The 113,673-nt window shown below is 71.6% G+C and carries 109 protein-coding genes, 1 tRNA gene and 1 pseudogene (1 of these 111 running past the window's edge); 67 read left to right on the forward strand and 44 right to left on the reverse strand.

Translation table 11 applies throughout. The features are described from left to right. The first annotated feature begins 311 nt into the window (after positions 1-311). Positions 312-1,598 carry a DUF222 domain-containing protein gene (locus ABZ810_RS08295; RefSeq protein ID WP_358400835.1) on the forward strand — a complete coding sequence of 429 codons (1,287 nt, stop codon included), beginning with the start codon at positions 312-314 and terminating at the stop codon, positions 1,596-1,598. Positions 1,599-1,819: 221 nt separating this feature from the next. Here the strand turns inward: ABZ810_RS08295 and ABZ810_RS08300 are convergent, their stop codons facing one another. The 7 genes from ABZ810_RS08300 to ABZ810_RS08330 all read right to left on the reverse strand — a co-directional run bounded on the left by ABZ810_RS08300 (position 1,820) and on the right by ABZ810_RS08330 (position 8,302). Next, positions 1,820-2,611, reverse strand: coding sequence for an integrase core domain-containing protein (locus tag ABZ810_RS08300; protein WP_358400837.1), 792 nt, complete (start codon positions 2,609-2,611; stop codon positions 1,820-1,822). 131 nt (positions 2,612-2,742) lie between these two features. Continuing rightward, positions 2,743-3,063 (reverse strand): transposase, encoded by a 321-nt coding sequence (locus tag ABZ810_RS08305; protein WP_358400839.1) that lies wholly within the window; start codon positions 3,061-3,063, stop codon positions 2,743-2,745. Positions 3,064-3,259: 196 nt separating this feature from the next. Next, positions 3,260-4,219, reverse strand: a complete 960-nt coding sequence (locus tag ABZ810_RS08310) for an ROK family protein (RefSeq protein ID WP_358400841.1) — start codon at positions 4,217-4,219, stop codon at positions 3,260-3,262. Beyond that, a complete protein-coding gene (locus ABZ810_RS08315; protein ID WP_358400843.1) occupies positions 4,216-5,034 on the reverse strand; it encodes a carbohydrate ABC transporter permease in 819 nt (272 codons plus the stop codon). Before ABZ810_RS08315 ends, ABZ810_RS08310 begins: the two co-directional genes overlap by 4 nt. Continuing rightward, positions 5,031-5,966 (reverse strand): sugar ABC transporter permease, encoded by a 936-nt coding sequence (locus ABZ810_RS08320; protein ID WP_358400846.1) that lies wholly within the window; start codon positions 5,964-5,966, stop codon positions 5,031-5,033. Before ABZ810_RS08320 ends, ABZ810_RS08315 begins: the two co-directional genes overlap by 4 nt. A 10-nt stretch (positions 5,967-5,976) precedes the next feature. Continuing rightward, the gene (locus tag ABZ810_RS08325; protein ID WP_358400848.1) at positions 5,977-7,230 is read right to left on the reverse strand and encodes an extracellular solute-binding protein; all 1,254 of its coding nucleotides are present in this window, start codon (positions 7,228-7,230) and stop codon (positions 5,977-5,979) included. Between the two features lie 466 nt (positions 7,231-7,696). Next, positions 7,697-8,302 (reverse strand): response regulator transcription factor, encoded by a 606-nt coding sequence (locus tag ABZ810_RS08330; protein ID WP_358400851.1) that lies wholly within the window; start codon positions 8,300-8,302, stop codon positions 7,697-7,699. A 70-nt stretch (positions 8,303-8,372) separates the two neighbouring features. Between ABZ810_RS08330 and ABZ810_RS08335 the strand changes: the two genes are divergently transcribed. Together ABZ810_RS08335 and ABZ810_RS08340 are read left to right on the forward strand one after the other, a co-directional pair. Further along, entirely contained in the window at positions 8,373-8,711 is a 339-nt protein-coding gene (locus ABZ810_RS08335; protein WP_358400853.1) for a hypothetical protein, read from the forward strand. 70 nt (positions 8,712-8,781) lie between these two features. Next, entirely contained in the window at positions 8,782-11,109 is a 2,328-nt protein-coding gene (locus ABZ810_RS08340; RefSeq protein ID WP_358400855.1) for a molybdopterin-dependent oxidoreductase, read from the forward strand. On the opposite strand, the gene ABZ810_RS08345 is transcribed toward ABZ810_RS08340, so the two are convergent. The 5 genes from ABZ810_RS08345 to ABZ810_RS08365 form a co-directional block, all read right to left on the reverse strand. Continuing rightward, positions 11,056-11,586, reverse strand: a complete 531-nt coding sequence (locus ABZ810_RS08345; protein ID WP_358400857.1) for a helix-turn-helix domain-containing protein — start codon at positions 11,584-11,586, stop codon at positions 11,056-11,058. The genes ABZ810_RS08340 and ABZ810_RS08345 overlap by 54 nt on opposite strands. A 69-nt stretch (positions 11,587-11,655) precedes the next feature. Beyond that, positions 11,656-12,789 carry an Ig-like domain-containing protein gene (locus ABZ810_RS08350; protein WP_358400859.1) on the reverse strand — a complete coding sequence of 378 codons (1,134 nt, stop codon included), beginning with the start codon at positions 12,787-12,789 and terminating at the stop codon, positions 11,656-11,658. A gap of 172 nt (positions 12,790-12,961) precedes the next feature. Then, entirely contained in the window at positions 12,962-13,351 is a 390-nt protein-coding gene (locus tag ABZ810_RS08355; protein WP_358400862.1) for a YchJ family metal-binding protein, read from the reverse strand. A gap of 14 nt (positions 13,352-13,365) precedes the next feature. Then, positions 13,366-14,859 (reverse strand): serine/threonine-protein kinase, encoded by a 1,494-nt coding sequence (locus tag ABZ810_RS08360; protein ID WP_358400864.1) that lies wholly within the window; start codon positions 14,857-14,859, stop codon positions 13,366-13,368. Positions 14,860-15,046: 187 nt separating this feature from the next. Next, entirely contained in the window at positions 15,047-16,345 is a 1,299-nt protein-coding gene (locus ABZ810_RS08365; protein ID WP_358400867.1) for an FAD-binding protein, read from the reverse strand. A 172-nt stretch (positions 16,346-16,517) separates the two neighbouring features. On the opposite strand from ABZ810_RS08365, the gene ABZ810_RS08370 reads away from it, so the two are divergent. From ABZ810_RS08370 to ABZ810_RS08390, 5 genes are all read left to right on the forward strand, one after another. Further along, positions 16,518-19,910, forward strand: a complete 3,393-nt coding sequence (locus ABZ810_RS08370; protein ID WP_358400870.1) for a BTAD domain-containing putative transcriptional regulator — start codon at positions 16,518-16,520, stop codon at positions 19,908-19,910. Positions 19,911-20,067: 157 nt separating this feature from the next. Further along, on the forward strand, positions 20,068-20,712 hold the full coding sequence (gene pnuC / locus ABZ810_RS08375) for a nicotinamide riboside transporter PnuC (RefSeq protein ID WP_358400873.1): 645 nt from the start codon (positions 20,068-20,070) through the stop codon (positions 20,710-20,712). Continuing rightward, positions 20,709-21,770 carry an AAA family ATPase gene (locus ABZ810_RS08380; RefSeq protein WP_358400876.1) on the forward strand — a complete coding sequence of 354 codons (1,062 nt, stop codon included), beginning with the start codon at positions 20,709-20,711 and terminating at the stop codon, positions 21,768-21,770. Before pnuC ends, ABZ810_RS08380 begins: the two co-directional genes overlap by 4 nt. Positions 21,771-21,795: 25 nt before the next feature. Continuing rightward, positions 21,796-22,104 carry a hypothetical protein gene (locus tag ABZ810_RS08385; RefSeq protein WP_358400879.1) on the forward strand — a complete coding sequence of 103 codons (309 nt, stop codon included), beginning with the start codon at positions 21,796-21,798 and terminating at the stop codon, positions 22,102-22,104. Between the two features lie 35 nt (positions 22,105-22,139). After that, positions 22,140-23,369: an MFS transporter gene (locus tag ABZ810_RS08390; RefSeq protein WP_358400881.1), complete on the forward strand. Its 1,230-nt coding sequence runs from the start codon at positions 22,140-22,142 to the stop codon at positions 23,367-23,369. A gap of 52 nt (positions 23,370-23,421) precedes the next feature. Here ABZ810_RS08390 and ABZ810_RS08395 read toward each other — a convergent pair whose 3' ends face one another. After that, a complete protein-coding gene (locus ABZ810_RS08395) occupies positions 23,422-24,381 on the reverse strand; it encodes a DUF5954 family protein (RefSeq protein WP_358400883.1) in 960 nt (319 codons plus the stop codon). Positions 24,382-24,597: 216 nt separating this feature from the next. Beyond that, positions 24,598-25,206: a dioxygenase gene (locus ABZ810_RS08400; protein WP_358400886.1), complete on the reverse strand. Its 609-nt coding sequence runs from the start codon at positions 25,204-25,206 to the stop codon at positions 24,598-24,600. A gap of 187 nt (positions 25,207-25,393) precedes the next feature. Here ABZ810_RS08400 and ABZ810_RS08405 point away from each other — a divergent pair, with 187 nt between their 5' ends. Beyond that, the gene (locus tag ABZ810_RS08405) at positions 25,394-26,317 is read left to right on the forward strand and encodes a helix-turn-helix domain-containing protein (RefSeq protein ID WP_358400888.1); all 924 of its coding nucleotides are present in this window, start codon (positions 25,394-25,396) and stop codon (positions 26,315-26,317) included. Between the two features lie 171 nt (positions 26,318-26,488). Here ABZ810_RS08405 and ABZ810_RS08410 read toward each other — a convergent pair whose 3' ends face one another. From ABZ810_RS08410 to ABZ810_RS08420, 3 genes are all read right to left on the reverse strand, one after another. After that, complete coding sequence (locus ABZ810_RS08410; RefSeq protein ID WP_358400890.1) at positions 26,489-27,961, reverse strand: hypothetical protein; 1,473 nt, start codon at positions 27,959-27,961, stop codon at positions 26,489-26,491. Positions 27,962-28,173: 212 nt separating this feature from the next. Next, positions 28,174-29,862 carry a SulP family inorganic anion transporter gene (locus tag ABZ810_RS08415; protein ID WP_358400892.1) on the reverse strand — a complete coding sequence of 563 codons (1,689 nt, stop codon included), beginning with the start codon at positions 29,860-29,862 and terminating at the stop codon, positions 28,174-28,176. A gap of 62 nt (positions 29,863-29,924) precedes the next feature. Next, complete coding sequence (locus ABZ810_RS08420) at positions 29,925-30,209, reverse strand: hypothetical protein (RefSeq protein WP_358400894.1); 285 nt, start codon at positions 30,207-30,209, stop codon at positions 29,925-29,927. A gap of 220 nt (positions 30,210-30,429) precedes the next feature. On the opposite strand from ABZ810_RS08420, the gene ABZ810_RS08425 reads away from it, so the two are divergent. The 6 genes from ABZ810_RS08425 (at position 30,430) to ABZ810_RS08450 (ending at position 35,382) form a co-directional block, all read left to right on the forward strand. Beyond that, positions 30,430-31,671 (forward strand): cation:proton antiporter, encoded by a 1,242-nt coding sequence (locus tag ABZ810_RS08425; RefSeq protein WP_358400897.1) that lies wholly within the window; start codon positions 30,430-30,432, stop codon positions 31,669-31,671. Between the two features lie 80 nt (positions 31,672-31,751). Further along, positions 31,752-32,126 (forward strand): SHOCT domain-containing protein, encoded by a 375-nt coding sequence (locus ABZ810_RS08430; protein ID WP_358400899.1) that lies wholly within the window; start codon positions 31,752-31,754, stop codon positions 32,124-32,126. A gap of 145 nt (positions 32,127-32,271) precedes the next feature. Beyond that, on the forward strand, positions 32,272-32,925 hold the full coding sequence (locus ABZ810_RS08435) for a GAP family protein (RefSeq protein ID WP_358400901.1): 654 nt from the start codon (positions 32,272-32,274) through the stop codon (positions 32,923-32,925). A 230-nt stretch (positions 32,926-33,155) separates the two neighbouring features. Further along, positions 33,156-33,854, forward strand: a complete 699-nt coding sequence (locus tag ABZ810_RS08440) for a hypothetical protein (protein ID WP_358400903.1) — start codon at positions 33,156-33,158, stop codon at positions 33,852-33,854. A 2-nt stretch (positions 33,855-33,856) separates the two neighbouring features. After that, a complete protein-coding gene (locus ABZ810_RS08445; protein ID WP_358400905.1) occupies positions 33,857-34,330 on the forward strand; it encodes an RDD family protein in 474 nt (157 codons plus the stop codon). A 317-nt stretch (positions 34,331-34,647) separates the two neighbouring features. Continuing rightward, entirely contained in the window at positions 34,648-35,382 is a 735-nt protein-coding gene (locus ABZ810_RS08450; RefSeq protein ID WP_358400907.1) for a hypothetical protein, read from the forward strand. Positions 35,383-35,447: 65 nt separating this feature from the next. Here ABZ810_RS08450 and ABZ810_RS08455 read toward each other — a convergent pair whose 3' ends face one another. Continuing rightward, on the reverse strand, positions 35,448-37,598 hold the full coding sequence (locus ABZ810_RS08455; RefSeq protein WP_358400910.1) for a helicase-associated domain-containing protein: 2,151 nt from the start codon (positions 37,596-37,598) through the stop codon (positions 35,448-35,450). A gap of 97 nt (positions 37,599-37,695) precedes the next feature. Further along, positions 37,696-37,770 (reverse strand) — tRNA-Arg (locus ABZ810_RS08460). Between the two features lie 130 nt (positions 37,771-37,900). On the opposite strand from ABZ810_RS08460, the gene ABZ810_RS08465 reads away from it, so the two are divergent. The 16 genes and pseudogenes from ABZ810_RS08465 (at position 37,901) to ABZ810_RS08540 (ending at position 55,312) form a co-directional block, all read left to right on the forward strand. Next, on the forward strand, positions 37,901-38,260 hold the full coding sequence (locus ABZ810_RS08465; protein ID WP_358400912.1) for a response regulator: 360 nt from the start codon (positions 37,901-37,903) through the stop codon (positions 38,258-38,260). 21 nt (positions 38,261-38,281) lie between these two features. Next, positions 38,282-38,962: a DALR anticodon-binding domain-containing protein gene (locus ABZ810_RS08470; RefSeq protein WP_358400914.1), complete on the forward strand. Its 681-nt coding sequence runs from the start codon at positions 38,282-38,284 to the stop codon at positions 38,960-38,962. After that, positions 38,959-40,350 carry a diaminopimelate decarboxylase gene (gene lysA, locus ABZ810_RS08475; protein ID WP_358400916.1) on the forward strand — a complete coding sequence of 464 codons (1,392 nt, stop codon included), beginning with the start codon at positions 38,959-38,961 and terminating at the stop codon, positions 40,348-40,350. Before ABZ810_RS08470 ends, lysA begins: the two co-directional genes overlap by 4 nt. Positions 40,351-40,364: 14 nt before the next feature. After that, positions 40,365-41,651: a homoserine dehydrogenase gene (locus ABZ810_RS08480; protein ID WP_358401702.1), complete on the forward strand. Its 1,287-nt coding sequence runs from the start codon at positions 40,365-40,367 to the stop codon at positions 41,649-41,651. Between the two features lie 125 nt (positions 41,652-41,776). Continuing rightward, a complete protein-coding gene (thrC, locus tag ABZ810_RS08485; protein ID WP_358400919.1) occupies positions 41,777-42,847 on the forward strand; it encodes a threonine synthase in 1,071 nt (356 codons plus the stop codon). After that, the gene (gene thrB / locus ABZ810_RS08490; RefSeq protein ID WP_358400922.1) at positions 42,844-43,815 is read left to right on the forward strand and encodes a homoserine kinase; all 972 of its coding nucleotides are present in this window, start codon (positions 42,844-42,846) and stop codon (positions 43,813-43,815) included. The genes thrC and thrB overlap by 4 nt, the downstream gene beginning before the upstream one ends. Positions 43,816-44,287: 472 nt before the next feature. Continuing rightward, positions 44,288-46,438 carry a transcription termination factor Rho gene (gene rho / locus ABZ810_RS08495; RefSeq protein ID WP_358400925.1) on the forward strand — a complete coding sequence of 717 codons (2,151 nt, stop codon included), beginning with the start codon at positions 44,288-44,290 and terminating at the stop codon, positions 46,436-46,438. 204 nt (positions 46,439-46,642) lie between these two features. Further along, positions 46,643-48,007, forward strand: coding sequence for a sensor histidine kinase (locus ABZ810_RS08500; RefSeq protein ID WP_358400928.1), 1,365 nt, complete (start codon positions 46,643-46,645; stop codon positions 48,005-48,007). Positions 48,008-48,165: 158 nt separating this feature from the next. Continuing rightward, positions 48,166-48,813, forward strand: coding sequence for a response regulator transcription factor (locus ABZ810_RS08505; RefSeq protein ID WP_358400931.1), 648 nt, complete (start codon positions 48,166-48,168; stop codon positions 48,811-48,813). 161 nt (positions 48,814-48,974) lie between these two features. Further along, the gene (gene rpmE, locus ABZ810_RS08510) at positions 48,975-49,193 is read left to right on the forward strand and encodes a 50S ribosomal protein L31 (protein ID WP_358400934.1); all 219 of its coding nucleotides are present in this window, start codon (positions 48,975-48,977) and stop codon (positions 49,191-49,193) included. A gap of 117 nt (positions 49,194-49,310) precedes the next feature. Further along, positions 49,311-50,387 (forward strand): peptide chain release factor 1, encoded by a 1,077-nt coding sequence (prfA, locus tag ABZ810_RS08515; RefSeq protein ID WP_358400936.1) that lies wholly within the window; start codon positions 49,311-49,313, stop codon positions 50,385-50,387. Further along, positions 50,384-51,244 (forward strand): peptide chain release factor N(5)-glutamine methyltransferase, encoded by an 861-nt coding sequence (gene prmC, locus ABZ810_RS08520; protein WP_358400937.1) that lies wholly within the window; start codon positions 50,384-50,386, stop codon positions 51,242-51,244. The genes prfA and prmC overlap by 4 nt, the downstream gene beginning before the upstream one ends. Before the next feature lie 55 nt (positions 51,245-51,299). Continuing rightward, a pseudogene (locus tag ABZ810_RS08525) lies at positions 51,300-51,941 on the forward strand (L-threonylcarbamoyladenylate synthase); the annotation flags it as partial. Positions 51,942-52,678: 737 nt separating this feature from the next. Then, positions 52,679-53,410, forward strand: a complete 732-nt coding sequence (locus ABZ810_RS08530; protein ID WP_358400939.1) for a bacterial transcriptional activator domain-containing protein — start codon at positions 52,679-52,681, stop codon at positions 53,408-53,410. Between the two features lie 154 nt (positions 53,411-53,564). Then, complete coding sequence (locus ABZ810_RS08535) at positions 53,565-54,074, forward strand: sigma-70 family RNA polymerase sigma factor (protein WP_358400941.1); 510 nt, start codon at positions 53,565-53,567, stop codon at positions 54,072-54,074. Beyond that, positions 54,071-55,312, forward strand: a complete 1,242-nt coding sequence (locus ABZ810_RS08540) for a hypothetical protein (RefSeq protein WP_358400944.1) — start codon at positions 54,071-54,073, stop codon at positions 55,310-55,312. Before ABZ810_RS08535 ends, ABZ810_RS08540 begins: the two co-directional genes overlap by 4 nt. Positions 55,313-55,321: 9 nt before the next feature. On the opposite strand, the gene ABZ810_RS08545 is transcribed toward ABZ810_RS08540, so the two are convergent. The 5 genes from ABZ810_RS08545 to ABZ810_RS08565 form a co-directional block, all read right to left on the reverse strand. After that, positions 55,322-55,753: a hypothetical protein gene (locus tag ABZ810_RS08545; protein WP_358400946.1), complete on the reverse strand. Its 432-nt coding sequence runs from the start codon at positions 55,751-55,753 to the stop codon at positions 55,322-55,324. Positions 55,754-55,885: 132 nt separating this feature from the next. Continuing rightward, on the reverse strand, positions 55,886-56,377 hold the full coding sequence (locus ABZ810_RS08550; RefSeq protein WP_358400949.1) for a hypothetical protein: 492 nt from the start codon (positions 56,375-56,377) through the stop codon (positions 55,886-55,888). 301 nt (positions 56,378-56,678) lie between these two features. Beyond that, a complete protein-coding gene (locus tag ABZ810_RS08555; protein ID WP_358400951.1) occupies positions 56,679-57,356 on the reverse strand; it encodes a response regulator transcription factor in 678 nt (225 codons plus the stop codon). Beyond that, a complete protein-coding gene (locus ABZ810_RS08560; RefSeq protein WP_358400953.1) occupies positions 57,353-59,383 on the reverse strand; it encodes a histidine kinase in 2,031 nt (676 codons plus the stop codon). The genes ABZ810_RS08555 and ABZ810_RS08560 overlap by 4 nt, the downstream gene beginning before the upstream one ends. A 47-nt stretch (positions 59,384-59,430) precedes the next feature. Further along, positions 59,431-59,904 carry a hypothetical protein gene (locus ABZ810_RS08565; RefSeq protein ID WP_358400955.1) on the reverse strand — a complete coding sequence of 158 codons (474 nt, stop codon included), beginning with the start codon at positions 59,902-59,904 and terminating at the stop codon, positions 59,431-59,433. Positions 59,905-59,987: 83 nt separating this feature from the next. Here ABZ810_RS08565 and ABZ810_RS08570 point away from each other — a divergent pair, with 83 nt between their 5' ends. The 14 genes from ABZ810_RS08570 to ABZ810_RS08635 all read left to right on the forward strand — a co-directional run bounded on the left by ABZ810_RS08570 (position 59,988) and on the right by ABZ810_RS08635 (position 72,591). Further along, complete coding sequence (locus ABZ810_RS08570) at positions 59,988-61,007, forward strand: DUF2207 domain-containing protein (RefSeq protein WP_358400957.1); 1,020 nt, start codon at positions 59,988-59,990, stop codon at positions 61,005-61,007. A 112-nt stretch (positions 61,008-61,119) separates the two neighbouring features. Then, complete coding sequence (locus tag ABZ810_RS08575) at positions 61,120-62,280, forward strand: MraY family glycosyltransferase (protein WP_358400960.1); 1,161 nt, start codon at positions 61,120-61,122, stop codon at positions 62,278-62,280. Between the two features lie 205 nt (positions 62,281-62,485). Beyond that, positions 62,486-62,986 carry a hypothetical protein gene (locus ABZ810_RS08580; RefSeq protein ID WP_358400963.1) on the forward strand — a complete coding sequence of 167 codons (501 nt, stop codon included), beginning with the start codon at positions 62,486-62,488 and terminating at the stop codon, positions 62,984-62,986. Positions 62,987-63,067: 81 nt separating this feature from the next. Further along, complete coding sequence (locus ABZ810_RS08585) at positions 63,068-63,298, forward strand: AtpZ/AtpI family protein (protein WP_358400965.1); 231 nt, start codon at positions 63,068-63,070, stop codon at positions 63,296-63,298. 112 nt (positions 63,299-63,410) lie between these two features. Continuing rightward, positions 63,411-64,223, forward strand: a complete 813-nt coding sequence (gene atpB, locus ABZ810_RS08590) for a F0F1 ATP synthase subunit A (protein ID WP_358400968.1) — start codon at positions 63,411-63,413, stop codon at positions 64,221-64,223. 73 nt (positions 64,224-64,296) lie between these two features. After that, positions 64,297-64,521, forward strand: a complete 225-nt coding sequence (atpE, locus tag ABZ810_RS08595; protein ID WP_358400970.1) for an ATP synthase F0 subunit C — start codon at positions 64,297-64,299, stop codon at positions 64,519-64,521. 38 nt (positions 64,522-64,559) lie between these two features. Beyond that, positions 64,560-65,129 (forward strand): F0F1 ATP synthase subunit B, encoded by a 570-nt coding sequence (locus tag ABZ810_RS08600; RefSeq protein WP_358400972.1) that lies wholly within the window; start codon positions 64,560-64,562, stop codon positions 65,127-65,129. Beyond that, positions 65,126-65,944, forward strand: a complete 819-nt coding sequence (locus tag ABZ810_RS08605; protein ID WP_358400974.1) for a F0F1 ATP synthase subunit delta — start codon at positions 65,126-65,128, stop codon at positions 65,942-65,944. Before ABZ810_RS08600 ends, ABZ810_RS08605 begins: the two co-directional genes overlap by 4 nt. 29 nt (positions 65,945-65,973) lie before the next feature. Next, on the forward strand, positions 65,974-67,617 hold the full coding sequence (gene atpA / locus ABZ810_RS08610) for a F0F1 ATP synthase subunit alpha (RefSeq protein WP_358400976.1): 1,644 nt from the start codon (positions 65,974-65,976) through the stop codon (positions 67,615-67,617). 6 nt (positions 67,618-67,623) lie between these two features. After that, entirely contained in the window at positions 67,624-68,520 is an 897-nt protein-coding gene (locus ABZ810_RS08615; RefSeq protein WP_358400978.1) for a F0F1 ATP synthase subunit gamma, read from the forward strand. Positions 68,521-68,522: 2 nt separating this feature from the next. Next, positions 68,523-69,953 (forward strand): F0F1 ATP synthase subunit beta, encoded by a 1,431-nt coding sequence (atpD, locus tag ABZ810_RS08620; protein ID WP_358400979.1) that lies wholly within the window; start codon positions 68,523-68,525, stop codon positions 69,951-69,953. Between the two features lie 88 nt (positions 69,954-70,041). Next, a complete protein-coding gene (locus tag ABZ810_RS08625) occupies positions 70,042-70,428 on the forward strand; it encodes a F0F1 ATP synthase subunit epsilon (protein ID WP_358400982.1) in 387 nt (128 codons plus the stop codon). Between the two features lie 20 nt (positions 70,429-70,448). Next, complete coding sequence (locus ABZ810_RS08630) at positions 70,449-70,922, forward strand: DUF2550 domain-containing protein (RefSeq protein WP_358400984.1); 474 nt, start codon at positions 70,449-70,451, stop codon at positions 70,920-70,922. A 166-nt stretch (positions 70,923-71,088) separates the two neighbouring features. Continuing rightward, positions 71,089-72,591, forward strand: a complete 1,503-nt coding sequence (locus tag ABZ810_RS08635) for a M28 family peptidase (protein WP_358400986.1) — start codon at positions 71,089-71,091, stop codon at positions 72,589-72,591. A gap of 124 nt (positions 72,592-72,715) precedes the next feature. Here ABZ810_RS08635 and ABZ810_RS08640 read toward each other — a convergent pair whose 3' ends face one another. Both ABZ810_RS08640 and ABZ810_RS08645 read right to left on the reverse strand, forming a co-directional pair. Continuing rightward, on the reverse strand, positions 72,716-73,546 hold the full coding sequence (locus ABZ810_RS08640) for a DUF4097 family beta strand repeat-containing protein (RefSeq protein WP_358400988.1): 831 nt from the start codon (positions 73,544-73,546) through the stop codon (positions 72,716-72,718). 108 nt (positions 73,547-73,654) lie between these two features. Next, entirely contained in the window at positions 73,655-74,263 is a 609-nt protein-coding gene (locus ABZ810_RS08645) for a cob(I)yrinic acid a,c-diamide adenosyltransferase (RefSeq protein WP_358400990.1), read from the reverse strand. A gap of 91 nt (positions 74,264-74,354) precedes the next feature. Between ABZ810_RS08645 and ABZ810_RS08650 the strand changes: the two genes are divergently transcribed. Continuing rightward, positions 74,355-75,929: a GMC family oxidoreductase N-terminal domain-containing protein gene (locus ABZ810_RS08650; RefSeq protein WP_358400993.1), complete on the forward strand. Its 1,575-nt coding sequence runs from the start codon at positions 74,355-74,357 to the stop codon at positions 75,927-75,929. A 297-nt stretch (positions 75,930-76,226) separates the two neighbouring features. Further along, the gene (locus ABZ810_RS08655; RefSeq protein WP_358400995.1) at positions 76,227-77,783 is read left to right on the forward strand and encodes a glycoside hydrolase family 13 protein; all 1,557 of its coding nucleotides are present in this window, start codon (positions 76,227-76,229) and stop codon (positions 77,781-77,783) included. A gap of 518 nt (positions 77,784-78,301) precedes the next feature. Here ABZ810_RS08655 and ABZ810_RS08660 read toward each other — a convergent pair. The 6 genes from ABZ810_RS08660 to nucS all read right to left on the reverse strand — a co-directional run bounded on the left by ABZ810_RS08660 (position 78,302) and on the right by nucS (position 83,880). Beyond that, entirely contained in the window at positions 78,302-79,807 is a 1,506-nt protein-coding gene (locus ABZ810_RS08660; protein WP_358400998.1) for an aldehyde dehydrogenase family protein, read from the reverse strand. A 105-nt stretch (positions 79,808-79,912) separates the two neighbouring features. Then, on the reverse strand, positions 79,913-81,277 hold the full coding sequence (locus tag ABZ810_RS08665; protein WP_358401000.1) for a carotenoid oxygenase family protein: 1,365 nt from the start codon (positions 81,275-81,277) through the stop codon (positions 79,913-79,915). 17 nt (positions 81,278-81,294) lie between these two features. After that, complete coding sequence (locus ABZ810_RS08670; RefSeq protein ID WP_358401001.1) at positions 81,295-82,071, reverse strand: site-2 protease family protein; 777 nt, start codon at positions 82,069-82,071, stop codon at positions 81,295-81,297. 93 nt (positions 82,072-82,164) lie between these two features. Then, the gene (locus ABZ810_RS08675; RefSeq protein ID WP_358401003.1) at positions 82,165-82,749 is read right to left on the reverse strand and encodes a TetR/AcrR family transcriptional regulator; all 585 of its coding nucleotides are present in this window, start codon (positions 82,747-82,749) and stop codon (positions 82,165-82,167) included. Positions 82,750-82,763: 14 nt separating this feature from the next. Beyond that, positions 82,764-83,162, reverse strand: coding sequence for a DUF3224 domain-containing protein (locus ABZ810_RS08680; RefSeq protein WP_358401006.1), 399 nt, complete (start codon positions 83,160-83,162; stop codon positions 82,764-82,766). A 37-nt stretch (positions 83,163-83,199) separates the two neighbouring features. Then, positions 83,200-83,880 (reverse strand): endonuclease NucS, encoded by a 681-nt coding sequence (gene nucS, locus ABZ810_RS08685; RefSeq protein WP_358401009.1) that lies wholly within the window; start codon positions 83,878-83,880, stop codon positions 83,200-83,202. Positions 83,881-83,940: 60 nt separating this feature from the next. Between nucS and ABZ810_RS08690 the strand changes: the two genes are divergently transcribed. Then, on the forward strand, positions 83,941-84,447 hold the full coding sequence (locus ABZ810_RS08690; RefSeq protein WP_358401011.1) for a GNAT family N-acetyltransferase: 507 nt from the start codon (positions 83,941-83,943) through the stop codon (positions 84,445-84,447). Here ABZ810_RS08690 and ABZ810_RS08695 read toward each other — a convergent pair. Further along, positions 84,432-85,643: a HEAT repeat domain-containing protein gene (locus ABZ810_RS08695; RefSeq protein ID WP_358401013.1), complete on the reverse strand. Its 1,212-nt coding sequence runs from the start codon at positions 85,641-85,643 to the stop codon at positions 84,432-84,434. The genes ABZ810_RS08690 and ABZ810_RS08695 overlap by 16 nt on opposite strands. A gap of 123 nt (positions 85,644-85,766) precedes the next feature. Between ABZ810_RS08695 and ABZ810_RS08700 the strand changes: the two genes are divergently transcribed. Then, positions 85,767-86,153 (forward strand): SCO5389 family protein, encoded by a 387-nt coding sequence (locus ABZ810_RS08700; RefSeq protein WP_358401015.1) that lies wholly within the window; start codon positions 85,767-85,769, stop codon positions 86,151-86,153. 223 nt (positions 86,154-86,376) lie between these two features. On the opposite strand, the gene ABZ810_RS08705 is transcribed toward ABZ810_RS08700, so the two are convergent. Continuing rightward, positions 86,377-87,387: an LLM class flavin-dependent oxidoreductase gene (locus ABZ810_RS08705; protein WP_358401018.1), complete on the reverse strand. Its 1,011-nt coding sequence runs from the start codon at positions 87,385-87,387 to the stop codon at positions 86,377-86,379. Between the two features lie 57 nt (positions 87,388-87,444). Here ABZ810_RS08705 and ABZ810_RS08710 point away from each other — a divergent pair, with 57 nt between their 5' ends. The 4 genes from ABZ810_RS08710 (at position 87,445) to ABZ810_RS08725 (ending at position 91,051) form a co-directional block, all read left to right on the forward strand. After that, positions 87,445-89,040, forward strand: coding sequence for a 3-hydroxybutyryl-CoA dehydrogenase (locus ABZ810_RS08710; RefSeq protein WP_358401020.1), 1,596 nt, complete (start codon positions 87,445-87,447; stop codon positions 89,038-89,040). Between the two features lie 21 nt (positions 89,041-89,061). Then, positions 89,062-89,382 (forward strand): ATP/GTP-binding protein, encoded by a 321-nt coding sequence (locus tag ABZ810_RS08715; protein ID WP_358401023.1) that lies wholly within the window; start codon positions 89,062-89,064, stop codon positions 89,380-89,382. Between the two features lie 35 nt (positions 89,383-89,417). Beyond that, complete coding sequence (locus ABZ810_RS08720; RefSeq protein WP_358401025.1) at positions 89,418-90,140, forward strand: alpha/beta hydrolase; 723 nt, start codon at positions 89,418-89,420, stop codon at positions 90,138-90,140. Between the two features lie 119 nt (positions 90,141-90,259). Continuing rightward, positions 90,260-91,051, forward strand: coding sequence for an alpha/beta fold hydrolase (locus ABZ810_RS08725; RefSeq protein ID WP_358401027.1), 792 nt, complete (start codon positions 90,260-90,262; stop codon positions 91,049-91,051). 47 nt (positions 91,052-91,098) lie between these two features. On the opposite strand, the gene ABZ810_RS08730 is transcribed toward ABZ810_RS08725, so the two are convergent. The 3 genes from ABZ810_RS08730 to mce all read right to left on the reverse strand — a co-directional run bounded on the left by ABZ810_RS08730 (position 91,099) and on the right by mce (position 94,867). Further along, positions 91,099-92,526, reverse strand: a complete 1,428-nt coding sequence (locus tag ABZ810_RS08730; protein WP_358401029.1) for an AI-2E family transporter — start codon at positions 92,524-92,526, stop codon at positions 91,099-91,101. 126 nt (positions 92,527-92,652) lie between these two features. Next, complete coding sequence (locus ABZ810_RS08735) at positions 92,653-93,996, reverse strand: DivIVA domain-containing protein (protein WP_358401031.1); 1,344 nt, start codon at positions 93,994-93,996, stop codon at positions 92,653-92,655. A gap of 436 nt (positions 93,997-94,432) precedes the next feature. Continuing rightward, positions 94,433-94,867, reverse strand: a complete 435-nt coding sequence (gene mce, locus ABZ810_RS08740; protein ID WP_358401033.1) for a methylmalonyl-CoA epimerase — start codon at positions 94,865-94,867, stop codon at positions 94,433-94,435. Positions 94,868-94,975: 108 nt separating this feature from the next. Here mce and ABZ810_RS08745 point away from each other — a divergent pair, with 108 nt between their 5' ends. Then, positions 94,976-96,163: an acetyl-CoA C-acetyltransferase gene (locus ABZ810_RS08745; RefSeq protein ID WP_358401035.1), complete on the forward strand. Its 1,188-nt coding sequence runs from the start codon at positions 94,976-94,978 to the stop codon at positions 96,161-96,163. A gap of 79 nt (positions 96,164-96,242) precedes the next feature. Here the strand turns inward: ABZ810_RS08745 and ABZ810_RS08750 are convergent, their stop codons facing one another. Then, a complete protein-coding gene (locus tag ABZ810_RS08750; protein WP_358401037.1) occupies positions 96,243-96,971 on the reverse strand; it encodes a DUF4230 domain-containing protein in 729 nt (242 codons plus the stop codon). A 136-nt stretch (positions 96,972-97,107) separates the two neighbouring features. Between ABZ810_RS08750 and ABZ810_RS08755 the strand changes: the two genes are divergently transcribed. Beyond that, positions 97,108-97,419 carry a DUF3817 domain-containing protein gene (locus ABZ810_RS08755; protein WP_358401039.1) on the forward strand — a complete coding sequence of 104 codons (312 nt, stop codon included), beginning with the start codon at positions 97,108-97,110 and terminating at the stop codon, positions 97,417-97,419. 98 nt (positions 97,420-97,517) lie between these two features. Here the strand turns inward: ABZ810_RS08755 and ABZ810_RS08760 are convergent, their stop codons facing one another. Next, a complete protein-coding gene (locus ABZ810_RS08760) occupies positions 97,518-98,765 on the reverse strand; it encodes a hypothetical protein (protein ID WP_358401042.1) in 1,248 nt (415 codons plus the stop codon). After that, a complete protein-coding gene (locus tag ABZ810_RS08765; RefSeq protein ID WP_358401044.1) occupies positions 98,758-99,552 on the reverse strand; it encodes an ATP-binding cassette domain-containing protein in 795 nt (264 codons plus the stop codon). The genes ABZ810_RS08760 and ABZ810_RS08765 overlap by 8 nt, the downstream gene beginning before the upstream one ends. A gap of 437 nt (positions 99,553-99,989) precedes the next feature. Between ABZ810_RS08765 and ABZ810_RS08770 the strand changes: the two genes are divergently transcribed. Genes ABZ810_RS08770 through ABZ810_RS08780 form a run of 3 tightly spaced genes read left to right on the forward strand, consistent with a single transcriptional unit; the run spans position 99,990 to position 103,163 of the window. After that, positions 99,990-100,961, forward strand: coding sequence for a tetratricopeptide repeat protein (locus tag ABZ810_RS08770; protein WP_358401046.1), 972 nt, complete (start codon positions 99,990-99,992; stop codon positions 100,959-100,961). Positions 100,962-100,998: 37 nt separating this feature from the next. Further along, positions 100,999-101,700 (forward strand): cytidylate kinase-like family protein, encoded by a 702-nt coding sequence (locus ABZ810_RS08775; protein WP_358401048.1) that lies wholly within the window; start codon positions 100,999-101,001, stop codon positions 101,698-101,700. Between the two features lie 59 nt (positions 101,701-101,759). Continuing rightward, on the forward strand, positions 101,760-103,163 hold the full coding sequence (locus ABZ810_RS08780; protein WP_358401051.1) for an NAD-dependent malic enzyme: 1,404 nt from the start codon (positions 101,760-101,762) through the stop codon (positions 103,161-103,163). A gap of 84 nt (positions 103,164-103,247) precedes the next feature. Here ABZ810_RS08780 and ABZ810_RS08785 read toward each other — a convergent pair whose 3' ends face one another. Continuing rightward, positions 103,248-103,904 carry a hypothetical protein gene (locus tag ABZ810_RS08785; RefSeq protein ID WP_358401052.1) on the reverse strand — a complete coding sequence of 219 codons (657 nt, stop codon included), beginning with the start codon at positions 103,902-103,904 and terminating at the stop codon, positions 103,248-103,250. 175 nt (positions 103,905-104,079) lie between these two features. Here ABZ810_RS08785 and ABZ810_RS08790 point away from each other — a divergent pair, with 175 nt between their 5' ends. The 4 genes from ABZ810_RS08790 to ABZ810_RS08805 all read left to right on the forward strand — a co-directional run bounded on the left by ABZ810_RS08790 (position 104,080) and on the right by ABZ810_RS08805 (position 107,849). Further along, positions 104,080-104,655 carry a YqgE/AlgH family protein gene (locus tag ABZ810_RS08790; protein WP_358401055.1) on the forward strand — a complete coding sequence of 192 codons (576 nt, stop codon included), beginning with the start codon at positions 104,080-104,082 and terminating at the stop codon, positions 104,653-104,655. 9 nt (positions 104,656-104,664) lie between these two features. Continuing rightward, on the forward strand, positions 104,665-104,925 hold the full coding sequence (locus ABZ810_RS08795; RefSeq protein ID WP_358401057.1) for a DUF3039 domain-containing protein: 261 nt from the start codon (positions 104,665-104,667) through the stop codon (positions 104,923-104,925). A 155-nt stretch (positions 104,926-105,080) separates the two neighbouring features. Then, positions 105,081-106,064, forward strand: a complete 984-nt coding sequence (locus ABZ810_RS08800; protein WP_358401060.1) for a zinc metalloprotease — start codon at positions 105,081-105,083, stop codon at positions 106,062-106,064. A 36-nt stretch (positions 106,065-106,100) separates the two neighbouring features. Then, positions 106,101-107,849: a DEAD/DEAH box helicase gene (locus ABZ810_RS08805; RefSeq protein ID WP_358401704.1), complete on the forward strand. Its 1,749-nt coding sequence runs from the start codon at positions 106,101-106,103 to the stop codon at positions 107,847-107,849. A 58-nt stretch (positions 107,850-107,907) separates the two neighbouring features. Here the strand turns inward: ABZ810_RS08805 and ABZ810_RS08810 are convergent, their stop codons facing one another. The 3 genes from ABZ810_RS08810 to ABZ810_RS08820 form a co-directional block, all read right to left on the reverse strand. Then, positions 107,908-108,438, reverse strand: a complete 531-nt coding sequence (locus ABZ810_RS08810; RefSeq protein ID WP_358401062.1) for a gluconokinase — start codon at positions 108,436-108,438, stop codon at positions 107,908-107,910. A 19-nt stretch (positions 108,439-108,457) separates the two neighbouring features. Continuing rightward, entirely contained in the window at positions 108,458-109,036 is a 579-nt protein-coding gene (locus tag ABZ810_RS08815) for a nicotinamidase (RefSeq protein ID WP_358401065.1), read from the reverse strand. Positions 109,037-109,149: 113 nt separating this feature from the next. After that, the gene (locus tag ABZ810_RS08820; RefSeq protein WP_358401068.1) at positions 109,150-110,445 is read right to left on the reverse strand and encodes a nicotinate phosphoribosyltransferase; all 1,296 of its coding nucleotides are present in this window, start codon (positions 110,443-110,445) and stop codon (positions 109,150-109,152) included. 162 nt (positions 110,446-110,607) lie between these two features. On the opposite strand from ABZ810_RS08820, the gene clpS reads away from it, so the two are divergent. The 5 genes from clpS to ABZ810_RS08845 all read left to right on the forward strand — a co-directional run. Next, positions 110,608-110,904, forward strand: a complete 297-nt coding sequence (clpS, locus tag ABZ810_RS08825; protein WP_358401071.1) for an ATP-dependent Clp protease adapter ClpS — start codon at positions 110,608-110,610, stop codon at positions 110,902-110,904. Positions 110,905-110,974: 70 nt separating this feature from the next. Then, a complete protein-coding gene (locus tag ABZ810_RS08830; protein ID WP_358401073.1) occupies positions 110,975-111,517 on the forward strand; it encodes a DUF2017 domain-containing protein in 543 nt (180 codons plus the stop codon). 174 nt (positions 111,518-111,691) lie between these two features. Beyond that, complete coding sequence (locus ABZ810_RS08835) at positions 111,692-112,585, forward strand: MEDS domain-containing protein (protein ID WP_358401076.1); 894 nt, start codon at positions 111,692-111,694, stop codon at positions 112,583-112,585. Positions 112,586-112,629: 44 nt separating this feature from the next. After that, entirely contained in the window at positions 112,630-113,481 is an 852-nt protein-coding gene (locus ABZ810_RS08840; RefSeq protein WP_358401078.1) for an MEDS domain-containing protein, read from the forward strand. Further along, positions 113,478-113,673 carry the 5' portion of a sensor histidine kinase gene (locus ABZ810_RS08845; RefSeq protein ID WP_358401080.1) on the forward strand. The gene runs 785 nt beyond the window's last position, so only the first 196 of its 981 coding nucleotides appear in the window; the start codon lies at positions 113,478-113,480; its stop codon lies beyond the right edge, outside the window. Before ABZ810_RS08840 ends, ABZ810_RS08845 begins: the two co-directional genes overlap by 4 nt.

Genomic DNA, 113,673 nt, shown 5'->3' on the forward strand with positions numbered 1-113,673 from the left:
GAAGGGCGGAAGGGCGGAAGGGCGGAAGGGCGGAAGGGCGGAAGGGCGGAAGGGCGGAAGGGCGGAAGGGCGGAAGGGCGGAAGGGCGGAAGGGCGGAAGGGCGTGCGCGGTGGGTCAGTTCGGCTCCGCTCAGCCGTCCACCTGCAGCAACCGGCTTAGACTCCGGCTCACCCGTGCCGGGCCGCGCACCCACCGCCGTGGGACGAAAGATCCGCCCGCCCACCGGCCAGGGAATTGTTGGCCAGCTGCGGCCAATCGAAATGTCCGTAATCAGATAATTGCAATCCGTCACCATCGATATAATCAAGACATGCATTCGATCGTCGCGGATCTAGAGACCGCCTCCACCGCGGAATTGGTGGAAGCGGTAGCCGCGATCGCCACCCACCTCGCCCACCGCCCCGCACCCGACTCCGGGTCTGCCTGCATGGAGCTGGCCGAAGACCTGGCGCGCGCGTTCGATCAAGGCGAATTCGCATTGGCCGCGATGATCGCGACGGTGGACCGCACCGGTGAAATGAAGCACTGGGGGCTGCCGTCCACCCAGGCGTGGCTGCGCTGCCGTCTGGGGATGCGGGAAGGCCGCGCGAAAGAACGCGTCACCCTGGCCCGGCAGTTGCCGCGTTTGGAGCGGGTGAGTAAGGACCTGGCTGCCGGTGCCCTGTCGCTCGGCTACGCGGCTACGGTTGCCGACGCCGTGCAGCGGTTGAACGATGAGGACTGCGCGGCCGCCGAGGACATCCTGTTGAACGCCGCCAACGACGGGCTGTCGGCGGGCAAGGTCGCCCGATTGGGCCGCAAGATCCACGATCTGGTCTCTGAGGTCGACGGCACCGAGAAGGCGCCTGAGGACGTCAAGCGCGGGTACGAGCGTTCGTGGTTGACGTTGAGCCGGTCGTTGGATGGTGGGTCGTATGTGAACGGGTGGCTCAATCCCGAAGACGCCGCGATCCTGGACGGCACCCTCGGCCACCTGGCCAAACCAGCCGGGGCCGACGACCGACGAGACCTGGGTGAACGGACGGCAGCCGCCCTCACCACCGTGCTGTCACACGGGCACAACGACACCCGCGTCACCGTCATCGCCAACCTGGAGACGCTGATGGGCGAGGATGCGCCCGGTTGGCTGCGGGACGGCACCCCCATCCCGGCCGAGCAGGTGCGGCGGCTGGCGCTCACCGCCGGCGTCTCACCGCTGCTCCTGGGGCCGGGGAACGTGCCGCTCTACCTGGGCCACACCACCCGCATCGCCAGCCCAGGCCAACGCAGGGTGCTGGAAACCCAGTACGACAGCTGCGCCGTCCACGGCTGCGAAGTCCCCGGCTTCCTCTGCGAAGTCGACCACATCGACGGATGGGCACTGGGACAGAGCCCGACCGACATCGACAAGCTCGCGCTGTGCTGCGGCTGGCACAACAGGTGGAAACACACCCACCCCGACCAGATCAACATCAGCAAGAACCAGCACGGACTGTACGTCTACCGGACGCTGCCGCCTGGCGGGGTGGCGAGATCCAGACGGGACAGATGGCCCACGGGACGATCACCCGACCCAGGCGGCGATAACCCCTGGGATGATCACCACCTCGCGGCCTGAGCAACCACCCGCACACCGCCTTGAGACCCGGCACCAGCCCCCCGCCGGGTCCACAGGCCTGCTCACAGGCGGCGTAGCGCGGCTGCCCCGGGGTCTTGCTGGGCTGCTTGCTGGACGGGACGACAACCAAGGAACCCGCCTAGGTTGGTTGTCTTTGGCAGCGGTTGGTGCCTGACCTGAGTTCGCCCGTAGGTGGGCGTGTCCCGCGTCAAGAATTGGGCTCAGAAACCCGGGTCTGAAAGTTTGGGATGCAGGCTCGGGTCGGTGTAGATCTCGATCGGCCGGTGGCCGCCGAGGCTCTGATGGGGCCGGATGTGGTTGAAGATCTGCCGATAGGTCTCGGCCTCGCGGGCCAGCGCAGGCAGATCGTCGATCTCGATCCGGTACAGGTGTTGGTACTTCAGCGATCCGTACGCGCGCTCGCGGACGCCGTTCTGGCCGGGTGAGCGGCGGCGGGGGCGGATATGCACGAACTCGGTCCGGCCCGCGATGAACCGAGCGAACGCGGCGCCCTTGAACGCGGGCCCGTTGTCGGTGACCAGCTTGATCTTGGCTGGCTCGCCCGTCACCGGGTCGGCCAAGGCCTGTTCCAGCGCGCAGCCCGCCAATCGCTCGGCCTCGGCGATCGCCAGTTGCGCCGCGGCGATGGCATCGGCCCCGGTGCAGGTCGGGGCGATGTGCCAGCCGTGTTCGTACCTGGTGAAGTAGTCGGTCACCCCGGCGATCCGCCAGATCCCGCCCGCGGTGGTCTCGTGCTCGGAGAAGTCCAGCTGCCACACCTGGTTCGGCGCGGTGGGCGGATCGGCGAACGCAGTCTTGCGCACCGCTGCGAGCCGGCGGCGTTCGCCCTGGTAGTCGATCGGCTGGAGCAGGCCACGGCGTCGCATCGCCCGCTCCACACTGGAGGCCGAGGCGGTGTGCCCGTCCGCGGCCATCAGCCAGTGAATCTTGCGGTGGCCCCAGGCCGGCCAGTCCGCGGCGTACTTGGCCGCCGTCGGCTCGATCTCATCCACGACCGGGGCGGGCCATGGTCCCTTGGGCGGCCGTTGGACCGCCTGCTTGGCACGCCACCGGGTGCAGGTGCGGCGCGGGATGCCGGTCAGCCGGCAGAACCTCGAGATCGGCATCGCCGCGTCTTGGCGGATCACCTCGAGGTCCGCGAAGGGGCCAGGCGCCCCTCGGCCGACTTCTTCCACGCCCGCAGCTGCACATGCGCCTCACCCAGCGCCGCGTGCAGATCGGCGATCTCGGCCTCCAACTGCTTCTCCCTGGTCGAGGCACCCGACGACCGGGCCGACGCCAGGCCCTGCTTTCCACCCTCCAGGGACTGGGCCTTCCACTTGGCCACCGAGGTCCCCGACGTCTTGTTCCGCCGGGCCGCCTCCGCGACCGTCATCTCACCAGCCAGGACCGACAACACGATCCGCAGCTTGTCCTCCACCCAGAACTGTGGGGGGCGACTCACGATGCGTCTCCTTCAGGCACAGAAGTCCCAACTAACTCCTGCGCCACTAAGTCTGACGCGCGACAGGCGGTCGAGGCCGGAGGGCGGCTGTGGCGCGCGCTCCGCGGTGCCGTGGCCATGACTGGATTGAGGGGAGCTCTCTCGTGCGGCTTTGGTTCGGCTGGCTGTGAACGGGAGGGACTGTCCGGGGTGTGGGTCAGGTCTCGGCGGCGTGGAGGGCCAGGACGGCGGCGCCGTGCACGGCGGCCTCCGTGCCCAGCTGGGCGGGGACCAGGGGCGGCGGCGGCCGCAGCGGGAGGCGCTGGGCGAGGCGCACGGCGAGAGGGGCGAAGAGGCGGGGGCCCGCTTCGGCGAGGCCGCCGCCGATGACGATGCGGGAGGGGTCGAGCATCATCGTGGCGGTCGCCAGGGCGTCGGCGAGCGTGTCCAGGGCCTCGGTCCACACGCGGGAGGCCAGGACGTCGCCGGACTCGGCGCGGGCGATGACCTCCTCGGCGGGGACGTGCGGTCCGGAAGGGGGAGGGGACTCGGTCCCCCAGATGCCGATGGACGCGCGGACGGGGACGCGCAGGGCGCTGTAGCGGCGTGAGATGGAGGCGGCGGAGGCGTAGGTCTCCAGGCAGCCGCGGGCGCCGCAGGCGCAGGGTTCGCCGTCGGGGCGGACGACGATGTGGCCGATCTCGCCGCTCCAGGAGGTGGCGCCGGGATAGGGCGCGCCGTTGATCATCAGGGCGGCGGCGATGCCGGTGCCGATGGGGACGAAGAGGAAGTCGGAGGTGTCGCGGCCGGCGCCGTGGGCGGCCTCGCCGACGCCGCCGGTGCGGACGTCGTGCGCGACGGCGACCGGGAGCCCCAGGCGGGCGGTGGCGAGGTCGCGGACGGGGACGTTCTCCCAGCCGATGTTGGCGGAACGTACGGCGGTGCCGGTCGCGTCGTCCACGATGCCGGGGAGGGCGAGGCCGGCCGCGAGCGGGGCGCCGCCCTTGAGCGCGGCGCGTGCCTTGAGGTCGGCGGCGAAGTCGAGGATGGAGTCGACCACCACGTCCGGGCCGCGTTCGCGGAGGGTGGGGCGGCGCTCGGTCTCCAGGACGTCGCCGCCGGCGATGATCGCGCCCTTCATGGACGTGCCGCCGACGTCGATCGCGATGACGCTCATTTCACCGACCCCGCGGTCAGGCCGCCGATCAGGTACCGCTCGATGAAGATGAAGAGGATCACGACGGGGACGATCGCGATCAGCGAGGTGGCGAACAGGAACTGCCAGTGCTCCTGGTACTGGGTCACGAACGAGGGGATCGCGACGGTGAGCGGCCGGCGGTTGGGCGAGGCCGTCACGGTGAGGGCGATGATGTACTCGTTCCAGGCCGCGATGAACGTGTAGACGACGGCCGTCACCACGCCGGGCAGCGAGATGGGGAGGGTGACCCGGGTCAGGGCGCTCATCCGGCCCGCGCCGTCCAGGAAGGCCGCCTCCTCGAGCTCCTTGGGGATGCTGGCGAAGTAGCCGTGCAGGATCCACACGCAGAACGGCAGGTTGAACGCCGCGTTCACCAGGATCAGCGCGAGCAGGGTGTCGGTCAGGTCGAGCGCGACCATCTCCCGGTAGATGCCGATCACCAGCGCGGTGGGCGCGAACATCTGGGTGATGAGGACGAGCAGCAGGAAGCCGTTGCGGCCGCGGAACCGGTTGCGCGCGGTGTAGTAGGCGGCGGGCAGCGCGCACAGGAGCGTGACCAGCGTCGCGGCGGCCGAGACGACCAGGGAGACCTGCATGTTCTGCCAGATCGGCTGGGACGACCAGACGTCGATGTAGTTCGACCACTTCCAGTCGGACGGCAGGTAGGTCCCGGGCGATCTGGTGAGCTCGTCCTCGGGCTTGAGCGAGGTGAGGAACATCTGGATGTACGGGACCAGGAAGAACAGCCCGACCAGCCAGCCGAGGCCGGCGAGGATGACAGTGCGGGGCCTCATCGGACCTCCTCCCGCCAGCGTGAGGCGCGCAGGTAGAGCAGCACCATGATGAGCACGAGCGCGAAGTTGACGACCGCCATGGCCGCCGACTCGCCCACGTTCTGGTCATAGAACGCGATCTTGTACATGAACGTCGTGGTGGTGTCGGTGGCGTGGCCGGGGCCGCCGCCGGTCATCGCCCAGATGATCGGGAACGAGTTGAAGACGTTGATCACGTTCACGATCGAGGCGATCAGGATCGCGGGGCGTAGCAGCGGCAGCGTGATCTGGAAGTACGTGCGCCGGCCGGTGGCGCCGTCGACGCGCGCCGCCTCGTACACGTCGTCCGGGATGGTCTGGAGCCCGGCGAGGATGACGAACGAGGTGAACGGCAGGGAGACGAAGACCGCCACCCACATCATCCAGATCATCGCCCACTCGGGGTGCGCCAGCCAGTTGACCGGCTTGTCGATGACGTTGAGGTCGAGCAGGACGCGGTTGACCAGGCCCGAGTAGTTGTCGAGCATCCACTTCCAGATGAGCGCGGTCATCAGCACCGACGCCGCCCACGGCACGATCACCGCCCACCGCACGGCGCGGCGCCCGGGGAAGCGCGCGTTGAGCAGCTGCCCGAGCGCCAGCGACAACACCTGCGTGACGACCACGACGCCGACGACCCAGAAGAGCGTGCGTCCCAGCACCGGCAGCAGGTCGTCCTCGGCGAAGAGGTCCGAGTAGTTCGTGGTCCCGTTCGACCCGAGCGTCACACCCGAAGAGCTGATCTTCAGGGTGGACGTGCGGACCATCTCGACGACCGGCCACAACACCACGACCAGGATCAGCAGGATGGACGGGCCGAGCCAGGGCAGCGGCGCGAGCGCGCGGAGCAGGCGCCGCCCGAACGTGGCACGTGGTGCCGGGGCGGCGACCGCCCCGGCACCACGGGTCTTCAAGTCCTGCAACTCAGCTGCCGCTCTTCTCGGCGGTCGCCTGGATGTCGCCCAGCACCTTCTTCGGGTCCTTGGTCGACACCGCGGAGCCGAGGTCCTGCTTCACGGCGCCGGCGACCGCGCTCCACGCCGGGTTGCCGGTCGGCGCGAACTTCGACGTCGGCAGCGCGTCCACGAACTGCTTGAAGTACGGGTCGGCGCTCAGCGCGTCGCCGGCCGACTTCGTCACCGGCAGGAAGCCCTCCAGCTTGAGGAACTTGGAGGTGTTCTCCGCCTGGTAGAAGTGGTTGAGGAACTTGGTGATGGCGTCCTTGTTCTTGCCGTCGCTCTTCTTGAACGCGGCGAGCACGTCCATCACGCCGAGGGTGTTGTGCTCGGTGCCGCTCTTGCTCGGCAGCGGCGCGACGCCGTACGGCAGGTCCTTGTTGACCTTGTTGATGAACGCCTCACGGGTGAACGGCCCGCCGATGGCCATGCCGATCTTGCCCTGGGCGAACTGGTTGAAGACCGTCTTGCGGTCGGTCGTCTCCGGGTTCGGCTGCGTCAGCCCCGACTTGTTGAGGTCGCGCAGGTACTCCAGCGTCTCGACGTTGGCCGGCTGGTCGATGGTCCACTTGCCGGACGCGTCGACCCAGCCGCCGCCGTTGTTCATCGTCCAGGAGTAGAACTCGGCCTGCGACTCCTCGGGGCCGAGCGGCAGGCCGTACCCGATGGTGCCCTTGGCCTTGATCTTCTGGGCGGCGGTCTTGACCTCCGCCCAGGTCTTCGGCGGCTCGTTGATGCCGGCCTTGCCGAGCAGGTCCTTGTTGTAGAACAGCAGCCGCGCGCTGCTGATGAACGGCAGTCCGTACTGCTCGCCCTGGTACTTGGCCTGCTCGACGAACGTGGGCGTGAAGTCGCTCAGCACCTGCGGGGACACTACCTCGGACGCCTTGTAGATCAGGCCGTCCCGGGCGAAGTCGGAGAACGCGTTGTAGTTGAGGACGTCGGGGACCTGCTTGGTCTGGACGTAGGTCTTGACCTTGGCGTCCATCTGCGTCCAGTCGACCATCTCGAGCTGGACCTTGTAGCCGGAGTTCTTGGCCTCGAAGTCCTTGATGAGGCCGTCCCAGAAACCCTTGGTGTTGTCGTCGTAGATCGCCGCGACGAACTTGATCGTCTTGCCGTCCGAGTCGCCGTCGCCCGACGAGCTTCCCTTGCTGCAGCCGCTCACGCCGAGGGCCAACGTCAGACCCACCGCCATGGCGCCCATGAGGTGCCGCTTCATCTGTCCCCGCCTTCTCCGGCTTCACTACGAGGCGCCCGTGACGCCCTGGTTCGCTTGCCGCCAACCCCCCGGTGCGGCGCGTGGCCGCTTGGCGTGGTCCCTCTGCGGCCGGAAGCCGCCGTTCACCCCCCTTGCGCGCATGAAAAATTGTGCGCGGTGCGAGTGCCCTACGAGCAGAATCGCGCGTGGCCATGAAGATAAGAGGTGGTCCGTACCAGTTCAAGAGGTCCAGTTAGTAGGAGTCTTAACTGTTACCCGTCCCGCCGCCCGGGCCCGTCCGTGCCCCGGCCGCGACCGGCCGTCCGGTCCACACCCCACCCTCGACTGGTATGGCCGAACCCGCTCTGCCCGGCGGGCCCGCGCGCGCCGGATCCGGCCGCTCGATTTTTCTCCAGAAATTTGTGCGGGCGCCCGCGATCCATCACTCTCCGCACACCCTCACCGGCGGGCCGGCGGCGGACCGGCGTCAGATCCAGCCGGCGTCGGTGGCGATGCGGGCGGCGTCGGTGCGGTTGCGGGCGTTGAGTTTGGTGACGACGGCGGTCAGGTAGTTGCGCACGGTGCCCGGGGTGAGGTGGAGGCGTTCGGCGATCTCGGGGGCCTCGGCGCCCTCGGCGGCCAGGCGGAGCACGTCGGTCTCGCGCGGGGTGAGCGGGTTCTCGGTGACGTCCCAGGCGGTGAGCGCGAGGCTGGGGTCGAGGACGCGGCGGCCCTCGGCGACTGCGCGGACGGCGGCGACCAGGTCGTCCGGCGGGGCGGTCTTGAGGAGGAAGCCGCTGACGTGGGCGCCCAGCGCGCGGCGCAGGTGGCCGGGCTTGCCGTGGCCGGTGAGGATGAGGACGCGGCAGGCGGGGAGCGCGGTGTGGAGGTCGGCGGCCGCGGTGAGGCCGTCGAGGCCTGGCATGTCGACGTCGAGGACGGCGACGTCGGGGCCGGTCGCGCGGGCGGTCGCGACGACCTTGTCGCCCGTGCCGACCTGGGCGACCACGGTCAGGTCGGGTTCCAGGTCGAGGAGGGCGGCGAGCGCGCCCCGCACGACATGGTGGTCATCGGCCAGCAGCACCTTGATCACGCCCTATGTCTATCAAGGGCCCGGCATCGCCGGAGACGGGTGGTGTTGTTGGGGATTCGGGAGGAAGCGCGTGACCGCGGCTTGGCACTCCGGCGGGTACGAGACGATCATGATCGAGAAGGCGCTGGGGGCGGGCCGGGTCGCGGCCTGGGTGCTGGCGGGGCTGTTCACCGCGGGGACCGTCGCCCTGCTGCTGATGTTCACGCTCTACGTGCAGCCGAACGGGGCGGCGCGGGCGTGGTGGGCGTTCGCCGTCGCGGCCGCGTTCATCGGCGTCGTGCACTGGCTGGTCGCGCTGGCCACCAGCCGGTTCAGGCCGGGTGCGCTCGGGCTGGCGATGGCCGTCACGGCCGTGGTCTTCTGCACCGCCTCCTGGAGCGCGTTCGGCGGGCTGATGATGTACGGATGAGTGGGTTTCGCTAAAGAACTGACTCCGTTAGAGTGCCGCCCAGGGAGCGCGAGCGACCCAGGGAGGTCCGATGGGCAAGACCGGAGCGGCCGCGGGCGAGTGGCGGCCGAGCGCCTGCATCCTCTGCGAGTGCAACTGCGGGATCGAGATCCTGGTGGGGGCGGACGGCAGGACGTTCGACAAGATCCGCGGTGACAGGGCCCATCCGGCCTCCCAGGGCTACACCTGCAACAAGGCGCTGCGCCTGGACCACTACCAGAACGGCCGGTCGGGGCGGATCACCCGGCCGCTGCGGCGCCGCGCGGACGGCACGTTCGAGGAGATCGGCTGGGACACCGCGATCGCCGAGATCGCGGCGCGCCTCCAGGAGATCGGGGCGACGCACGGCGGGCAGTCGATCTTCTACTACGGCGGTGGCGGCCAGGGGAACCACCTCGGCGGCGCGTACGCCCCGGCGACGATGCACGCGTTCGGCATGCGCTACCGGTCGAGCGCGCTCGCGCAGGAGAAGACCGGCGAGTTCTGGGTGAACGCGCGGATGCTCGGCCTGCCCAACCGGGCGGACGTGGAGCACTGCGAGGTCGCCCTGTTCGTCGGCAAGAACCCCTACCAGTCGCACGGTTTCCCGCGGGCCAGGTCGGTGCTGAAGGAGATCGCCAAGGACCCGGAACGGTCGATGATCGTGATCGATCCGGTCCGGACCGAGACCGCCGAGCTCGCCGACTTCCATCTGAGGGTGCGGCCGGGCACCGACCTCTACCTGCTCACGGCGCTGGCGGCGGTGCTGGTGCAGGAGGGGCTGATCGCGGACGGATGGCTGGCCGAGCACGCCGACGGCGTGGCGGCGGTGACGGCCGTCCTGGCCGCGGTGGACGTCGCGGACTGCTGCGGGATCGCCGACGTGGACGAGGACCTCGTCCGCGCGGCGGCCCGGCGCCTGGCGGCGGCGTCGTCGGTCGCGGTGCTGGAGGATCTCGGCGTCCAGATGAACCGCGACTCCACGGTGGTCAGCTACGTCGAGAAGCTGATCTGGCTGCTGACCGGCAACCTGGGCAAGCGCGGCGCTCAGTACGTGTTCTCCGCGCTGGCGCCGATCGGGCGCGACCGCGGCCATCCGGCGGGCGAGGGGCCGCGCAGCCCGGTGGCCGGCGCGCAGATCATCGGCGGGCTCGTGCCGTGCAACGTGATCGCCGAGGAGATCCTCACCGACCATCCGGACCGGTACCGCGCGATGCTCGTCGAGAGCGCCAACCCGGCGCACTCGCTCGCCGACTCGGCCGCGATGCGGGCGGCGCTGGAGGCGCTGGAGCTGGTGGTGGTCATCGACGTCGCGATGACCGAGACCGCGCGGCTGGCCGACTACGTGCTGCCCGCGCCCACGCAGTACGAGAAGCACGAGGCGACGTTCTTCAACTTCGACTTCCCGCGCAACATCTTCCATCTGCGCCACCCGGTGGTCGACGCGCCGGACGGCGTCCTGCCCGAGCCCGAGATCCACGCCCGGCTGGTCGAGGCCGCGGGCGCGCTCGGCGAGGACGACTACGCGCCGCTCCGGGAGGCGGCCGCCAGGGGGCGGCAGGCGTTCGCGGAGGCGTTCCTGACCACGCTGGCCGAACGGCCCGACCTCGCCCGGCTCGGGGCGGTGCTGCTCTACCGGACCCTCGGCCCGACGTTGCCGGACGGCGCCGCGTCGGCCGCCGCGCTCTGGGCCGCCGCGCACAAGTGCGCCCAGTCCAACCCGGACGGCGTGCGGCGCGCCGGGTACGGCGAGGGGTTCGAGGCGGGCGAACGGCTCTTCGACGCGATCGTGTCGGGCCCGCGCGGCGTGGTCATCACCGACGACGAGTACGACGAGACCTGGCGGCGGCTAGGCGGGCGGCGGATCCGGCTGGACGTCCCTGAGCTGCTGGGCGAGGTCGCCCGGCTCGCCGACCGCCCGCGCCCCGGCCCGCAGGCGGACTGGCCGTTCGTGTTGTCGGCGGGCGAGCGGCGCGCGTTCACCGCCAACACGATCATCCGCGACCCCGGCTGGCGGCGCCGCGACGCCGCGGGCACGCTGCGGATGAACGAGGCGGACGCGGCGCGGCTCGGCGTCGCCGCGGGCGACCGGGTGCGGCTCACGACCAGGCGCGGCAGCACCGAGGTCACCGTCGACCCGACCGACCGGATGCGCCCGGGACACGTCTCGCTGCCCAACGGCTTCGGCCTGTCGGACGGCGAGGGGCAGACGGCCGGCGTGGCGCCGAACGAGCTCACCGCGGCGGAGGACCGCGACGCGTTCGCGGGCACGCCGTGGCACAAGCACGTGCCCGCCAGGGTGGAGGCCCTGCCGGTGGACTCCCTCTCAGCCGCCGGAGCCCGTGGCGGGGTCGGCGGCGCCGCCGGCGAAGCGCGGTAGCTCCCCGGCCTTCTCGCGCAGGCGTTGGGGGAAGCCCGGCCCCAGCTCGGGCCGGACGTGCCGGCGGTCGAGCGGCTCGCGGCACTCGGCGCACACGACCTCGGCGTGCGTCGTGTGCCCGCAGGTCGTGTGCCGCAGCAGGATCGGCGGCCCCTCGTCGCCCGACATCCACTTGTCGCCCCAGCGGACCATGGCGGCCAGCACCGGGAAGAAGTCCTCGCCCTTCTCGGTCAGGCGGTATTCGTAGCGGACCGGCCGTTCCTGGTAGGGGACCTTGTCGAGCAGGCCCTCCTCGACGAGCCGGTTGAGCCGCTGCGTGAGGACGTTGCGCCCGATGCGCAGGCTCGTGACGAAGTCGTCGAAGCGCGTGACCCCGTACGACGCCTCGCGCAGCACCAGCGGCGTCCACCAGTCGCCGAGGAGGTCGACCGTGCGGGCCACCGAGCAGGGCCACTTGTCAAAGGGGGTGCGCTTCACCCCGGCCATGCTAGTCGGTTGCCCTAGCGAACCGACCCCCGCAGAATCGGCCCCTGCCGAACCGCGGGGTCAGTCGAGCTCGCTGCCCTTCTTCCACTTGTCCCAGGACAGCTCCCAGAACGACCAGCCGTTCTGCCAGTCCAGGTCGCGCCGGGTGCCGGTGACGATCACGACGTCGCCGGGCTGGGAGTTCTTGTAGAACTTGACCGCGGCCGCGTCGGGCTGCCGGACGCAGCCGTGGCTGCAGTTCTCCCTGCCCAGGCAGTAGTACTCGCCCGAGGTCTGGTGCAGGTACTCGCCGCTGTTGGAGATCCGGACCGCGTAGTTGATCAGCAGGTCGTAGTAGCCGGGGTCGCCCTTCTTGCGGCCCGGCGAGATCATGCGGGTCGGGTTGTTCTTCTCCATGGTCAGGTGGATGCCGCTGGTGGTGGTGTATTCGAGGGTGGTGCCGTTGCCGCCGCTGACCGGCACCGACTTCTCCTTCTTGCCGTCCACCTTGGTGATCCTGCGGTGCTTCTTGAGGTCGACCGTGGAGATCCGGGACTCACCGATCTCGAACGTGCGGGTGAGGTCCTTCGTCCCGTACACGCCCTTGGACGACCGCACGCCGGCCAGGTGGGCGACGAGCGTGACCTTCTGGTGCGCGGGCCAGTAGGTCTTGGTGCGGTAGACCACCTGCTGATTGCCGATCCACCGCCAGGCGCCCTCGACCGGCTTCTCGGCCTTGACCTCCAGCGCCTTCTCGACCTGCTCCTTGTTGTGGACCTCGCGGTCGAAGTTGAGGATGATCGGCGTCCCGACGCCGTACTCCTTGCCGCGGTTGCCCTCGAGGATCCAGTCCAGCGAGGCCGACAGGGTCTCGTCCGGCTTGAGCGTCCTGAACTTGCTGGTGGCCTGCGCGGCGGCGCCGTCGGCGTTCTTGGCGGTCGCGCTCACCTCGTACGAGGTGCTGGGGGAGAGCGTCCAGGTGGACTTCCACTCGGTCCGCGCGGCGTTGAACGTGCCGGCGACGTCCTTGGACCCGGCCTTGACGCTGACCGCGTCGAGCTTGCCGCCGGCGGCCGTCACCGTGACGCCGGAGTCGGGACGGGCCTTCTTGGTGTCGGACGCGGGGGTGATCGTCACCTTGGCGGGCGCGGCCTTCGAACCGCCGCCACCGCCGCCCCCACCGGAACCGCCCGAGTCGCCCTGGCATGCGGACACCGCGAGGCCACCGGCCAGCAAGAGTCCCAGAACACGAAATCGCCTGTCCACGCGCAACGTTTGCCATCCTGCTGACCGGCCCCGGGGAGACCATGTCCCGAGGGGTGTCGAAAAGAAGCTCCTGATTGGCTTTGATGGCAAGTTACCCGGTTTGGTTCATAGGACTCCAGGGTCAGGTGACATTGCCCTTCAGGTAAACCCACACGCCTTCGTCGTGCCGGACGAAGCGGCTCACCTCGTGCAGCGACCCCGCCTGCCCGCCCTGCCGGAACGCGGCGCGGAACTCGACCGTGCCCCTGGTGTCGGACGGCCCGCCCGCCGCGGTGCCGATGATCTCCAGCCCCTCCCACCGGAGGTCCGGCTCGAAGCCGACCTCGGCGGGCCGGGTCGCCGGGTGCCAGCTCCTGATCAGGTAGTCCGCGTCCTGGACGGTGAACGCGCTGTAGCGCGAGCGCATGAGCCGCTCGGCCGTCTCGGCCCGGACCTCGCCGCGGTGCAGGCGCCCGCAGCAGTCGTCGTAGGAGGCGGGCAGGCCGCAGGGGCAGGAAGAACGTCGGGACATGGCCCCATCCTCGCTCAGGCGACCTTGCGCAGGCGTCCGCTGCCCTGGTCCGAGGCCGTCCGGTACGAGTAGGTCAGCGTCCCGTCCTTCTCGGACCTGAGCGTGATCGTCACGACCGGCGTGCACGCGCCCTGGCCGATGTGCTCCTCCAGGCGCAGGTCGGTCCAGGTCAGCTCGAGCAGCTTGAGCCCGCCGTTGCAGTTCAGCGCGGGGTAGTCGCTGGTGCCGACCGTCTGGCCGGGCCCGCCCCGGGCGATGGTCATGGTCGCGGCGGACGACGACACCCGCGTGCCGCGCCGCCGGTCGACCTTGCCGGTCCAGGTGCCGAGGTACCGCGCGTAGACGTCACCGCTCGCCGGCGGCTCGTTCGCGGACGCCTCGTCGTCGGCCCAGGGGCGCACGATCATGGCGACGATCCCGGCGACGATCAGGACGGCGAGCGCGCCGGCCAGCGCGGAGACCGCCAGGCCCGCCACGCCGGACAACACGGGCCGTCCGGGGCCTCCACGACCCGCCGGATCCCCGGGGCCCATCGCACCCGCCCGGCCCATCGCACCGCCTGGGCCCATCGCACCGGCCGGGCCCGCCGCGCCCGCCGCGTGCGGCCCGTTCGCCGAACGGGCCGCACGCGGACGCCGCTCCGAACGCGGCAGCCGCGCGGTGCGGGGCGCCGTGCCCGGACCGAGCGCGCCCTGAGGGCGGTGCCCGGCCAGCAGCTCCAGCAGCTGGGGGACGGTGGGCCGGTCGGCGGGGTTCTTGGCGAGCGCGGCCGCCACGACCTGCCGCAGCGACGGGTCGAGCCCGTCCAGGCCGGGCGGTTCGTGCACGACCTTGTAGAGCACCTCGGGGACGGTCCGGCCGTCGAACGGGCTGTCGCCCAATCCGGCGAACGCGATGACGCAACCCCAGGAGAAGACGTCGGACGCCGGGCTGATCGCACCGCCCGTCAGCAGCTCCGGCGCCATGTAGGCGGGCGTGCCGACGGCGTGCCCGGTCGTGGTCACGCCCTTCCGCGCGTCCAGCGCGCGGGCGATGCCGAAGTCGATGACCCGGGGCCCCACGGCCGACAGCAGCACGTTCGCCGGCTTGAGGTCGCGGTGCACGATCCCGGCGTCGTGGATGGCCGACAGCGCGGTCGCCACCCCGACGGCGAGCCCGTCCAGGTTGGATCCGCGCAGCGCCCCCGACCGTTCCACCGCCTGGTCGAGCGTCGGCCCGTCGATGAACTCGGTCACGACGAAGATCGGCTCCTCGCCGTCCAGCGACGCGTCCAGCACGGGCGCCGTGCAGAACCGCCGGACGCGCCGGGCCGCCTCCACCTCGCGCACGAACCGTTCGCGGAACACCGGGTCGTCCGCCAGCTCGGGGTTGATGACCTTGACCGCCACCCGGTGGCCGTCGGGGTCCTCGCCGAGGAAGACCGTGCCCATGCCGCCGCGCCCGAGCCGCCCGCTCAGCAGATACCGGCCGAGCTCGACCGGATCGTTCGCCTGCAACATCTCGGTCATGCCCGGCCCATCCCTTGATCGCTGACCGGACGAGCTTACGGCGTCACGGCGCCGTCCCGGCCGCCGATCGGGACGGCGGCCGGGACGGCCGGAGGGCGGCTCGCGGGCCTGCCTGGAGCGGGTCGACACAGAGTGAACGAGGCGGCACGCGGCCGGCGGGGCGGTGGCGAGGTACGGGGTCGAGCGATCAGAGCGGGTAGTTGCCGCGGAAGAGTCCCCGCGGGTCGCGGGTCCGCTTGATGTCGCGCAGCCGGGCCAGCGTCGCGGGGGAGAACGCGCTCGCGGCGTGGTCGCCGGGGCCCAGGAACGTGTACGGCTTGCGGCCGCTGGTGAAGCGCGACACGGAGTTCGCGATCTCGGTCTGCTTCGCCGCGACGGCCGCCGCCCGCTCCGGCCCGGCCGGGATGCCGAACAGGTAGAGCAGGTACGGCTCGGCGATCCGGCCGCTGGCGCCGGCGTTCCCGTCCGGGCGGGCCAGCGCGCCGCCCAGGTGGCGCACCTGGACGCTGAGGAGGGGGTCGATCGGGTTCTCCAGCAACGTCCCGGCCACCTCGTCGTTCAGCTCGGTCAGGAGCTCGGCGCGGGAGAGGCCGGGCGCGGGGTCGGTGGGCTCGGCGGTGATGGTGCCCAGCTCGGCGACCGGCAGCGTGCGGCGCCCGTCGTTCAGCACGCCCTCGACCTTGTCGAACGGGCGGAGCAGCGCGGCGCCCTCCGCCGCGCTCCCGAGGAAGGTGGCGTCCACGGCCACCAGCGGCTCGCCGCCGGGGAACCGCACCAGGTCGAACCACACCGCCAGCTCGTCCGGCGCCGCCGCGGTCACCTCGCGGAAGGCCGCCAGCACCGCGGGCGCCTGGGCGGCGGGCCACATCACGCGGCCGCCGTAGAGCTCCGGTGCCGGGAAGAGCTCGAACTCGACGGCGGTGACGATCGCGAACTCGCCGCTGCCCCCGCGCAGCGCCCAGAACAGGTCCGGGTCGGAACCGGCGGTCACCCGGGCCTTCGCCCCGTCCGCGTCCACGACCTCGAACGCGCGGACGGCGTCCGCCCCGAAGCCCTGGCTGCGGCTGAACCAGCTGAGCCCGCCGCCCACCAGGTAGCCGGTCACGCTGACCACCGGCGAGCTGCCCGCCGGGCCGGCCAGCCCGAGCGGGCCCGCCGCCTCCAGCACGCGGCCCCACCGCACTCCGGCGCCGACGCGGGCGATCCGCTCGTCCGGCCGGATCTCGAACTCGTCCAGCCCGCCGGTGCGCAGCAGGATCGCGCCCTCGACGTCGCCGGTCGCGCCGTGGCCGCTGGGCTGGGCCAGGATCGTCCGGCCGGTCAGCTTGGCGTGCCGCACCGCGGCGGCCACGTCGTCGGCGTCCGCCGCCTCGACGACCAGGTCCACGGGCTGGGTGACCGCGACGTTCCAGGGGCGGGCCGCCCGCTCGAATCCCTCGTCCCCGGAGACCAGCGCCCGGCCCTTGATCGCGTTCTGGATGTTCATGATCTTCCCTCCGTTGTGATGACCTCAGCCTCGCCCGGCCCTGTTGGGATCGGGCTGGGACCGAGCTGAGGTCCGGCGGGGAGGCCCGCCCCGGGCTGGATCGTACGGCCGTCGGCGCAGGTCGGGGCCCTATGCTGAGGACATCCGCGCAGGAACTGGACACGAGGTGGAGATGGCGGCCGGCCTGTCGATCCGGATGTTCGGCCCGCTGGAGGTCACCGACGGCTCGGGGACCCCGGTCGACCTGGGCACCCGCAAGCAGCGCGCCCTGCTCGCGATGCTGGCGATCGAGCCCGGCCGCGTGGTGTCGCTCGACCGCCTGATCCAGGAGCTCTGGGCCGGGGAGCCGCCCGCCGGGGCCACCCGGACGCTCCAGGCCTACATCGCCCATCTGCGCAAGGTACTGGAGCCCGGCCGGGCGCCGCGGACGCCGCCGCGCGTGCTCCTGACCCGCGAACCCGGCTACCTGCTGGCCGTCACCCCCGGGCAGATCGATCTCGAACGTTTCCTGGCGGCGGCCGAGGAGGGGCGCCAGGCCCTCGCCCGGGGCGCCCATGCCGAGGCACTGGAGATCCTGGACCGGGCCCTGGAGTCCTGGCGCGGCGACCCGCTGGGCGAGTTCGCCGACCAGGAGTTCGCGCAGCCCCTGGTCGCCCGGCTGGCCGAGGTGCGCGGGGCCGCCTTGGAGGATCGTCTCGATGCGCGCCTGGCGCTCGGCGGGGCCGCGGCGGCCGTCCCGGACCTGGAGGCCCTGGTCGACGACCACCCCTACCGCGAACGTGCCTGGGCCCTGCTCGTCCTGGCCCTCTACCGCGCCGGGCGCCAGGCCGACGCGCTCGCCGCCCTCCGCCGCGTCCGCGAACGCCTGAACGAGGACCTCGCCCTCCAGCCCGGCCCCGAGCTGCGCCGGCTGGAGCAGGAGGTCTTCGAGCAGTCGCCGTCCCTGGACGCCCCCGCGGCCGGCCCCGCGCGCCCGCCCGTGTCCGCGCACCCGCTCGTGTCGGCGCCACCGCCCGCGTCCGCGGGATCGCTCGCGCCCACGGGGCCGTCCGCACCCGCGTCCGCGGGGCCGCGGGCCCGGGGCGGCGCGGCGGCGCCGTCCGACGGGCTGATCGCTCGGGACGGTCATCTGGAACGGGCGGACGCCCTGCTCGGCGAGGTCCGGCGCGGTCGGGGCGGGGTGCTCCTGGTGACCGGGGAGGCCGGGATCGGGAAGTCCCGGCTGGCCCGCGAGATCGGCGAGCTGGCGGCGTCCCGCGGATTCCGGGTCGCGCGGAGCGGGTGCACGGACGGCACCGCGCCCGCGTTCTGGCCGTGGACCCAGGTGCTGCGCGACGCCGGGGCCGACGGCGGGCTGCTGTCGGGCGAGGCGCGAAGCGCGGGCGACGACCCCGACGCCGCGCTCTACGAGCTCTACGAACGTGTCGTCGCCGAGCTGACCGGCGGCGGGGAGCCGCTGCTGGTCTTCGTGGACGACCTGCACTGGGCGGACGTGTCGTCCCTCCGCCTCCTGGCCTACGTCGCGGAGGCGGCCGTGCGGCGGCCGCTGCTCGTGCTCACCACCCTCAGGCCCGAACCCGGCGACCATCCCGACGAGCTCCGCGACGTGCTCGGCGGGTTGTCCCGGCTGGAGGGCACCGAACGGTTCGACCTCGGGCCGTTCACCGCCGCCGACGTCTCGTCCTACCTGCGTTCGCGCGGCATCGCCGAGGTGCCCGACCTGGTCGGCGACCTGCTGGAACGCACCGGCGGCAACCCCTTCTACCTGGGCGAGGTGCTGCGCCTGCGCGAGAGCGCGCGCGGCGCCGCCGGAGCCGAGGCCGCCGGCGCCGTTCCGCCGGGGGCGCGCGAGGTCATCGAACGCCGGGTCGCGCAACTTCCCGAGGAGACCGGCCGCACGCTGCGCGCCCTCGCCGTGGCGGGCGCCGAGGCCGGCATCGACCTGCTGGAGGCCGTCACCGGGACCACCGCCGAAGAGGTGATGATGGCGCTCGAACCCGCCGTCGCCACCGGGCTCCTGACCGAGCCGCCCACCGGCGCCGACTACCGCTTCTCGCACGGCCTCGTCCGCGAGGCGCTGTACTCGGGCCTGAGCCGCCTGGAACGTTCGCGGCTGCACCTGAGGGTCGGCGAGGCGCTGGAACCCGTCCTGCCGGCGGCGCAGGCCGCGATCCTGGCCCGGCACTTCGGCAGGGCGGCGAAGGTCGGCGGAGCGGCCAAGGCGGTCGAGCACGCCGCCCGCGCGGCCCGCCACGCCACCGGCCAGCTCGCCTACACCGAGGCCGTGGAGTTCTGGGAACTGGCGCTCGCCGCGTCCGCGCCGGGCGCGGACGCCGAACGGGCCCGGCTGCTGACCGGGCTGGGCAACGCCCGGCGTTCCGCGGGCGACGCCACCGGCGCGTCCCGCGACCTGGACGACGCGTTCGAGCTCGCGCGCAGGGCGGACGACCAGGACGCGCTCATCGGCGTCATCACCGCGTTCAGCGGCCCGACCCTGTGGAACTGGCGGCCGTTCGGCGTGGTCAAGGACTCCGTCGTCGCCGCGATCGAGGACCTCCTCGCCCGCCCCCTGGACGACCGCGACCGGGCGGCGCTGCTCGGCGCGCTGGGCGTCGAGCTCTGTTACGGGCCGCGCCGGGCCGAGGGCGAGCGCCATGCCGCCGAGGGCGTGGAACTGGCCCGGAAGATCGGCGACCCCGGGCTGCGCGCCCAGACGCTCAACAACCTGCTGCTCGCCGCGTTCGTCCCCGGCGGGACGGCGACCCAGCGCAGGACCGCGGAGGAGATGGCCGCGCTGTCCGGCGTCCCGCGTTCGACCGAGCTGATCGCCCGGCTGTTCCTGATGTCGTGCCTGCTGCGCGCGGCCGACCTGCCCGGCTGGGACCGCGAGCTGGCCCGCTGCCGCGTGCTGCTGGGCGACCGGCCGCGTCCCGAGCTGGAGTCGATGGTCCGCATCGCCGAGACCGCGCGCGCGACGCTCGACGGGCGGTGGGACGACGCCGAGGCGCTCGTCGGCGCCTTCACCGCGCTGGGCTTCGGGTCGACGCCGTGGGGCGCGCGGTTCCGGATCCACGTCACCGGCTACACGTGCGCGCGCGGCCGGGGCGGCGGCGCCGAGATGGTCGACGACCTGGTGAACGCGGCGGACGTTCCGGACATGGTGCCGCTCCGGCCGCTCGCGGTGCTGGCCGCGGCCGAGGCGGGCCGCGACGACCTCGCCCGTGACCTGGTCGCGCGCTGGGGCACCGAGGTGCCCGACACCTGGATCGCCGACTTCCTGATCCCCGTCTGGGGCCTGGCCGCCGCCCGCCTCGGCGTCCCGGACCCGGCCGAGGCCTACGAACGGATCGCGCCGCGGGCCGGGCAGCTGGTCATCTGCGGGATGGGCACCGCGGGCTGGGGCTCCACCCACCTGGTGCTCGCCGAGCTGGCCGCCCGCCTCGGCCGCCGCGACCAGGCCGTCGCGCACGCCGAGGCCTCCCTGGACGTGCACCGGCGGCTCGGCCTCTCCCACTGGGAGGACCAGAGCCGCCGGCTCCTCGCAAACCTCATCACCCAGGACTGACCACCCGGCGCCGGGAGGTGTCCGTCATCGTGGTCCTTGTCTGGTTCCGTTGAGATCACCGACATGACGGAACGGGGGCGGCGAATGTGACGCGAACGGGACGGTTCGCGAAGATCGCGGTTTGTTAGGGTCGCGTGGACGTGATCTGGAGGCCCCGGTGACCCTGCACGACCTGCTGGAACCCCTGCTCTCACCCGCGTTCACCTTCAGGGGCACGCCCACCTCGTGGGGCGAGGTGCTGGGGTTCGTGACCGGGGTCGTGACGGTCGCGCTCGTGGTGCGGCAGCACATCCTCAACTGGCCGATCGGTATCGCCAACGTCGTGCTGCTGGGGCTGATCTTCTTCGACAGCGGGCTGTACGCCGACGCGAGCCTGCAGATCGTGTACGTCGTGCTCCAGCTGTACGGCTGGTGGGCCTGGCTCTACGGCGGCGTCGACCGTACCGCCGAGGTCGTCCGGCGGACGCGGCGCGCCGAGTGGATCGGCGTCGCGGTCGCCGGCGCCGCCGCCACCGGGATCATGTACTGGGTCCTGGACACCCGGACCGGGTCGAACGTGCCTTTCTGGGACGCGCTCACGACCGCCATCTCGCTCGCCGCCACCTACGGGCAGTGCCGCAAGCTGCTGGAGTCGTGGTGGTTGTGGATCCTGGCCGACCTCATCTACATCCCGCTCTACTCCTACAAGGAGCTCTACCTGACCGCCGCGCTGTACGTGGTGTTCCTCGGGTTGTGCGTCGCCGGGGTCCTCGCCTGGCGCCGGGACCTGGCCGCCCGCGCACCCGCGCCGGTACCGGCATGACGCACGGACTGGTGATCGGCAAGTTCTATCCGCCGCACGCCGGCCACCACCACCTCATCGACACCGCCGCCGCGGCGTGTGACCGGCTGTCGGTGGTCGTCGCCGCGTCGCCGGTGGAGTCGGTGCCGCTCGCCGACCGGGTGGCGTGGTTGCGCGAGACCCATCCGCAACCGCACGTGCACTTCGTGCCGGTGCTGGACGACGTCGAGGTCGACTACGACGACCAGGACGTCTGGCGGCGGCACGTCGAGATCTTCCGGCACGGGCTGCGGCTGCTGTGGGGCGACGAGCCGGGGATCGACGCGGTCTTCAGCTCCGAGGCGTACGGCAAGGAGCTGGCCCGCTGGTTCGGCGCCGTCGCGCACGACGTCGACGAACCCCGCGGCACGTTCCCGGTCAGCGGCACCGCCGTTCGCGCCGACCCGGTCGCGCACTGGCACTTCCTCGCGCCGCCGGTGCGCGCCGCGCTCGCCCGGCGCGTGGTCGTCGTCGGCGCCGAGTCCACCGGCACCACGACCCTCGCCCGCGCGCTCGCCGCGCACTACGCCGGGCTCGGCGGCCCGTACGCCGCGACCCGCTGGGTGCCCGAGTACGGCCGGACCTACTGCGAGGAACGCGTGGGCGGGCTCGGCCCGGGCGCCTGGCTGGACGACATCGAATGGACGCCCGCCGACTTCGCCCTCATCGCCGAACGGCAGCTGGACTGGGAGGACGCCGCCGCGCGGGTCGGCTCGCCGGTGCTGATCTGCGACACCGACGCGTTCGCCACCGCGCTCTGGCGCGAGCGGTACCTGGGCGAGCTCGGCCGGATCCCGGCGCGGGCGCGGCACGACCTGTGGATCCTGACCGACCACGAGGGCGTGCCGTTCGAGCAGGACGGCTGGCGCGACGGCGAGTCCGTCCGGGTCCGCATGGCCGGGCGGTTCCGCGCCGAGCTCGACCGCCGCCGCCTCCCGTACGTCATGGTCACCGGCCCGCACGAGCGGCGGCTGGCGGCGGCGGTCACCGCCGTGGACCGGCTTCTCGCCCGCGGCTGGACCTTCGCCCCGCCGCTCTGACGGCCCCGCCGCGGGCCCGCCGAAGGTGAGCTCGGCCAGCCGTGCCGCCACGTCGCGGCTGTCGACCGGCTCGAAGCGCAGGCCGCCGGGGGAGGGGAGCGCCGGGGACATGCCGATCGGCTACTTCAAGGCCAAGCACGGCGCCGAGCAGGCGATCACCGAGTCCGGTGTCCCGTTCACGACCCTGCGCGCCGCGCAGTTCAACGACCTGCCTCTGAAGATGGTGCGCGCCACGGCCAGGATGCCGGTGATCGCCCGGCCTGTGACCTCGTCACGTGCCCGGCGGGCCGCGCGCCCGGCGAGGAGGCGCGCCCGGCGGGGGCGCCTCCCTTGAATCTGACACCAATGTCAGGGCCGAACATTCGTCGCATGCAGACCGAGACCGCCAAGACCGCGTCCCCGGCCCCGGGCGGGACGGGCCGGCTCCCGCTCCCGGCCCTCCTCGCCCTGGCCACGGCCGTCTTCATCACCAGCCTCACCGAGACCCTGCCCGCCGGCGTGCTGCCCGCGATGAGCGGTGACCTGAACGTCGGCGAGCCCGCCATGGGCCAGGCGGTGACGATCTACGCGATCGGCACCGCGCTCACCGCGATCCCGCTGTCGGCCGCCACCGCCGGCTGGCGGCGCAAGCGGCTGCTGCTGACCGCGATGGCGGCGTTCGCCGCCGCCAACACCGTCACGGCGGCGTCCGGCGACTACGCGCTCACCATGGCGGCGCGCTTCGTCGCCGGGGTCGCCGCGGGCGTCGCGTGGGCGCTGCTGGCCGGGTACGCCCGCCGCCTGGCGCCCGTCCACCTCCAGGGCAAGGCGATCGCGGTCGTCATGACCGGCATCCCGGTCGCGCTGTCGCTCGGCGTGCCCGCGGGCACGTTCCTCGGCGAGCTGATCGGCTGGCGCGCGACGTTCGCCGTCATGACCGTGCTCACCGCCGTCCTGATCGCCTGGATCATCGCCCTGGTGCCCGACCTCCCCGGGCAGCGGCAGGGCGACCGCGCCCCGATCCTGCGCGCCCTCACCGTGCCGGGCGTGGCGCCGGTGTTGTTCGTCACCCTGGTCTTCGTCCTCGCCCACACGATCCTCTACACCTACGTCGCCACGTTCCTCGAACGCACCGGCATGGGCGGCGCCACCGACCTGGTCCTGCTGGTCTTCGGCGCCGCGTCGCTGGTCAGCATCTGGATCGTGGGCGCGCGCATCGACCGGCGCCTCCGCGTCCTGATGATCGCCGGCACGGTGCTGCTCGCGGTGGCCGCCGCGCTGCTGGCGCTCCTGGCGGACGGCCCGGCGCTGGTGTACGCGGCGGCGGCCCTGTGGGGGCTCGGCTGGGGCGGCGTGCCCACCCTGCTGCAGACCGCGGTGGCCGACGCCGGCGGCGACCACGCCGACGGCGCCCAGGCGATGCTCGTCACGCTGTGGAACGTGGCGATGGCGGGCGGCGGTGTCGTCGGCGGCGTCCTGCTCGGGCTCTTCGGCCACACGTCGTTCGCGTGGAGCGTCCTGGTGCTCCTCGTCCCCGTCCTGGCGGTCGTCGTCGCCGCCCGCGCCCACGGCTTCCCCGCCGTCCGCCCCGCAGCCGGTCCCGCGGCCGTGCCCGAATGAGCCGCGTGCCGCGCCGGAGGCGGGGACGTACGTGCCCGGGCCGGGCGCCGTGTCAGTCCTCGTGCTGGTATTCGTCCTCGGGAAGGCCGTAAAGTTCCTGGTCGGACGCCCGGGGCGCCTCGGGGCCGTCGCGCCCGAGGCGGATCATGCGGGAGACGCGGACCGTGCGGTAACACCGTCCCAGCACGTCGAACTCGTGCCCGGCCGTCGCCTCGACCTCCGCCGCGGCCCGCCGCCACTCGGCCACCTCGGCGGGGGCCGGCGGCTCGCCCTGGAAACCCCGCAGCTCGGGCAGCACGTCGCTGAAGTAGCGGGCGAGATGCGCGCGGGCCTGGTCGGGGTCGTGGCCGCCGGTGACGGGCTTGGCGGTGCCGTCCTTGATCTCCAGCACGGTGAACGTGGGCGGCAGCAGGACGACCCCGGCGTGCGTGTGCACGGCGTGCCGGGTCTCGGTCATGACGGCGTCCGCGACCGAGCCGGGGTTGGGGACGAACCCGGCCAGGTTGAGCCTGAGCTGGGTCTCCCACTGCCCGGCGGGCGCGAGCGGGTCGATGAGATGGCCGTGCAGCAGCGGGTCGCCGGCCAGCAGGTCGGCGTCGGTGACGCGCGGCGGCTCCATCACCCCGTTCATGATCAGAGTGAAGCGTTCGACGCGGATGACGCGGTACCGCCGCGCGCCGATCTCCCACTCGTCCTTGGGCAGCGGGTCGCCCTCCGGCGGGTCGAGCCGGTCGCCCGCGGCGCGCAGCGCCCGGACGACGCCGCCGTCCTCCTCGTTCTCGGCCTCCCCGCGCAGCCTGCGCGCCAGGTCGAAGCGGGCGCCCGCCGGGTCGCAGGCGCCGGTGGCCCCGATGCGCCACTCCGGGCCGTCCTGCACCGCGTGGCCGAAGTCGGGCGCCCCGAACGGGATCAGCTTGGGAAACCGCCGGATGCGCTCGCCGATCTCCTCGTCCCGCACCGCCGCCACCGGGTCCAGTTCGGCCACGAGGTTGATGTGGTCGTGCCCAGGCATCAACGGGAAGGCTGCCATACGTCCATCCTGGACACGAAGGGGTTCGTCACGCATGGTATTCGGCCGATCTCCAGATTGCGGCCTGCCGAATGGGCCGTCCGGCCCGGTCACATACCCGGTGGGGCGTCCGTGCCCGGACGGGCCCCGGAGACCGCTCCGGAGCCCGTCCTTCCGCCGGTGCGCGGCCTGGAGGCGATCGGCGCCGCGCACCGGGACTCAGGGCAGCCGGAGTACGAAGTCGAACGTCGCGGCGCGGCCGCCCGGCACGTCCTGGACGTCCATCACCAGCGTCGGGTCGAAGATCGTGTCGGTCTGGTTCCGCGGCTCGTTCGGGAAGTAGAGCTGCGAGGTGAGCACCCGCTGGTACGGGGCCTGCACCTTGACGTGGATGTGGCGGGTCCGGCCGGGATAGAGGCCGGGCACGATCGTGGTCAGCGCGAACCGGCCCGTCGCGTCGGTGTACTGGTGGCCGCGGAACCGGTAGCCGGCGTTGTCGTAGCGGCCGTAGTGGTCGGCCTGCCAGAAGTCCAGCAGGGCCCGGCCCACCGGCCGGCACGACATCGTGTAGACGAAGCCCGTCACCGTCAGCCGCGTCCCCACCGTGCCCGCCGCGATCAGCGACGTGCGCTGCGGGGAGTTGGGCTTGAAGTACGGTCCCTCGGTCTGCGGGCGGGTGGGCTCGTCCCCGTCGTCGCAGGTGGCGGTGGGCGGCAGCGAACGGGCCCGGGCCGGGGCGGCGTCCATGACGGCGGGCAGCGCCAGCGCGCCGAGTCCCACCGCCGTGATGAAGCCCTTCCGGCTCATCTCGTTGTTCGTGTCGGACACGGGACATCCTTCCTTGAACGTGACCCCACCGCGTCCTGTCTATCCCGGTGGCCACCCGCCGCCCTTGGCCTCGCCTGCCGCCCTGTTGGCGTTCCCTGCCGAACTCCGCCGCCCGCGTTGTGCGGGTTCGCGTGTTGACGCGGCCGACCGGCCCGGCAAACCTGGCGGCGAGTGCAAGGGAGCACGCATGCCGACGGAAATCACCACCGCCGACCACCCCGCCGAGGACCAGGCCGAGTACTGGCAGCACGCCATCGCCGAGGCGTTCGGCCCCCTCAACGTCCGTCCGCCCCGCCGGCGCGGATTCTCCGCCCGCCTCGTCGCCCGCACGCTGGGTCCCGTCCACGCCGGCGAGGTCTTCGCCCCGGCCCACGCCGTGCAGCGCACGGCGTCACAACTCTCCGCCGAGTACTACAAGATCGGCCTGATGCTGAGCGGGTCCTGCCTGCTCCGCCAGAACGACCGCACGATGCTCGTCCGGCCGGGCCAGTTCGTCCTCTACGACCTGAGCCGCCCCGTGCAGATCTCGTTCGTCGCGCACCACATCTTCACGGTGCTGGTCCCGCACCGCGCGATCCCGATCCCGCCGGACCGCGTCTCGACCCTGACCGCCACGCCGCTCGACACCCGCACCGGCCGGACGTTCACCGCGGTGCTCACCTCGCTCGCCCGGGACGGCGACGCCGTCGAGGGCCCGCACTCCCATCACCTGGGCGAGGCGATCGTCGACCTCATGACCGCGGCGCTGAGCGAACGCCTGGGCCGGGCGGCCGAGCCGCCGCCGCCCGACGCCCCCGACCTCTTCCGGGCCGTCCAGGCATGGATCGACGAGCACCTCCACCTGGTCGACCTGACCCCGGCCGCGATCGCCCAGGCCCACCACCTGTCGGTGCGGCAGCTCTACCGGATCTTCCAGTCGAGGGGCACCACCGTCGCCCGCTACATCCGCACCCGGCGCCTGGAGCACTGCCGCCGCGACCTGCGCGCCTCCACCCAGCCGATCGGCGCCGTCGCCGCCCGCTGGGGTTTCCCCGACGCCGCCGCGTTCAGCCGCGCCTTCCGCGCCGCCCACGGGACCACCCCCAGCGCCTACCGCGACCGCCACTCCTGACCGGCAGGCCAGGGGGCGAGGCCTGAGCGGGGCCTTGGGGGCGACGCCGGGGAGCCGGCCGGGCAGAGCCGGCTCTCCGGTGGGGCGGGGATCGTCCCTGGGATGCCGCCGCCTCCCGGAAAACGCGACAGGGGCCTCCCGGCTGGGAGGCCCCTGTCGTCCAGCGGTCGATCAGTGGCGATCGAAGTAGTCGGGCTGCGTCTGCGTGTTCAGCTCGCGGAGCCAGACCTTCTTGCCGGCGTCGGTGCGACGGTCCCTGACGTCGACGACGTCAAGGCCCTTCTGGATGTCGCTGGAGAAGATGAAGCCGTTGTAGTAGTACGCCGACCACGTGCCGCCGAGGGCGAACCCGGGCGGAAGCGGTCCGCGCTCGAAGAAGCCGATCTCCTTCGGCTTGCGCGAGTTGGTGAAGTCCCAGATCGAGATGCCGCCCTGGTACCAGGACTGCACCATGATGTCCTTGCCCTTCACCGGGAGCAGCGAGCCGTTGTGCGCCACGCAGTTCTCGGTGTCGGCGTTCGTCCGGGAGATCTTGTAGTAGCTGCGGAAGACGAGCTTGGCCTTCTTGCCCTTGCCCACGATGTCGTAGATCGCGTTCGCGCCCTTGTTCGGGCCGATCGTGGGGTTGCAGGTCGCGGCCGAGCCGCCGCCGAGTTCGTCGGTGAAGACGACCTTGTTCGCCTTCTGGTTGAACGTCGCCGAGTGCCAGAAGGCGAAGTTCGTGGTGTCCCTGATGGTCGTCAGCACCTTCGGGTTCTCCGGGTTGGAGATGTCGAAGAGCGCTCCGTCGCCCATGCAGGCGCCCGCCGCGATGCCCTTGTCCGGGTAGGCCGTGATGTCGTGGCAGCCCGTGGTCGGGACCCAGGTGTCGTCACCCGGAACGGGGTTGTCCGGACGGCCCGGGTTGCCCGGGTTGCCGCCGTCCGGGAACAGCACGGGAGTGGCCACCACCGCGGCGCTCGTCGGCGCCTTCAGCGGAACCTTGACGATGGAGATCTTGTCGAACGGAGGCTGGCAGTCGGGGCCCACGTTCGGGGTTCCGACGAGCCAGGTGGGCAGGATGTACGACGAGACGTAGATGTACACCGAGCCGCGCTTGCCGGGCACCAGCGTGTGCGTGTGCGAGCCGCACTGGGTCTCCACGGACTTGATGTACCGCGGGTTGGCCTTGTCGCTGATGTCGAAGACCTTGATGCCCTCCCACGCCGTGGGGTCGGACACCGGCTTCGCCACGCTCTGGCACGAGTCGTCGCTGCGCGACGAGTCGGTCGACAGGAACAGCAGCTTCCCGTTGTCCGCGACGGACACGTCGTTCTGCGACCCCGGGCAGTTCACCATGCTGACGATCTTCGGCGCGCTGGGCTTGCTGATGTCATAGATGGTGAAGCCCAGGTAGTTGCCGGAGATCGCGTACTTGCCGGTGAACGCGATGTCCGTGCCGAACGCGGTCGGCCCGGCGAACGGCCCCGACTTGGGGACGTTGGCCAGATGCTTGACGTTCGAGCTGGTCACGACTTCGTCGGTGCCGGGGATGTCCGCAGACGCGGCCGGCACGGCGAACACGGCTGACAGGACCATGATGAGGCCGGTCAGCGTTCCCAGCAGTGTTCGCCGGGTCGATCTCTGTTCGAGGCTTGAGGCCACGTTCGCTCCTTCTCGTCGCCTATGACGCCCCCCGATGATTCAGTCCAAGGAGTATTGCGTTGGAATGTCCAGGTAAGCCAGACCTGTGACCTCATGCGGCGATCTCGTAGCCGGTACTGGCCGTACCCACCTCCGATGTGCAAAGGAGGCCGCGGGGCCGCAGTCCCGCAGGCAGACGTTCGCTGACCTGGGAGAACGTCAGTGCCGTCGCCTCAGGTTTCCTTACGGTGCCGGACACCCCACGCCTCGGCGTCCAGGTAGGCGGCGCGGGTGGACTCGCCGACCCGCTGGGTGGCCTCGAAGGCCCGCACGGGACCGGAGAGATCCACGCGTTTGGTGTGGCGCAGCTTGTCGAGCATCTCGGGGTCGAGGCCGCTGAGGTAGAGCCGGCCGCCGACGTGGGACAGGCTCTCCGCGTAGTCGGCGATGACGAGGAAGAACGTGGCCCCAAGCGAGGTACGGCCCCTCAAGCGCAGGACCACCGCCGGGGCGTCGCTCCCCGCCGGATCGGGAAGGCGCACGCGCAGGGTCCGGGCTCCGGCGTAGAACAGGCTGCCGTACACGTCGAGCACCGTCACGCCGTGGCCGGGCAGCACCTTCGGCGCGGGCCGCTCCCGCCAGGTCCGGTCGCCTTCGGGCACCAGCTCCACCACCTTCAGGTCCATGGCCTCCTGATTGAGCTGCAGCAGCAGCGAGAGCGCCACGCCGATGCCGACGGCGGCCGCCACCGGGAGGAGGAGCGTGGCGGTGAACGTGGTGACGATCGCGATCTGGGAGGTGGGACCGGTGCGCAGGATCGTGACGAGCTCGGCGGGCCGGAGCGAGCCGGACGCGGCGAAGACGAGCACGGCCGCGAGCGTCGGGACGGCGACCTTCCCCACGACGCCGGAGAGCGCGACGAGGATCAGCAACATCCAGATTCCGCACCACAGCGGGGCCCAGCGGGTGCGGGCGCCGCTCGCGACGGAGAGCGCCGTCTGCCCGACCGACCCGCCGACCGGCTGGCCGCGGAACACCCCGGACGCCAGGTTGCCCACGCCCTGCGCGATGAAGTCCCGGTTGGAGTTCGAGGGCCTGCCGTCCTCGTTCGAGATGGACTCGGCGACACCGGCGCCCTGGACGAGCACGATCACCGCGACCGCCAGCGCTCCGCTCACCAGCTGCAACGAGAGCGCGCCGAGCTCGGGCAGATGCGGCGACGGCAGGCCCCGGGGGATGGTGCCGACGTCCTCCACCAGGGCGACGCCGTCGAATCCGCCCAGCATGACCGTCGCCGTCGGGACGGCCAGCGCCAGCACCGTGCCGGCGATGGCCCAGCGGGTCCGCTTGAGAACGACGAGGATGGCCAGCGCCACCAGCCCCGTGAGCAGGGAGGCGAGGTCGATGCCCGCCGGATGGGTCACGACCTCGAACGCCTTGGCCAGGGCGAAGGGGCCGGTCGCGGGCGAACCGGTGAGAACGGGGATCTGACCGCAGATGATGTTCACCGCGATCCCCGTCAGGAAGCCGATCATCACCGAGTGCGAGACGAACCGCGTGTACCGCCCGAGGCGCAGCACGCCGGCGGCGATCATCACGCCACCGGCGACCACCGTGAGCAGCAACAACGCCGCCGGCCTCGCGGACGGCTCCACGTCCTGCAAGGCCGAGCCCGCGGCCAGCGCGGACGCGCTCGTGGTGCTGACGACCATCAGCCGGGTGCTGGTGGACATGCCGCCGAAGAGCGGTCCGGCGAAGTTCGCGAACAGCCCGTGCGCCGGATTCACGCCCACGAGGACCGACGTGGCCATCCCGTCGGGCACGGCGCTGACGGCGGTCGTCGCCCCCGCCATCGCGTCGGCGCGCGTGTGGCGCCATTCCGGCCGTAGCGAGCGCAGCCATCTGCCGGCCGGCCCCAGCACGCGTCCACCCATCTCAGCGATACGTCCAGCGAATGTGGCTCACTCCGAGCTGCCCGGGCCGGCTACGACACGGGCTGCCCCTCGCGTACCTCGTTGGGCCCGTGCTGCCAGGCGTCGACCCCCGCGCTGGTGGCGTGCTTGGCCTGCAGCAGCTTCTGCCTGGCGAGCTCTCGCGGCGCTACGTCCATCTGCCGGATCTTGCGCCGGGCCCCGGCCAGCAGCGCCGAGCCGCCGAGCACGACGCCGGTCAGGCCGATCAGGGTCCCCGCCCCGATGAGGGCGGTGCTGGTGAGCAGGATTCGCATGTTCACGCGGCTCTCTTCGGCGGCGGTCATGCTGTTCGTCATCACGGTGTCCTTAGCCTCGGGGGCCTGTCGACGGCCACGTGCGGTGTGGCCACCGTCAGTTGCCGCGGAGGAAGAACCATCACCCGCCCAGGGTGACCAGGAGCCCGGCTCCGCGGGGCGGGCATGCTCACCCACCGCGGATGACGACCCGCGGCCGGCGGCCCGGGCACCATCGGACGGATCGGACGGGAGGGCCGCCGCCCGGCGGAGATGAGGGGTCATGAGCATGGCCGCAGTCGCCGTCATCGCAGGGGCGATCTTCCTCTGGGGAGCGTTCTCGGCCAGGCTCCAGCACCTCGACGTGACGGCTGCCATCATGTTCGTCACGACCGGGGCCCTGCTCGCGTCCATCGGAGACCAGCGGCCCACCGCCGAGACGATCAAGGTGATGGCCGAGGTGACCCTCGTCCTGGTCCTGTTCTCGGACGCGGCCCGCGTGCGGATCGCCGACCTCCGGGCCGACCTCGGGCTCTACGTCCGGCTGCTCGGCGTGGGACTCCCGCTGACGATCGCCCTGGGCGCGGGAGCGGCGTACGTGATGTTCCCGGACGGCGGCGTCTGGGCGGCCCTTCTCATCGGTGCCGCCCTGGCCCCGACCGACGCCGCCCTCGGCGCCTCCCTGATGTCCAACCCGGCCGTGCCGGCGCGGATCCGGCGCCTGATCAACGTCGAGAGCGGCCTGAACGACGGCATCGCCACACCGTTCGTCATGCTCGCCATCGCGGGCCTGTCATCGGCCGGGCACGGCGCTCCTCTGGACGCGTTGACCGAGCTGGCGCTGGGCGTCCTCGTCGGCGCCGGTGCCGGCGGCGTGGGCGGCGAGCTGCTCCGCCGCGCCCGCGGCCGTGGCTGGTCGGCCGAGGGGTTCGCGGGACCCGCGGTCCTGGGATTGGCGCTCTGCGCCTACGCGACCGCCGTCGCCGTCGACGGGAACGGTTTCATCGCGGCCTTCGTCGGGGGAGCGGCGTTCGGCAACCTCTCCGGGCGGGAGAACGAGCGGCTCGTGCCGTTCGTGGAGGAGAGCGGCGGCCTGGCCTCGCTCATCGTCTGGCTGATGTTCGGCGCCGTCGCCGTGGTGCCCGCCGTCGAGGACCTCACCTGGCAGGTGCTGGGCTACGCCCTGCTCAGCCTGACCGCGGTACGGATGATCCCGGTCGCCCTGGCGTGCGTGGGCACCGGACTGGGCCGCGCCACCATCGCGTTCACCGGCTGGTTCGGCCCCAGGGGCCTGGCGTCGGTCATCTTCGCCCTGCTGGCCCTGGAAGAGCTCGGCACCGCGGCGGGCCCCGCGCTGACGGTCATCACGATCACGGTGCTCCTCAGCGTCGTGGCGCACGGCGTCACGGCGGGACCGCTGGCGAACCGCTACGGCACCCACCTCGCGGCGAACGTGGCCGCCCCCGAGCACGCGCCCGCCCCCGAACCGAGGCTCCGTGCCCTGACCCGCCGCGGTCGCCCCTGACGGGTGATGGCCGCGCTCCCGGACGAGCGGACTCTGGACCCCGTACGAGGCAGGAAGAACGACCGACAGGAGACCGCCGAATGGACGACTACCCGCTTCTGAACCTCTTCTGGACCATGATGTGGTTCTTCCTCTGGGTCCTCTGGCTCATGTTGCTCTTCCGCGTCTTCGCCGACATCTTCCGCGACGACTCGCTGAGCGGCTGGGTCAAGGCCGGCTGGTCGATCTTCGTGGTCGTCCTGCCGTTCCTCGGCGTGTTCGTGTACCTGATCGTGCGCGGCGGCCAGATGGGCAGCCGGGAGCACGAGTGGTTCCGGCGGCGTGTGGGCGAGACCGGACCCGCCCGCGGTGCCGGACAGGCGGACGAGCTCACGCGGCTCGCCGAGCTCAAGAACAAGGGCGACCTCACGAGCGAGGAGTACGAACGCGCCAAGGCCAAGGTGCTGGCCGCCTGAGGGGGCACCTCGCGGGCGGGGAGCCTGGCTCCCCGGGCTTAGGGGTGGCCGTCCGACGTGGATCACCCACCACGGATGATGGTCCCCATAGGCCGTACGGGCGGCATCCTCAGCGCCCGGGGCGAGGGGAGGGGCTGCGCCGACCATGGAACTCAGTTCGTTCGCCCTGCTGTTCGCCCTTGCCCTGGGCCTTGCGCTGAGACCCTTGTCCCTCCTCGCCGCCGTGCTCTTCGCCGCGGCCAAGGGCGGAATGATCAAGCTGACGGCCTTCGTGGCCGGCTGGATGGCGGCGCTCACCGCGGTCGGTGCCGCCGGAGCCCTCCTCCTTCCCGAAGCGTCGACGGAGAGGACATCGGCCGCACACCCGGGCGCTGACGTGGCCCTGGGCGTGCTGCTCGCCGCGTTCCTGATCTGGCGCTGGCGAAAGAGCGGCGCGACGACGGCCACGACTCCCCGCTGGGTCGCACGGATCGACACGATGCCGCCGATCGTGGCCCTGGGCCTCGGCGTCCTCATGCCCAGCTACCTCCTGGCCGCCGCCGCGGTCAACCAACTGCTCCAAGCGGGCCTGACCGGCTGGGCCCTCGCGTCCACGATCGCCGCCTTCGTCGTGGTGGCGTCCTTCGGCGTGGCGTTGCCCCTGCTCATCGCCCTGGCCAAGCCCGACCGGGCACCCGACATCCACCAACGATGGCAAGAGTGGTTGCTGACGAACCTCCGCCTGGTGGCCTACTCGACGACCGCCCTCCTCGCCGCCCTCCTCGTAGCCAAGGGCACGCTCGGCCTCCTGCTCAGCTGAGCTGAGGGCCGGCCATCGGAATGGCCGCCGTCCACGGCGGCGCGGTGGTCGCGTGCTCCGTCCCGATGGTGGGGGATCGGCGTAACGGGAGGCGGCGAAAGCGGCCCAGAAGGCGGTCCCGGGAGCCATGGGTCAGGACCATCCCCGATCAAAGGCTCCGGACGTGGCCACAGGGCCTCGCCCGGAGCGGGTGAGGACGTTCACCACGGCAACGTGTTGTGATGCCGTCCGTGACCGACGATCCGGTTGTGCCCGCTCACCGCCAGGAGGAGCGGGATCTGCGGGTGACGCGCATCGCCTTGGGCGCTGCGGGGAACGTCGTGGGCATCCTCGAGAGCGCGGTGCGGATCGCGCTCGGGGCCTCCCCGAAGGCGGAGCCGCATACCGCGTTGCGGTTCGTGCCCGACGTCGTCATCGGTCTCGGCATGGACACCCGCCGCCGATCGGCCCGGCTCCGTGGCGTGATCCGTGACCGCGTCACGTCGAGCCGGGGAGCGGACGTGCTCCGCCTTCCGGTCTCCGGTCCGGTGGCGGGCGCCCGCCGCCGGCTGGAGTCCTGGAGTGCGCAGGGCCGGGCCGAGCGGCTCCGCGGTGAGCGAGAGGCCGCCGTGGCCGGCCGCGCGCTCCTGCAGGCCGCGGTCGGCGCGGTTCTCGACAGGATGGACTTGGACGCCGTCGTCGCCCGAGTCGATCCCAACCAGGTCGCCGAGCGACTCGACATCGACGCCGTGGTGGAGCGCCTCGATCTGAAGACGATCGTCGACCAGGTGCTCCGCGAGATCGACGTTCCCGCGATCGTGCGGGAGTCGAGCGAGACCATGACCCAGGAGACGATCGACGCGTTCCGCGCGCAGAGCATGCGCGCCGACGGTCTCGTCGACCGCATCACCGGCCGCCGGCGGGGCGACCCCGGCGCCCCGCGGCGCTAGCGGTGGCCAACGACCCGCTCGGCCTCCAGGGACATCGCGCGGGCCTGGTATCTCGGGGCGCGGCCGCCGTCATCGACGCCTTCGCCGTGTCGGCGGTGTGCGTCCTGGCGCTGGTCTGCGCCGGGGTGGCCCGGTACCTCGTCCTCGGTGGGCCGTTCACCCTCCCGAGTCCTCCGCGCGGCCTTGCCTCGGCCGCCGCCGGCGGCATCGCGATCGGCTATCTCACCTGGGGCTGGGTGAGCACCGGGCGCACGCCCGGAGACCAGATGATGGGTCTGAGAGTGCTGGCCAGGTCAGGCGGGCGGCTCGGGCTCGCCCGCGCGCTCCTGCGCGTGGCTCTGTGCACGTTCTTCCCCGCGGGCCTCCTGTGGGTCGCCGTGAGCCGCCACCGGGCCTCCCTGCACGACCTCGTCGTGCACAGCATCGTGATCTATGACTGGTGCAGGGGCGATGCGCGCCCTGGTTACGGCCCCTGATCCGGTCTCGCATTCGATCACGAACGGGGCGGGCAGCGGCCCGGCCAGCCGGTACCGCCCTCCGACGGTCCGTTGAGGCTCCGACTGCACGCCCAACGCCCGTACCCCTGTCAGCCGGTTGATCACGGTGGTCGAGACAGAGAGTAGGAGCCCGCCCACCCGCGCGCAACGCGCATGGTTCGCTCCTTCGGCCCGATGTGCCCGGAGTCTCGACTACACACTGTCATGACAGAAATGCGTGGCGTAAACTAGGCATCGGTTGAGCGCTGGACCGTCACCCGAGCCCCTCCGCCGGAGGCCGGACGAAGGGGCCCGTAATGACCGTTCCGGAGCTACGGACGCAGGTACGCGAAGCCGTGGGCGAGGCCCTGGAGGAATCGGCCTTCTACTCCGCGCGCGGCGTCCGCCCGCCCGCCCAGCGCGTGGACGCCCCCAAGGTCGGCCCGATGGTGGCACGCCTGTCCGCCGCGGCCCGGAGCGAGCTGCTGACCTTCGACGACCCGTCGGGCTGCCTCGACCAGGGCGTCCCCGAACGTATGCTCGTGCACGCGGCCGGCTGCGTACGCCGGAGCGTCGCCCAGATCCCGACCGTCCGCCAGATCACCTCTCCGCAGGGCCTGGCCAGGGACGCCGAGCTCGGCACCATCCAGTGGAACGGCGGCGGCAAGGCGCGTCTGATCCCCCAGATCCCCCTCCGCCTGGCCGTCCTGGACCGTACGGTCGCCCTGGTCCCGCTCGACATGGACGTCTTCTACAACGGCATGCTCATCGTCCGGGACCCCGTGGTCGTCAACGCCCTCGCCACCGTCCACGCGCACTGGTGGTCCACCGGAGCCGACCCCTCCGCCGACCGCGACCCCCACGAGCTGCCGGCCCACCTGGCCCCCGTCCTGGCCGCCCTCAACGAAGGCCTCACCGACCAGGCCGCCGCCGCCCGCCTCAACCTGTCCTCCCGCACCTACACCCGCCGAGTCAGCGAGCTCCTCACCCTCCTGGGCACCACAAGCCGCTTCCAAGCCGGCATCCGCGCCACCCACCGCGGCTGGCTCTGACGAATTCATCCGCAGCCACGGGACCGGCCCTCAACCGCAGTCGCCGACGGCGCCGCGACGGGTCATCACGCCAGGAGCCTCCTGGCCAGAGCCAGGGCCGCCTCGGGCTCACCATTCCGGCGAGGGCGGCCGTGCCCCTGGTGCAGGGGGGCGCGTTCTCGCGAAGCACGTTCGAACACCATGGCGCCGGTCTCGGCTTCGAGAGCGGGCGCGTAACCAGCCGCCCTGAGCGCCTCAAGCGTCGCGGCCACCGGCTTTGTACTGATCAGAACCGTGGGGGCGATGCGGCGCAGTGCGAGCTTGCGCAGCGAGCGGTGCCCCGCGATCTCCTGGAGGAGCGTCTCGTCGTCCGAACGCAGGCAGCAGGCGGACCGTACGACCTTGATCTGGCCGTGCCGCCGGGCGGTGTCCGTGACGAGGTACTCCAGGGCTTGGGGGAGCGGAGCGAGCGCGGCGTCGGTGAGCGCGGCGATGATCTCCGCGGCATCGCGGCCGGCGTCCAGGGCGCGACGGACCGAGGCCGGGGTGAACCGCCAGACGACCGCGTGGCCATCGGACTCCCGGTCGGCGGTCGCCGTCAGCAGGTCGGCCAGTTCCGTGGTCGGAACGCCTGGCACCACCGCCGTCAGATCGCCCGGGAAATGCGCCTTCTCCTGAGGAGCGGGCAACAGGGCGTCCAACGTCGTCACGAGGTCGCCGGAGCCGATCAGCGCGAGCCCCGGGCCGGTGAGCGCGCCGTGCGCGGACAAGCCCAGCAACTCGGCTTCGGTCAGGTTGTGCTCGGGCCGGTAGTCCGGTTCGGCGGGGTCGGTGGAGAGCAGGCCGGGGCACTGCCAATGCAGTGCGGCCAGGGTCGGTTCGGGCAGGGTTCCCTCGTCCAGGACCAGACCGGTGCCGTCAGGCAGATCCGCCAGCAGCTTCAAGAGAGCGGCGCGAAGCGTCGCGGCCCCATGCTCGTACCGCTCGTAGTGGAGAGGGACCGGAGTCTGCTCGAACGGGGACCACGTGAGAGTCTCGGAGAACCGCATCCAGGCTCGCACGATCGGCGCCATGCGCTGCGCAGGCGGGAGTTGGAGCCAGTCGTCGTAGCGCTTGGTGGGCAGGAGCCGGGCCTCCTGCTTCGTGGCACGCACCGCGATCAGTTCGGCCGCCGCGGCGAGCTCGATCCAGAACCGGGCGATGATCTCGTCCACGCCCGCAGCCGAGGCCAACCGCCGTGTCTCGCGTACCGCGACTCCACCGGACTTGCGCATCGTCGCCGGTCGCATGTCCAACGCCTTGAGCAGGCGCTCAAGCGTATTCGCCGCCGCGGAGACCGCCGCTTGAGCCTCCTCCCGTACTCGCTCCGGCGATGCGGGCTTGGTCACGGGCATCGGCGGCATCGGATTGAACGGGTAGTCCGATCCCAGAGCACGCGAAACCTCAAGGGGCACCTCCGCCAGCTCGTCCCCGGCGGGGACGAGCAGGCCGCGCGCGGCGAGCCAGTCCGTGGCGGGATCTCCGGAACCGTCTTCCCGGAACCCGTACCTGCCCGCACGCGCGACAAAACAGAAAGTCCGCAACTTGGCCCGCGCCTCCACCAGCCGATCAAGCAGTTCCCGCGCGTCGGCGGGCGCACTCGCGACCAGGGCGCGGACCCGGCCCTGGTCGGTGAGAAACGCCACGACCTCCCGCTGAACACCGCTGCGAGCCGCCTCGGGCCGGGCGGCGGAAGGAAGGCCCAGACCTCCCGCGATGAACAAGATCTCCGGCTTGTTGTACGAGGCCGTCAAGGCCCGATGGACCGTGCGGGCGGCGGGCACGGACCGTCCGGCCTGCTGGGCGAGGGCGGCAGGAACGCCCACATACCCCTGCCTGGCCGGAAGCAGCAGCAGCCGAGAGCGCAGCGACTCGACGACGGCCAGCGCAGCGGCCCGCCGTTCCCCGCTCTCGGCACCGAGGCCACTCAGCAGTTCCTTCTCGGGAACGTCGACCACAAGAACGTCGCCGTCCACGTTCGCCATCGAGGCGGCGGCGAGAACGACCTCCAGCTCCGGGAGCGACAGATCGTCAATAGAGGCGAGATTGTGCGGAGCCAGGAGCTTTCCGGCCAGAGAGTGCAGCGTGCGGGGTTCCGGCCCATACCCGAGGGTGTACGGACGAGCCTCGATCAGCCGGGCGAGCTCCTCAGGAGTCCGTTCGCCCAGCCACGCCACCACGGGGTCCAGTGCATCCACGCCGAACGACACTATCCACCGAGGCGCACCCGCCGAGATCAGAACAGAATGTCCGGCCGAGAAAGAGCATCATCGACCCGCCGCCACCAGGTTTGTGTGGTGCCCCCTGCAGGATTCGAACCTGCGCACACGGCTCCGGAGGCCGTTGCTCTATCCCCTGAGCTAAGGGGGCATTGCGCTGGGTCGTTCGGCGCGAGATGAAGGCTACCAGGGTTCGGGAGGTTGCGCGCACCTCGGCGTTCACCGTGCGTTGCTCTGTGGAGTCGACTAACTTCGAGGCCGTGACCGAGCCACTGGGACGCGTGCTGGTCGTCGACGATGACGAGGTGATCCGGCAGCTCATCGCCGTCAATCTGCAGCTCGAGGGGTTCGAGGTGGTGACCGCGGTGGATGGGCAGGACTGCCTCGAGAAGGTGCGGGACGTCCGGCCGGACGTGATCACGCTGGACGTGATGATGCCGCGGCTGGACGGGTGGGTGACCGCGGTGCGGCTCCGGGAGGATCCCGAGACCGAGCACGTGAAGGTCGTCATGATCACCGCGCGGGCGCAGGAGCATGACGTGCGGCGGGGGCATGAGATCGGGGTGGACGCTTATGTCACCAAGCCGTTCGATCCCAACCAGCTGATCCAGACGGTGCGGAAGCTGGCAACGTCCAAATAGTGGTCGGATAGTCTCGCCAGCGTGACCCCAGCCGATGTGAACGGTGCTGTCGCGCGTGCCGTAGGCGTGCGCGAGGTGCCGTTGAGCTGCCTGGGGGCCGGGCTCTACGGGAGTCCGGTCGCGCTGAGGATGGGGCTGGACCCGGAGGGTGTCGCGGAGCGCGTCCGGGCCGAGCCCGGTGTCGCGGGGGTCGAGGTCTCCGGGGGATTCATCCGGGTGCGGGTGGACGTGGGTGATGTGGTGCGGGGGGTTCTTGAGGCGGGCGAGGCCTATGGGCGCGTGGTGGTGCCGCCAGGTGGGTGGGCTGATCGGCCTCGGACCTTTGATAACCCGGGTTTCCGGGTCCGGTACGCGTACGCGCGGGCCGTCGCGGTGGAGCGGTGGGCGCGGGAGTACGGGGTGGGGGAGACCCCCTCGGAGGCTTTGAACGATCTTGAGTTGGCGGTCGTGGCCCGTCTGGGGGAGCTGCCCGGGAGGGCCGCGCAGGCGGAGCGGGAACGGCGGCCGAGGGCGCTGGTCATGTGCCTGGAACGGCTGGCCGACGCCTACCACGACGTTCATGAGAGGTGTCCCGCGTTGCCGGTGGGCGACGAGCGGGTGAGTGCGGTGCACGAGGGGCGGGTCGCCTTGGCGCGGGCCGTGCGGACTGCACTGGGCAATGGCTTGAAGATGATCGGTGAGACCCCTAGAGAGCGGATATGAGCAGAGTTCACCCGGCAGGTCCCCGGCACGCGGACGTGTTGACCGAAGACCACCCGATGCCGCCGGCGGAGGACCTCAACGCCCTGGACGCGGCCATCTGGCCGCGGGGGGCCAAGAGGGAGGGGGGTGTCATGACCGTGGGCGGCGTCGACGTGAGGGAGCTCGCGGAGACCTATGGGACGCCGCTCTACGTGTACGACGAGGACGACGTGCGGTCCCGGGCCCGGGAGTACGCGGCCGCCTTCGACGACGGGGACGTTCACTACGCGGGCAAGGCCTTTCTCTGTACGGCCGTGGCGAAGTGGCTGAACGAGGAGGGGCTGGGGCTCGACGTCTGCAGCGGGGGAGAGCTCGCCGTGGCGCTGGCCGCGGGCTTCCCGGTGGAGAAGATCACGCTGCACGGCAACAACAAGTCCTCGTGGGAGTTGCAGCGGGCCCTGGAGGCAGGGGTCGGCCGGATCGTGCTCGACTCGTTCGAGGAGATCGCCCGGCTGGGGTACCTGGCCAAGGAGCGCGGGGCCCGGCCGAAGGTCATGATCCGGGTGACGACGGGCGTGGAGGCGCACACCCACGAGTTCATCGCGACGGCGCACGACGACCAGAAGTTCGGGTTCTCGCGCAACTCGGGGGCGGCGCTGGAGGCCGTGCGGCGGGTGCTGGAGCTCGACCAGCTGGAGCTGGTGGGCCTGCACAGCCACATCGGGTCGCAGATCTTCGAGACGGACGGCTTCGAGGTCGCGGCGCACCGGCTGGCGGAGCTGCTGGTCGCGATCCGGGACGAGCATGGGATCGAGCTGCCCGAGCTCGACCTGGGGGGCGGGTACGGCATCGCCTACGTGCCCGGCGACGAGCCGCATGACCCGAAGGCGATCGCCGACGGGCTGCGGTCGATCGTGGCGCGCGAGTGCAAGGCGTACGAGCTGGCCATGCCGCGGCTGACGATCGAGCCGGGGCGGGCGATCACCGGGCCGGGCGGCGTGACGGTCTACGAGGTGGGCACCGTCAAGGACGTCGAGGGCCTGCGGACGTACGTCTCGGTCAACGGCGGGATGAGCGACAACCTGCGGACCGCCCTCTACGGCGCCGAGTACACGTGCGTGCTCGCCAGCCGGACCTCCGAGGCCGGCCCGATGCTCAGCAGGCTTGTCGGCAAGCACTGCGAAAGCGGGGATATCGTCGTGCGGGACCTCTGGTTGCCCGAAGATCTTGCGCCCGGGGACCTGGTGGCGGTCGCGGCGACCGGTGCGTACTGTCGATCGATGGCCAGTAACTACAACTACGTCCCGAAGCCGGCCGTGGTGGCGGTGAAGGACGGCAGGTCGCGGATCATCGTCCGCCGGGAGACCGACGACGATCTGCTGCGGCTCGATGCGGAGGTAGGAGCGTGAAACGGGCGTTGCGGGTGGCGTTGCTCGGTTGCGGCGTCGTCGGCACCGAGGTCGTCCGGCTGCTGAGCGAGCAGGCCGACGACCTCGCCGCGCGCGTGGGGGCTCCGCTGGAGGTGGCCGGGATCGCGGTGCGGCGGCTGGGCCGCCCGCGCGAGGGCATCGACCAGGCGTTGCTGACCACGGACGCGCAGGGCCTGGTCACCCGGGACGACGTCGACATCGTCATCGAGGTGATCGGCGGGATCGAGCCCGCGCGCACGCTGATCCTGGAGGCGATGAAGGCCGGCAAGTCGGTGATCAGCGCCAACAAGGCCCTGCTCGCGGAGGACGGCGAGACGCTCTTCGCCGCCGCCCGGGAGTACGGGGCCGATCTCTACTACGAGGCGTCGGTGGCGGGGGCCATCCCGCTGCTGCGGCCGCTGCGCGAGTCGCTGGTCGGCGACCACGTGCACCGGGTGCTGGGCATCGTCAACGGCACGACCAACTACATCCTCGACCAGATGGACACGCACGGTGCCGGGTTCAACGAGGCGCTGGAGGAGGCCCAGGCGCTCGGGTACGCCGAGGCGGACCCGACGGCGGACGTGGAGGGCTTCGACGCGGCGGCCAAGGCGGCCATCCTGGCGCAGCTGGCGTTCCACACCCGCGTCACGGCGGCGGACGTGCACCGCGAGGGCATCACCGAGGTGACGGCCGCGGACGTGGCCGGCGCGCAGGCGATGGACAGCGTGGTCAAGCTGCTGGCCATCTGCGAGCGCGTGCCCTCGGCGGACGGGCGCAACGGCCGGGGCGTCTCGGTGCGCGTGCACCCGGCGATGATCCCGCGCTCGCATCCGCTGGCGAGCGTCCGCGAGGCCTACAACGCGGTGTTCGTGGAGGCCGAGTCGGCCGGGTCGCTGATGTTCTACGGGGCCGGCGCGGGCGGCGCGCCCACGGCGTCCGCGGTGCTGGGCGACCTGGTGGCGGTGGCGCGCAACCTGGTCGCCGGGACGTCAGGGCCGGTCGAGGTGACGTACGCGAAGTTGCCGGTGCTGCCCATGGGCGACACGGTGACGCGCTACTACATCCAGCTGGACGTGGCCGACCGCCCCGGCGTGCTGGCCACCGTGGCGGAGGAGTTCGCCCGGCGCGACGTGTCGATCCGGTCCGTGCGCCAGGAGGGCATGGGCGAGGACGCCCAGCTCGTGGTGGTGACGCACCGCGCCCCCGACGCCGCGCTGTCGGCGACCGTCGAACGGCTGCGCAACCAGGAGATGGTCCGCGAGGTCGCCAGCGTGATGCGCGTCGAGGGCGACGAGTAGCGACCGGTGACACGGCGGCCCGGAGGCGGCGTCTCAGGGGCTGAGATCACCGGCGCCGAGGACGAAATCGCCCCGGACGCCCCGGTAGACTCCGGCCAACATCGCAGGTCATCGAGGAGACGACTGTGAACGCGACCGCACACCACGCCTGGCGTGGACTGATCGAGGAGTACCGCGACCGGCTCCCGGTGACGGACCAGACCCCCGTGGTCACCCTGCTCGAGGGCGGTACGCCGCTCGTGCCCGCCCATCGGCTGTCCCAGCTGACCGGCTGCGAGGTCTACCTCAAGGTCGAGGGCGCCAACCCGACCGGGTCCTTCAAGGACCGCGGCATGACGATGGCGATCAGCAAGGCCGCCGAGGACGGCGCCAAGGCCGTCATCTGCGCGTCGACCGGCAACACCTCGGCGTCGGCCGCCGCCTACGCGGTACGCGCCGGGATGACGTGCGCCGTCCTCGTGCCGCAGGGCAAGATCGCGATGGGCAAGCTCGCCCAGGCGCTGGTGCACGGCGCCCGGCTGCTCCAGGTGGACGGCAACTTCGACGACTGCCTCGAGCTCGCCCGCAAGTTGTCGGTCGACTACCCGGTGGCCCTGGTCAACTCGGTCAACAAGTACCGCCTGCTGGGCCAGAAGACCGCCGCGTTCGAGATCGTCGACGCGCTCGGCGACGCGCCCGACGTGCACTGCCTGCCGGTCGGCAACGCCGGCAACATCTCGGCCTACTGGATGGGCTACAAGGAGTACGCGGCGGACGCGGTGTCGTCCCGCACGCCCCGCATGCTCGGCTTCCAGGCCAGCGGCGCGGCCCCGTTCGTCAAGGGCGAGCCGGTGCTCAAGCCGCAGACCATCGCCACCGCGATCCGGATCGGCAACCCCGCCTCCTGGGACCTCGCGGTCGCCGCGCGGGACGAGTCCGGCGGCGCCATCGACTCGGTCACCGACCGGCAGATCCTGAAGGCCTACCGGCTGCTGGCCTCCGAGGAGGGCGTGTTCGTCGAGCCCGCCTCCGCGGCGAGCGTGGCCGGCCTGCTCCAGGCGCACGAGCAGGGCGGCGTCCGGCCGGGCTCCACGGTCGTCTGCACGGTGACCGGTAACGGCCTCAAAGACCCCGACTGGGCGATCGCGGGCGCGCCCGCGCCGACCACGGTCAAGGTGGACGCGCCCGCCGCGGCGTCCGCGCTGGGCCTCACATGACCCCTTCGCACGACCGGCCGGAGGCGCCCGGCTGGCCGGAGGCGCCCGTCCTGGTGCGGGCCCCGGCCACCAGCGCCAACCTCGGCCCCGGGTTCGACACGCTGGGCCTCGCGCTGACCTTGTACGACGACGTCGAGGTCGCGGTGACCGCGGCCGGCGAGGTGTCGATCGAGGTCGAGGGCGAGGGCACCGAGGTCGCCGACCGCGGCGAACGGCATCTGATCGTCAAGACGCTGCGCCGCACGTTCGAGGTGATCGACGGGTCGCTGGCCGGGACCGGCCGCACGCCCGCCGGGCAACCCGCGGGCGTCCGCCTGCGATGTACGAACCGCATCCCGCACAGCCGTGGCCTGGGCTCCTCCTCGGCCGCGATCCTCGCCGGCATCACCGCCGCCCGTGCCCTGCACCCGCACGGCAAGCTGCTGGACGACGAGGCGGCGCTGCGGCTCGCCACCGGCATCGAGGGCCATCCCGACAACGTCGCGCCGTGCCTCGCGGGCGGTCTGACCGTTGCGTGGACCACCCCCGCCGGGCCTAAGCTCGTACGACTCGACCTGGAACGCCAGGTCGTGGCCCTCGTACCGGATCAGCGCCTCGCCACCGAGCAGGCGCGCGGACTGTTGCCGGAGACCGTGCCCCACAAGGACGCGGCCGCCAACGCGGGCCGGGCCGCGCTGCTGATCGCCGCGCTGACCGGAGACCTGCCGCAGGACGTGTTGCTGGACGCCACCGAGGACCGGCTGCATCAGGACTACCGGGCGCCCGCCATGCCCGAATCCGCTGCGCTGGTCGCCCGGTTGCGCGCGAACGGGGTGCCGGCGGTGATTTCCGGGGCAGGTCCTACTGTCCTGGCCTTCACAACCGCATCACAAGTTGATTCGATGGGCGCGGAAGTGGGTAATGGGTGGCACATACACCCGCTGAACGTCGCCCCCCACGGCGCCTGCGTTCAGCGTGACGGTTCGTAGGTTCGTACGTACACATCCGTTGCCGCGATGTGCCGCGCGAGCGGGGGTTGGTGGAGTGCTCCGGCCAGGTGCAATGATCCAGCTAGGTAAAATGCGAAGACATCGACCTCTGGGGAATAGCAGTGTGCCCTGGTGATGTTAGGCTGAATGCCGCACCAGATGCCCCGCTCGGGGCTGTGTGCTCGTCAGCCACGCGTCACCTGTTCGGCCCCTCGGTCGTGTCGGTCCCGCGTACCAGGCTCCCCGACACCGTGACATCCCGTTGTCAGGCATTCCAGCGAAACTTCGGACGTGGCGGTGCAGGGGACACGCACGAGCCGTTCGTCCCGACCACCATCTGGCTGTGCCCAGAAATCGCAGATCGCGGCCCCATCGTGATTAGCGGAGCCCGACCCGGCGCCCCCGCCGGGCCGCATTACCGGGTTGCCTGGCCGACCGCCGGCCTACGCCCGCTCCCTGGGAAGGACCCTTAGTGAGCGAATCCAGCGAACTCCTTACGGACGCATCCAGCACGGCACCTGCCGCCGAGGCCGCGGAGGCCGGTGGCGCCCAGGCTGCCACTCCCCGGCGTCGCCGGACGGGCACCGGCCTGTCGGCCATGGTGCTGCCCGAGCTCAAGGCGCTCGCGTCCAGCCTCGGCATCACCGGCACCACCGGGATGCGCAAGAGCCAGCTCATTGCCGCCATCCAGGAGAAGCAGGGTGGCCCGGCGGCGAGCCAGGGCTCGGCCGGAGGCGAGCAGGGAGCCGCTGCCACCGTGACGAAGACCGAGCGCCCGCGCCGTACCCGTACGGCCGCCGCAAAGCGTGACGCCGCGGAGGACCAGGTGACCATCGCCGACGCCGCACCGGCCATCGAGAAGGCCGACAAGGTGGAGAAGGCCGACAAGGTGGAGAAGGCCGACAAGACCGAACGCGCCGACACCGGCAAGGGCGGCAAGAGCGGCGGCGAGAAGGCCGAGCGCGGCGAGCGCGGAGACCGCCAGACCGACCGCGGCGAGGGCCGTGACCGGGGCGAGCGCGGTTCCCGTGACGAGCGCGGTGAGCGCGGTGAGCGCGGTGAGCGCGGCGGCAAGTCCGACGGCTCCGACGACGGCGAGGGCGGCGGGCGCGAGGGCGGCCGTGACGGCGGCCGGCAGCGCAACCGCAACGGGCGCGAGCGCGGCGAGGGCGGCCGTGACCGCGGCGAGCGTGGTGAGCGCGGCGACCGCGGTGAGGGGCGCGGCGAGCGTGGTGACCGCGGCGACCGCGGCGAGCGTGGCGACCGCGGCGAGCGGGGCGACCGCGGCGAGCGGGGCGACCGGGGCGACCGGGGCGACCAGCAGGGCGGCAGGCAGCGCGGCCAGGGCGGCGGCGGCCAGGGTGGCGGCGGTCAGAACGACGATGACGACGGCGGCGGCAGGGGCCGGCGCGGGCGCCGGTTCCGCGAGCGCAACCGCGGCCGCGGCCAGGGCCGTGACCGTTACGAGGAGCCGGTGATCAGTGAGGACGACGTCCTCATCCCGGTCGCGGGCATCCTCGACATCCTCGACAACTACGCGTTCGTGCGTACCACGGGCTACCTGCCCGGCCCGAACGACGTCTACGTCTCGCTGGCCCAGGTCCGCAAGAACGGCCTGCGCAAGGGCGACGTGATCACCGGCGCGGTGCGCCAGGCCCGCGAGGGCGAGCGGCGCGAGAAGTTCAACGCGCTGGTCCGCCTCGACACCGTCAACGGCATGGAGCCCGACCAGGCCAAGGCCCGCGTCGACTTCTCCAAGCTGACCCCGCTGTACCCGCAGGAGCGGCTGCGGCTGGAGTCCGACCCGGGCATCCTGACCACGCGGATCATCGACCTGGTGTCGCCGATCGGCAAGGGCCAGCGCGGCCTGATCGTCTCGCCGCCCAAGGCCGGCAAGACGATGGTGCTCCAGGCGATCGCCAACGCGATCACCAAGAACAACCCCGAGTGCCACCTGATGGTCGTCCTGGTGGACGAGCGTCCGGAAGAGGTCACCGACATGCAGCGGTCGGTGAAGGGCGAGGTCATCCACTCGACGTTCGACCGTCCGGCCGAAGACCACACCACGGTCGCCGAGCTGGCGATCGAGCGGGCCAAGCGCCTGGTGGAGCTGGGTCACGACGTGGTCGTGCTGCTCGACTCGATCACCCGTCTGGGCCGTGCCTACAACCTGGCGGCGCCCGCGTCGGGCCGCATCCTGTCCGGTGGTGTCGACTCGACCGCGCTCTACCCGCCCAAGCGGTTCTTCGGCGCGGCGCGCAACATCGAGAACGGCGGCTCGCTGACCATCCTCGCCACCGCCCTGGTGGAGACCGGATCCCGTATGGACGAGGTCATCTTCGAGGAGTTCAAGGGCACCGGCAACATGGAGCTCAAGCTCAACCGGCAGCTCGCCGACAAGCGGATCTTCCCCGCGGTGGACGTCGACGCGTCCGGCACCCGTAAGGAAGAGATCCTCATGGCGCCGGAGGAGCTGCGGGTCGTCTGGCAGCTGCGCCGCGTCCTGCACGCGCTCGACACCCAGCAGGCGCTGGAGCTCCTCCTCGAGAAGATGAAGGAGACCAAGTCCAACGCCGAGTTCCTGCTCCAGGTCCAGAAGACCACGGTCTCCGACGACCGCTGAAGCACGTTCTAAGGTACGACCGGCGCCCGGGAGGAACCCTCCCGGGCGCCGTCGCCTTTTCCGGACCAGCGATCTCAGCCAGGCCACAGGGGCAACGAGGTAGGGCTAGCCCCACCTCGTTCCGGGCGGTGGACCGGATGGGCCGCGGGCGTCCCGTGGACGAGGCTTGGGGACGTACGGTGGACTCGGGCACGGAGGGACGTTGTGGGCGAGCTGATGAGTGCCGCCTCGGGCGGGCGGGGCGCGACGACCGCCGCGGGCCCGAGGGGACGGCGCGCGGCGAACGTGGCACAAGGATCATGGCGGCCGCTGGACATGGCGCGGTCGTCGCTGACGTGGCGGAGCGCTGTCTACCTGGCCGTGAGCTTCGGTTTCGGGCTGGCCTGGTTCGTCACCCTGACGGTGGGCGTGGCGCTGTCGGTCAGCCTGCTGATCATCTGGGTGGGCGTGCCGCTGGGCCTGCTGCTCATGATCGCGTGGCGCGGCGGGGCGATGCTCGAACGGCTGCTGGCCAAGGCCGCGTTCGGCGTCGAGATCCCGACGCCCTACCGGCGGATGCCGGCGGGGCGCAACCCGTTCGGCAAGTTGCGGGTGCTGGCCGCCGACCCCGCCACCTGGAAGGACTTCCTCTACCTGGCGCTGCTCTTCCCGGTCTCGCTGGCCGAGTTCGTGATCTCGGTGACGTTGTGGTCGGCGACCGGGATGTTCCTCATCCTGCCGATCCTGGTGATGTTCCAGGGCGGCTACGAGATCAACTTCGGGGTCTTCGCCTACTGGGCGGGCAATCCGGTGACCGCGCTGCCCTGGACGGTCGTCGGGCTCGGCCTGCTCACGCTGGCCATGTACGTGACGCGGGTGATGGCGATCGGGCACGCGCTGCTGTCGCGGTGGCTGCTCGGTCCCAGCCGGTCCCAGATCGAGAACCGCGAGCTGCGGCAGCGCACCGAGCACCTCCAGGCCAGCCGTGCCCGCGGGGTGGACGCGGTCGAGGCCGAACGCCGCCGGATCGAGCGTGATCTGCACGACGGCGCCCAGCAGCGCCTGCTGGCCGTGGCGATGGACATCGGCCGGGCCCGCGCCAAGCTCGAGGAGGACCCCGAGGGCGCCCGCACGCTGATCGAGCAGGCCCACGCGGGCACCAAGGAGGCGATCTCCGAGCTGCGCGACCTGGCCCGCGGCATCTATCCCGCGATCCTCACCGACCGCGGCCTGGACCCGGCGTTGTCGGGGCTGGCCGGCCGCGCCCCGGTGCCGGTCGAGGTGGACGTCGACCTGCCCGAACGGCCCCCCGCGGCGGTCGAGAGCATCGCCTACTTCATCGTGGCCGAGTCGCTGGCCAACATCGCCAAGTACGCCCGCGCCACCCGCGCCTCGGTGCGGGTCGTCCGTGAGGACAACTGGGTGGTCGTCGAAGTGATCGACAACGGGGTGGGCGGCGCGATGGCGCTGCCCGACGGCGGCCTCGCGGGGCTCGCCGACCGCGCGGCGACGATCGACGGCATGCTCATCGTCGACAGCCCGCCCGGCGGCCCCACGATCATCCGGGCCGACCTGCCCTGCACCTGGTAGCCGCACCTGGTAGGCGCACCTGGTAGCAGGAGCCGGGAGCACGACCGTCCGGCAGGCCCCGTCCCGGCGTGGGACGGGGCCCGCTGGCTCTCAAGGGTGATCAAGGCTCGTCCGGCAGGGGGAGGACCCGCACTCGCCGGCCTCGGAATAATGGGGGCATGCGGGTGGTGATCGCCGAAGACTCGGTGTTGTTGCGTGAAGGGCTCATCCGGCTGCTCGCCGACGCCGGGATCGAGACCGTGGCCGCGGTCGGGGACGGGCCGAGCCTGCTGGGGGTGGTCGAGGAGCACGCTCCGGACCTGGCGATCGTCGACGTGCGCATGCCCCCGTCGCACACCGACGAGGGCCTCAGGGCGGCGCTGGCCGTGCGGGAGAGCCGTCCCGGCACGCCGATCCTGGTCCTGTCGCAGTACGTGGAGGAGAGGTACGCCACCGACCTGATCGGCGGCGGCGCCGAGGGCGTGGGCTATCTGCTCAAGGAACGGGTGTCGGATCTCGAGGAGTTCATCGACGCGGTGCGGCGCATCGCCGACGGCGGCACGGTGATCGACCCCGAGGTGATCGGCCAGCTGCTCGGGCGGCGGCGGGCGGGCGACCCGCTGGCGACCCTCACGCCGCGCGAGCGCGAGGTCCTCGGGCTCATGGCCGAGGGACGCTCGAACGCGGCGATCGCGCGCGGGCTGGTGGTCTCCGACGGGGCGGTGGAGAAGCACATCTCCAACATCTTCGCCAAGCTGACCCTGCCGCCCACCGGCGATGATCATCGCCGGGTGATGGCCGTCCTGACCTACCTGCGGGCGGGATGACCCGGACAAGATCGGGAATGCCCGGTGACCTCGGCACGTTCGGGTATCTGGCACACTTGGAGTGCAACCGCTGCGGTACCGGTTCACGCTTCCCACATCTCCCCCTCCTCATCGGGGTGAGCAGGGAACGCCCGGCGACCGCCCATCGGCGAGGAGAACCCATGAAGCCCGAGATCCACCCGAACTACATCGTCACGACCGTGACGTGTACGTGCGGCAACACCTTCGAGACGCGCAGCACCGCGGAGAACGGCGTGATCCACGCCGACGTGTGCTCCAACTGCCACCCGTTCTACACGGGCAAGCAGAAGATCCTCGACACCGGTGGCCGCGTGGCGCGCTTCGAGCAGCGCTTCGGCAAGAAGGCCGGCAAGAAGTAAGACCTCCGCTTTGCGGCGTTCGAGGCCGGCCCGGAGACCCGCGTCTCCGGGCCGCTCGAAGTCGGACCCCGGCACACCGCCGGGACCGTCCAGCGAACAGCGGAGCAGGGAAAAGACGTGAATCTCGACGATCTGATCAGCGAATACGCCGACATCGAGGGCCGGCTCGCCGACCCCGCCGTGCACGCCGACCAGGCTCTGGCGCGCCGGCTGGGCAAGCGTTATGCCGAGCTCCGGCCGGTCGTCGAGACGTACCGGGAGCTCCGCGGCACCGAGGACGACCTCACCGCCGCCCGCGAGCTCGCCGGGGAGGACGAGGCGTTCGCCGCCGAGGCCACCGAGCTGGAGAAGCGCAAGGACGACCTCGAGGAACGGCTGCGCAGGCTGCTGATCCCGCGCGACCCGTCCGACGGCAAGGACGTGATCCTCGAGATCAAGGCGGGGGAGGGCGGCGAGGAGTCGGCGCTCTTCGCCGGCGACCTGCTGCGCATGTACCTCCGCTTCGCCGAGCGCATCGGCTGGAAGACCGAGGTCATCGACGCGCACCACTCCGACCTGGGCGGCTACAAGGACGTCACGGTCGCGGTGAAGGCCAAGGCCTCCCTCGAAGAGGGCGTCTGGACGCGCCTGAAGTACGAGGGCGGCGTGCACCGCGTCCAGCGCGTTCCGGCGACCGAGTCGCAGGGCCGCATCCACACCAGCGCCGTCGGCGTCCTCGTCACGCCCGAGGCCGAGGAGGTCGACGTCCAGATCGACCCCAACGACCTGCGCATCGACGTCTACCGGTCGTCGGGCCCCGGTGGTCAGAGCGTCAACACCACCGACTCCGCGGTGCGGATCACGCACGTGCCGTCCGGCGTCGTCGTCTCGTGCCAGAACGAGAAGAGCCAGCTCCAGAACAAGGAGCAGGCGCTGCGCATCCTGCGGTCCCGCCTGCTGGCGATGGCGCAGGAGGAGGCCGAGGCCGCCGCCTCCGCCGAGCGCAAGAGCCAGGTCCGCACGGTGGACCGCTCCGAGCGTGTGCGCACCTACAACTACCCGGAAAACCGGATCTCCGACCACCGGGTCGGCTACAAGGCCTACAACCTCGACCAGGTCCTGGACGGCGACCTGCACAACGTGACGCAGGCACTGGTGGACGCCGACATGGAACGGCGCCTTGCGGAGGCCCAGGAGGCCCAGCAGCCGTCATGAACCTGCTGCTCGACGAGATCGCCAGGGCCACGGCGCGGCTGGCCGACGCCGGCGCCGCGTCGCCCCGCGCCGACGCCGAGGAGCTGGCGGCCGCCGTGCATGCCGTCAAGCGGGCCGAGCTGCACACCGTCTCGGACGGCGCGTTCGACGCGCGCTTCTGGGAGTACGTGGCGCGGCGCGAGGCGGGCGAGCCGCTCCAGCACATCACCGGCCGGGCGTTCTTCCGCTACCTGGAGCTCAAGGTCGGGCCGGGCGTCTTCGTCCCGCGGCCCGAGACCGAGGTGATGGTCGGCTGGGCGCTCGACATCCTGCGCGACATGGACGTCCAGGACCCGCTGGTCGTCGATCTCGGCACCGGCTCGGCCGCGATCGCGCTGTCGATCGCCCAGGAGTCGCCGCGGGCCCGCGTCCACGCCGTCGAGAAGGACCCGACCGCGTACGTGCACGCCACCCGCAACATCGAGGACCTCGACGAGCGCGGCCAGGTCCGGCTCCATCTGGACGACTTCGCGGCGGCGCTGCCCGAGCTGAACGGCACCGTCGACCTGGTCGTCAGCAACCCGCCGTACATCCCGATGAGCGAGTGGGAGTACGTGCCGCGCGACGTCCGCGACCACGACCCGGCCGACGCGTTGTGGGGCGGCGGCGACGACGGCCTGGACGCGATCCGCGTGGTCGAGGAGACCGCCCGCCGCCTGCTCCGCCCCGGCGGCCATGTGGCGGTCGAGCACAGCGATCTGCAGGGCAACGCGGTCTACTGGGTGTTCGCCGAGGAGAACGGCTGGCGCGACGTGCGCAACCGCCGTGACCTGACCAACCGGGACCGTTTCGTCACCGCCCGGCTGAGCGCGGACTGACCGCACGGACCGACCCCCTGACCCGCCCGACGTGTCCCGTGGAAGGATGACCATCGTGAGCCGACGTTACGACTGCTCCGAGCCGATGGAGCGCACCCGCGGGATCGCCGAGTCCGTGTCCGCCGTACGGCGCGGCGAGATCATCGTGCTTCCCACGGACACCGTCTACGGCGTCGGGGCGGACGCCTTCACCCCGGCCGCCGTCAGCGCGCTGCTCGACGCCAAGGGGCGCGGCCGAGACATGCCGCCGCCCGTCCTGGTGGGCTCCGTGCGCGCCGCCACCGCCCTCATCGAGGATCTCGGCACCTACGGCCAGGATCTGATCGACGAGTTCTGGCCGGGCGCCCTGACCCTGGTCTGCCGCGCCAACCAGAACCTCCTCTGGGACCTCGGCGAGACCAAGGGCACGGTCGCCGTCCGCATGCCCATGCACGAGGTCGCCGTCGAGCTGCTCAAGGAGACCGGCCCGCTCGCGGTGAGCAGCGCCAACGCCACCGGCAAGCCCGCCGCCCGCACGGCCGCCGAGGCCGAGGAGATGCTGGGCGACTCCGTCTCGGTCTACCTCGACAACGGCCCCTCCGGCCATGCCGAGGCCTCCACGATCGTCGACCTGACCGGCGCCATCCCGCGCCTGCTCCGCGCCGGCGCCATCTCCGAAGACAAGATCCGCGCCGTGGTCGGCGTGCTGCTCACCGATGACGACGACGAGACGGGCGACGACCCCCTCGACGTCCCGGCCGACGAGCAGGCCGAGCCCGAGAGGCCCTCCCTCACCAAGGACGCACCCGCGGGGGACGGCACCCCGTCCCTGACGAAGGACGTGCCCGCCGGGGACGGCACCCCGTCCCTGACCAAGGACGTGCCCGCCGGGGACGAGACTCCGTCCCTGACCAAGGACGCGCCCGTCGGCGACGGCACCTCGTCTCTGGCCAAGGACGCGCCCGCGGGGGACGGCACCCCGTCCCTGGCCAAGGAGGCGCCCGCCGAGGCCGGCACTCCGTCGCTCACCAAGGACGACGCCCCGTCCCCGGCCCCGTCCCCGGCCAGCGGCGCGGCCGCGGGGGACGACGCCCCGTCGCTCGCCGAGGACGACGCGAAGCCCGCCGACGAGGCCGGGCCCGCCCTTCGTAAGGACGACGGCTCCTAAAACATGTCTCGAAGTCGGCCGCCCTGCTCCGCGACGCCCAGGCACGCACCTCGCGGAGTTGTCGTCGGTCTCCAGCCGACACCGGGCTGCCTCCCTCCTCCGCCCCCACGAGGCACGCACCTGGACGCCGCTCGCCACGGACGCCGACCTCGAGACACGTCCTAGGTCCATCCGCCCGCGCGAGAATTCTTTGGATTTCCGCGCGTTCCGGAGCAGCAGACGGGGGCACTCGAGCATCTCCTTTGCGTACGGAGGTTCACGAGACCTGAGTGCTGCGGAGGAAACGAATGGCGACGGGTCGTCAGGGTGACGGGGACGCACTGGAGCTGATGCCGTCCGTGCGTTGCCGGGTCGGCGGGGTCGAGGTGCCGCTGACCGAGGGAATGTGCGCGCTGGTCGTCATGGTCGCGCTGGAGAACGGCGGGGTCTCCCGCCGCGTCCTCCAGGCTCGCCTGTGGCCCGGGCTGGACGCGGGCGACGCCGCCAAGCGGCTGCGGCAGCTGTTGTGGCGGGTCAAGCGCGAGACCGGCGACCGGCTGCTGGACACGTCCGGCGGGTCCGTGCGGCTGGCCGCGGACGTCTCGGTCGACCTCAGGACCGCCGAACGCCGGGCGCGCCGGGTCGTCAGCGGTGAGCCGCCCGAGCGGGCGGACCCGGCGGAGTGGTCGTTCCTCGGCCGGGCGTTGCTGGCGGACTGGCTGGACGAGGGCGCCTGGGAGGCCCAGGACCGCTGGAACCGGCTGCGGCTGCTCGCGCTGGAACGGCTGGCGGAGCAGGCGCTGCGGGCGGGCGACCATCCAGGCGCGATCGAGTTCGCGAGCACCGCGGTGGGCGTCGACGAGCTCAACGAGGTGCCGCACCGGGTGATGGCCGCGGCGTACCTCGCGCGCGGCGACCTGGCGAGCGCCTGGCGCGTCTTCACCCGGTTCCAGCAGCTCCTCGGACGTGAGATGGGGCTGGAGCCGAGCCCTGCCTTCCGGGACCTGGTCGGGCACGGCGGCGTCGCGTGGAGTGCGTAGCGCTCGTGTTCAGCGCGGAGTGGTGTTCGTCCCAGACCGGTGGGCAGGGGTGGATATGACGCGACTCGGTACGTGGTGCGCCCTATGATCCCCCCGTGGTCCTTGAGAGCCCGACGGCCTCCCGCGCGCCGCACGCGCGGGCGGGGAGCCCGGGGTGACGCCCGGAGTCGTCGCGGCCTCCGCCCTGACCTCCCTCTACCGCGAGCAGCGGGGCGGGCTCATCAGGTTGGCCGTGCTCCTGGTCGGTGACGAGGCGACGGCCGAGGACGTGGTCCAGGACGTCTTCCTGCGGCTCCAGGACAGGGCGCCGCGGCTGGACGACGAGGGCAAGCTGCTGGCCTACGTACGCGCGGCGGTGCTGAACGGCTGCCGGATGACCCTGCGCCGGCGGAAGCGGATGTGGCAGCGGACCGAGCCGCACCAGCCGCCGGTCTGGTCGGCCGAGTCGGCCGCGATGCTCAGTGAGGACCGGCGCGAGGTGATGCTGGCCCTGCAACGCCTTCCCCGCCGGCAACGCGAGGCGCTCGTGCTTCGTTTCTATCTCGAGCTGTCCGACGACGAGGTCTCGGAGGTCATGGGCATCCGTCCCGGGACCGTGCGGTCGACCATGGCCCGGGCGCTCGCCGCGCTGGCCCGCGAGCTGGGAGAGGAGGTCCGGCCGTGACGATCGAGGACCGGCTCCGCGACGCGTTGCGGGCCACCGCCGGGACGGTGGACGACCGCCCGGAGCGCCCGCTGCCGGAGCGGAGCCCGCAGGCGTCGCCGGTGCGCCGCCGCCTGGTGCCGCTGGGGGCGGTGGCGGGGGTGCTGGCCCTGCTGGCCGGGTTCGTCGCCGCCCAGCGTTTCCTGGACGACCCGGCGCCGCGCCTCCAGTGGACACCGGCCATGCCCCGGTTCGTCTTCGCCAGCACGCACGGGAACGGGGGCAGCGACGATCCGGACGGCGGCGGGCCGTACGGCCTGGAGGTCCGCGAGTCCGCGACCGGGCGGCTGGTCGACCGGTTCGAGGCGTCGCCGGGCGTGGAGTTCGGCCAGGTGGCCGCCCTCCGCGACAACCGCACGTTCTTCGTCACCTCCGAGCCCGTCACGCGGCGGCCGTGCCGGACGACGGTCCAGCGGGTGTCGGTCTCCGGCGGGGGCAGGATCATCGCGATGGAGCCGGTCGCGGGCGGTCCCGTCGCCGGCACCGTGCCGGGCGCCGGCGGCCTCGCCGTCACCCCGGACGGCGCCCGGATGGCGCTCGCCGTCGAGAAGTGCGACGAGGCCGAGCGCATCGAGGCCGCGGCCGGGAACGCGCGCATCGTGACGGCCGATCTGGCCACGGGCGCGCGCCGTGAATGGCCTGACTCGGGGCTCGGTGATGGCGCCTCCAACCTTTCTTTGACCGAGCAGGGGGACCGGCTCTTCTTCTCCCGCCGGGTGCAGAACAAGAATCCCCTTGAGGGTGACGGCGGGTCCGAAGAATTGCGCGTGATGAATGTTTCCGCCCCTTCCGGTTCGTTGCTGGGAAGGGACGCGGCCGGCGTCGCCGTCGCGAGGGCGCCCCGGACCTTCGCGGCGGTCCTGGCGAGCCCGGACGGCCGTTCGGTCATCACGGCCGAGGCCGAGTTCAAGGCCGGGGTGTTGCCGTCGGAGGACGCCGGGAGCCCGGGCGCGTCTCCGGGGCCGCAGCAGAACGTTCCGCCGCAGGAGGGGTTCTACCTGCTGGAACTCTCGGCGCAGGGGGGTCGCGTGTTGCGCCGGATCGCGGTGCGTCCGGTCGAGGGGCCCGATCTGGTGGTGTTCAAGAACGACGCCTCCGGCCGCTACCTCCTCACCAGCGGCGGGATCGTCGACCTGCGCGAGGACGGCCGGCTGCGGCCTCTCAAGGGCCTCGACGACGTGATCGACGTCGACTGGTGACGCGCCGGATCAGAAGATCTTCTGCCACTGTCCGCACTCGGTCGTGTACTTCTTCTTCGGCGTCAGCCCGCATTCGCGGACATAGGCGTGGCCGGTGTAGTCGGAGACGAAGAAGTGGTCCCGGTAGGCCTCCTTGTAAGGGAGGTCCGCGGGAACTCCCTCGGCCTTGAAGAAATACACCTTGCTGGTGTGGCGGCGGCTTCCCTCGGTCGTTCTGAATTGCAGCGCCGCCGCGGAGCCGTTCGTCTTGAGGTCCTGCAGCCAGCCCCTGAAGGTGACCTTCGCGGAGGTGCGGGCGTAGGTGCCGCCGGCCTTGACGTTGGTGAAGCTGGCCTTGGTCGACCAGCCGCGCGCGGCGGCGGCTTCCGCCGGGGTGAGCGGCGAGATGACGGCCAGCGTGGTGAACGAGGCGACGGTCGCGGCGGTGAGGGAGCGGCGCATGAAACGTTCCTTCGGGGCGGGGGCCGACGAACCATCCGAACCTAACACCCGTGCATGACGAGGGCCCGGCTCCTGGGGAGGGGCCGGGCCCGGGTGTCGTCATTCCCGGCGCCGGGAGGCGCCGGCAGCGCGTCAGTAGAGCTTCTTGCCCTTGCCGTAGACGAACTTGCCGGTCTTCTTGCTCCGGCCGCACTCCTGCACCCACAGGTGGTGGGTGTAGTAGGAGGTCACCTTGAAGCTGATGGTGCCCTTGCCGTCGAAGGCGTAGCGGGTGCCGTTCGAGTTCACGCCGACGATGTAGTGGCGCGACCAGTACTGCAGGTCCCGGTTGCCCGAACGCTCGGTGAAGAGGAAGCGGACGCAGGCGGTCCAGTTGTTCTTCTTGGTGTCCTGCAGCTTGCCGGTCACGACGGCCTTGGAGCTGTTGCGCGCCCAGTTGCCCCAGGCGTTGATGTAGCTGTACGAGTTGTACGGCTTCCACGCGGGGTACGCGGCGACGGCGGCCTTGTTGGGGGCGGCCACGGCGGCGGCCTGGGTGGGGGCAGCCTGGGCCGGGGAGCCGACGACGGCCCCGCCCGTCATCAGGACGCCGGCGGACAGCGCTACGGCAGCAAAACGCCGCATAAATCCCTCCATGCACTCAAATCTCGGAGATAAGCCAGGTCAACCTAGCAGCGCCGACAAGATCATTTTTATCGGGAGCTTACGGCGGGGGCCGGGTCGCAAAACGGTGTGAACCAAACGGGGTGCGGCGGCGTCCAAGAAGATCTGGCCTTGACGCGGTTGGGGGGCCAAAACGGCCCATACGGCCCGAAAAAACGGACTAAGAGTGACGAACGTCCAGGCGAAGCCGCTGTTCCAGAATAAAAGTGAAGTTCATCACTCCGACGCCCGGCGTTTGACCGGAATCGGCTACGGCGAGCGGCTACGGCGTGGCCCGGCCATCGCCGGGGCGCACCAGCCCGACGTCGTACGCGAAGATCGTGGCCTGTACGCGGTCACGCAGGTCCAGCTTGCCGAGGATCGCGTTGACGTGGGTCTTCACGGTCGCGGTGCTGATGCCCAGGGCGGTGCCGACCTCGGGGTTGCTCAGCCCGCGCGCCACCTGCACGAGGACGTCGCGCTCGCGCTGGGTGAGGGGCTCCAGGCGGTCGTCGGCGCGGGCGGACGGCGACACCGAGCCGGTGACGAACGCGTCGATCAGGCGCCGGGTCACGGCGGGGGCGAGCAGCGCCTCGCCGGCGGCCACCGTGCGGATGGCGTCCACCAGCTCCTGCGGGTCGCAGTCCTTCAGCAGGAAGCCGGACGCGCCCGCGCGCAGCGCGCCGAAGACGTACTCGTCGCGGTGGAACGTGGTGAGCACCAGGATGCGGGCGGCGGTGCGCCCGGCGGTCAGCTCCCGGGTCGCGGCCAGGCCGTCCATGCCGGGCATGCGGATGTCCATGAGCACGACGTCGGGATCCGTCTCGCGGACGGCGCGCAGGGCGTCGGCGCCGTCGCCGGCCTGCCCGACCACCTCGAGGTCGGCCTCGCCGTCGATGATCGCGGTGAACCCCGCGCGGACCACATGCTGGTCGTCGACCACCAGCACCCGGATGCTCACCGCTGCTCCTCCTTCGCGCCGCCGTCCACTCGGCCGTCCACTCGGCCGTCCACGGTGTGATCTTCCATCGCGTCCAGCAGTTCACGCATGTCGACCAGCGCGGCCCGCGCCTGCCCGGTCACGACGTCGAGCGCCGCGCGCCCGTCGGCGGCCGTACCGGCCAGGCCCGCCTCGGCGGCGCGCACCAGCCGGGCGGTGTGATCGAGGACGGTCCCGCGCAGCCCCATCGCGATGCGGTGCCGTTCGGCCAGGACCGCCTCGCCGGTGCGGGCCGCCATCGTCTCCAGCGCGGTGAGCTCCCAGTGCCGGCCGCGCCGCGCGACCGTCCGCCCCCAGGCCCAGAACGGCAGCAGCACCAGCGTCGCCAGCAGCGCGGAGATGACCACGCCGTACGCCAGCGCGAGCCCCAGCTCGCCGGGCGGCATCGGATCGGACTCGTACTCCAGCCGGACGATCACCAGGGACAACGTCACCCACGGGCCCGCCATGATCAGCGCCGCGGGCCAGCTCCGCCGGCCGGGGCGCGCGTACGCGGCGACCGAGTAGACCGCGATGGCCTGGGCCGGGACGCTGACGGCGAACACCTCCAGAAGGATCTGGTCCCCCAACCCGGACAACACCCACAACGTGTCGAACACGACCAGCCCGGTCAGCGCGGCATAGGGGGTGCGGCGCCGCCACCACAGCGGCAGCGCGCGCAGCAGCAGCCCCAGCGCGACGACCACCAGCACGCCGAACGGGCGCCCGGACATCAGGTTGTCGGGAGGGGAGAAGGCCAGCAGCGCGGGCAGCGCGCAGCAGAAGGCGATCGTCACCGCGTCCAGGACCTCCGGCCACCCCGCCCCGCGTCCCGCCGCCGAGGTCGGCACGGACGCGCGGACCGCCCAGCCGCAGGCCTCCGGGCCCGCGTCGAGCGTGCCGCCGAGCGCCGTGGCGCGCTCGCGCATCCCGGCGATCCCGCGTCCCGTCCCGAGCGCGGGCGCGGCCCCGCCGTCGTCCGGCGCCCCGTTGACGACCTCGACCTCGACCGCCCCCGGCACGTACTCGATCAGCACGGCGACGGGCGCGCCCGACGCGTACCGCATCGCGTTGGTCAGCGACTCCTGGACGATCCGGTAGACGGCGGTGACCACCTCGGGCGGCAGCCCGCGCGCCCGCCCGGCCACGTCCAGCGAGACCGGCACGCCGAGCCTGGTCAGCCCGTGGCACAGCGGCGGCAGCAGCGAGTCGAGCCCGCCGCCGTCGGTGTCCGGGCCCACCACGTCGACCAGCCGGCCCAGGGCCTCGAGCACGTCGCGGCCCGTCTCGGCCGCGGTGCGCAGGGCCTCGCCGGTCAGCCCCGGGTCGTCGATCCGGGACGCGGCGCCGCTGTGCACGACCACCGCGCTGAGATGGTGACCCGCGACGTCGTGCAGGTCGCGGGCGAGGCGTTCGCGTTCGGACTCGGCGGCCGCGGTGCGCTCCCGGTCGGCCTCGGCCAGCCGCTCGGCCAGCTCGCGCCGCCGGGCCTTCTTCTGCCTGCGCAGCTGCCCGAGCGCCGCCACCGCGACGTACCAGGCGAGCTCCATCACCTCGTTCCAGACGAGGTCGGGCAGGTTCTCGCGCATCGGCGCGAACACGGCGAAGGCGGCGGCGAACGCCGCCAGGCAGCCGATGACCGCGTGGCGCCGGTCGCGGTGGACGGCCAGCGAGTAGAGCGCGATGCCGTCGGAGATCCCGCTCAGGCCCGTGTCGGCCTTCTGCCCGATCAGCACGCCCGCGCCGCTGAGGACCACGGTGACCGCGAGCACCACGACGGGGAACCGCCGCCGCCAGAGCAGCGCCACGCACGAGAGCAGGACGGTCGCGGTGATGGCCTGCCATTGGCCCTGGCTCATGGGGTCGTCGTCGCCGCTGTGCTGGACCAGCCAGGTGAGGCCGAGCTGGACGACGGCGGCGATCGCGGGCACGGCCATGTCGGCGACGGTCGGCCAGCGGTCCGCCCCCGCGCGCGTGTTCTCCGGCCCGTCGGCCGAGCTCGCCCCCATGAAACCGACCTTATGGTGCTTTCGGCCGCCGGATCATCGTCGTCGGCTCATCCGGGCAGGCACGGGGTGGTTCCGTCCAGGGTGAGGGTCGGCTTCCTGCCGCCCTTCAGCCGCACGGTGAACGTGACCTCCGGGGCGTCGCGGATCATGGTGAACGTGCGGCTCCGGCCCTTGCCGCGCGGCGGCCGGGTCAGCCGGTAGCCGCGGTCGCCGATCAGGCCGAGGGTCACGCCGGTGGCCTGGTCGACCAGCACCACCGGGGACGGCCCGGGGCGCAGCGGCAGCTCGGCGCGCAGGGTGCGCCTGGACCGCCCGCCCTCGTCGCACGAGGCGGTGCGGTCGGTGAGCGTGCGGGGCCGCGCGCCCGGACCGCCGAGGCGCCGCGCGCCGTCCGCCAGGACGTGGTCGGCGTCGGCCTCGAGGCGGTCGGCGGATTCGGAGAGCGCGGGCCCCCGGGCGCAACCGGTGATCAGCGCGGCTCCGACGATTCCCCCGAGGAGACCGCGCCCGACAGTGGACACGCGCGTAGCCTAGGCCGAAGAATGCCGCTCTACTTCGCAGGGTAATCACTTCGTTACGCGATGGGCGTGACGACGGTGGAAATATGCCAGAGGTGCGTGACCGGATCCGGGGACCTGCGGTCGCCGCGGCGATGTCGCTGGTGATCGCCGTGTTCGTGCTGCCCGGCGCGTCCTCCGCGCGGGCGGCGGCGCCCGGGCCGCCACCGGCGGTGGAGAGCATCCCGGTCTACGACGTGGTGCTGACGATCCGGCCGGACGGCACCGTGCACGTCCGCGAGACGATCACCTACGACTTCGACCTGGCCGGCGAGCACGGCATCGTCCGGCACGTCTCGTACCGCAAGAAGAACCGGCTCTTCGACATCCGCGGCGTGCGGACGAGCTCGTCGACCGGCGCGCCCGCCCGGTCCGAGACGGTCAAGCTGCTGCACGACGTGCAGATCACCGTCGGCGACGCCGGCCGCAAGGTGCGCGGCCGCCAGGCGTACGTGATCGAGTACGACGTGGCCTGGGCGTTCACCCCCTATGACGACCGCGACGAGCTGCAGTGGGACGCGCTCGGCGGCGACTGGGACGTCCCGATCGGCGAGGCGGCCGTCCGGGTGGAGGCGCCCGTCCCGCTGCGGCGCGTCGGCTGCCAGGCGGGCACCGCCAAGTCGTTCACCAGCTGCCTGCGCGACCGGGACGGCCCCTACGCGATCGACTTCACCCAGCGCGGGCTGCGGCCCCGCGAGACCATGACGGTCAAGGTCAAGCTGCCCAAGGGCGCGATCGACGTGCCGCCGCCGCGGTACGCCCGCCCGCACTGGCAGGGGTCGTGGGCCGGCACCGCGGCGCTCGCCGGCGCCCTGGGGGCGGTGATCCTGCTGGCCGCGGTCCGTCCTCCCAGGCTGCGGTACGTGGGGGAGGCGCTGGCCGTGACGGGAGTGCTGCTCGCCGCCGCGGATCTCGCGGATGACATTCTGATACGGGGATTCTGGGCGTTCTCGCTGGGCGACGCCTCGCTGACCGGCGTCGCCCTGGTGATCATCGGGGCCGCGGTGGCGCGCGCCGATCGATTTCGGGCAAGGGAACACGCAGCGGTCAGCCGATCAGGAGATTAGAGTTGGTCGGAACGCCGCCAGGATGAACGGATCGTCCTCGGCGTGCTTCTGATTCAGAGGCGGCCCCGGAGGCCGCTTCGAGGCGGCGAGGTTCGAGAGGGAGGGGCGGGGCGTGCGCGAGTACCTGCTCACCATCCTCGTCGCCGCTCTCGTGACCTACCTGCTGACGCCCGCCGTCCGCAGCTTCGCGGTGTGGTTCGGCGCCCAGGCGGCGCCGCGCGACCGCGACGTGCACGTGATCCCGACGCCCCGGCTGGGCGGGCTGGCGATGTTCGGCGGGCTCGCCGCCGCGCTGGTGCTGGCGCACGGCCTGCCGGTGATGGGCAAGGTGCTGGAGAACGCCGACATCGGCACCGGCAAGGCGCTGCTGCTGTCCGGCGGGCTGATCGTCCTGGTCGGCATCGCGGACGACCGGTGGGGCGTCGACGCGCTCACCAAGTTCGCCGGCCAGGTCGCCGCCGCGGGCATCTTCGTCATGCAGGGCATCCAGCTCTACCAGCTCCCGCTGCCCACGGGCGAGGCGCTGTCGCTGCCCCCGGCGTACGGCGTGCCGCTGACCGTCCTGGTCGTGGTCGCCACGATCAACGCGGTCAACTTCATCGACGGCCTCGACGGCCTGGCCGCCGGCGTGGTCGGCATCGCCGCGATGGCGCTCTTCTCCTATGCCTACCTGCTCTCGTTCACCAACGGGCTGACCACCCTGACCGGCTCCACGCTCACGGCGGCGGTGCTGGTCGGCGTCTGCGCGGGGTTCCTGCCGCACAACTTCAACCCGGCGCGGATCTTCATGGGCGACACCGGGTCGATGCTCATCGGCCTGCTGCTCAGCGCCGCGACGATCATGCTCACCGGCACGTTCGACCCGGCCGTCATCGGCGCCTACGCGCAGATGCCGCTGTGGGTGCCGATCCTGCTGGTGCCGGCGGTCGCGGCGGTCCCGTTCATCGACATGCTGCTGGCCGTCTGGCGCCGCACCAACCAGGGCCGCTCGCCCTTCGCGCCCGACAAGCAACATCTTCATCACAGATTGCTGGAGCTCGGCCACTCCCACCGCCGCGCGGTCCTGATCATGTACTTCTGGGTCGCGCTGATCGCGTCCAGCCTGGTCGGCCTCTCCACCACCAACTCGGTCCCGCTGGTGGCGTCGGTGACCATCGTGGTCGCCCTCGCCGGGGTGGTCGTCATGATCGCCGCCCCGCGCATGGTGCGCCGCCGCAGGCCGCGGCACGCGGGCGGCCCGGCCGTCGAGGCCCGTCCCCGCCAGCCCGTCTAGCAGCCGGTCCGTGCCCGAGCGGCGCGTCCACCCGCCGTGCGCTTTCCGCAGAACCATGCGATGACCTGGGCTACAGTCCGTGTGGGGAAAGTTACCAGCGCGAACGCGGACGCGTTACCTCTAGGGTAATTGTGGGCGTTCTGGACGCTTGTGATACCTTTCACGAACAAGAGACGACACTGAAGTCATCGAGCCGGAGCCCACAATGCAGCCTTCCGACGCCCGGATTCTCCGCGGCGCCGCGATCCCGTCCGTCCTCGCGGGTGCCGCCGCCATCGTGGTCGGCTTCCTGGTCGGCGGAGCCAAGGGGGCGCTGGGTGCCGCCATCGCCACTCTCGTGGTGATCGCGTTCTTCAGCATCAGTGTGGTGGCCGTCAGCTACGCGTCGAAGATCTCCGCGCAGGCGATGTTCGCCGCCGCCGTCTTCAGCTATATTTTCAAGATCATCGGGATGTTCGCCCTGATCTCGGTGTTCGAAGGCGTGACCGCCTGGAACAACAAGGTCTTCGCCTGGACGGTGATCGCGCTGACCCTGGTCTGGATCGGCGCGGAGATCCGCCACACCCTCACGACCAAGACGCTCTACATCGACGAGCCCGCCGAGCCGGTCACGACCGGCGCCGGCGAGCAGGCGGGCACCGACGGCCAGGCCCGCGCCGACGAGCACGTCGAGGCCCCTCAGGCCGGCGCCGACCGGAGTCCGTGATGACTCCCTTGGTCGTGTTGGCGCAAAAGGACTACTCCAATATGACCACCAGGGGGGTGGCCTGCTATGGTCCGTCCTGCGATGAGCGAGGAGGGGCACCGGCCCGATCCGGGGTCCGACGAGTCGGACCACCGCAACTTCGCCAATGCCGCCTGGTCGATCCCCAGCTACGTGCTGAGCGGAATGGCCGTCTACGGCGGTCTCGGCTGGTTGCTGGATCGCTGGCTGGGCACTTCGGCGCTGTTCCCCATCGGAATCCTGGTGGGCCTCGGTCTCGCGCTCTACCTGGTCTATCACCGCTACGGACGCTGACCGCGCCGCCCGCGGAGAAGACCACCATCGTCTTTGGACTCAAGTCGCGCCCCTCGGGCACGCACAAGCAAGCACCGACGGAACAGTCGGTCACCGACGAAGGGACTGCCGCGTGAGCGCGCCGCACCTCCTCGCCTCCGAGGGAGAGACGTTCCAGGACCACGTCCCGGGGCTGAACATCTTCGACTGGGGCCCCCTGTTCCCGAGCGGTCCCGCGTGGCTCGACTGGTTCACCAAGCCGGTCCTCATCATCATGCTGTCCGCGCTCGTGGTCGTCCTCTTCTCGTGGCGGGCCTTCCACGCGCCCAAGCTGGTGCCCAAGGGCGTGCAGAACGTCGGAGAGGTCGCCTACCTCTTCGTCCGGGACCAGGTGGCCCGGCCGATGATCGGCGCGGACGGGGACCGGTGGATGCCGTTCCTGTTCTCCACCTTCTTCTTCGTCCTCTTCCTGAACCTGTCGGGCGTGATCCCGGTGCTCCAGCTGCCGGCCACGTCGCACATGGCGATGCCGATCGTGCTGGCCCTCGTGGTCTACGTGATGATGTTGTTCCTCAGCATCAAGCACCAGGGGCTCGTCGGCTACTTCAAGAACATGATGTTCCCGCCCGGGCTGCCGAAGGCGATCTACGTCATCCTGGCGCCGATCGAGCTGCTCTCGAACATCATCCTCCGGCCGTTCACGCACTCCGTGCGGCTCTTCGCCAACATGTTCGCCGGTCACCTGCTGCTCGCCTTCTTCGCCAGCGTCGCATGGTGGTTCCTGGCCGAGAAGCTCACCGTCCTGGGCGCGGGCATCGGCATCGTCGGATTCCTGATGTCGATCATCATGACCGCGTTCGAGATCTTCGTGCAGAGCCTGCAGGCGTTCATCTTCACCCTGCTGGCCGCCTCCTACATCGGCGGAGCTCTGCACCCCGAGCACTGACCGACCTTCAACCCCAACCGCAAAGCTCCGGTGGCTCCTACCAACCCACCGGCCGAGTGAGAAGGAAATCAGAATGGGCAACCTTGCCGAAGTCACCGGCGACCTTGGTTCCATCGCTTACGGTCTCGCCGCCATCGGCCCGGGCGTCGGCGTGGGCATCATCTTCGGTCAGGGCGTGCAGGCCATCGCGCGCCAGCCGGAGCTCACCAATGTCATCCGTCAGAACATGCTGCTGGGCTTCGCGCTGACCGAGGCGCTCGCCCTCATCGGTTTCGTTGTGGGCTTCGTCCACAGCTGACCCTCCTGGCACTTTCCTGACAGGAAGGCGGAACCCTCATGTACAACCTGCTGGCCACCGGCTCGGTGGCGCAGGAGGAAAGCGACTACCAGCCGCTGCTGCCGGAGATCGGCGAACTGGTCGTCGGCACCATCGCCTTCGCGATCGTGCTGATCCTGGTCGGCAAGTTCCTGGTGCCCAAGATCCAGGCGACGCTCGCCGAGCGTTCCAACGAGATCGAGGGCGGCCTCAAGCGGGCCGAGGAGGCCCAGGCCGAGGCCCAGGCCACGCTCGACGAATACAAGGCCAAGCTGGCCGAGGCCCGGCACGAGGCGTCCCGGCTCCGCGAGGAGGCTCGCGAGCAGGGTGCGCAGATCGTCGCCGAGATGCGCGAGCAGGCCCAGGCCGAGGCGCGCCGCATCGTCGAGGCGGCCCAGTCGCAGATCGAGGCCGAGCGGCAGCAGGCGTTGCAGCAGCTCCGCGCCGAGGTCGGCACGCTGTCGGTCGAGCTGGCCGGCCGCGTCGTGGGCGAGTCCCTCGAGGACGACGCCCGGCAGAGCCGCGTGGTCGACCGGTTCCTCGAGGAGCTCGAGGGCCGGGCTCGGTCGCAGGAGCAGATCACCTCATGACCATCACGGGAGCGGTGAGCAGGGCGTCGCTGGCGGAGGCCAGGGAGCGGCTCGAGGCCGTCATCTCCTCGGCCGATCTGGACGCGCTCGGCGGCGACCTGTTCGCGGTGCTCAACCTGATCGACCGCGAGCACGGCCTGCGCCGGGCGATCTCCGACCCGTCCCGGAGCGGCGCCGACAAGGCCGGCCTCGTGCAGGGGCTGCTCGAGGGCAAGGTCTCGCCGGCCGCTCTCGGGCTGGTCGCCGACGTCGTCCGGCTGCGCTGGTCGAAGCCCGCGGAGCTGTCCGACGCGATCGAGGTGCTCGCGGTGAGCGCCGAGTCCGCGCGGGCCGAGGCGCAGGGGCGGCTGGACGACCTGGAGGACGAGCTCTTCCGGTTCTCCCGGGTCGTCGAGCGCGAGCCGGAGCTGCGCGGGGCCCTCGCCGGCCCCGGGCTGCCGGTCGACCGCAAGGAGGGCCTGGTGACCACGCTCCTGGAGGGCAAGGTCACGCCGTCCGCGCTGACGCTGGTCGCCGAGCTGGTACTGCGTCCGCGAGGACGTAGCCTGGAGAGCGGGCTGGCCGACTACGGCAAGCTCGTCGCCCAGCGCCGGGAGCGCCTGGTGGCGCTCGTGCGCACCTCGGTCGAGCTCACGGAGGCCCAGCGCACCCGGCTGGCCGCGGTCCTGGCCGCGGCCTACGGCCACGAAGTACACCTGAACATCGAGCTCGACCCCACCACGATCGGCGGTCTGTCGATCCAGATCGGGGACGAGATCATCGACGGCACGATCGCCGGACGGCTGGACGACGTCCGCCGGCGGCTCGCCGGCTAGCGGACCCCTAAGGGAGCAAGAGAGGAATCATGGCGGAGCTGACGATCCGTCCGGATGAGATCCGGAACGCGCTGGAGCGCTTCGTCCAGTCGTACGAGCCCGAGGCAGCCGCGCGCGAAGAGGTCGGCACCGTTGTCGATTCCGGCGACGGTATCGCCCACGTGGAGGGTCTGCCCTCGGCGATGGCCAACGAGATCCTCGAATTCGAGGACGGTACCCGTGGCCTGGCTCTGAACCTGGACGTCCGCGAGATCGGTGCCGTTGTCCTGGGGGACTTCAGCACGATCGAGGAGGGCCAGAAGGTCCGCCGCACCGGCGAGGTGCTCTCGGCCCCCGTCGGCGACGGTTTCCTGGGCCGCGTCGTCGACGCGCTGGGCAACCCCATCGACGGCAAGGGCGCGATCGAGTCGACCGAGCGGCGTGCGCTGGAGCTTCAGGCGCCGACCGTCGTCCAGCGCCAGTCGGTGGGCGAGCCGCTGCAGACCGGCATCAAGGCCATCGACTCGATGACGCCGATCGGCCGTGGCCAGCGGCAGCTGATCATCGGTGACCGGCAGACCGGCAAGACCACGGTCTGCATCGACACCATCATCAACCAGAAGGAGAACTGGCTCTCCGGCGACGAGAAGAAGCAGGTCCGCTGCATCTACGTCGCCATCGGCCAGAAGGGCTCCACGATCGCCAACGTGCGCCGCACCCTCGAAGAGGCCGGTGCGCTGGAGTACACCACGATCGTCGCCGCGCCCGCCTCCGAGCCCGCGGGCTACAAGTACATCGCCCCCTACACCGGGTCCGCGATCGGCCAGCACTGGATGTACCAGGGCAAGCACGTCCTGATCGTCTTCGACGACCTGTCGAAGCAGGCCGAGGCCTACCGCGCCGTGTCGCTGCTCCTGCGTCGCCCGCCGGGCCGTGAGGCCTACCCGGGTGACGTCTTCTACCTGCACTCGCGGCTCCTGGAGCGTTGCGCGAAGCTCTCCGACGACCTGGGCGCCGGCTCGATGACGGGTCTGCCGATCATCGAGACCAAGGGCAACGACGTCTCGGCGTTCATCCCGACCAACGTCATCTCCATCACCGACGGCCAGTGCTTCCTGGAGACCGACCTGTTCAACCAGGGCGTCCGGCCGGCCATCAACGTCGGTATCTCCGTCTCCCGAGTCGGTGGTTCCGCGCAGATCAAGGCCATGAAGCAGGTCGCCGGCACGCTCCGCCTGGCGCTCTCGCAGTTCCGTGACCTGGAGGCGTTCGCCGCCTTCGCGTCCGACCTGGACGCGGCCTCCCGCGCCCAGCTGGACCGCGGTGCCCGCCTGGTCGAGCTGCTCAAGCAGCCGCAGTTCTCGCCGTTCCCCGTCGAGAAGCAGGTCGTCTCGGTGTGGGCCGGCACGACCGGTGAGCTCGACGACGTCCCGGTCGAGGACGTCCGCCGCTTCGAGACCGACTTCCTCGAGTACGTCGTGCGCAACCACGACGGCCTGCTGACCTCCATCCGGGAGACCGGCAAGCTCTCCGACGACGGCCTGACGACCCTCAAGGACGCCATCACGGAGTTCAAGAAGGGCTTCGAGACGAGCGCCGGCGACCTCCTCGGCGAGGACGACCCGAGCATCGCGGCCAAGGGTGACGAGGACGTCGAGCAGGAGAAGATCACCCGCGTCACGAAGAAGGACTGATCGGCGATGCCCGCACAGCTTCGCCAACTCCGGCAGCAGATCAGGTCGGTGAAGTCGACTGCGAAGATCACCCGGGCCCAGGAGATGATCGCGACCTCGCGCATCGTCAAGGCCCAGAACGCGGTGGCGGCGTCCAAGCCGTACACCGACCAGATCACGCAGGCGATCACCGCCCTGGTCAGCCACAACGTCAGCATCGACCACCCGTTGCTCAAGGAGCAGCCGGAGGACTCCCGGTCCGCCGTGCTGATCGTCACGAGCGACCGCGGATTCTGCGGCGGCTACAACGCCAACGTGATCCGTGAGGCCGAAGGACTGATCAAGGGGCTGCGGGAGCAGGGCAAGCAGCCGCTCCCTTACATCGTCGGCAACAAGGCGCTGACCTGGTACCGGTTCCGTGGCCGTGACATCGAGGCCGACTGGACCGGTTTCAGCGACCGGCCCCAGTTCGCCGACGCCGAGCGGATCGGCCGCCGCCTGGCGGCCGACTTCCTCAAGACGGACGCCGAGGGCGGCGTCGGTGAGATCCACGTGGTCTACACCGAGTTCGTCTCGATGCTGACGCAGCAGGTGCAGGTCCGCCGGCTGCTGCCGCTCGACATCGAGGAGACGAGCTCCGGCCAGGTGCCGCCGGCGTACGATTTCGAGCCGTCCGCCGAGGCCGCGCTCGACCTGCTGCTGCCGAACTACATCGAGAGCCGCATCTTCCACATGCTGCTCCAGTCGGCCGCTTCCGAGCACGCCTCGCGGCGCCGCGCGATGAAGTCGGCCACCGACAATGCCAACGAACTGATCGGGGTCTACACGCGCCAGATGAACCAGGCGCGGCAGGCGGCGATCACCCAGGAAATCAGCGAGATCGTCGGTGGCGCTGACGCGCTCGCCGATTCTGGCGGGGAGTAAGAATGACTGCACAGGTAGAAACGGCGACCGCCACCGGGCGTGTCGTCCGGATCATCGGCCCGGTCGTCGACGTGGAGTTCCCCGCCGACGCCATCCCGGGCATCTACAACGCGCTGCACGCCAACGTCAGCCTCGGCGGCGAGGACAAGACCCTGACGTTCGAGGTCGCGCAGGACCTCGGCGACAACCTGGTCCGCGCCATCTCCATGCAGCCGACCGACGGCCTGGTGCGCGGCGCGGCCGTCAGCGACACCGGCGGCCCGATCTCGGTGCCGGTCGGCGACGTGACCAAGGGCCACGTGTGGAACGCCCTGGGCGAGACCCTGGACGTGCCCACCGCCTCCCTCGAGGTCAGCGAGCGCTGGGGCATCCACCGCAAGGCCCCGGCCTTCGACCAGCTCGAGTCGAAGACCGAGATGCTGGAGACCGGCATCAAGGTCATCGACCTGCTGTCCCCGTACGTCAAGGGCGGCAAGATCGGCCTGTTCGGCGGCGCGGGCGTGGGCAAGACCGTCCTCATCCAGGAGATGATCCGGCGCGTCGCCCGCAACTTCGGCGGCACCTCGGTGTTCGCCGGCGTCGGCGAGCGCACCCGTGAGGGCAACGACCTCTGGGTGGAGATGGACGAGGCGGACGTCCTCAAGGACACCGCCCTGGTCTTCGGCCAGATGGACGAGCCCCCGGGCACCCGTCTCCGCGTCGCGCTGTCCGGCCTGACCATGGCCGAGTACTTCCGTGACGTGCAGCAGCAGGACGTGATGTTGTTCATCGACAACATCTTCCGTTTCACCCAGGCCGGTTCCGAGGTGTCGACCCTGCTGGGCCGCATGCCCTCGGCCGTGGGCTACCAGCCCACCCTGGCCGACGAGATGGGCGTGCTCCAGGAGCGCATCACCTCGACCCGCGGTCACTCGATCACCTCGATGCAGGCGATCTACGTTCCCGCGGACGACATCACCGACCCGGCGCCGCACACCGTGTTCGCCCACCTCGACGCGACCACGACGCTCTCGCGGTCCATCTCCGAGAAGGGCATCTTCCCGGCGGTGGACCCGCTCGACTCGACTTCGCGGATCATGGACCCGCAGATCCTCGGGGCCGAGCACTACGGCGTCGCCCAGGAGGTGAAGCGGATCCTGCAGAAGTACAAGGAACTGCAGGACATCATCGCGATCCTCGGTATCGACGAGCTCTCCGAAGAGGACAAGGTCACCGTCAACCGGGCGCGGCGCATCGAGCGTTTCCTGTCGCACCCGATGTACGTGGCCGAGCAGTTCACCGGCCAGCCCGGTGTGACCGTTCCCAAGGACGAGACGATCGCCTCCTTCAAGGCGATCGCCGAGGGCAAGTACGACCACATCCCGGAGCAGGCGTTCTTCATGTGCGGCGGCATCGAGGATGTCGAGAAGAAGGCCAAGGAGCTGGAGAAGTAGTCCGCTCCGACGGGGTCCCGGGCGCAGGTCCGCGTCGCGGACCGCCCGGACCCCGCCGGATCCGCTCCAGTATTCGGAGGATTGACACGTGGCAACCCTGAAGGTCGGCCTGGTCTCACCGGAGCGTGAGGTCTGGGCCGGCGAGGCCAAGATGGTGGTCGCCCAGACCATCGAGGGCCAGCTCGGCATCATGCCGGGCCACGCCCCCGTGCTGGGTGTCCTCCTCGACGGTAGTGTGGTCAAGATCGAACCGGCCGACGGCGGTGAGATGATCTCCGCCATGGTCGGCAGCGGCTTCTTCTCGATCGCCGACGACGAGGTGTCGGTCCTGGCCGAACAGGCCGTGCTGGGCAGCGAGGTCGACGTGTCGGCCGCCCGGCAGGACCTGCAGTCCGCGCAGTCGGCGGCCGAGGAGGACTCCACGGCCGAACGGCGGGCCCGGGCGCGGTTGCGCGCCGCCGGGCACGAGGCTTAGCCGAGAACGGGCAGGGGGACTTGGGCGGGCACCTGGCACTTGATGTGGGCGGGGTGCTCGCCGCCGTCGTTCTGCTGGTGGCACTCCTGTTCGTCGGCATGACCGTACGACGCTGGCTGTTCGTCCGCGGTGGCGGCGCGGTGGAGTGCAGCCTGCGCGTCCTCTCCCAGAACGGGGAGACGCGCGCCCCCGGCGCCTGGCGGCTCGGCATCGGCCGCTACAAAGGCGACGTGCTCAACTGGCACCGTGTGTTCGGCTTCCGCCGCAGGCCCCGGCAGGTGATTCACCGCCGGGGCCTCGTCGTGTCCGGGCGCCGCAGGCCCGAGGGCGAGGAGGCCGCCGGCCTGCTCCCGGACGTTACCGTCATCGAGGTGCGGGACGGCGACCTGACCGCGGAGCTGGCGATGAGCCCCTCCGCGCTGACCGGCTTCCTGTCGTGGCTGGAGGCCGCGCCCCCCGGCTTCCCGGTCGACATCCCGCAACACGAACCGTGACCGTGGCCTGACCGGGAGTCGGCGCCTTACCTCCTTGTTACAACTGAGACTCAACTGTCATAGCGACCGCTCTTGTGGCGGCGTGACTCTTGTGACGAAATTGCAAGATCACGCATAAACCCCCCGCCATTCCCCCAAACAGGAGCGGATATTGCGTAAGTTCGCTATGGGAGCCGCTGCGATCCTTGCGGTCTCCCTGGTCACCGCGCCGACCGCCGAGGCGGCCGCGAAACCGGACCTCGCCAAGCTGGTCACGGTCAACGCGATGAAGCGGCACCTGGTCAACCTCAAGACGATCTCCGACTACAACGGCGGCAACCGCAAGTCGGGTCTCGCGGGGTACGACATCTCGGTGAAGTACGTCGTCAACGAGCTCAAGAAGGCCGGCCTCGAGCCGAAGACCCAGACCGTCCCGTTCTGGGTCTTCAAGCAGGACGGTCCGGGCGCCTTCGAGCAGGTCGCGCCGGCCCAGCAGGCCTACAAGGCCGACGAGGAGTACGGCACCTGGGAGTACTCCGGCAGCGGCGACGTGACGGCCAACGTCTTCCCGGTCGACCTGGGCGGCGACCAGGGCCCCGCCGGTCACAGCGGTTGCGAGGCCGCCGACTTCGAGGGCATCCAGAAGGGCGACATCGCCCTGATCCGCCGCGGCACCTGCGCGTTCGTCGACAAGGTCAACCTGGCCGTCGCCGCGGGCGCCGGCGCTGTGATCATCTACCAGCGCCAGGGCCCGGACGTGCCGGTGGACACCCCGGCGGTGTTCGGCCTGGACAAGCCCGCTCCCATCCCGGTCATCGGCACCACGTACAAGATCGGCACCGAGCTGCGCACCCCGGCCGAGGCCAAGACGCTGCAGGTCCGCGTCAAGACCGAGGTCACCAACACGCCGAAGCCGGTCCAGAACGTGATCGCCGAGAGCACGTGGGGCGACCCGAACAACGTGGTCGTCGTCGGCGCGCACCTGGACAGCGTCGCCGAGGGCCCGGGCATCAACGACAACGGCTCCGGTTCGGCCGCCATCCTGACCATGGCGCAGAACATCGACAAGCTGGGCAAGAAGAACCTCAAGAACAAGGTCCGCTTCGCCTGGTGGGCCGCCGAGGAGTCCGGCCTGGTCGGCGCCTACCACTACGTCGGCAGCCTGACGCCGGCGCAGCGGGACAAGATCGCGCTGAACCTCAACTTCGACATGCTCGGCTCGGTCAACTTCGCGCGGTTCGTCTACGACGGCGACGACTCGATGGGCTCGGGCACCAACCCGCCCGCCGGTTCGGGCGCCATCGAGAAGACCTTCGTGGACTACTTCGGCAAGCTCGGCCTGAAGTCCGAGCCGACCGCCTTCGACGGCCGCTCGGACTACGGGCCGTTCATCGAGGTCGGCATCCCGGCCGGCGGCCTCTTCAGCGGCGCCGAGGGCATCAAGACCGCCGAGCAGGTCGCCTGGTACGGCGGTGAGGCCGGCAAGGCCTACGACCCCTGCTACCACGCCGCGTGCGACACCATGAAGAACATCGACTGGACGGGTCTCGACCAGATGGCCGACGCGGCCGCGTTCGCGACCCAGAAGTTCGCCTTCAGCACGCTGCCGGTGAACGGCCAGGCCCGGATCGCCGCCAAGGCGGCGGCCACCCGGTCGTTCGACTGGAAGGGCGGCCGCCTGGTCCGCTGACCGGGCCCGCCCGCTGCCTGAAGAGCAGGTCGGACGGCGTGCCGCCCTCCCGGATCATCCCGGGGGAGCGGCACGCCGTTCGTGCTGGAGGGGCCCGTTCAGGCGGTCCGTTCAGGCGGTCCGTTCAGGCAGGGCGGACGTCGACGCTGCCGTCGCCGGTCCGCACCTTGATCTTGCGGGGCGCGGCGTCGTCGCGGCGCACCGCGGCGTCGACGTCGAGGGAGCCGGTGTCGGCCTTGAGGCTGATGGCGTACGGCTCGCCGGTGGGGACGGCCAGCTCGACCGAGCCGGTGTCGGTGGTGGCGTCCACCGAGCCGGGCGGGGCGGTGAACCTGACGTTGATCGTCCCGTCGCCGGTATGGGCGGTGAGCCGGTCGACGTTGAGGCCGTCGCCCTTGATGGAGCCGGTGTCGGTGCGCAGCTCGGCGTTCGCCGCGCGGCCGTTGAGCCTGATCGAGCCGTCGCCCGTCCTGGCGAACAGGGACGAGGCCTCCAGGCCGGTGGCCGTGATCGAGCCGGTGTCGGTGCTCAGCCGGACCGCGCCGCGCAGCCCGCTCACCTTGAGGGCGCCGTCGTCGTTGTGCAGGTCGAGCGAGGTGCCGCGCGGCACCTCGACGCGGTAGGCCACGCCGCAGCTGCTGAACCCGATCACGTTGCCCTCGCACTTGGCGCCCAGCGTGAGCGTCCCGCCCGCGACGCCGTGCGACGGCTTGGGCTTGCGGTGCTCGCTCGTCCAGGTCAGGCGCTCGGCCACCTTGACGACGGCGGCGTCCGTGCCGACCACCTCGACCTTGCCGACGTCGGAGGTCACCTTGATCGAGGTGACCTTCTGGGTGATCTGGTACGACCGGTTCTCGTGCTTCTCGCCGGCGTCGAGATCGACGGAGCAGCCGCTCAGCGCAAGCGCCGACACCGCCGCTCCGGCCAGGGCCATCGTGCCCGTCAGCGTCTTCACGTCCGTCTCCCGCCACCTCGCCCGGTCTCCCCGTACGGTTCTCAGCTTCGCTCGCGGGCGCCGGGCCGAGCCAGGAGGCGGACGGGAATCTTCTTGGTGGGGTTATCCCTACCGTTCGCCGCCCGGCTTCCAGAGGACGTCGCCGTGACCGGCGTTGGCGACCCGGCACAGGATGAACAGCAGATCGGACAGGCGGTTGAGGTAACGCGCGGTGGCCGGGTTGACGCCGCCCTCGTCCGGCGCGGTGCCGTGGGCCTCGATCGCCGCCCAGGCGGAACGTTCGGCCCGCCGGGTGACCGTGCGCGCCACGTGGAGCAGGGCGGCCCCGGGGGCGCCGCCGGGGAGGATGAAGCTGCGCAGGGGCTCCAGACCGGCGTTGTGCTCGTCGCAGGCGGCCTCCAGGAAGTCGACGTAGGAGCCGTCGACCCGCAGCGGCGGATAGGCGGGCTCGGCCATGTGCGGGGCGCACAGGTCGGCGCCGACGTCGAACATGTCGTTCTGGACGCGGGTCAGCAGCGTGACCAGGGCCTCGGGCAGGGAGCCGAGGGCGAGCGCGGCGCCGATGGCGGCGTTGGCCTCCTCGACGTCGGCGTAGGCGGCCAGGCGCGGATCGTTCTTGCCGACGCGGGAGGCGTCGCCGAGGGCGGTCGTGCCGTCGTCGCCGGTACGGGTGTAGATACGGGACAGTACGACCGGGGTCTCCCTGTTCTTCGCCATGAACGCCACCCTACGACGGACCCGATCAGAACTATGTTCGGTAGGGTCTTGCATACTTTTCGGTGGGCGGTGCGAAAACCCGGAGGCAGTCGTGTACGACTACATCATCGTGGGGGCGGGCAGCGCGGGCTGCGTGCTGGCGGCCCGGCTGAGCGAGGACCCGGGCACCAAGGTGCTGCTGCTGGAGGCGGGCCCGCCGGACGAGGCGCCGGAGATCCACATCCCGGCCGCGGTGGCCTCGCTGATCAAGGGGCCGTTCGACTGGAACTACGACACTGTGCCCCAGGAGCACGCCCGGGGCCGCACCGTCTACTGGCCGCGCGGGCGCACGCTGGGCGGCAGCTCCTCCACCAACGCGATGATCTACATTCGCGGGCACCGGTACGACTACGACACCTGGCGCGACGCCCACGGCTGTGACGGCTGGGGCTTCGACCAGCTCCTGCCCTACTTCCGGCGGGCCGAGGACCAGCAGCGCGGCGAGACCGACCTGCACGGAATCGGCGGCCCGCTCCGCGTCGAGGACCTGCGCTACAAGCACCCGCTGAGCCGGGCGTGGGTGCAGTCGGCCAAGGCGTACGGCCTGGCGGCCAACAACGACTTCAACGGGCCCGAGCAGGACGGCGTCGGCTTCTACCAGGTCACCCACAAGCGCGGCAAGCGCTGGTCGACGGCCGTCGGCTACCTGCGCCCGGCGCTGGACCGGCCCAACCTGACCGTGGTCACCGACGCCCTCGTCACCCGCGTGCTGATCGAGAACGGCCGGGCGGCCGGTGTCGCCTACGAGGCCCGCGGCGAGTCGGTCGAGGCGCGCGCCGAAGCCGAGGTCGTCCTGTCCGGCGGCGCGATCAACAGCCCGCAGCTGCTCATGCTCTCCGGCGTCGGCCCCGCCGACCACCTGCGCGAGCACGGCATCGACGTGGTCGCCGACTCGCCGGTGGGCCGGGGCCTCCAGGACCACCCGTTCGTGAACGTCATGTTCGCCACGCCCCGGCACAAGGCGCTGTGGGAGCTCGCCAACGCGCGCGCCTTCGCCCTCTGGCAGGCGCTGGGCCGCGGCCCGTACGCGTCCAACGTGGCCGAGGCGGGCGGCTTCGTCCGCACCACCGAGGGCCTGCCGGCCCCCGACCTCCAGTACCACGTGCTGCCCACGCCGTTCGTCAACCAGGGGCTCGTCGAGTCGACCGAGCGCGCGGTGTCGGTCTTCGTCACCGCCGTGGCCGTCGGCAGCCGGGGCGCCCTGACGCTGCGTTCGGCCAGCCCGCACGCCAAGCCGCTGATCGACCCGGCCTACCTGGCAGACAAGGCGGATCTCGACATCCTCGTCGCGGGGGTGCGCCAGGCCCGAGAGATCGCCGCCACCGGGCCGCTGGCCGCGCTGGCCGGCGGCGAGTGGGCGCCCGGCGAGCAGGTCGACGACGACGCCGCGATCGAGGACTTCGTCCGCCGGGAGTGCGCCACGCTCTTCCACCCGACGAGCACCTGCGCGATGGGCGGCGACGACGCGGTCTGCGACCCGGAGCTGCGGGTGCGCGGCGTGGAGGGCCTGCGGGTGGTCGACGCCTCCGTCATGCCGACCGTCCCGCGCGGCAACACCAACGCGCCGACGATCGCGATCGCCGAACGCGCCGCCGACCTCATCCGCGGCCGCGCCCCCCTCGCCTGACGAGGGAGGGCCCGCCGAGCCGGGTCACGACGAGGCCCCCGCCGCGCGAGGCGACGGGGGCTTCTTCGGAGTGCGGCAGCCGGGCGGCGGCTTCTCCGGGCGCCGGTCGTGCGACATCGTGTTCTCCTCGGTTCCCGTCCGGCCGACCCGTTCGGCCCGACATCGCAAGGTTCGCGCTAAGGCCGCGCCCTCCACATGGGGACGACGCCCTATCCCTCGTCCGAGACGCCTCAGATCGGCGTCGCGGCGGCCTTAGCATGGTGATCTTTCGGTGCCGGTGCGACGAGCGGGGGAGAAGTGACGAGGGGTACGGAGAGGGACGCGGAGAGGGATCCGACCGGGGAGAGCTGGTGGCGGAGCGCGGTCATCTACCAGGTGTACGTGCGCAGCTTCGCCGACTCCGACGGTGACGGCGTCGGGGACCTGCCGGGGATCCGCGAGCGGCTGCCCTATCTCGCCGAGCTCGGCGTGGACGCGCTGTGGCTCACCCCGTTCTACCCGTCCCCGATGGCCGACTTCGGGTACGACGTGGCCGACCACCGCGACGTGGACCCGCTGTTCGGGACGCTGGAGGACGCCCGCGCCCTGATCAAGGAGGCGCACGCCCACGACCTGCGGATCATCGTGGACGCGGTGCCCAACCACACCTCGGACCGGCACCCGTGGTTCCAGGCCGCGCTGGCCGATCCGGCGGCGCCGGAACGTGCCCGCTACATCTTCCGCGAGGGCCGCGGCGACGGGCCGCCCAACGACTGGGAGTCGGTCTTCGACGGCCCCGCGTGGACGCGCGTGCCGGACGGGTCGTGGTACCTGCACCTGTTCGACCCCGCGCAGCCGGACCTCGACTGGGAGAACCCGGAGGTCCGGGAGGAGTTCGAGGACGTCCTGCGCTTCTGGCTGGACCTCGGCGTGGACGGCTTCCGCGTCGACGTGGCGCACGGCATGGTCAAGGCTCCCGGGCTGCCCGACGTGGGCTTCACCGCGCAGAGTGAGAAGCGCCGGCACGAGGACGCCGTGCTGCCCTACTTCGACCAGGACGGCGTGCACGAGATCCATCGCGGCTTCCGCCGCGTCCTGGACTCCTACGAGGGCGACCGGGTCGCCGTGGCCGAGGCGCAGGCCCCGACGCTCGAACGCCTCGCCGCCTACACCCGTCCCGACGAGTTGCACCAGGCGTTCAACTTCCACTACCTCAAGGCGCCCTGGTCCGCGGCCGCGCTGCGCGACGTCGTCGAGAACTCCACGACCCCGGCGACGTGGGTGCTCTCCAACCACGACGTGCGGCGCCACGTCACGCGGTACGGCGGCGGCGAGACGGGCCTCAGGCGTGCTCGCGCCGCCGCCCTCCTCACGCTCGCGCTCCCGGGCTCGGCGTACGTCTACCAGGGAGAGGAGCTCGGCCTGCCCGAGGCGGACCTCCCCGAGGAGGTCCAGCGGGACCCGAGGCGCAAGCGCGGCGACGGCAGGGACGGGTGCCGCGTCCCGATGCCCTGGGAGGGCACCGAGCCGCCGTTCGGCTTCACGAGCGGGCGGAGCTGGCTGCCGCAGCCGCCCGGGTGGCGTGACCTCACGGTCGAGGCCGAGTCCGCCGACCCGGGATCGGTCCTCAACCTGTACCGGCAGGCACTCCGCATCAGGCGCGCCCACCCCGCCCTGGACCTGGAGTGGTTGCAGGGGCCGCCCGGCACGTTGGTCTTCGCGCGCGGAACCCTGGGGTGCGCGGTCAACCTCGGCGACCGCACCGCCCGCATCGCCGCGTACGGCCCACTCCTGCTGAGCAGCGAGCCGATCGATCGCGAGGGCGACTGCCTGGTGCTGCCGCCCGACACGGCCGCCTGGTGGCACCGCCACTGACCCCGCGCCGGGAGGCCCCCGTACAACGGAAAGACCCCCGTCCGTGTGGACGGGGGTCTCTCGGGTCTCATCTCGGTGCGACGACCGGGTGGTTCCCGGTCACCGGTGGCCACCGGCCGTCACCGCTTGCGGGCCTTGGCGGCCCTCCGGTCGGCCTTGGCCTCGGCGCGCAGCCGGCGTACGCGGTCGGCGACGATCGCTCGGGAAAAGTCGGGGTGCAACATGGCGTTCTCCTCGGTCCTGCCGGTCCGACCCGTTCGGCCCGACAGACTCAAGGTTCGCGCTAAGGCCCTGCCTCCCACATGGGGACTAAGCCCTATCTATGCCGCCTAGGACGGCCTAGATCGTCTAAGCCGTCCTAGGGGCGCCCTAGGCCGCCTGCGAAGGCGGGTGGCCGCGCCGGAGCCGGCGCTCGACGGCGCCGGCGCGGCCATGGAGGTGCCCGTGTGTCCCCTCCTTGTCCGACACCAGACATGGTGGAGTACGCAGCGTTGCATCAAGGTTGCAAACAGCGACTGTCAGCGCTTGTAGTGCTTGGCGTGAAGCATGGTGACCATCTGCAGGATGCGCGCCATCTCCTTCTCCGTACGGGAGAACGAGGTGAGGTTGCCCGGGATGGCGAAGCGCTGGCGGGTGATCGCCTTGGGCCGGGTGAACTCGCGCAGGCCGTCGGCGCCGTGGATGCGGCCGAAGCCCGACTCGCCGACGCCGCCGAAGGGCAGCGCGGCGACCTGGGCGAACGCGGCGAACGCGTTGATGGAGGTCATGCCCGAGCGCATGCGGCGGGCGATGTCCATCGCGCGGGCCTTGTTGCCGGAGAAGATCGTGCCGGCCAGGCCGTAGCTGGTCCGGTTGGCCTTCTCGAGGGCCTCCTCGAGGTCCTTGACCCGGTGGACGGTGATGGTCGGGCCGAAGGTCTCCTCGCAGACGGCGGAGGAGTCGTCCGGCACGTCGGTCAGCACGACCGGCTCGACGTAGGGCTTGCGGACCGACTCGGCGCCGCCGACGACGGCCTTGCCGCCCTTGGCCAGGGCGTCCTGGATGTGGCGCTCGATGATCTCGAGCTGGCCGGGCATCGTGATCGGGCCGTACGCGGCCTCGCGGTCGAAGCCGGGGCGCAGGTCCTTGGCCTTGGCGGTCAGCTCGCCGAGGAACGCGTCGTAGGCGCTGTCGACGACGTAGATGCGCTCGACGCCGATGCAGGTCTGCCCGGCGTTGGACATCGCGCCCCAGAGCGCGGCGTCGGCGGCGGCGGCCAGGTCGGCGTCGGCGTCGACGATGCAGGCGTCCTTGCCGCCGCACTCGGCCACGATCGGGGTGAGGTTCGCGGCGCAGGCGGCCATGACCTTCTTGGCGGTGCGGGCCGAGCCGGTGAACGCGACCTTGCCCACCCCCGGGTGGGAGGCGAGGGCGCCGCCGGTCGCGCCGAGGCCGGTGACGACCTGGAAGACCGGGCGCTCGGGCACCACGGCGGCGAAGAGCTCGGCCAGCAGCACGCCGATGCCGGGGGTGTACTCCGACGGCTTGAAGACCACCGCGTTGCCGGCGGCGAGCGCGTAGGCGATCGAGCCCATCGGGGTGAAGATCGGGTAGTTCCACGGCCCGATGACGCCGACCACGCCGAGCGGCTGGTACTCCAGCACGCACTTCTGGTTGATCGCGACCATGCCCGGGAAGACGTTGCGCGGGCCGAGGACCTTCTGGGCGTTGCGGGCGGCCCAGTCGATGTGCGTGATCGCCATGATCGTTTCGAGCTGGGCGTCCTGGACCGGCTTGCCGGTCTCCTGGTGGATGAGCTCGGCGACGCGGTTGAGGTTGCGGGTGAGCGAGCCCTTGAAGTTGAGCAGCCGCAGCCGCCGTTCCTTCCAGCCGAGCGCCTGCCACCACTCGGCGGCGTCGCGCGCCCGCTCGACGGCCGTGCCGACCGCCTGCTCGTCGTGGACCGGATGCTCGGCCACCACCTCGCCGGTCGCCGGGTTGAGCGAGGCGAAGCTGCTGCTGCTCTTCTCCGTGGCCACGGACATGAGGACCTCCCGGAAAGGGACCGATTCGGCGAGCTCAGTAAGTACTCGCTTGCATGAGATACCGCTTAGTAAACCACCTTAGGCCGGAGGTCGTGGCGACGAGACTCAGGCGTCCGGGATCCAGCTCCCGTGGAACCCTGCCGGAACGCGGCGCGGCAGGTGGACGGTGGCGGTGAACGAGAGGTCGGACGCGTCGAGGACGAGGAGTTCCGACCCGTGCCCGTCCCGGTCGGAGATGATCGAGAGCAGCCATCCCTCGTCCTCGCCGCCCCCGCCGCCGTCGCCGTCCGGGACGAAGACGGCCTCGCCGGGCGTCACGTCGGGGCCGAACTCCAGCGCTCGCGACGTCCCGGAACGTACGTCGTACTTCACGATCGCGCCCTCCGCCACCGTGTAGAGGAAGCGGTGGTCGCGGCCGGTGCGCGACTCGTCGTGCGTCGGGAACTCCACGCCCCGGTCGTCGAGCGGCTCTTCGGAGGCCCTCCCGGACGCCGGGTCGAGCGTCCAGCGGTGCAGCGCCGCCCGGCCGGCGCCGGCGACGGCCCGCACCGAGCCGCCGGGGGGCCGGTTGGATCCGCCGACCTCGTACCAGGCCGCGGTGAAGCCGTCCGGGGAGTAGCGGGCGCCGTCGACGACCACCCGGCCCCGGGCGTCCTCGTAGGCGTTGCCGACATGGAAGACGTAGCAGGGGTCCACCTCGAACCAGCGGACCGCGCCGTCACCGTGGCGCGGCATGACGCCGATCCGCGCCCCGTACGCGTCGTCCCAGCGGTACGGCATGCCGCCGCCCGCCAGCTCCAGGTCGAACACGACCGGCAGGTCGAGCCAGACCACGTGGTGCTCGGTGATCGCGAAGTCGTGCATCATCGTCGGCCCGGGCACCACGATCTCCCGGCTCTCGACCAGCCGCCCGTCCGCCGACAGGCGGTAATAGGTGAGGTAGGGCGGGGTGAAGCCGTAGCCGAAGAACAGCAGCTCCCCGGTGACCGGGTCCTCCTTCGGGTGGGCGGTCATCCCACCGCTCAGGGCCCCGCCGAAGTCGCAGGCCCCGACCGTCTCCAGCTCGGGCGTCAGCTCGTAGGGGAACCCCACCTCGATCAGCGCGAGGATCCGGTCCGCGTGCGCGATGACGTGCGTGTTGGCCCGGGCCGCGGCGCGGTCGATCACGAAGTCGCCGTCGACGAACGGGGCGTCGTCGGTGAACGCCCGGGTGCGCACCCACCGGTTGCGGTACCACTCGGCGCGGCCGTCGCGCAGGCGCACCCCGTGGATCATGCCGTGGCCGGTGAACCAGTGGCCGGAGTCCTGGCCGGGCAGCGGGTTGGGGCCGTTGCGGAAGTAACGCCCGTTCAGCGCGGGCGGCAGCGTGCCAGTGATCTCCAGGCCGACGGCGTCGATCTCGTCGGGCACCGGGGCCATGTGGCCGCGCAGCCAGGCGGGGCGGGAGGTGGTAGCGGTCTCTTCGTCCATCTGCCGCCCATTTTGGGCTAGTCGGACCAGAAGCGGAAGAGGCCCAGGCCGACCTGGATGGCCATCTCGCTCACGCCGAGCGCGTCGGTGACGTTGTGCACGACGTTGAAGAACGCCTCGTTGATCGGCTTGACCCACAACAACGCGATCAGGGCGAGGAAGATGTAGCCGCCGTACTGGTTGGCCTGGTCGACCCACCGCCGCGGCAGGTAGGGCTCCAGGATCCCGAACCCGTCCAGGCCCGGGATCGGCAGCAGGTTGAGGATCGCGGCGGTCACCTGAAGGTAGATCAGGAACGCCATCGCGAACCAGAAGACGCCGTGCTCGGCCGAGGCGAAGTTGCGGTAGACCGCCACCAGCATCACCGCGAAGATCACGTTGGACAGCGGCCCCGCGGCCGAGATCAGGCTGTGCCGGATCCGGCCCGGGATCACGTGCCGGTCGATCCAGACCGCGCCGCCGGGCAGGCCGATGCCGCCCAGCAGGATGAACAGCACCGGGATCAGGAAGCTCAGCGTGACGTCGCCGTACTTCATCGGGTTGAGCGTGAGGTAGCCGCGCGTCGCGACGCTGTGGTCGCCCGACTTGTAGGCCAGGTAGGCGTGCCCGAACTCGTGCAGGCACAACGACAACACCCAGGCCGCCAGGACGAAGCCGAACACCGAGACGCGCGAGAGGCTGAACTTGGTCTCGATGGTGCCGCCGTACCGCCACGTCATCAGGCCGAACACGATGGTCGCCGCCACGATGGCGAGGAACACCGGGCTGGGGGAGACCGCCGAGCGTCCCCTCATCTGGTGTACCGAACCCATTGCTCGTCCCTCTCGTTACCTGGCGGCCCGACCGGCCTCGATCATGACGCTACCGGGTCGCGGGCATGCCTCGTGTCAGGGCCCGGCGATGACGGGCACCACGTACGTCCGCAGGAAGTGGCGGGTGCCCTCGTCCGGCCGCTCCCGGTCCATCACGATCAGCGATGTGATGATCCTGAAGAGGAACTCCACCGTGCCCTCGACCTCGATGTCCGCCCGCAGCCGCCGTTCCCGCTGGGCCAGGTCGAAGTAGGGCCGGACGTAGTCGCAGCAGAGGTCGAGCACGTGCTCGGCCGCCCCCGCCACGGCCGCCTGCATGTGCCCGGCCGCCTCCGGCACCAGGAACTGCGCCACCGTCGGCTCGGCGCTGACGAACGCCACCGCGTCCAGCGTGCCCTCGACGATCGCGTCGGGCACCGACTTCGCGTGCCGGAGCCGCTCGCTCAGCCGGTCGAGGAACCGGCCGAGGTCGCGCAGCACCACGGCCAGGATCAGCTCGTCGCGGCCCCCGGTGACGCTGCGGTAGACCGTCGCCCGGGAGAGCCCGGCGGCGGCCGCGATGTCCTCGACCGTGGTCTTGGCCACGCCGAACCGGCCGAAGCACTCCTCGGCCGCGTCGATGATCCGTTCCCGTGTGGTGTCGGTGGTCGCCGGGGGCATGCCCTGAAGATTACTCAGTCGAGCGCGTAGTCGAGCGTCCAGGAGTGCCCGCCGCCCGGCGTCACCTCGATCGTGCCCCGGCCCCGGATGCCGGCCAGCTCGCCGGTGCCGGACGTCGCCACGATCTCCCACCGCAGCCACTGGCCGTTCTCGTCGCCGCCCGCGCTGTGCTGGAGCACGAACGTGCCCTCGCGGCCGTGCAGGATGGCGCGCACCGTCTCCAGCCCCACGTAGGCGGCCGGGCCCGCCGGGGTCTCCACCGTCAGCAGCTCGGCGGTGCTGCCGCCCACCATGTCGCCGTGGAAGGTCTTGCGGACCTGGACCCGGGTGAGCGCGATGCCGCCGCCGTCCTCGTACGGCTTCGCCGCGTCCCAGAGGTCGATGTCGAAGGTGCCACCGGCATGCAGGCTCATGAACGTCATGATGCCGGAGAACGCCCCGGCGAGGCGGTCAGAAGAGCGTGCCCTCGTGCTCGATTCCGCGCAGGGCGTCATAGTCGAGCGTCACGCAGCCGATGCCGCGGTCGGTCGCCAGCACCCTGGCCTGGGGCTTGATCTCCTGCGCGGCGAAGATGCCGCGGACCGGCGCCAGGTGCGGGTCGCGGTTGAGCAGCTCCAGGTAGCGGGTGAGCTGCTCGACGCCGTCGATCTCGCCGCGCCGCTTGATCTCGACCGCGACCGTGGCGTTGCCCTCGTCCCGGCACAGGATGTCGACCGGGCCGATCGCGGTCGGGTACTCCCGGCGGATCAGCGTCCAGCCGTCGCCCAGCGTGGTGATGTGCTCGGCGAGGAGCTCCTGGAGGTGCGCCTCCACACCGTCCTTCTGCAGCCCCGGGTCGAGCCCGAGCTCGTGGCTGGAGTCGTGCTGGATCTCGTGGATGGTGAGGATCAGCCGCTCGCCCGACTTGCTGTGCGTGACCGTCCAGCGGGCGATCGCGCCGTTCTCGTCGAACGGCTCCTCGCGCAGCGAGCACGGCGGGTTCATCCAGTTGAGCGGTTTGAACGCGCGGTCGTCGGCATGGATGCTGACCGATCCGTCGGACTTGATCAGGATGAGCCGGAGGGCCATCGGCAGATGGGCCGTGAGCCGGCCGGCATAGTCGACACTGCAACGGGCGATAACGAGACGCACGGTCCACCACCATAGTGAGCCCGCGGGGTGCCCGCCGCCCACCCGCCGTACTCCGCCAGAATGAGCCGTGTGACCGAGATCCGCACCGCGCGCCGGGCCGACGACGCCGTCCTGGCCGACCTCGACCGGCGCACCTGGTCGCCGGTCCACGCCGTCCTCCCCGAACCGCCCGAGGGGCGGCACTTCTTCGACGTCGCGCACACGCCCGAGCAGCACCTGGTCGCCGAACGCGACGGCCGGGTGGTCGGCTACATCAGGATCGTCCAGCCGGTCCCCGGACCCTGCGGCGATCATGTGCGCCAGATCCAGGGGCTCGCCGTCGACGCCGCCGCGCGCGGCCACGGGGTCGGCCGGGCGCTGGTCGAGGCGGCGTGCGCGGAGGCCGCGCGGCAGGGCGCCCGCCGGGTCACGCTCCGGGTGCTCGGCTGGAACGCCGCCGCCCAGCGCCTCTACGCCGCCGCGGGCTTCGCGGTCGAGGGGGTGCTCCGGGACGAGTTCCGCATCGACGGGCAGTACGTGGACGACGTGCTGATGGCCCGCACGCTGGCAGGTCAGAGCCCGGCGTAGGCACGGAACGCGGCGCGGTCCCGGGGAAGCCCCCAGGCCTCGACGATCTCGGTGAAGTTGACCCAGTGCCAGGTCTTCTCGTCGAGCCCGGCCAGCGCCATGACGGTCTCCCGCTGCGGGCCGGTCAGCTCGGCGAAGGCGGGGGCCGGCGCCGCGCCCGGCTCGCCGAACGTCATCCGCAGCGCCGCCGCCGTGATCGGGAACGCGGAGATCTCGGAGGTCCGGGCGAGGCCCTCCAGCACGGCCGAGACGGCCTCCGGCGCCGGGTCCCGCATGGCCGCCAGGGCCTCGGACGCGTACCCGCGCAGGTCGCTCTCGTGGAACGCGACCTGGAGGCCGTCGTCCTGCTCCGGGGGAGCGGCGGCCGCCGAGGCCAGCACGCCGACCACGCCGGGATCGGTGTGGCCGAGCCGGGCGAGCGCGATGGCGGCGCCCCAGCGCGGGAGCGGGTCGTCGCCCGCAAGCCGTTCCCTGAGCAGCGGGACGGCGTCGCCGTCGCCGAGCAGACCCAGCGCCACCATGGCGTTCGCGGCGACCGGGGCGACCGTCTCGGCCTCCGCCAGCGCGCGGAGCGCCGGGACCGAGACCGCGGCCTCCTCGGGGAACCAGGCGAGCGCGTATGCCCCGCCCGCGCGCAGCCCGGGGTCGTCCCGGCCGAGCAGGTCGAGGAAGACCGGCGTACCGGCCCGCACCGCGTCGTAGGAGGCCAGCGCGCCCTCGGCGAACCACAGGTCCTCGCGGAAGCCGTTCGGCGACCGGCTCCACTCGCGGCTGCGCCGTTCGGCCTCGTCGGGCGCCGCCGCGACCCAGGCGTCGAACTCGCGGTCCTTCTCGGCGGGGTCGGCGGCGCGCATCCGGCGCAGTTCGCCGCGCCAGCCCTCGATGTCGACCGGGTCCGGGAGGTGGGACTCGTCGAAGCCGATCGCGAGGGCCACGAGAAGGTAAGGGAGGTCGGCGCGCTCGGGCGTCGCCGGGTCGGCCAGCAGCGCGAGCAGGAAGGGCACCGCGTGCGCGGCCGCCTCGTAGCGGGTGCCCTGGTGGAAGATGTTGCCGTAGAGCGCCCCGAGGGCCTCCTGCCGCTCGTCGTCCGAGCCGAGCAGCCCGCGCAGCCGGCCGGGCACATCCGCCGCCGGGCCGTAGGCGTGCCGCAGTTTCGCCCAGTCGACGTCGTCCAGCCCCGCGAGCGGATCGTCCATGACGAACGATCATTCCAGGCATCGCCGATGTAAGGGTGGCTGTCAAGGCCTGGAATTCCGGAGGGGCCCGACCTAGCGTCACGAGTGGTGCGTGTTCGTCACAGCTCGTGAAAGGACTCGGCAATGTCCCTTGACGTGACTCCGGAACTCCTCGAAACGGCGCAACGGGGCGAGATCGACGACGCGGCGTTCGTCGACTGCATCCGTACCTCGCTCCCGTACGCCTGGGAGATGATCAGCGGGCTCGTCGCCCGGCTGCAGGTGGACGGCGGCGACTTCGCCGACAACCACACCCCGCCCCCGGACGAGCAGGCGCGCGGCCAGCTGCTGCGCGTCCTGGCCAGCGACTCCATGCGCGGGACGCTGGAGCGCTACTTCGGCGTGAAGCTGGCGTTCCAGAACTGCCACCGGGTCGCGGTGTTCCCGGCCGATGACTCGGCGGCCTACCGGCGGTTCGTGACGCCGCGGGAGCAGATCCTCAACCAGTCGCCCGAACTGCGGGACTGCTGAACGCGCGGTGCCGGAGGGGCGCCCGCCCGGACGGCCCTCCGGCACCTCTCACGTCCACGGCTCATTCGGCCCGCTCGGGCTCGTCGTCCGGCAGCGAACGGGTGTATTCGTCGATGAGCTCCCTGATGGAGTCCAGAAGATCCTTGTAGTCGTCCGTCGGTGCGAGATCACTGTCAGGCATGAGAAAGACCATACGTCCCGTTGCGTGATCCCACGGCTACTTTCAGCGATTCCCTGAGGTGGGCGTCGTGGCCGCGCGGATCCTGGGGACGACCTCGTCTCCCAGGCGGGCGATGTTCTCCAGCGTCGCCTCCCGCGAGCCCGCCGCCTCGGCGTGCAGGACGAGGTGCCGCACGCCGGTCCGTTCGGCCGTCTCCAGCAGCGCGCTCGCGCAGTCGTCGGGCGACCCGACCGGGTGCCCGAGGTCGCACAGGTGCCGCGCGTAGGCCACCGGGTCACGCTCCGGCCGGGGACGGTCGTCCACCGGGACGTACCCGTCGAGGCCCGGGCCGAGCCAGCGGGGCATCTCGCGCAGCAGCATCGCCACGGCCTCCTCGCGCGAGCCGGCCACCTGCGCCAGGTGAGCGGAGACGTGCGCGGCCGGGTCGCCGCCGTGCCGGGCCACCGCGGCCGCCTTGCCGGCGTTCCCCACGTGCATGCCGAGCAGCATCGGCAGGCCGCGCGCGGCGGCGATCCGCTCGGTCCCGGGAGAGGTGCAGGCGACCGTGACGGGCGGCGGCTCCGCCGTACGCGGAACGACGGGGACCTCGCGGAAGCCGAAGTGCTCGCCCGACCACCCGAGCCGCTCGGGACCGCGCAGCCAGGCGAGCAGGAGGTCGAGGGACTCGGCGAAGGCGTCCTCGTACCGGGCCAGGCCCGTTCCGAAGACCTCCAGATCGCGCCATGGCCCGCCGCGCCCGACGCCCAGGCGCAGCCGGCCGCCCGAGACCGCCGCCAGCAGGGCGGCCTGCTCGGCCAGCGCCACCGGGTGCTGGGTGGACAGGACGCTGACGGCGGTGCCGACGTGGATCCGGGTGGTCCTGCCGAGGAGGTGCCCGGCGAGGGTGATCGCGGAGGGGCAGACGCCGTACGTCATGAAGTGGTGTTCGGCGATCCACACGTCGTCGAATCCGGCCCGTTCGGCGGCCAGCGCCGCGTCGGCCGTACGGAGGAGGGCGGCGGTGTCGGACTCGCCGGGGAAGCGGGTCGCGAGAAGGAAGATTCCGAGGCGCACGCAGGACCTGGTACCCGCGATCGGGGCGCCGGTCGCGGTTCTGGGAGACTGCCAGGCATGAGTGGTGGTTCGTTCAGCAAGGTCGGAGTCGTCGGACTCGGCACGATGGGAGCGGGGATCGCCGAGGTCCTCGCCCGGGGCGGCCTGGCGGTCGTCGGCATCGAGATCAACCAGGAGGCGCTGGATCGCGGCCGGGGTCACCTGGAGGGCTCGACGGGCCGGGCGGTCAAGCGCGGCCGGCTCACCGCGGAGGCGCAGCGCGAGATCCTCGACCGGATCGTGCTGTCCACCGACTTCGCCGACCTCGGCGACTGCGACCTGGTGATCGAGGCGGTGCCGGAACGCCTCGACCTCAAGCGGCGGGTGTTCGAGCGCCTCGACGAGGTCTGCCGGGCGGACGCGGTGCTCGCGACCAACACCTCGTCCCTGTCGGTCACCGACATCGCGGTCACCACCGGCCGGCCCGCCAAGATCGTCGGGGTGCACTTCTTCAACCCCGCCCCGGTCATGAAGCTGGTCGAGGTCATCGGCACGGTCCTCACCGAGGACGGCGCGGTCGCCCGGGTGGCCGACCTGGTCGAGGGCCTGGGCAAGACGCCGGTGACCGTAGGCGACCGGGCCGGGTTCGTGGCCAACCGGCTGCTGTTCGGCTACCTCAACCAGGCCGCGACGATGCTCGGCTCGGGGCACGCGACCCGCGACGACATCGACACCGCGATGAAGGTCGGCGGCGGCCTCCCGATGGGCCCGTTCACCCTGATGGACCTCATCGGCCTCGACACCTGCCTGGAGGTGCTGGAGGCCGTCTACCGCGAGTCGCGCGACCGCCGGCACGCGCCCGCGCCGGTGCTGCGCGAGCTGGTCACGGCCGGCCTGCTGGGCCGCAAGACCGGCCGCGGCTTCTACTCCTACGACACGTCCGCGCCCGAGGCGGAGGCGGCGGACGCCGAGGCGTCGCGGCCCGTCCTCGGCGTGCTGGGCGACGGCGCCGAGGCGGTCGCGCTCGTGGCCGCCGCGGCGGGGGCGGGCGGCGAGGTCCGGCACCTCGCCGATGACGCGTCCGCCCTCACCGACCTCGCCGGCTGCGCCCTGATCATCGAGGCCGGGACCGGCGACGCCGCGGCGCGCACGGCCCTCCTGGAGAAGGCCGCTCAGGCCGCCGGGCCCGGCGCCGTCCTCGCCACCACGTCCGCCGCGGTCCCGGTGATCGAGGCGGCGATGGCGACCGGGCGCCCCGCCGACGTGGTCGGGCTGCACCTGCCCGAGCCGGGCGGCCCGCTCGCCGAGGTCGTCGCCACCGTCGCGACCGGGCCGGACGTGGCCGACCGGGCCGCCGCGCACGCCGCCGCGCTGGGCCTCACGCCCGTGCGCTGCCGCGACCGTGCCGGGTTCATCGTGGACGCGCTGCGCTTCCCTTACCTGAACGACGCGGCGGCGATGCTCGGCGCCGGATACGCCGACGCCGACTCGATCGACGCGGCGATGACGCTGGGGTGCGGTTACCCGACCGGTCCGGTCGCCGACCTGGATCGGCTCGGTCTCGATCGGGCCGTCACGGTGCTGCGCGCCCTCTACGCCGAGAGCCGCGAGCCCGCGCTGTCGCCGGCGCCGCTGCTGGAGGAGCACGTCACGGCCGGGCGCACGCTGCGCTGATCGCCTCCTATCCTGGGATTCATGAGCCCGCGCAAGAACCGCCGTCCCGCCTCCGGTCCCAAGACCGAGGCGGGCGGCGGTTCTTATTGGGACCAGAGCACCGAGGAGGGCGCGGACGGCGAGTGGATCGTCCGTACGATCGCCGGGGCCGGCGCGGTGAAGGCCTACCGCTGCCCGGGGTGCGACCAGGAGATCCCGCCCGGCGTCGGGCACCTGGTGGTCTGGCCCGCCGGCGGGCGCGGCGGGGCCGACGACCGGCGGCACTGGCACCGGCCGTGCTGGAACGCCCGGGGACGCCGCGCCCCCAAGATCCAGCGGTCGCGCAACGCCCCCCGGTACTGACCGCCTGACTTGCCGACTTGACTGCGAGGAGACCCATGTCCGAGATCAGGGCGGCGACGGTCCTGCCCGCCCGGCGCGAGCCCGTCACGCTGCACACCTCCGACGGGCTCGAGCTGATCGGCGAGCTGGCGCTGCCCGCCGAGCGGCCCCCGGTGGCGACCCTGGTCTGCCTGCATCCGCTGCCGACGGCCGAGGGAATGATGGACAGCCACGTGCTGCGCAAGGCGTCCTACCGGCTGCCCGCGCTGGCCGGCGTGGCGGTGCTGCGGTTCAACACGCGCGGGACGACCTCGGTGCACGGCACCAGCCAGGGAGAGTTCGGCGAGGGCGAGAGCGAACGGTTCGACGTCGCCGCCGCCCTGGAGTACGCCGAGTTCCACGACCTGCCGCACCCGTGGCTGCTCGGCTGGTCGTTCGGCACCGAGCTGGCGCTCAGGTGGGGGCGTGATCCGTTGGTCGAGGGCGCGATCCTGCTGTCGCCGCCGCTGCACCGGGCGACCGACGCCGACCTCGACGCGTGGGGCGCAGACGGCCGGCCGGTGGTGGCGCTGGTCCCCGAGTTCGACGACTATCTGCGCCCGGCCGAGGCCCGTGAACGTTTCAAGCGCGTGCCCCAGGCGGACGTGATCGCTGTGGACGGCGCCAAACATCTGTGGGTCGGTGAACCCTATGTGCGGGTGGTGTTGAACGAGATAGTGAAGCGTGTGGCCCCTGGTGCGTATCCGCTCCCCACCGAATGGGACAAAACGGACGGCTAAACCGGGACGGCCGATCACGGCCACTCCTCTCCGTGAATCCGCTCAACGGGGTGACGATTGCCTAGCCGCCGTGTGCACGGCGGTTTTCAGGCTCGAGAACCGGGGAGGGATGCGCCACCATGACCGTGCAGCTTTACGCCAGGGATGTGGGTGCCGGCACGCCACTCGTACTGCTGCACGCCTTTCCGCTCTCCTCGGCGATGTGGCTCGCCCAGCGCGAGGGCCTCGCGGCGCGGTTCCGGGTCGTCACCCCGGACCTGCGCGGGTTCGGCGGTTCGGTGCTCGGCGAGGCCGAGCCGTCCCTGGACGAGATGGCCGACGACGTGGCCCGGATGTTCAAACGGATCGGCATCGCGCGGGCGGTGCTCGGCGGGCTCTCCATGGGCGGATACGTGGCGATGGCGATGTGCCGCCGCCATCCCGACCTCGTCATGGGGGTGGTGCTGGCCGACACCCGCGGCGGGGCCGATTCCGACGAGGCCCGCGCGGCCCGGCTCGCGCAGGCGGAACGGCTGGAGTCCGAGGGCAGTGTCGGCGTCCTGGTGGACGAGGTGCTGCCGCATCTGGTCGGGCCGACGACGTTCCGGCAGCGCGCCCTGGTCTACGGGCGGGTGCGCGGGCTCGTGCAGGCCACGCCGGCGCCGGCGGCGGCCTGGGCGCAACGCGCCATGGCCGCGCGCGGCGACGCGTTCGAGACGCTGCGCGGGCTCAAGGTGCCCGCGCTCGTCGTCGTCGGCGCCGAGGACACGCTGTCCACCGAGGACGAGGCGCGCGCCATGGTGGAGGCGATCCCCAACGCCGAGCTGCTGGTCATCCCGCGCGCCGGTCATCTGAGCCCGGTGGAGCAGCCGGACCTGTTCAACCAGGCGGTCGCGGAGTTCGCCGCCGCGCTGGCCCGGATGAAGGGCTGACGCGGCGTCCCGTCACGAGGCGGCGCCGGTCACGGCGCGGCGTCCCGTCACATGGACTCCTGGCGGGGGACCACCACCTCGCGGATGATCAGCGAGATCGCGGCCGCGGTCGGGATGGCCAGCAGGGCCCCGACGACGCCCAGCAGCGCCGCGCCGACGAGCGCCGCCACGATCGTGACCGCCGGCTGCACGTCCACCGTGCGTTTCATGACGCGCGGATAGACGACGTAGTTCTCCACCTGCTGGTAGATGATGTAGAAGATCACGCAGGCGATGCCCGCGGTCGCCCCGTCCCCGGTGAGGAACGCGACCGTGCAGACGACCACCGCGCCGATGGTCGCGCCGATCAGCGGGATGAGGTCGGTGACCGCGACGATCAGCGCCAGTGCTATCGCGTACTTCACCCCCATGATCTCCAGGAAGACGTAGGACGTGACGCCGGCGATGAACGCGATGGTGAACTGGCCCGCGACGTACCCGCCGATCCGGTCCAGGATCTCGTCGCCCAGCAGGGCGATCCTGGCTCTTCGGGTGCGTGGCGCGAGCTTGTAGAAGAACGTCTTGATCTGCGGCAGCGAGCTCAGGAAGTAGAGCGTGAGGATCAGGATCGTCACGGTCTGGAAGATGCCGTTGACCGCGACCTTGCCGATGCCGGTGGCGTAACCGGTCATCTTGGTCTGGAAATCCTGGCTGTTGACGAACTCCTCGGCACGCTCAAGCAGCCCGTAACGCTGGTCCCACTCGGCGAGGGTGCGGTTCTCCTGGAGCTGCTTGACGTAGGCGGGGATGTTCTCGCGCAGCTCGGTGGTCTGCTCGGAGACCGGCTGGACGAGCGAGGCGACGAAGCCGGCGAAGAAGAGGATCACGCCGAGGAAGACCGTGCCGACCGCGAGGCCGCGCGGCAGCCCGACCTTCCGGAGCCGTTCGACCGCCGGGTTGAGCCCGACCGCGAGGAACATCGCCACGACGATCATCACCAGCACCGACTTGGCGTTCTGCAGCGTGTTGAGGAGCTGCCAGGCGGTGATGACGCCGAGGGCGGCGACGAAGCCGAACACGAACGGGTGCGCGCGCCCGAGCGGCTCGCCCGGACGGCCGAACGGGAACCGGTGGTCGGCACCGGCCTCGATCTTGCGCTGCTCGAGGTCGTGCACCGGATCGGGCGCCGGGACGCTGCCCTCGACGGTCGTCTTCTCGATGACCGTGCGCTCGACGGTGGCGGGCACCCGCTCCGGCGCCCCACCGGCGTCGTCCTCGTCCTCGTCGCGGTCACGATCGGCGGTGCCGGCCGCGCGGTCGCGGCCCGGATCCTCCTCGTCGCGGTCGCCGTCGGGGATCGTCCGGCCGTCGTCGCCGGTCAGCTCCCGGTCGTCGTCTCCGGCAGGCGCGGGCGCGGGCACGGCACCGCCGCCCACGGCCTCGTCCCGGTCGTCACCGGGGGCCGTCGACCGGTCATGGGGGGTCTCTTCGGGCACGCCGCACACCTCTTTTTCCGGCAGATGACGAAAAGCCTAGAGGTAGTTGCCCACCTCTAGGCTTTTCCGCCCCGTACGGATCGAGTCAGACGCCGTCGTTCCGCCTGCGCGGCGGAACCGCGGCGACTACTCCTGCCACCAGTCCTCGTCGTCCTCGTTCTTCTTGCCCTGCGGCTGGCCGCCCTTGGCCGGTGCGGCCTTGGCCGCCGCGGCCTGCTTGGCCTGCTGCTGCGCCTGCCCGCCGCCCTGCGGCTGCTGCTGCTGCGGGGCCTGCTTGGCCTCCAGCGCGGGCTTCTCGGCGGTGGGCAGCTCCTCCACCGCGCCCATCGGGGGCTGCATGCCGCCGATCAGCTGACGCAGCTGGTTGAGGTGGCTGGTGATGCTGTCGCGCTGGCGCGTGAGCTCGTCCACCTGGCGCTGCGCGGAGGTGCGCACCCGGTCGGCCTCGGCCTTGGTCTCGGCGAGCAGCTGCTCGGCCTGCGCCTTGGCCTCCGCGATGACCTGGTCGGAGTTCTTGCGCGCGTTGGCCATGAGCTGCTTGGCGTGCGAGTCGGCCTCACGCCGGGTCTGCTCGGCCTGCTGGGTCGCCTTGGCGGCCCGCTGCTCGGCGGACGCGGCGCGCTGCTCGGCCTCGGCGACCAGCTTCTGCGTGGCGGCCTGCGCGGCGGCGTGCCGTTCGGCGTCCTGCCGGTCGGCCTCCTCGCGGCGGGCGGCCAGCTGGATCTCGAACTCGGCCTCGGCCTGGGCGCGCTGGGCCTCGCTCTCCTCGAGGATGCGCTGGGCCTGGGCCCGCATCTCGTCGGCCTGCCGCTTGGCGGTGGTGAGGATCTCGTCGCGCTCGCGCTTGGTGGACGCCCGGAGCTGGGCGACCTCGCGCTCGGTGGTGGTGCGCAACTTGGCGATCTCACGCTCGGCGGCGGCGCGCTTCTCGGCGACCTCGTGGTCGGCGGTGGCGCGCAGCTTGGCGACCTCGCGCTCGGTCGTGGAGGTCAGCTCGTCGGCCTCACGGCGGGCCGAGGTGCGCACCTCCTCGGCCTCACGTTCGGCGGCGTTGCGCAGGTCGTCGCCCTCGCGCTGGGCGGTGGCGCGCATCTCGGAGGAGTCGTTCTCGGCGGTGGCGCGGAGCTCGGCCGCGTCGACCTTGGCCGCGGCCTTGATCTCGTTGGCCTCCGAGCGGGCCGCCTGGACCAGCTCGGTCGCCTGCTCCTCGGCGAGGCGCAGGAGCTGCTCGATCCGGGCGCCCAATCCCGAATAGGTGGGGCGCTCCTGTTCCTGCAACTGCCGATGGGCGTCCGACAGCTCCCGCTGCAGCGCCTGGGTCGACTCGCGGGACTGCCGGACCTCGTTGTCGAGCTGCTTGATGTGCTCGTCGACCTGGTGCCGGTCGTAGCCGCGAAGCACCACGTCGAACTCGCGCGGGGGCGTGTCTTCGAAGAAGTTGCTGAGCTGGGCGTCGATGTCGGACTGCATGTGGCTCAATCCTGATGTGACGGGGCTGCTGTGTGGTTCCGGGGACCGGTTGATCGCCTGGCTGACGGCGCAGCGGCCCCAGACCTCTTCCGGCGAAAGCAGCGTACTCCCGCCGCTGCCGTGTTGGGGGCTCATCTTGACGCGCTGCGTACTTTGTCGTTTTTGTGAATTTGCCTCACGGCGCCCCAGGTGCACCGGTATGCCGCCCTCAAAGCCACCATTCGCGCAGGAACGGCTACAGAGCGGGGGGTCTTCGCCGCCAAGAACAACATTGTGATTTCGAACACGTCACGATCTGCGCGACACACCCGAACCGCCCCGAGTGCAAGATCATGTACTCACCAGCGCCGTCTCGCCGCCCGTGACCGGACGTGCACGGATCCACCCGACCGGGTCGATGAGGGATCTTCGGGTGCGGAACGCCGCGTAAGGGTCCCTAGTGTGCGTTCGATGCCTTCTGGACGAGCTCGGTCAGCACCCCGTGGCAGTCCTTCGGGTGCAGGAAGGTGATCCGCGACCCCATCGACCCCCGCCGCGGCTCGTCGTAGAGCACCCGGACGCCCTTGCCCGCGATGCCGTCCGCCTCGTCCTGGACGTCGCCGTCGGTGCCGAACGCGATGTGGTGCACGCCCTCGCCGTTCTTGGCGAGCCACTTGGCCACCGTCGAGTCCTCCCGGATCGGCGTGATCAGCTGGATGTAACTGGCCGCGCCGTCCCCGGTGGCGTTGATCTTGAGCATCGCCTCCCGGACGCCCTGCTCCTCGTTCACCTCGAAGTGCACGTCGGCGAAGCCGTAGGTCTCCCGGTAGAACTCCACGGTGGCCTCCAGGTCGTGGCAGGCGATCCCGATGTGGTCGATGCGGGTCAGCATGGGTTGACTCCCTGTCGAGGCGGTTGGCGGAGGCGGCCGAATCAGGCTCGGCCTCTCCTGGGTATCGTGGCAAACGTCGCCGCCGAACCTTTGTGGAGGCCCCCTCTCATGAGCACCACCTCGTCCGTGATCGTCGCCGGAGCGCGCACCCCGATCGGCCGCCTGCTCGGCTCGCTCAAGGACTTCTCGGGCGCCGACCTCGGCGCCCACGCGATCAGGAACGCGCTGGAGCGCGCGGGGATCTCCGGCGACCAGGTCGAGTACGTGATCATGGGGCAGGTGCTCCAGGCCGGCGCGGGCCAGATCCCGTCGCGCCAGGCCGCGGTCAAGGCGGGCATCCCGATGACCGTCCCGTCGATCACGATCAACAAGGTCTGCCTGTCCGGGCTGGACGCCATCGCGCTGGCCGACCAGCTGATCCGGGCCGGCGAGTTCGACATCGTCGTGGCGGGCGGCATGGAGTCGATGACCCAGGCCCCGCACCTGCTGCCCAAGTCGCGCGGCGGTTACAAGTACGGCTCGGTCGAGGTGCTCGACCACATGGCCTACGACGCCCTCACCGACGCCTTCGACGGCGTGTCCATGGGCGAGTCGACCGAGCGCCACAACGCCAAGCTCGGCATCTCCCGCGAGGAGCAGGACGAGTTCTCCGCCCGTTCGCACCGGCGCGCGGCCGAGGCGATCAAGAACGGCGTGTTCGAGGACGAGATCGCGCCGGTCGAGATCCCGCAGCGCAAGGGCGAGCCCGTGGTCTTCGCCACCGACGAGGGCGTGCGGGGCGACACCACCGCCGAGTCGCTCGCCCGGCTGCGGCCCGCGTTCTCCAAGGACGGCACGATCACCGCCGGCTCGGCGTCGCAGATCTCCGACGGCGCCGCCGCGGTCGTGGTGATGTCCAAGGCCAAGGCCGAGGAGCTCGGCCTCACCTGGCTGGCCGAGATCGGCGCGCACGGCAACGTCGCGGGCCCCGACAACTCGCTGCAGTCCCAGCCGTCCAACGCCATCAAGCACGCCCTCGGCAAGGACGGGCTCGCCGTCGGCGACCTCGACCTGATCGAGATCAACGAGGCCTTCGCCTCGGTCGGCCTGCAGTCGATGAAGGACCTCGGCGTCGGCCCCGACAAGGTCAACGTCAACGGCGGCGCGATCGCGCTCGGCCACCCGGTCGGCATGTCCGGCGCCCGCATCGTGCTCCACCTGGCCTACGAGCTCAAGCGCCGCGGCGGCGGCGTCGGCGCCGCCGGGCTCTGCGGCGGCGGCGGCCAGGGTGACGCGTTGATCATCCGCGTGCCCTAGTCCCGCGTTTCTCCGGCCCTGCGTGCCCTGGTGTGCCCGTGCGTCCGGAACGGCCGTTCCGGACGCACGAGAGCACGCGTCACTGGGTGGCGCCCTGCTGGATCTTCACGGTCTTGAAGCCGAGCGCGCGCAGCATGTTCTCCAGCATCTGCCTGGTGTTCTGGTCGGCCCGCGCGGTGAGGCCGCTCTGCTTGGCGGCCGTCTGGATCTTGTCGCTCGCGAGCACGTAGAGCTGCTGCTGGTTGTTGGGGTTGTTGCCGAAGAAGTCGCCGAACCGGTTGATCAGCCCGCGCTGGGCGGAGAACACGTAGCTGTTCTTGGTGTCGAGGTTGGTCTTCTCGAGCTGGGCGGGCGGCAGCTTCAGGGTGACCGCGGTGCGGTCCTCGTTGACGGTGATCGCGCCGTTGCCGAGCTTGCCGAAGTCGACGTAGGCGTCGACCGAGCCGTTCCCGACGAAGAGCGTGCGCGAGCCGCGCACCGAGCCCGGCAGGAACTTGGCGTCCTTCTCCAGGTCGACGATGACCTGGAAGTTGCCGCTGGCGGCCTCGTACCGGGACAGGTCGCGGATCGACTGCAGCAGGACCGGGCCGCTGCGGTCCTTGGTCTCCTCGGCGAACGGGTTGATCCAGTCCGGGAGCATCCGCAACGTCTGCTGCGCGAGCAGCACGAGCGCGATGGTGGCGACTATCAGCAGGAGGGAGACGCGCAGGCCGCCGCCGCGCCGGCGCGTCGTAGGAGCCGGGGTCGGGGCGGCCTCCGGCTCGGGCGCGCTCTCGCGCGTCTTCTCTTTGCGTTCGGATCGGGCCATGCACAGGGGCATTCCCGGCAATCGGCGCGGTTCACCTCACCTCGGGGTTCCGGTCGTCTCTTGTGGCCGGACGGAATGTGATCAGCGTCATGGCCGTGACCGAAACACCACGTGGGTGCCGGTACGTTGGTCCACCGTGGACACCGTGCGCATCTTCCGGTACGTCTCGATCGCCGAGGCGACCTCGTTCCTGATCCTGCTGGTCGGTTCCGTGCTCCGGCGCACCTCGGACTTCGATCTGATCGTGCAGGTCATGGGACCGGTTCACGGGGCGTTGTGGGTCGCCTTCGTGGCCCTGGTCTTCCTGGTCCGGGGGCCGCTCGCGTGGGACAACCGCCGCACGGTGCTGGCACTGATCGCGTCGGTGCTTCCGTTCGCCCCGTACTTCGTGGAGCGGTACTGGCTCAGGGAGCCGGTCGCCGCCGCCCACGACAAGGCTTCTGCATGATCACGGCGGATCTGGGGGGTTCCGTCGTGGTCATGCAGAGGGTTCCCCGCTGAGGCCCGAGGCCGCTTCGCCCGAGGCCCGCGGCCGTGTCGGCGGTGTCAGCGGAACGCGCGCGGCGTGAGCGCGCAGCGCCGGTAACCGGCGAAGTTGGCGCGCAGCCAGACGCGGCGCCGCTGCTCGGTCCAGGCGCCGAAGGCACGCGCCGCCCGCGCGTCCGAGATGGCCGGGGGCTCGGCGCCCAGCAGCCAGGCGTCCACCATCGCCCGGTACTCGCCCGCGGCGGGCCTGCGCGGCGCCGCGCAGGCCTGGGCGTTCACCAGCCCGTTCCGGATCTGGGTCACCGCCCGCGCCTCGTAGCCGGTGGACAGGTCGTCGAGGTGGATGCCGGCCACGCCGCCGGACACCACGGCGGGCGCCCCGGCGGGCCGCTGCTCGACGCGGGTGAACTCGCCCGGCGTTCCCCGCAACCGCGCGGCCAGCGGCGTCGTCGCCGCCATCAACCCGGGCAGCGCCTCGCTCAGCGCCGGGTGCACGCAGATCGTGATGGGCCACTGCGAGCAGGTGGTCCCGGTCGCCACCGGGCCGACCGCGCGGCCCTCCGACTCCGCGAGCCGGACCGTGGCCATGCCCGTGAGCGCGAGCGCCGCGGCGAGCGGCACGACGGCCCACGGCCGCCGCGTCGTCGCCCACACGTACGTCAGGACCAGCACCGCGGCGAGGCCCGCCGCCCACAGCGCCTGGGCCGCGAGCACCTCGCCCCGCAGCCCCGTGTAGAGCTCGACCCGGTCGAACGCGGCCGGCGGCAGCAGGCTCCACCAGGACCTGCCCGGCACCCGCAGCTGGGCCCACGCCCAGGTCGCCGCCACGACGACCGCCGCGGTGGCGAGGTGCGGGACCGCCCGCCCGGCCAGGTAGCCGACGACCACGTGCAGGACGAGTGCCACGCCGCCCGCCACGACCCCGAGGAGCTGCGGCTCGCCCGCCTGGTCGCGCAGCAGGGTGTCGACGGCCACCACGGCCGTGACCCCGGCGTACGCGACGAGCGCGGCGGCGGCCAGCAGCACCATGTCGAGCAGGGCCGCCGTCGCCGGGGAGCGCGGGGTGAGGTCGCGCAGGTAGTCCAGGCGGCGTTCGCGCACCGCGACCCAGGCCGACAGGCCCGCCGCCGCCGGGCCCAGCAGCCGCACCGCGTTGACCAGCGCGGCCACCGAGTCGTCCCAGTACGCGACGTCATGCGCGAGCGAGAGCCAGGCGGTGACCACGCCGACCGCCGTGAGCAACGGCACCGCGACGAGCAGCGCCGTCCGGCGGGCCTCCAACCGGAGGACCCGCCCGAGCTCAGACACCGGATGAGCAGTGTTCTCTGAGCCTCCACGGCATCTTTCCCTCGCCTCGTGGCTCGGGTCCGAACCGCGAAAGCGGCGAGCGCGACCTCACTTCACGACCTCCACGCCCCTCGCGAACCTCACGACCGGAGTCACGCGCCGCGTCACCCCCGGCTCGATCCACGTCCGGCCGGCGTCCCCGCGGCGCGCCGCCGCGGACCGGCTCGCGGACCGGCTCGGCGGCCGACTCGGTGAGCTTGCCGCGGGCCAGCGTGAAGACGCGGTCGCACCAGCCGTTGAGCGTCCGCGGCTCGACCGCCGAGACCAGCACGGTCGGCGCCATGGCGCGGACGAGAGGCATGATCTCGCTCGCCTCCGCCGCGTCGAGGTCGCGCAGGGGGTCGTCCAGCAACACCAGCTCGGGCTCGTGCACGCACGTCGCGGCGAGACCGGCGCGCAACCGGACGTCCGGTGGAACCAGTGCCATCTCGGTCGATTCCGATTCTTCGAGTTCGAGCCGTTTCAGCACCGAACGGGTCGCACTGGAACGCACTCGTTTGTAGTAGGCGGCATAGGCGACGAACTCCCCGACGGTCAGGTTGTCGGCCCAGGCGAAATTGCCCGGCAGATAACCGATCCGCGCGCGCAGCGCACGCAGATCACTGGAATTCCCGGTCTCGTAACCGAGAATCTTGAGCGCACCGGCATGCGGCCGGCGCAATGTTGCGAACGTGGCCAGCAGAGTGGATTTACCGACACCAGGTGGACCGGCCAGGCCGACCACGCCTTCGGCGATGCCGAAGGCCACCGGGCGTAGGAGCCACCGCCCCCCGCGGCGGACACCCATCCCTCGGGCCACGATCGCGGAATGCTCCGCGATCACTTGTAACCCCCCGTTGTTTCGTCATGCGTTCCGCGACCGGCGATGAACGGAGGGCCGGCGACTTTCCCCGGTCGCGCGGTCTCCATCCGTGGCCACCTGATCAGCCCTTCCCCAGGGCGTTCGGGTGGCTCCCCCTTTTGCCGTCGCACGATGCATCGACATCGTGACTATAACCAGCCTTGGTGATCGCTGTCAGCAGTCTTTTTGCTCTTACAGTCGAACGTCTGAATCCTTTGCCTTCGCTGTGAAGGGCTGAATTCGAGGGAATGTTCGGCTCTGTCCGCGGACCCGCCGGGCGACTTCCGCTCCGCTGGGAGCGGACGGGAGTACGGTCGCGGCCCGTCATGGGGCAGGATGGAGCCATGTCTTCTCGGGACTTTTCGTTGTACGGGGCCGTCGATCTCGGGGCGCGCCAGGCCGCCGTGAAGAAGCAGCAGGAGCGCCAGGCCGCCGCCGCGGGCGGTGGTGCCCCTGGAGCCGCCGGCGCTCCCGGCTCTGACGCGGCCGGTGGTCCGTACGTCGTGGACGTCACCGACCAGACCTTCAACACCGAGGTCGTGGAGCGTTCGCGGGCCGTGCCGGTCCTCGTCGACTTCTGGGCGGAGTGGTGCGGGCCCTGCAAGCAGCTGGGCCCGATCCTGGAGAAGCTCGCGACCGAGGCCGCGGGCAAGTGGGTGCTGGCCAAGGTCGACATCGACGCCAACCAGCAGCTCGCCGCCTACATGCAGCAGATGGGCATCCGCGGCATCCCGTTCGTCGCGGTCGTGGTGGCCGGGCAGCTGATGCCGTTCCTCAACGGCGCCGCGCCCGAGGCGCAGGTCCGTCAGGCGATCGACCAGCTCTTCGAGGCGCTGCGGCAGGAGGGCATCCTCCCCGAGGCGCCCGAGGGAGAGGCCGCGCCGGGCGAAGGACTGCCCGAGCCCGACCCGATCTACGGTGCCGCCGAGGACGCCCTGGCCGCCGGCGACCTCGACCGGGCCGCCGACGCGTTCCAGCAGATCCTCGCCGTCGATCCGCGCGACGAGTACGCCAAGACGGGGCTGGCCCGCATCGAGCTGGGCCGCCGCATCGGCGACCTGGACGCGCAGAAGGCCATCGCCGAGGCCGACGCCGACCCGTCGGACGTGGCCGCGCAGACCCGCGCCGCCGACGTCGAGGTCGTGACCGGCGACGTCGAGGGCGCGTTCGACCGCCTGATCGCCACCGTCCGGCGCACCGCGGGCGACGATCGCGACGCCGCGCGCAAGCACCTGCTGAAGCTCTTCGAGATCCTTCCCTCCGACGACCCGCGCGTGGGCAAGGCCCGCAGGTCGCTCCAGTCCGCGCTGTTCTGAGGCCGTTGAGAGGGCGAAAAGCGGGCATGATGCCCGTGTGAGCGCGCGTGTCGTGACGATTTCGGCCACCTTCGGGGCGGGTGGCGGCATCATCGGGCCGGCGGTGGCCGAGAGGCTGGGGCTGCCGTTCGTCGACCGGGCGGTGCCGGCCACGGTGGCGGCCGAGATCGGCTGCACCCTCGAGGAGGCGCTGGCCCACGACGGCCGGGCCGAACGGGGGATCGGCCGCATCCTGGCGGGGGCGGCGCGGCTGCCCAACGTCACGCTCGGCGGCATGGACGTCTACCTGCCCGACCGCACGATCCTGCCCGAGGAGGAGTTCGTCTCCCGCACCGAGCAGGTGATGACCAGGGTCGCCGACGCCGACGGCGGCGTACTGCTCGGCAGGGCGGGCGCGGTGGTCCTCGCGGACCGGCCGGAGGCGCTGCACGTACGGCTGGACGGTTCCAAGGAGCTGCGCCTGGAGCGGGCGCGCGCGGAGGAGAAGGCGGCCGACCAGGCAGAGGGCGGTGCGCCGGGCGAGGTCCGGGCCGGGCGGGCAACCGGACGGAGCGGGACCTCCCAGCGCGATCTGGAGCGTATGCTCGAGGACAATGACCGCGCCCGGGCGGCCTACGTGAAGCACTTCTACGGGGCCGATCCCGCCGATCCGCGGCTCTACCACCTCGTGATCGACAGCACGAGGCTCCCCGAGCCCACCGTGGTTGACATGATCGTCGCCGCGGCCCGGGCGGTCTGAGCCAGCAGGAGAGGCCGGGCGGCGGCCCCGATACAGGTCGTAGCAAGGGAGCTAGTGACGTGGCCAGCGTGCCCAGCGTGTCGTACTCCATCACCGTCCGGCTCGAGGTCCCGGCCGGCGGCAAGGCCGTCAGCCAGATCACCCACGTGGTCGAGAACGCCGGCGGCATCGTCACGGCGCTCGACGTCAACACGGCCGGGCACGAGAAGTTGCGCATCGACGTCACGATCGCGACCCGCGACACCGAGCACGCCGAGGGCATCGCGGCGGCGCTCGAGACCATCGACGACATCAGCATCCACAAGGTCAGCGACCGCACGTTCCTGATGCACCTCGGCGGCAAGATCGAGATGAAGTCGAAGGTGCCGCTGCGCACCCGTGACGAGCTCTCGATGGCCTACACGCCCGGCGTCGCCCGGGTCTCGCTGGCGATCGCCCGCAACCCCGAGGACGTGCGGCGGCTGACGATCAAGCGCAACAGCGTCGCGGTGGTGACCGACGGCTCGGCGGTGCTCGGGCTCGGCAACATCGGCCCGGAGGCGGCGCTGCCGGTCATGGAGGGCAAGGCGGCCCTCTTCAAGCGGTTCGCGGGCATCGACGCCTGGCCGATCTGCCTGGACACCCAGGACACCGACGAGATCGTCCGCACCGTGCAGATCCTCGCCCCCGCGTTCGGCGGCATCAACCTCGAGGACATCTCCGCGCCGCGCTGCTTCGAGGTGGAGGCCCGGCTGCGCGACCTGCTCGACATCCCGGTGTTCCACGACGACCAGCACGGCACCGCGATCTGCGTGCTCGCCGCGCTCACCAACGCGCTGCGGGTCGTCGGCAAGGACATCGGCCAGGTGCGCATCGCCATGTCGGGCGCGGGCGCGGCGGGCAGCGCGATCCTGCGGCTGCTGCTGCACGCGGGCGCCCGCGACGTGGTCGTGTGCGACTTCCACGGCGCGGTGCACCTGGGCCGGGAGGACCTGGACGACTCGCTGCGCTGGATCGCCGAGCACACCAACGCCGAGGGCTACGCGGGCGACCTCAAGGGCGCCGTCAAGGACGCCGACGTGTTCGTGGGGGTCTCCGCGCCCAACATCCTGACCGGCGACGACATCGCGACCATGAAGGACGACGCGATCGTGTTCGCGCTGGCCAACCCCGAGCCCGAGGTGTCGCCGGACGAGGCCCGCGAGCACGCCTCCGTGGTCGCCACCGGCCGCAGCGACTACCCCAACCAGATCAACAACGTGCTGGCGTTCCCCGGGGTCTTCCGAGGCCTGCTCGACGCCCAGGCCGACGGCGTCACGCAGGAGATGTTGCTGGCCGCCGCCAAGGCGCTCGCGGACGTGGTGACCGAGGCCGAGCTCGGCCCCAACTACATCGTGCCGAGCGTCTTCCACCCGGACGTGAGCACGCTCGTCGCGGGCGCCGTCCGCGAGGCCGCCGGCGGGCGCCCCCGTACGGAGGTCTGAGCGGCTTCGGACGACGTCGCGGCGGCCTGGGCATGCCCCAGGCCGCCGCGACCCGTTCACGGCCACGACAGCCGGGATGCCGGGCTACTTCTTGCTGAAGACGTTCTCGCGGCGGCGGGGCCAGATGCCGCCGTACCAGAAGATGATCACGCCGGTGAGCATGGCGGCGCCGCCGGTCACGGCCCGCGCCCAGAGCACCGTGTCGTCCGCGCCGGTCTCGGGCAGCGCCTCGGGCGGCGGGGCGGTGCGGCAGTTGGCGGTGCGGGTGCGCACCAGGACCGTGTCGTTGGCCCGGGTGACCTCGATGCGGGTGGCGCGGTCCTCGCGCAGGGTCACCGAGACCGTCTTGGTCGATCCGGCGGTGATGGTGCCGGGGGCCGACGCCGAGCCGTCGTTGCGCTCGATCGCGTAGTCCTCGGTCTGCGCGCCCTTGTTGCGGATCGTGACCCGTACCGTGCGGCCCGGGCAGGTGACCGAGCCGATCTCGGCGGTCAGCGGCTGGGCCGGCGTCGTCCTGGTCGGGGTGGGGGTCGGTGGGGGAGTGGTCGGCTTGCTCGTCGTCGTGGCGGTCGCCGTGGCGGTGGCGGTCGACGTGGCCGTCGTCGTGGCCGTCGACGTCGCGGTCGTCGGTGCGCTCGAAGCGTTCGACTCGCCGCTCGTGGTCCTCAGGATGGCGGGGATCGCGATCAGCGCCCCGATCACGAAGAACACGGCTGCGATGACGACCCTCGGCAACTGCATCGCAGTTCCTTCCGCTCGCCTGCTCCTCACCGGAACGTCGTCGTCCGGTGATCCCTAGATCATTTTTTAACGTAGACCCGTATTCTGCCGATTGTCCCCAGAGATAGGGATCCGTAACAGGCTAACGAGCGGGGGGACGTGCCGCCGGAGGTATGAGCAACGCATCATGGAACCCATGGACGACGGCATCAGGGTCGGTCAGCTGCTGGTCGCGACACCCCAGCTCGACGACCCCAACTTCAAGCGCAGCGTGGTGCTGGTCGTCGAGCACGACCTGGAGGGCGGCACGCTCGGCGTCGTCCTCAACCGGCCCACCGAGGTTCCGGTCGACCGGGTGTTGCCTCCCTGGGCCGAGCTCGTGACCGGGCCCTCCGTGGTCTTCCAGGGCGGCCCGGTGGCACTGGACAACGCCCTGGCGCTGGCCCGGCTGCCCGGTGAGGACGAGCCGCTCGGCTGGCGGGCGCTGGACGGCGACCCGTCGGTGGCCCGGGTCGGCCTGGTCGATCTGGACGCCCCGCCGGGGCTGCTCGCGCCCGAGCTCCTCCAGCTGCGGGTCTTCGCCGGATACGCGGGCTGGTCGGCTGGCCAGCTCCGGTCAGAGATCGAGGACGGCGCCTGGTACCTGGTGGCGGCCGAGGCGGGCGACGTCTTCGCGGGGGACCCGGACCGGCTGTGGCAGGAGGTGCTCCGCCGGCAGGGCGGCGACCTGGCGTTCGTTTCGACTTTTCCCGAGGACCCGACGCTCAACTAAGGTGTTTCTGTGAGTACCAAGATCCTTCCCGACAGCGATACACAGAGTGACGTCAAGCCGGATCTGTCGCACGGCGACGGCGATCACGAGCGGTTCGCGCACTACGTGAAGAAGGCCAAGATCACCGAGAGCGCCGTCAGCGGTACGCCGGTGGTGGCCCTTTGCGGCAAGATCTGGGTGCCCAACCGCGATCCCAAGAAGTTCCCGGTCTGCCCGGAGTGCAAGGAGATCTACGAGTCCATGAAGTCCGGCAAGGGCAAGGACGAGTAACGCGCCCGCACGGGGGCACGACTCATCCGTGATCTTGGTGGCCGCCGGACCCGGCGGCCACGGCGCGTGACGTTCGGGTACGGGGAGCCATGGGGCGGGGCATCGGGGTTGTGGCATGCGCACTGTCGGTGACGGTGTGTGTCGCGTCGAGTTCGGTGAGTGGCGGGGCACGGGAACGCCTCCCCGCCGCGGCGGCGCGGGTGCCCGCCGAGTGCGGTCCGGGCGGTGGGCACGGGCGCCCCGGCGCGAGTCCGGCCGGCTTCGCGGCGCGCGGCAACGGCGGCGCGCGTGATCGGTCCGACCTGAGCCCCGGCCAGGTGACCGGGCTCCTGGCCGACCTGGGCAGGACGCTGGGCCTGCGGTACGGCGCCGGCGAGCGCGACCTGGAGCGGGCCGGGCGCGAGCCCGGTCGCATCGTGGTGCCCGTCCGGTTCCACGTCGTCACCGACGGCAAGGCGGGACGCCTGGCCAGGTCCGCGGTCAGGCGACAGGTCGCCACGCTGAACGCGGCGTACGGCGGCGAGAGGGGCGGCGCCGACACCGGCGTGTCCTTCCGGCTGGAGAAGTATGGCGTCCGCGATAACGCCCGCTGGTTCCGGGCACCTCAGCGCCACGAGCGTGCGATGAAGGAGGCGCTGAGCGGCGGCGGTGCCGGCACGCTCAACCTCTACAGCGCGGCGGTCGGCTCGGACGTGCTGGGCTTCTCCACGTTCCCGCACTGGTACCGCAGGAGCCCCAAGGTGGACGGCGTCGTGATCGACTACCGCAGCCTGCCCGGCGGGCCCTACCGGCACTTCGACCTGGGTTACACGGCGGTGCATGAGATCGGCCACTGGCTCGGCCTCTTCCACACGTTCGAGAACGGCTGCGAGAGCCCGGGCGACGGGGTGGACGACACGCCCTACGAGGCGGAGCCGGCCGAGGCGTGCCCGAGCGGCAGGGACACCTGTGACCAGCCGGGATCCGACCCGTTGCACAACTTCATGAACTACGGATGGGACGACTGCATGCACGAGTTCACGCCCGGTCAGGGACGCCGTATCCGGGCCGCGTGGGCCGCCTACCGTGCCCCGGGCGGCGAGAGTGAACGTGCGCACAGAGGGCGGAGTGGGGCGCGTTCTGTCGCTGGGGCTCGGTAGCCTTCGATGACCGTGAGCACTTTCGCCGCATCGAGCATGCCCCCCGCCTTCCCCGAACGGGCCGCGTGGGGGACCGCGTCGTCCCTGCGCGCCTGGCAGCAGCAGGCGCTGGAGGCCTACTTCGGGCCCAAGGGCGAGCAGCCCGGTCCGCGCGACTTCCTCACCGTCGCGACGCCGGGCGCCGGCAAGACGACGTTCGCGCTGCGGCTCGCCCGCGAGCTGCTCGAGCGCCGCGTCATCGTGGGCATCACCGTGGTGTGCCCCACCGAGCACCTCAAGCGGCAGTGGGCCGAGTCGGCGGCCCGGGTGGGCATCAAGCTCGACCCCGAGTTCCAGAACGCCCAGGGCCGCGTCGGCAAGGACTTCCACGGCGTCGCGGTCACCTACGCGACCGTCGCCGCCCGTCCCGCGCTCCACCGCAACCGCACCGAGGCGCGCAAGACCCTGATCGTCTTCGACGAGGTGCACCACGCGGGCGACGGCCTGTCGTGGGGCGACGCGGTGCGCGAGGCGTTCGAGCCGGCCACCCGCCGGCTCTCCCTGTCGGGCACGCCGTTCCGCACCGACATCAACCCGATCCCCTTCGTCGACTACGAGGAGGGGCCGGACGGCATCCGGCGCAGCCGGGCCGACTACACCTACGGCTACGGCCCGGCGCTCGCCGACGGCGTCGTGCGTCCGGTCATCTTCCTGGCCTACTCGGGCGAGATGCGCTGGCGCACCCGCGCGGGCGACGAGCTGGCCGCGACGCTCGGCGAGCCGCTCACCCAGGACCAGACGGCGCAGGCGTGGCGCGCGGCGCTCGACCCCAAGGGCAACTGGATCAAGCAGGTGCTGGCGGCGGCCGACAAGCGCCTGACCGAGCTGCGCCGGGCCATCCCGGACGCGGGCGGCCTGGTCATCGCGACCGACCACGAGTCGGCGCGCGCCTACGCCAAGATGCTCCGCGAGGTGTGCGGCCAGGGCGCCACCATCGTGCTCTCCGACGACCCGACCGCGTCCAAGAAGATCAAGACGTTCAGTGAGACGGAAGACCGCTGGATGGTCGCGGTGCGCATGGTGTCCGAGGGCGTCGACATCCCGCGGCTCGCGGTCGGCGTCTACGCCACCTCGACCAGCACGCCGCTGTTCTTCGCGCAGGCGATCGGGCGCTTCGTGCGCGCCCGCAAGCGCGGTGAGACCGCGTCGGTGTTCCTGCCGTCGGTGCCGACGCTGATGGGCCATGCCAACGAGATGGAGGCCGAGCGCGACCACGTGCTCGACCGCCCGGTCCGCGAGGACGGGCTCGACGACGACCTGCTCGCCGAGGCCAACCGCCGGCAGGACAACCCCGACGTGGGGGAGGAGCTGCCGTTCGAGACCGTCGAGGCGTCCGCCACGTTCGACCGGGTGCTCTACGACGGCGGCGAGTTCGGCATGCAGGCGCAGGTCGGCTCGGCCGAGGAGGAGGAGTTCCTCGGCATCCCCGGCCTGCTGGAGCCCGACCAGGTGACCGAGCTGCTGCGCAAGCGGCAGGCCCAGCAGATCGCCAGCGAGCGCAAGCGCAAGACCGGCGACCCGCGCGCCGACCGGGGCGACCGCACCGCCGCCGAGGACATCGCCGCGCTGCGCAAGGAGCTCAACGGCCTGGTCGGCGCGTGGAACCACCGCACCGGCAAGCCGCACGGCGTCATCCACACCGAGCTCCGGCAGTCCTGCGGCGGCCCGCCGATCGCGCAGGCCTCCGCCGACGACGTGCGCAAGCGCATCGAGAAGATCCGCGAATGGGCCGCCCGGCGCCGCTGAGCGTCACCTGCCGGGGTCACCTGCCGGGGTCACCTGCCGGGGGCGCCGCCGAGCGTCCCTACGAGCCCTTCCCGGGCAGGCCGAGGCCCTTGACGATGAGGGCCGAGGTCTCGTCCGGCGTGCCGGTGATGGGCACGTACAGCGCATGCTCGTCCGAGGCCGGCTTCTCCAGGTCGGCGAACTGGCTGTCGAGCAGCTCGACCTGGAAGAAGTGACCCTCGCGCACCCGCATGCGGGACGCGATGGTGTCGCGGTCGCCGTCGAGGTAGGCGATGCGCACCCGGGGGTCGCCCTCGTGGGTCAGCAGGTCGCGGTACGAGCGCTTGAGCGCCGAGCACGAGACCACGCCGGACGTGCCCGAGTCGAGGTGGCCGCGGATCCACTCGGCGATCGCCCGGAGCCAGGGCAGGCGGTCGGCGTCGTCCAGCGGATGACCCGAGCGCATCTTCTCGATGTTGGCGGGCGGGTGGAAACCGTCGGCGTCGGCGTACTCCCAGCCCAGGAGTTCGGCCACCTTGGTGCCGACGGTCGTCTTGCCGGAGCCGGAGACGCCCATGATCACGATGACGTCCGGCCGTGCGCTCGCCACGTACTCGCTCCTTCGCTGGTCAGTTGTGGACGACGGGGGCGCCGGCCAGCCGGACGCCGCCGTCGCGCAGCTGGCCGAGCGCGCGTTCGGTGCTCTCTCCGGCGACCCCGGCGGTGAGCCCGAGCAGGACGGTGGTGCGCAGCCCGGCCCGCGCCGCGTCGAGGGCGGTGGCGCGCACGCAGTGGTCGGTGGCGATGCCGACGACGTCGACCTCGTCGACCTGGCGGCTGCGCAGCCAGTCGCCCAGCGGCGTGCCGTCGTCGGCCTGGCCCTCGAACCCGCTGTAGGCGGCGGTCTCCCGGCCCTTGCTGAAGACGACCTCGATCGGGGCCAGCTTGAGGTTGGGGTGGAAGTCGGCGCCGGGCGTGCCGATCACGCAGTGCGGCGGCCAGGAGTCGACGTAGTCGGGCGTCTCGGAGAAGTGGGCGCCCGGGTCGAGGTGGAAGTCGCGGGTCGCCACGACGTGGGCGTAGCCGGATCCGTGCTCGGCCACGTGGCCGGAGATCGCGGTGGCCACCGCCGCGCCGCCGGTCACCGCCAGCGATCCGCCCTCGCAGAAGTCGTTCTGCACGTCGACGATGATCAGAGCCTTGCCCATGTGCGCCCGCTCCTTGATCCGCTTCCCCCGGTACGTCCCCCGACATTACGGACGCTACACGCGTACGCCCAGTACCAGGGCCTCCGCGGCGGACGCCGACTTCGAGACACGCCCTAGCGTCGCGGGCCGCCGTCGACGAACTCGGTGGGGACGGCCGCCTCGCCCCGGCTCAGCTGCAGGGCGGTGGAGGGGAGCTCCCGCACGGCGCGGGCGTGGCGCTCGCGCGCGGCCTCCAGCGGCTCGCGGCCCACGATCTCGCCGTCCCGGATGAGCGCGGCCTGCAGAACGCGGTCGCGGGCTCCGGGCGTCGGCTCCCCGGTGGTGACGACCTCGGCGCAGGCGGTGCCGTGCCCGTCGATGCGCCGGACCGCCGCCTTGCGGCCGCCGCGGCTGGGCTTGCCGGTGGACCGCTTGGCCACCGGCCGCATCGGCGCGTCGTCCGCGGGCCCGTCCGCGCGCGCCACCAGCTTGTAGACGAGCGAGGCGGTGGGCGCGCCCGATCCGGTGACCAGGGACGTGCCGACGCCGTAGCCGTCGACCGGGGCGGCGGCGAGCGCGGCGATCCCGTACTCGTCGAGGTCGCCGGTGACCACCACGCGGGTGTCGTGGGCGCCGAGGGAGTCGAGCTGGGCGCGGACGCGCCGCGCCATCACGCCGAGGTCGCCGCTGTCGATGCGGACCGCGCCCAGGCGGGGCCCGGCGAGTTCGACGGCGGTCGTGACCGCGCGTTCGACGTCGTAGGTGTCGACGAGCAGCGTCGTGCTCTCGCCGAGCGAGTCGAGCTGGGCCTGGAACGCGTGCCGCTCGCTGTCGTGGAGCAGGGTGAACGCGTGCGCGGCCGTGCCGGCCGTGGGGACGCCGTAGAGCCGCCCGGCCTCCAGGTTGGAGGTGGTGGCGAAGCCGGCGATGTAGGCGGCGCGGGCGGAGGCGACGGCGGCCTTCTCGTGGGTGCGGCGCGAGCCCATCTCGATCAGCGGCCGGTCGCCGGCGGCCTGGGCCATCCGGGACGCGGCGGACGCGATGGCGCAGTCGTGGTTGAGGATCGACAACACGAGCGTCTCGAGGAGGACGGCCTCGGCGAACGTGCCTTCCACCACCAGAATCGGCGAGTTCGGGAAATAACAATCGCCTTCTGAATAGCCATGGATGTTTCCGGAGAAACGGTACTTTTCCAACCATTTCACCGTCGGCTCGTCCACGATCTCGCGCGACGTCAGGAACTCCAGGGCGTCGTCGTCGAAGGTGAACGCCTCGATCGCGTCCAGCAGCCGCCCGGTGCCGGCGACGACGCCGTAGCGGCGTCCGGCCGGCAGTTGCCTGGCGAACACCTCGAACACCGCCCGCCGCTCGGCGGTGCCGCTGCGCAGCGCCGCCTGGAGCATCGTGAGTTCGTACTGGTCGGTCAGCATTGCGGTGCGGTAACCAAGGTCCACAAGTGGAACCCTAAGGCCCCGTCCGTGCACCATGGACGGGCAGGTCCGCGAGCGCACCGGTGGACGGGGTGAATACCATCGGGTGATGGGCGGCCCGACGTTGAGGAAAGGCGCTGTGGCGAGAGGAGACACGCGGTCATGAGCACCGCGCCCGCTCCGGTCGAGCTCGAACGGCCGGACGCCGAAGAGGATCTGAGCTCCGATCGGCCCTGGCTGGCGATCGTCTGGAACGACCCGATCAACCTGATGTCGTACGTCACGTACGTGTTCCAGACCGTTTTCGGCTATCCCAAGACCAAGGCGGAGAAGCTGATGCTCGACGTGCACCACAAGGGCCGCGCGGTCGTGGCCAACGGCACGCGCGAGGAGATGGAGCGCGACGTCGAGATCCTGCACTCGTACGGCCTCTGGGCCACCGTCAGGCGGGACGACTGACCAGCGAGACGACCGACCAGCGAGACGACCGAACACCGCCGAACGACCGACCGACTGGGTGATCTGCTGAGTGAGCGCCGTCAAGAAGAGCCGGAAGGGCGTCGTCCTGCGGCTGGAGCCGGAGGAGGCCGCCCTCGTCCGGGCCCTGATGGAGCAGTTGCTCGAGCTCCTCGGTGAGCCGCCGGACGCGGACGACGAGCTGGCCAGCCTGGGCATCGCCGGGGACGCCGAGAAGTCCGACGACCCGGTGCTGGCCCGGCTGTTCCCGGACGCCTACCGCGACGACGGCGAGGCGGCCGGGGAGTTCCGCCGCTACACCGAGATCGGGCTGCGCGACGGCAAGCGCGAGGCCGCCGGCGTCGTGCTGGGCACGCTCGTCGGCGCCGGGGGGTCCGGCCCGGGGGTCGACACGATCCTGGACGGCGACCAGGCGCAGGCCTGGCTGCGTGCGCTCAACGACGTGCGGCTGGCCCTCGGCACCCGGCTCGACATCTCCGAGGAGTGGTACGAGGAGGCCTCCCGCCTCGACCCGGACGACCCGCGCATGGCGATGTTCGCCGCGTACGACTGGCTGACCATGCTGCAGGAGAGCATCGTCCGGGCGGTGTTCTGAGGCTCTCCGGGTCACGCCGTGACGGTGATGTGGCCGCAGGCGGCCGGATCACGTTATGTCGAGGGTGTGTCGCTGTCAGTGTTGGTACGTTGACGGCGAGAGCTCGTCGGGGGGCGCTCTCCGGGGGTGCACGGGCCCGCGCCGCGGGCCGGAGACCTGCTCGGGAGAACTCGCATGCCTTCAGCCACCGGCAAGACCGTCGGGACGATGGAGTTCGGCGACCACCTCTGCCTCTCCTACGACAACGCCGAGGAACGTAGGGCGATCCTGCTGTCGTACGTCCGGGACGGCATCGCCGCCGACCACAAGATCATTTACCTGTCCGACCAGGACCCGCCCGAGACCGTGCTCGGCTGGATGTCCGCGGCGCCGGGCTCGACCGGCCTCGACCTGTCCGGCGCGCTCGAGGAGGGCCGGTTCGTGGTCCGTACCGCCGAGGAGGCCTACATGGCCACCGGCCGGTTCGACCCGGACGAGATCATCGCCCTGTTCGCCACCGAGATCGAGCTCGCCCTGATGCAGGGCTACAAGGGCGTCCGGGTGACCGGCGAGGAGACGTTCTCGCTGCGCGGCTGGCCCGGCACCGACCGGTTCGCCGAGTTCGAGCGCAAGATCGACGAGGTGTTCCGCACGTCCGAGGTCAACGCGATGGCCATCTGCCAGTACGACCGCCGCTGGTTCGACGCCGCCCATCTGGAGCGGCTGGAGTCCTACCACGTCGACCGGGTGCGGCCGGACGACCTGCACGACGACGGGGTGCTGCGGGTCTCGCCGCTGTTCGCCCCGCCCGGCCTCGTGCTCGCCGGCGTGATCGACGGCACCTCGCGGTCGGCTCTGGCCGAGGCGCTGGACGCGCTGCCGGACACCGGCACGGTGTGCCTCGACCTGTCGGCGGTGGAGTTCTGCGACCCCGAGGGCCTGCGGCTTCTGGTGGGCGCGCGGGAGGCGCCCGGCGGGGCGCGGCGGCAGGTGCTGCTGCGCGGTGTGCCGCCGATCGTCGCCGGGCGACTTCGCGAGCACGGACTCGGCTCCGTCGCGGGCGTCGTGGTCGAGGAGAGCGCACAATAGAGTCACCCACAGGAGAGCCAACCGTTCCCCCTGGGAGGCTCGGGATGTCCTCCAACCGCGTCGGTGCGATGACGTTCGGCGATCATCTCTGCCTGCCGTACGACAACGACGACGAGCGGAACGCGATCCTGCTCGACTACATCGGCGACGGGCTGCGGTCCGATCACAAGGTCGTCTACCTGTCGGCCGGGGTGGCCGCCGGGGACGGTGCCGGCAGCGGCATCGACGGCCTGCTCGGCCGGATGACGTACGGGACGGACGACGCGGCGGCGCTGAGCGCCGCCCTCGCGGCGGGCCAGCTGGAGACCGGGCCGTGGGACGCCGACGAGGCCGCCGTGCTGGTCGGCACCGCCGCCGGCCTCGCCCGCGCGCAGGGGTACGGGGGCGTGCGGATCATCCGGGAGCCCGACGCGGCCGGCGCGTCCGGATGCGGGCTCGAGCGCGCGTTCGCCGATCCGGGCGTCCAGGCCATGGCCGTCTGCCAGTACGACCGGCGCTGGTTCGCCGCCGCCCAGGTGGAACGGCTGGAGGCCTGCCACGACGGCCGGGTCGTCGTCAACGCCCTGCACGACGACGGCGTGCTGGTGATCACGCCCCTCTACGCGCCGCCGGGGCTCCGGCTGGCGGGCGCGATCGACGAGTCGACGCTGCCCGCGCTGCGGTCGGCCCTGCTCGGGGCGCGCCGCGGGCCGCACCTCTGCCTCGACCTGTCCCGGCTCGACTTCTGCGACATGGAGGGCCTCGAGCTCCTGGTGGCCGCGGGCCGGGGCGGTGGCGTCGGCGGGATGGAACGGCAGGTGGTGCTGCGCGGTGTGCCCGGCTACCTCGACCTCATGATGAGGATCTCCGGGTGGGAGGCCGTGCCGGGGGTGTTCGTCGAGGAGGCCGCCCGATGAACGGCCTGCGGAGCACGTCCCTCGGCCAGGAGAGCAGGAACGAGCGCGGGATCCTGCTGCACCGGGCGCTGGTGTACGGCTCGGTGCGCGACTTCACCGACATCGCCGCCCCCTACCTCGACCAGGGCGTCAAGGCCGGTGACGCGGTGGTGGTCATCACCTCGCCCGCCCTCGCCGCCGAGCTGGAGGAGG

Origin of the sequence: Spirillospora sp. NPDC047279 (genome assembly GCF_040643285.1) — a bacterium.
Classification (GTDB): domain Bacteria; phylum Actinomycetota; class Actinomycetes; order Streptosporangiales; family Streptosporangiaceae; genus Spirillospora.

Excerpts from the sequence above, each read along its gene's own strand:
- ABZ810_RS08295 (WP_358400835.1), top strand. The coding sequence starts at position 312 with ATGCATTCGATCGTCGCGGATCTAGAGACCGCCTCCACCGCGGAATTG.
- ABZ810_RS08310 (WP_358400841.1), bottom strand. The coding sequence starts at position 4,219 with ATGAGCGTCATCGCGATCGACGTCGGCGGCACGTCCATGAAGGGCGCG.
- ABZ810_RS08315 (WP_358400843.1), bottom strand. The coding sequence starts at position 5,034 with ATGAGGCCCCGCACTGTCATCCTCGCCGGCCTCGGCTGGCTGGTCGGG.
- ABZ810_RS08325 (WP_358400848.1), bottom strand. The coding sequence starts at position 7,230 with ATGAAGCGGCACCTCATGGGCGCCATGGCGGTGGGTCTGACGTTGGCC.
- ABZ810_RS08340 (WP_358400855.1), top strand. The coding sequence starts at position 8,782 with ATGGGCAAGACCGGAGCGGCCGCGGGCGAGTGGCGGCCGAGCGCCTGC.
- ABZ810_RS08355 (WP_358400862.1), bottom strand. The coding sequence starts at position 13,351 with ATGTCCCGACGTTCTTCCTGCCCCTGCGGCCTGCCCGCCTCCTACGAC.
- ABZ810_RS08360 (WP_358400864.1), bottom strand. The coding sequence starts at position 14,859 with ATGACCGAGATGTTGCAGGCGAACGATCCGGTCGAGCTCGGCCGGTAT.
- ABZ810_RS08365 (WP_358400867.1), bottom strand. The coding sequence starts at position 16,345 with ATGAACATCCAGAACGCGATCAAGGGCCGGGCGCTGGTCTCCGGGGAC.
- ABZ810_RS08370 (WP_358400870.1), top strand. The coding sequence starts at position 16,518 with ATGGCGGCCGGCCTGTCGATCCGGATGTTCGGCCCGCTGGAGGTCACC.
- ABZ810_RS08380 (WP_358400876.1), top strand. The coding sequence starts at position 20,709 with ATGACGCACGGACTGGTGATCGGCAAGTTCTATCCGCCGCACGCCGGC.
- ABZ810_RS08390 (WP_358400881.1), top strand. The coding sequence starts at position 22,140 with ATGCAGACCGAGACCGCCAAGACCGCGTCCCCGGCCCCGGGCGGGACG.
- ABZ810_RS08395 (WP_358400883.1), bottom strand. The coding sequence starts at position 24,381 with ATGCCTGGGCACGACCACATCAACCTCGTGGCCGAACTGGACCCGGTG.
- ABZ810_RS08405 (WP_358400888.1), top strand. The coding sequence starts at position 25,394 with ATGCCGACGGAAATCACCACCGCCGACCACCCCGCCGAGGACCAGGCC.
- ABZ810_RS08420 (WP_358400894.1), bottom strand. The coding sequence starts at position 30,209 with ATGACGAACAGCATGACCGCCGCCGAAGAGAGCCGCGTGAACATGCGA.
- ABZ810_RS08425 (WP_358400897.1), top strand. The coding sequence starts at position 30,430 with ATGAGCATGGCCGCAGTCGCCGTCATCGCAGGGGCGATCTTCCTCTGG.
- ABZ810_RS08430 (WP_358400899.1), top strand. The coding sequence starts at position 31,752 with ATGGACGACTACCCGCTTCTGAACCTCTTCTGGACCATGATGTGGTTC.
- ABZ810_RS08435 (WP_358400901.1), top strand. The coding sequence starts at position 32,272 with ATGGAACTCAGTTCGTTCGCCCTGCTGTTCGCCCTTGCCCTGGGCCTT.
- ABZ810_RS08450 (WP_358400907.1), top strand. The coding sequence starts at position 34,648 with ATGACCGTTCCGGAGCTACGGACGCAGGTACGCGAAGCCGTGGGCGAG.
- lysA (WP_358400916.1), top strand. The coding sequence starts at position 38,959 with ATGAGCAGAGTTCACCCGGCAGGTCCCCGGCACGCGGACGTGTTGACC.
- thrB (WP_358400922.1), top strand. The coding sequence starts at position 42,844 with ATGACCCCTTCGCACGACCGGCCGGAGGCGCCCGGCTGGCCGGAGGCG.
- ABZ810_RS08505 (WP_358400931.1), top strand. The coding sequence starts at position 48,166 with ATGCGGGTGGTGATCGCCGAAGACTCGGTGTTGTTGCGTGAAGGGCTC.
- rpmE (WP_358400934.1), top strand. The coding sequence starts at position 48,975 with ATGAAGCCCGAGATCCACCCGAACTACATCGTCACGACCGTGACGTGT.
- prmC (WP_358400937.1), top strand. The coding sequence starts at position 50,384 with ATGAACCTGCTGCTCGACGAGATCGCCAGGGCCACGGCGCGGCTGGCC.
- ABZ810_RS08530 (WP_358400939.1), top strand. The coding sequence starts at position 52,679 with ATGGCGACGGGTCGTCAGGGTGACGGGGACGCACTGGAGCTGATGCCG.
- ABZ810_RS08545 (WP_358400946.1), bottom strand. The coding sequence starts at position 55,753 with ATGCGCCGCTCCCTCACCGCCGCGACCGTCGCCTCGTTCACCACGCTG.
- ABZ810_RS08550 (WP_358400949.1), bottom strand. The coding sequence starts at position 56,377 with ATGCGGCGTTTTGCTGCCGTAGCGCTGTCCGCCGGCGTCCTGATGACG.
- ABZ810_RS08560 (WP_358400953.1), bottom strand. The coding sequence starts at position 59,383 with ATGGGGGCGAGCTCGGCCGACGGGCCGGAGAACACGCGCGCGGGGGCG.
- ABZ810_RS08570 (WP_358400957.1), top strand. The coding sequence starts at position 59,988 with ATGCCAGAGGTGCGTGACCGGATCCGGGGACCTGCGGTCGCCGCGGCG.
- ABZ810_RS08580 (WP_358400963.1), top strand. The coding sequence starts at position 62,486 with ATGCAGCCTTCCGACGCCCGGATTCTCCGCGGCGCCGCGATCCCGTCC.
- ABZ810_RS08585 (WP_358400965.1), top strand. The coding sequence starts at position 63,068 with ATGAGCGAGGAGGGGCACCGGCCCGATCCGGGGTCCGACGAGTCGGAC.
- atpE (WP_358400970.1), top strand. The coding sequence starts at position 64,297 with ATGGGCAACCTTGCCGAAGTCACCGGCGACCTTGGTTCCATCGCTTAC.
- ABZ810_RS08600 (WP_358400972.1), top strand. The coding sequence starts at position 64,560 with ATGTACAACCTGCTGGCCACCGGCTCGGTGGCGCAGGAGGAAAGCGAC.
- ABZ810_RS08605 (WP_358400974.1), top strand. The coding sequence starts at position 65,126 with ATGACCATCACGGGAGCGGTGAGCAGGGCGTCGCTGGCGGAGGCCAGG.
- atpA (WP_358400976.1), top strand. The coding sequence starts at position 65,974 with ATGGCGGAGCTGACGATCCGTCCGGATGAGATCCGGAACGCGCTGGAG.
- ABZ810_RS08615 (WP_358400978.1), top strand. The coding sequence starts at position 67,624 with ATGCCCGCACAGCTTCGCCAACTCCGGCAGCAGATCAGGTCGGTGAAG.
- atpD (WP_358400979.1), top strand. The coding sequence starts at position 68,523 with ATGACTGCACAGGTAGAAACGGCGACCGCCACCGGGCGTGTCGTCCGG.
- ABZ810_RS08635 (WP_358400986.1), top strand. The coding sequence starts at position 71,089 with ATGGGAGCCGCTGCGATCCTTGCGGTCTCCCTGGTCACCGCGCCGACC.
- ABZ810_RS08645 (WP_358400990.1), bottom strand. The coding sequence starts at position 74,263 with ATGGCGAAGAACAGGGAGACCCCGGTCGTACTGTCCCGTATCTACACC.
- ABZ810_RS08660 (WP_358400998.1), bottom strand. The coding sequence starts at position 79,807 with ATGTCCGTGGCCACGGAGAAGAGCAGCAGCAGCTTCGCCTCGCTCAAC.
- ABZ810_RS08665 (WP_358401000.1), bottom strand. The coding sequence starts at position 81,277 with ATGGACGAAGAGACCGCTACCACCTCCCGCCCCGCCTGGCTGCGCGGC.
- ABZ810_RS08670 (WP_358401001.1), bottom strand. The coding sequence starts at position 82,071 with ATGAGGGGACGCTCGGCGGTCTCCCCCAGCCCGGTGTTCCTCGCCATC.
- ABZ810_RS08675 (WP_358401003.1), bottom strand. The coding sequence starts at position 82,749 with ATGCCCCCGGCGACCACCGACACCACACGGGAACGGATCATCGACGCG.
- ABZ810_RS08680 (WP_358401006.1), bottom strand. The coding sequence starts at position 83,162 with ATGAGCCTGCATGCCGGTGGCACCTTCGACATCGACCTCTGGGACGCG.
- ABZ810_RS08690 (WP_358401011.1), top strand. The coding sequence starts at position 83,941 with ATGAGCCGTGTGACCGAGATCCGCACCGCGCGCCGGGCCGACGACGCC.
- ABZ810_RS08695 (WP_358401013.1), bottom strand. The coding sequence starts at position 85,643 with ATGGACGATCCGCTCGCGGGGCTGGACGACGTCGACTGGGCGAAACTG.
- ABZ810_RS08700 (WP_358401015.1), top strand. The coding sequence starts at position 85,767 with ATGTCCCTTGACGTGACTCCGGAACTCCTCGAAACGGCGCAACGGGGC.
- ABZ810_RS08710 (WP_358401020.1), top strand. The coding sequence starts at position 87,445 with ATGAGTGGTGGTTCGTTCAGCAAGGTCGGAGTCGTCGGACTCGGCACG.
- ABZ810_RS08715 (WP_358401023.1), top strand. The coding sequence starts at position 89,062 with ATGAGCCCGCGCAAGAACCGCCGTCCCGCCTCCGGTCCCAAGACCGAG.
- ABZ810_RS08720 (WP_358401025.1), top strand. The coding sequence starts at position 89,418 with ATGTCCGAGATCAGGGCGGCGACGGTCCTGCCCGCCCGGCGCGAGCCC.
- ABZ810_RS08725 (WP_358401027.1), top strand. The coding sequence starts at position 90,260 with ATGACCGTGCAGCTTTACGCCAGGGATGTGGGTGCCGGCACGCCACTC.
- ABZ810_RS08735 (WP_358401031.1), bottom strand. The coding sequence starts at position 93,996 with ATGCAGTCCGACATCGACGCCCAGCTCAGCAACTTCTTCGAAGACACG.
- mce (WP_358401033.1), bottom strand. The coding sequence starts at position 94,867 with ATGCTGACCCGCATCGACCACATCGGGATCGCCTGCCACGACCTGGAG.
- ABZ810_RS08745 (WP_358401035.1), top strand. The coding sequence starts at position 94,976 with ATGAGCACCACCTCGTCCGTGATCGTCGCCGGAGCGCGCACCCCGATC.
- ABZ810_RS08750 (WP_358401037.1), bottom strand. The coding sequence starts at position 96,971 with ATGGCCCGATCCGAACGCAAAGAGAAGACGCGCGAGAGCGCGCCCGAG.
- ABZ810_RS08770 (WP_358401046.1), top strand. The coding sequence starts at position 99,990 with ATGTCTTCTCGGGACTTTTCGTTGTACGGGGCCGTCGATCTCGGGGCG.
- ABZ810_RS08785 (WP_358401052.1), bottom strand. The coding sequence starts at position 103,904 with ATGCAGTTGCCGAGGGTCGTCATCGCAGCCGTGTTCTTCGTGATCGGG.
- ABZ810_RS08790 (WP_358401055.1), top strand. The coding sequence starts at position 104,080 with ATGGACGACGGCATCAGGGTCGGTCAGCTGCTGGTCGCGACACCCCAG.
- ABZ810_RS08805 (WP_358401704.1), top strand. The coding sequence starts at position 106,101 with ATGCCCCCCGCCTTCCCCGAACGGGCCGCGTGGGGGACCGCGTCGTCC.
- ABZ810_RS08815 (WP_358401065.1), bottom strand. The coding sequence starts at position 109,036 with ATGGGCAAGGCTCTGATCATCGTCGACGTGCAGAACGACTTCTGCGAG.
- ABZ810_RS08820 (WP_358401068.1), bottom strand. The coding sequence starts at position 110,445 with ATGCTGACCGACCAGTACGAACTCACGATGCTCCAGGCGGCGCTGCGC.
- clpS (WP_358401071.1), top strand. The coding sequence starts at position 110,608 with ATGAGCACCGCGCCCGCTCCGGTCGAGCTCGAACGGCCGGACGCCGAA.
- ABZ810_RS08835 (WP_358401076.1), top strand. The coding sequence starts at position 111,692 with ATGCCTTCAGCCACCGGCAAGACCGTCGGGACGATGGAGTTCGGCGAC.
- ABZ810_RS08840 (WP_358401078.1), top strand. The coding sequence starts at position 112,630 with ATGTCCTCCAACCGCGTCGGTGCGATGACGTTCGGCGATCATCTCTGC.